A 103,649-nucleotide genomic window follows, 5' to 3' on the forward strand; every position below is an offset into this window, starting at 1 on the left:
GGAGCGCCCGGCAAAACGCGGGGCGCTTTTGATTCCGGCCCTGGGTCTGTTAGATTTGACTGGCGCGAGGATGGCCGATGCCAGTCAAGATGCAACCCCAGCAAGAGCAGGACCGGTCCGTCGCCGGGCGGTTTGAGATGCGCCGGCGCCTGCCCGATCCTCGACTTCAGGGCATTGTGTCGGACATTTGCGGCTATCGCGAAATGGCGCCCGGCCATATGCGCAACGTCGAATATGCGTCGCTCACCGTACCGCTGGTCATCAGCTTCGCCGAACCCTTCGCCATCGGCCTCGGCAAGGCGCCCGGCGACAATGACCGCTTCGCCAGTTTCGCCGCCGGCCTCTTTGCCGGACCGGTGGTGATCGAATCCTTCGGCGGCGCCTGCTGCGTCCAGGTCAACTTCACGCCGCTTGGCGCACGCCGTTTCTTCCGCCTGCCGATGAGCGAACTGACAGACAGCATGGTCGTCCTCGACGACGTGCTTGGCGCTCAGGGCTTGGCGCTGCGTGAACGGCTGGGCAATGCGCCGGATTGGACGACGCGTTTCGACATGGCCGAAGCCTTCGTCACCGCCCGTCTCGAGAATGCCGCCGAGACGCCACTTGAAATCGCCTGGGCCTATGACCGCATCATCACATCCGGCGGCCGGACCCGCATTGCATCGATCGCCGAAAGGCTGGGCTGGAGCCGCAAACATCTCGCCGGCGGTTTTTCCAACGCCATCGGCATGGGCCCCAAGACACTGTCGCGCATCGTCCGCTTCAACCGCGCGCTCGGCCTGTCGAGGCAGCAGGCCGTCGACTGGGCCGATATCGCAGCCGATTGCGGCTATGCCGACCAGGCGCATCTGGTACGCGAATTCCGCGACCTCGCCGGCGAGACACCAACCGGAATCTCGGCCAGGTAACATTTCTTCAAGACGTTGGAGTGGCCTTTACCCACAGTGGGGCATCGACCAACCCCGCTGAAGGAGATCGACATGACCACCACCACCGAAGCGCCCCGCCTCTACCCCGCCTTGCGCTACAGGAACGCGGCAAAGATGATCGACTGGCTGGGCGAAGCCTTCGGCTTCAGCGTCCGGGCCCGCTATGGCGAAGGCGACGTCGTGCACCATGCCGAACTGGTCTTCGGCTCCTCGATGATCATGCTGGGCACCGTGCGCGACGACGACTACGGCAAGATGGTCGGCGAACCTGGCTCAGGCGGCGGCAAGTCGATCTACATCGCCGTCGATGATGCCGATGCCGCCTATGCCAAGGCCAGGAAGGCCGGCGCCACGATCATCCAGGAATTGACCAACCGCGACTATGGCAGCCGCGAGTTCATCTGCCGCGACCCGGAAGGCAACGTCTGGTCCTTCGGCACCTACTGGCCGAAGGCAAGCGACAAGGGCTGAGCCAACCGCGAATTACCGCGCCAGTGCAAAGATCGCGTCGCAGTCGAGATGGGTCTCCAGCTCGGCTGCGACCTCGTCCAGCGCCCGCTCGACCTCGGCTCGGTAGTCGATGCCGCCGCCCTTGATGCCGAGGCTTTCGAGGAATCTTCCGCGAAAGCCGTCGGCGCCAAACAGACCGTGCATATAGGTGCCGATCACCTTGCCATCGGCCGACACTGCCCCGTCATCGATGCCATTGATGACTGCAGACGGCCTCAGCGTATCCGGCCCGGTGGTGCGGCCGAGATGGATTTCATAGCCTTCGAGCGGCAGGTCGAACGGCACCGAACGAGCCCTGACGTTGCGCACCGTCTTTTCCGGCTCCATCACCGTTTCGATGTCGAGCAGTCCGAGCCCTTCGGCTTCGGTGACGCTGCCTTCGATGCCGTCGGGATCGCGCACCATACGGCCGAGCATCTGGAAGCCGCCGCAGATACCGACGACATGGCCGCCGCGCTTGCGATGCGCAAGAAGGTCGCGATCCCAACCGTTCTCGCGGAATTTCAAGAGATCGCCGATTGTCGACTTCGAGCCTGGAATGACCACCAGACCGGCATCGGCGGGCAGCGGCTTTCCCGGCGGCACGAACACCACCTCGACCTGCGGCTCAGCCTTGAGCGGGTCGAGATCGTCGAAATTGGCGATGCGGCCAAGCATCGGCACCGCCACCTTCAGCGCGCGCGCTTCGCCGGACGCCAGCCGCTCCAGCACCACCGAATCTTCCGAAGGCAAGCGTGCCGCCGCCTTCAGCCATGGAACGACACCGAAACAGCGCCAGCCCGTGAATGTCTCGATCGACTTCAGGCCGTCGTCAAACAGCGAAACGTCGCCGCGGAACTTGTTGATGAGATAGCCGGCGATCATGCGCCGGTCCTCCTCCGGCAGGATCAGATGCGTGCCGGCTACCGAAGCGATGACGCCGCCGCGGTCGATGTCGCCGACCAGCACCACGGGCACGTCGGCGCGCGTGGCAAAGCCCATATTGGCGATGTCGCGGCTGCGCAGGTTGATCTCGGCCGGCGAGCCGGCGCCCTCGACGATGACCAGATCGGCGCCCTCGCCGACCTTGCCCCAGGACTCCAGCACGGCGTCCATCAGCCGGCCCTTCATCGCCTGGTAGTCGCGCGCCCGCGCTTCCCCGAACATTTTGCCCTGCACGATGACCTGCGCGCCGACATCGGTCTGCGGCTTCAGCAGCACCGGGTTCATGTGGACCGATGGTGCGACACCGCAAGCGATCGCCTGCAGCCATTGCGCGCGGCCGATCTCGCCGCCGCCGGCTTTATCCCCGGGGATGTCGGCGACGGCGGCATTGTTCGACATGTTCTGCGGCTTGAACGGCCGCACCTTCAACCCACGCTTTTTTGCCGCGCGGCAGAGGCCGGCGACCAGCACGGTCTTGCCCACGTCGGAACCCGTGCCTTGCAGCATGATCGCTTTGGCCATCAGTCCCTGCCCTGCGCCACGGTCCCGGTGATGTTCGATTTTGCCGCCAGCGGCCCGCCTCGCCAGATGTAGAGTGCCAGCAAGGGGTCTTTGCCCGTGCGCATGGCGTGATTGACGTTGGAAGCGTGATGAACGACCTCGCCGGCCGTGCGCATGCAAAAGCCGCTCTCGCCCATGCGCCATTCGGTGCCGCCGGTCAGCGGAATGTAGATTTCCTCGGCGACGTGATGGTGGTCGGGATAGACGATATCTGGTCCAAGGATCAGCAGGCCGGCGGCGACCGCGTCATTGGCAAAGTGGCCACGTGTGCCGAACACTTCCAGCCAGCCGTAATTCTCGATGAACTCTTTCCCGAAGTCCGCCTCGCCATAAGTCTGCCCCCAGCGGAAATCATTCCGACGTCCGGCAAGCAGTTGCACCAGCGGCTTGGCATCCGGAGGCGCCAGTTCGGCGGCGCGATCGAGATGGCGCAGGCAGGCAAGCGGACGCGGCTCCAGCGTGCGAGCCGGCATGTCCCAGCCGATCCGGGCCACGGCATCGCGCATCAGGACGTGATCCACGGTCGCAAGGTATGCGTGGAACCGGCCCAGCAGTTCATCGAATTTTGTCGTCACATCTTGCTCCGGACATGCATTGATGCACAGCCGCTCCGCAGGGGAGCGGGTTGCGCGGCGGCATCATTGGTCTAGATTGGTGCGCGCGCAAAGCCAAAAACAACAGGCCAGCGAGCTAGCTGGCCAGCACACAGGGAGCACGCCATGGACGCCGCGGTCGATGCGAGCACCAGCCAATTCGAACTCAACGAGGAGCAGCGCGCCATCCAGGAGATGGCGCAGGCCTTCGCCGCCGACCGTGTCGCACCGAATGCGCTCGATTGGGACCGCAACAAGCATTTCCCGGCCGACGTGATCCGCGAGACCGGCCCGCTCGGGCTCGGCGGCATCTATATCAGGGACGATGTCGGTGGCTCGGCACTTGGCCGGCTCGACGCCGTGCTGATCTTCGAGGCGCTGTCGCACGCCGATCCGGCCTTTTCGTCCTTCATCTCGATCCACAACATGGTGGCCTCGATGATCGACCGTTTCGGCAATGACGAACAGCGCCAGCGCTTCCTGCCCAAGCTCACTTCGATGGAATGGCTGGCCAGCTACTGCCTGACCGAGCCAGGCTCCGGCTCCGATGCCGCGGCGCTCAAGACCCGTGCGGTGAAGAGCGGCGGCGACTATGTGCTCAACGGCACCAAACAGTTCATCTCCGGCGCCGGCGACAGCGATGTCTATGCCGTCATGGTGCGCACCGGCGCGGACGGGCCGAAAGGCATTTCCACCATCGTCGTGCCCAGAGATGCGCCGGGCCTCTCCTTTGGGGCAAACGAGCACAAGATGGGCTGGCACATGCAGTCGACCCGCCAGGTCATCTTCGAGGATTGCAAGGTGCCGGCGGAGAACCTTCTGTCCGACGAAGGCGCTGGCTTCGGCATCGCCATGGCCGGGCTCGACGGCGGCCGGCTGAACATCGCCGCCTGTTCGCTGGGCGGCGCGCAGTCGGCGCTCGACAAGGCGCTGTCCTACACCGCCGAGCGCAAGGCTTTCGGCTCGAAGATCAATCAATTCCAGGCGCTGCAATTCAGGCTGGCCGACATGGAGACCGAGCTGCAGGCGGCGCGTATCTTCCTTTATGCCGCCGCCTCGAAGCTCGACCGCAAGGCGCCGGATGCTGGCAAATGGTCGGCGATGGCCAAGCGCTTCGTCACCGACACCGGCTTCAATGTCGCCAATGACGCACTGCAGCTGCTCGGCGGCTACGGCTACCTGCACGACTACGGCATCGAGAAACTGGTGCGGGACCTGCGCGTGCACCAGATCCTCGAAGGCACCAACGAGATCATGCGCGTCATCATCGCTCGCGCGCTGATTGGCCGTTGAAGCCAGCAACTCTGGGAGACAGACAATGACGACGATCGGCTTCATCGGCCTCGGCAATATGGGCAATCCAATGGCCGCCAATCTGGTCAAGGCCGGGCATGCGGTGAACGGTTTCGACCTCGTTCCGGAAAACCTCACCGTCGCCAAGGAACATGGCGTGACGATTATGGCGAATGCCTTGGCCGCGGTGAAGGATGCCGACGTGGTGATCACCATGCTGCCTGCAGGCAAGCATGTCCTCTCCGTCTACGAAGACATCGCGCCCAAGGCCAGGCAAGGCGCACTCTTTATCGATTCCTCGACCATCGACGTCGAGTCAGCCCGCAAAGCCCACGCCGTCGCCAGGAAGCACGCGCTGTCGTCGATCGATGCACCGGTCTCGGGCGGCACCGGCGGGGCTGCGGCCGGCACGCTGACCTTCATGGCGGGAGGCTCCGATGATGCCTTCGCTGCCGCCGAGCCGATCCTGAAGCCGATGGCCGGCCGCATCGTCCATTGCGGCGGCGACGGCGCCGGCCAGGCAGCAAAGATCTGCAACAACATGATCCTCGGCATTTCGATGATCGGTGTCGCCGAAGCCTTCGTTCTGGCCGAAAAACTCGGCCTGTCGCATCAGGCGCTGTTCGACGTCGCCTCGACCTCCTCCGGCCAGTGCTGGTCCTTGACTACCTACTGCCCGGTGCCCGGCCCGGTGCCGACTTCGCCCGCAAACAAGGACTACAACCCAGGATTTGCAGCCGCCTTGATGCTGAAAGACCTGAAATTGTCCCAGGAAGCCGCCCAAGGTGCGGGTGCTGTAACGCCGCTTGGTGCCGAAGCGGCTCAGCTTTATGCCTTGTTCAACGCCCAGGGACATGGCGGCGTCGATTTCTCCGGCATAATTAATTTTCTCAGGGGTAACCCGGCGTAACCCACGGATTTGGCGGATTTTTCCGGTTTCCTTCGGTGGAAAAAATGAAAATTTAGATTTGCTTAAGCTCTCGATAACTCCGCGGTAACGATGTCCCTATAAAACGGATTGCGAGGCGGACATCTCATCCGTCCGGCGCTCCGGATCAGGTCTCGCGTACCGGAGCCCGTAAATTTCGACAAGTGCCATAAGTTTCGCAAAGTGTTTGCGTAGCGAAGCGCCATGCGTATCTGGCAAAACCGCGTTCCCGATGGAGCGCGGTTTTTGCGTTTTACCCTGCAGCACGGTTGAGACATCGATGAACCGGAAACTGTACTCCGGGATACCTCACATGCGCCCGCGGTCGCCTTCCGGATCATAGGGCGAGTCGGCGATCACCTTTGCCGCGCGGCGCTCGCCGAGGATCGAAACCTCGAGCTCGGTACCGGGCGACACAAGTTCCAGGGGCAGCAGCGCAAGTGCGATGTCGTGACCAAAAGTGTAGGAGTAGCCCGCCGAGGTGATGTGGCCGACGAGCTCGCCTTCGCGGTAAACGCCCTCGAAGGCGAATGCGCTCGCACCGTCCGTGTCGATCGACAGTGTGGCGATCCGGCGTGTAACCTGCTGCTGTTTCGCGACCAGTGCCGCCCGGCTGATGAAGTCCCTCTTGTCGAGGCTGATGAAGCGCTCGAGGCCGCTTTCCCAGGCGGACAATTCGGGGTTCATATCGCGGTACATGGCCCGGTACGATTTATCGAGACGAAGCGATTCCAGCGCTTGAAGTCCGACCAGCCTCAGCCCGTGTGCCTCTCCCGATGCCAGAAGCGCATCCAGCAAATGCCGCTGGTAGCAGAGTGGATGATAGAGTTCCCATCCCAGCTCACCCGAATAGTTGACACGCAGCAGCCGTACGTCGCTGGCCATGCCGACGGTGCCGGACTGTACGCTGAACCATGGGAAGGCCTCGTTGGAGAGGTCGATCTCCGTCAGCGGCTGCAGTATGTCGCGCGCCTTCGGCCCAACCACCGTGAAGCTGCCGCGATCCTCCGTGACGTTGCGCAGATGCACGCTGCCGTCCTTCGGCAACAGCCGGCCGAGATCGTCAAGGTTCCAGCGTTCGGCGCGCGGCGTCGATATGAGATAGAACAGGTCGCTCTGCAGCCGCGCCACCACATACTCGGCCTGCACGCCGCCGGTCGGCGTCAGGTGATGGGCAAGAGCGACACGACCGGGACGCGGCAGTCTGTTGGCCAGGATTCCGTCGAGCCAGCCCTCGGCGCCCGGCCCGCCGACCTCGAACTTGGTCATTGGTGTCATCTCGACCAGACCGGCGGCCTGGCGGACAGCCTGGACCTCTGCGGCGACGTGGTTCCCCTTGGGGGTCCAGCGCCAGCTGTAGACATTGCGCGCCTCGACACCCGCGGGCGCAAACCAGCTCGGCATCTCCCAGCCGTTCAACACGTCCCATACCGCGCCAAGCTGACTTAGGCGGTCATAGGACGGGGCCGTTTTCTGCGGTCGCGCCGCCGGCATGTCCTGGCCCGGATAGTGCTGTACGGCGTGGGTGCCCCAGGCTTCCCGGACCTTGGCCCGGGTCCAGTTCTTGTTGGCATATCGGCCGAATCTGCGGGGATCCAGCTCCGCCGTGTCGATGCTGTTGCCACCCTCCACGATCCGTTCGGAGAGGTAGTAGCCAATCGCACCACCCCAAAGGATGCCCCCCGGCACCCCTTCGGCGAGCCAGACATTCTCCAAACCCCACGCCTGCCCCATCAGCGGCAGCTCATCGGCCGTCATCTGGAAAGGTCCTCGCACATTGCGCTTGATGCCGGCGCGCCCGAGCGCGGGAACCAGTTCGGTGGCGCGCTCCCAGTTCCAGGAAACGGCATCGAAATCTTCATCGAGCAGATCGGCGCCGAACCATTCCGGGACACCGTTTTCGGCGAACAGCTTGAGCTGCTCGGTACGCTCATAGGGACCGAACATCAGCCCGTCTCCCTCTTCGCGCACATAGCCCTCGTAACCCTCGTCCCTGAGGATCGGCATCTCCGGAAGACCAAGCCGTTTGCGTTCCACGATTTCGGGAACCGCCTCGGTGATCCAGTACTGGTGCAGGATCGGGATCGCGGGAATGTCCAGGCCCAGCATGGCGCCTGTCTGGCGTGCGTAATTGCCTGTTGCAAGGATGACATGTTCACAGACGATCTCGCCGCGTGAGGTCTTGACCCTCCACTCGCCGCTCGGCATCCGCTCGAAACCCACGACCTCGGTATCAAGATGGATCTTCGCGCCGAGGTCGCGTGCACCCTTGGCCATGGCCTGGGTGACATCGGCGGGTGCAATGTGGCCGTCATCGGGATGGTAGAGGGCACCTAGCATGGTGTTGTTGTCGAGCAGCGGCCAGATCTCTCGCGCCTCCGCGGGCGATACGATCCGGGCCCGCACTCCCTGGACCTCGGCAACGTCCATGTAGCTTCTGTACTCGTCCAGCCTGTCGCGCGTGTTGGCAATGCGCAGTTGCCCGCATTTGTGCCAGCCGACGTTCTGGCCCGTCTCCGCCTCCAGGCCTTCATAGATCGCGATCGATCTGGCGATCATGCGGCCGACATTGCGGCTGCGCGCGTAAGAGGGGATGAGCCCCGCGGCATGCCATGTCGAGCCGGCCGTAAGGTGTGTTCGCTCCAGCAATGCCACATCGGTCCAGCCGCGCTTTGCCAGGCCGTAGAGAATGCCGGCACCCACACAGCCGCCACCGACCACGACCGCACGAAAGGAACTCACCATATGCGCGTGCCCTTGTCTGAAATTGCCACCGGTCCACATGAACGCATGCGCATACTGTCAGACAGCATCCGGCTTTTCAGCATATTTCCTTGTCTGGAACGCTGCAGTGGTCACCCGACTGTTGGGCCACGAAGCCGGCCGAACTGTCAGCTGTCGCGCCCGCGTTCAGGCCGCTTTTTTGCGTTTTGCCTAGCTATATTCCGATTGCAGCATTCGGGATCGGGACATGATCTTCGTTGATCAGCACGATCGGCGCATCGGCTCCCTCGACCCTGACGACCAGCAGGCGCAGGCTCCACGTGCCGGCTGTCCGGACAGCCGTCGAATAGGCCGTGCCCTTGCCCCTGGCGCCGTGGACCGGAATGCCGAACTGGGCGTCACCAGCCCCATTCGCATCGACGTTGAGATGGCCGCCGACCCAGAAACTGTCGGTCAAATCATCACCCAACGCCGCCTTGACGCGGTCGTCGGCGCGAAGCCTGTCCATCGTCATGAGATAGGCATCGCTGCCTTTCAGGACGTAGGGAATGCTGCCGACCATCGTCGCGCAGCCGCCAATCCCGACCACCCAGACGGCAAGGCCGGCGATTGCCCAGTTGCGCTGCGTCTTGCGAAACTGCTCCGCGTCGCGCCAGGCGCGGTTCTGCCAGGCCCAGCGGCTGCCGCGCGCGCCCAGCACGATGATCATGATGATATTGACGACAGGGATCAACGCCAGCAACGCAATGAAGGTGCTGTTGCCGATGCCCCAGATCCAGTTGAGGAAGAAGGCGCCCCAGTTCCAGCGGTCGAGTTCGGCTGGAATTTCAGCCGGCTGGTTGAGCGGTTGTCCGGCCATCATGTCCCCAATCGGTAACGTACGGACTGATTCTAGCGCATGCGCTCCTCGATGCGCAAAATCAAAGTTTTGCAGCCCCGGTCAGGTCTTGTTGGACAGCCGGCGAAAATTCGCTTTCACGGCACGGCTTGCCGGCTTCAGCGCGGCGCTGATCGAGCGCTCCGCCGCAACCCCGTTGAACAGCGATGGCGTGCGGCCGGAAAAAACTTCCGGCCAGAACCGCGACGCCGATTGCAGGAAAGACATTTGCGCCGCAAACGCACCTTCGGCCATAGCGGCGGTCTTCTCGTTGACCGCACGTGCCGTCTCCGTACTCCATGGCTGGCGGCTCCCGCCATCCATGGCCATCAACGGTAGCCGCATCATCGCCACCAGCGGCGCCAGCATCAGGTCGCCGCTGATGCTGGCCGCTTCTCGCGTCCGTCGGCTCTTGCCGGTTTTTCTCATGGAAACAAACCCCTTGTGGCGGCCGAATCAGCCGCTGCCCCACACACTACGCGCTTGTGATGGAATTCGTTCCCTCGCCGCTTCGGCATGGTCTCAAGGCTGGGCGCGCCCGCCGAAGAGCGCCCAGCGGGGGGTCGAGTTCTACCGCTTGCGAAGATCGGCTTGCGCCAGATCCAGCGCCTTCGAGATGCGGTCGCAGGCCATGTCGATCGTATCGCGGGTCCAGATCAGCGGCGGCGACAGGATCATCGTGTCGCCGGTGGCGCGCAGCATCATGCCATTCGTGATGGCGTGATCCCGCACGGTTACCGCCGCACTTCCAGCCGGCAGGAACCGCTCCTTGGTCGCCTTGTCCTTGACGATCTCGATCGCGCCCATCAGTCCGATCGAACGGACCTCGCCGACCAGATCATGTCCGGCAATGCGCTCCTGCAACGCCTTGGCGAAGTAAGGGCCGGTGTCGTTCCGGACACGGTCGACCAGCCCTTCGCGCTCGATGATCTCGAGGTTCTTCAGCGCCACGGCGCAGGCCACCGGGTGCCCGGAATAGGTGTAGCCATGGTTGAACTCTCCGCCCTTCTCGACCAGCGTCGAGGCGATGCGGTCGCCAACCAGCAATGCCGACAGCGGCTGATAGCCCGAGGTCAGCGCCTTGGCCGTGGTGATCGTGTCTGGCTCGATGCCGAGTGTCTGTGCGGCAAACCATTCGCCGGTGCGTCCATAACCGGTGATGACTTCGTCCAGCATCAGCAGGACATCGTATTTACGGCAGATGCGCTGCACTTCCGGCCAATAGCTCGCCGGCGGTATCTTCACGCCGCCGGCTCCCATGATCGGCTCGCCGATAAACGCGGCAACCTTGTCGGCGCCGGCTTCGAGGATCGCCTCCTCGACAGCCCCGGCCGCGCGCAGACCGAAATCATGATCGCTCTCGCCAGGCAGCGCCAGCTCATAGGCATAGGGCATCATCACATGGACGATGTTGGGCACCGCACCGTTGAGCTGCTTGTGCATACCATCCATGCCGCCGAGCGAGGTGCCGGCAACGGTCGAGCCGTGATAGGCCATCTTGCGCGAGATGATGCGGTTCTTCTCCGGCTTGCCCTCCAGCACCCAATAGTGGCGCACGAGGCGCAGCGCGGTGTCGTTGGCTTCCGACCCGGAAGAGCCGTAGAATACCTGGTTGACGTGCTTCGGCGCGATCTCCGCCAGCTTCTTGGACAGCAGCACTGGCGTCGGCGTCGAGCATTTGAAGAAGGAGTTGTAGTAAGGCAGTTCCTTCATCTGGGCATAGGCGGCCTCGGCCAGCTCGTCACGGCCATAGCCGATGTTGACGCACCACAGCCCGGCCATGCCGTCGAGGATTTCAGCCCCCTCGGAATCGTAGATGAAAGGGCCGTTGGCATGGGTGATGATGCGCGACCCGGCCCCGCGCATTTCCTTGTGGTCGGTGAACGGATGCAGATGATGCGCGGCGTCGATCTGCTGAAGCTGCTTCAGCGAATAATTCTGATAGGTCATGTCTGATCTTCCCTCTGGATTCTATCCGGCCAAGCCGGGGCGAATGCTTCAGAGGCAGAGAGGTGGCGAATAGCCGATGCGGGCACACAGCCGCAAAAGCTCGGCGCGCAGCGTGCGCGGTGACGGCGTCACCGCGACCCGCAATGCGCGAGCCTCAAATGCGTCAATCAACGTCCTGACGAGAGCCATGGAAGCCACCTTAGAGCAAAGGCTGCTCGAGGAGAACCACCCTTTGCTTGGCCCATAACTGAATGACTCTAGGCCTTGGCTGTCAGCGCCCTTTGCAGGAAGACATATTTCATCGCCGTCTGCGCCGCCTGCGGCCGGCGGTCGCCACGCCCGCCATGGCCGCCCTCGGTCTCCTCGAAGAACAGCGTCCTCGCATGGCCGGCTTCCTGCAGGCGGGCGGCCATCTTGCGCGCATGGCCGGGATGGACCCGATCGTCAGCGGTCGATGTGGTCAGCAGCACAGGCGGATAGGCGGCAGCGGCGTCGACATGCTGGTAGGGCGAGTAGGCTGAAAGCCACTTCGCGTCTTCGGGTTTCGACGGATCGCCATATTCGGCCATCCACGAGGCGCCAGGCGGCAATTCGGCGTAACGCAGCATGTCGAGCAGCGGCACCTCGATGATGACGGCGCCGAAAAGCTCGGGATGCTGCGTCAAGGAAACGCCGGTCAGCAAGCCGCCATTCGAACCACCCTGGATGCCGAGCGAGCTTGCTGTCGCGATGCCGCGCTTGACGACGTCCTGCGCGACCGCTGCGAAATCGTCGAATCCGTTCTGGCGATTGCCCTTGAGCGCCGCCTGATGCCAGGCTGGGCCGAACTCGCCGCCGCCGCGGATGCATGCCTGCACATAGGCATTGCCTTTCTCCAGCCACAGCTTACCACGCACGCCGGCATAGCCGGGCAGCAGCGGCACTTCGAAGCCGCCATAGCCGTAAAGCAGCGTCGGCACCGGACCTTTCTGGTCGCGCCGCCTGACGACGAAATAGGGGATCATCGTGCCGTCCTTGGAGCGCGCCTCGAACTGTTCCGAGATCAGCGGCGAGGCATCGAAACGCGCCGGCTGCGACTTCACGGTGGCGAGCGTCTCGCCATTGTCGTCGGACCAGATGATCGAACTCGGGGTCAGGAAATCGGTGAAGGAGAAGGAGACACTCGAGCCGAACTGCTCGGCATGACTGATGCCGACATTGCCATTTTCGGGCAGCGCCACCGGTTTCAGCGACCAGTTGCCATCCATGCGCTCGCAGACGACGACTTTGCCGCGCACATTGTCCATCAGGCTGATGAACAGCCGGTCCCGCGTGCGGGCAATGCCGGCTATGGAAACGCGATAGGCCGGCTCGAACAAGGTTTCGACAGGCCCGATCGCGCCGGTCTCGACCCAGCGAGCCAGGTCCAGCGAATAGAGGCCGTCGGGCTTGCAAACCGTGCCGCCGGGCGCCGTCCATGCACTGCGCACGCCGAACACGAGCTGATCCCTGAATATTGACGTATCGGTCATGTCGTCCGGTAGCGGCAGCTGTTTGTTTTCGCCGGAAGGCAGCCGAAGGAAGATGTGCGAAGCGAAGAAATTCAGCGTTCGAGCCAGGACCAGATAGCGTCTGTCACCGTCGTACTCGACAGCGGCACCAACGGCGAGATCCTCTTTCTGCGCCTCGAAGATCGGCGTCGCGTCTTCCAGCTTGGTATCGCGCTTCCACAGCTTTATGACTCGCGGATAGCCGGACTCGGTCTTGTCGGCCTCGTCGAAAGCGGCCGAAACAATCACGGTGTCCTTATCCAGCCAGCTGAAACCCGACTTGGAAGCGGGTGCACGAAACCCACCCTCGACAAACGACTTGGTCGCGATGTCGAATTCGCGCATCTCGCTGGCGTCGCCGCCATCCGGCGACATCGAGACAAGGCAAAGGTTGAAGTCGGGATAGAGCCGGCTGGCGCCGCCAAAAACCCATTTTATCCCTTCCTCCGCCGCAAGCTGGTCGAAGTCGATGATCGTTTCCCAGTCGGGCTTCTCGGTCTTGTAGGAAGCGACGGTCGTGCGGCGCCAGAGGCCGAGCACATTGGTCTTGTCCTGCCAGAAATTGTAGACATGGCCGGCTTTTGCCGCGCCGACAGCGATGTTGTCCTCGGCCGTCATCAGGTCGAGCGCGGTCTGGAACGACGCCTGATAGGACGGATCGCCCTGCAATTCGCCAACCGTGATCTCGTTCTGGCGATGTACCCAGTCCAATGACTGCTTAGCTGTCCTGTCCTCCAGCCAGAGAAAGGGATCGTCGGTCGTGGGGGCAGAATTCGGCGTCTGGGTAGCAGGCTTGGTCATGAGGTCTCCGATAAACGCGTTGCTTTGAAAAAGCCAACGCCGACAGGCCGTCGATATTCACCATGTTCAGCGCACAATTGAGGCTTTCCGCCGACCAGCGAGGCTCGCAATGGCCAGCGCCAGGCACAGCAGCCCAAGCGTGATCGGCAGTCCGCCGGCGCCCATAACATCCATGGCGCCCCCCGCCAGCGGCGGCACGGCGATGCCGCCGACCCCCCACATCAAGGAAAAGGCCGCATTGCCGGCGACCAGTGCGGAGCCGGTGAAGCGTTCGCCGAGCTCGATGATCGACATCGTGTAGATGCCGTAGGAAACCGCGCCCCAGACAAAGATCATTGGCCAGATCAGCGGCGACTCGATGAGAAGCGGAAGCAGGACGCAGCCGAGCACCGTGATCGCGACGCAGGCAAGCCGCACCAGGCGCGCGGAAAGCCTTTCCGCCAAAAGGCCGAGCGGCACCTGCATGGCGATGTTGCCGGCGATCATCACCGACAGCAGCGCCGACATGCGGGTTTCGGTGATGCCGTGATGGGTGCCATAGACCGGCAGCAACGCCAACGCACCCTGTTCGAAGCCGGCGGCGACTATGACGGCGAACAAAAGCAGCCACGCCAGCGGCACGAAACCTAGGACGGAAACCTGGTGCCCGGCCTCGTCGACCTTGGGCAAACGCGGCAGCACCGAGGCCAGGCAAATGCCACACAGCACGAAGGCGAAAATGCCGACGAGGAAGGGCGGCCAGCCCTCAGTGCCGACTGCAAGCAGGCACAGTGGCCCGGTCGCGAAACCGGCCGAGATGATCGTCGAATAGACACCCATGACGCGGCCGCGACGGGCCGGCGGTGCCAGCGCGATCACCCAGATCTCGCTCAGCACATAGAGCGGATTGGTCACGACGCCGATCAGGAAGCGCAGGGGAAACCACAAATAGACATTTTGCGTCCAGCCGATCAGCGCCAGCACGACAGCCGAAAGGGCCGCACAGGTGAGCGCGGTGCGCCCTGCCCCGAATCGGCGGGCCAGCGCCGGGATCAACGGCGATGACAGAATGAAGCCAATCGGCGTCATGGCCGCCGACAAGCCGATCATCGCTGGCGAAACGCCCTGGCGCTGCAGGATGAAACTCAGCAGCGGATAGGACAACCCTTGCGCGATGGCGAACACCGAGACGGTCGCGATCACACCGGTGATCGCCGCCCATTGCATCGTCTCGTCCTTGTTCGATTCAACCAAATTCATGTACGCACCGCTGTCGGGCTGCAGGATTAGCGATTGAGTTGCGCAGAGGTAAGCCCCTGGCGGGCGAAAACTGCTTGCTCCAGACAGTGCCTGTCAGGAGGTTGGGCCTGTCAGGAGGTTGGGCTTATCAGGAAGCTCGGCGCATGGATGAGCGGTACAGCGCGAACATCACCAGCACCGCGTCGAGAGCGGCAATAACCACCGGCAGCCCAAGTGGGCCGATGCCTTGCATGAGCAGGCCCGCACCGGGTGGGCCGACGATGCCACCAACGCCCCACATCAGCGCAAAGGCAGCGTTGCCGGCGACCAGCACAGAGCCCTTGAACCGGCTGCCGAGTTCGACCAATGCCATGGTGTAGACACCGTAACCGACCGCGCCCATCACCAGCAGCACCACCCAGATCAACGGCGTTGTGATCAGCAGAGGCAGCAAAAGCGCGCAAACGGTTGTTGCCAGTGCGCAGACGATGATCATGGCGCGGCCGCCAAAACGCTCCGCCAGAAGGCCGAGTGGTATCTGCAGCAGGATGTTGCCGAGGGAAAGCGCCATCACCAGCGAGGCCAGAACGGCTTCCGCCAGGCCATAGCTGGCGCCGAAGACCGGGACCAGCGCATAGGTGCTCTGCTGGACCGCCGCCGAGACAAGCACGGCAAGCAGCAGCGCCGGCGCCATTTTGGCAAACCCGACAAGGCCGCTGGCAGGCTGGCCGTCATCCTCGAAGCCGGTGAGCTTTGACGAGACGGCGTGCAGGATCACCGCGCAGAGCGCGAAACCGGCGACGCCGACCATGAAAGGCGCCCAGCCCGACGTACCGAGCAGGGTCAGCGCGAATGGTCCGGCGGCGTAACCGGCGCCCATCAGCGTGTTGAACACGCCCATCACCCTGCCGCGCCGCGACGGCGGTGCCAGCGACAGCGCCCACACCTCGCCAAGGATATAAAGCGGATTGATGACCACGCCGATGATGAAGCGGATGACGAACCACGCCACCCAGTCCTGTAGATAGCCGATGCCCAGGAAGCAGAGCGCGCCGATCAGCGAGCAGCCGACCGCCAGGTTGCGCCCGCCGACCAGCCGCACCGCCGCCGGCACGAAGGAAGCCGACAGGATCAGCCCGAGCGGCATCATCGCCGCCGACAGGCCGATCAGCGCCGGCGACATGCCTTGCTTCTGCATCAGCAATGTGAACAGCGGCGAGCTCAGCCCTTGCGCGGCGCCAAACATGGCAAGTGCCGCGGTGACGCCGGCAAGCGCTGCCCATTGAGTTCCTGCTTCGCCTTCGCTCGAGCCGGTCGCGACCATGCTGCCATCCAGATGAACTGCTGGCCATCAGGCCGGCAAGCCAAGTAGCTATCGGTTCGATCCCCGGAAGGAAAGGGCCGGCCACCGAAATCCGCTTGCTCCAACGCGGCAACCTGATCACGCCGATGTCGCGGCCGGGCACCTGCCGTTCCGGCATGTCGCTTCCCTCGCCCTAGTGGTCGTCGCCTCCGCAATGGCCGGACAGCCGCCGGTCCATTATGCCGCCCGCTATCGCATCCTACGAGGACCATCATGACCGCCGCCCTACAACCCTCAGAACCGGCATTGGCCACCGACCGCGCCCGTCGCGGCGGCCGCGCTGGAAAGCGCGCCGGCGGCTCGGCCGCGTTCGAGCAGCCGGCTTTTCGCCAGTTGAAGAACCCGCTGGCGCCAACCAGGCTGGTCTCCGACGACGAGCTGGAATCGATTCACCTCGCTTCCCTGCGCGTGCTGCGGGAAATCGGCGTCGACGTGCTGCATGACGAGGCCCGCAGCATCATGAAGGCGCATGGCGCCGACGTGCGTGACGGCTCAGAGCGGGTGCGCTTCGACAGCGACATGATCCTCGACCTGGTGTCGCACTGCCCGTCGGAATTCACCATCCATGCCCGCAATCCTGCGCACAATGTGCGCTTCGGCGGCAACAATGTGATCGTCTCGATGATGGCGTCGGCGCCCAATTGCTCCGACATCGATCGCGGCCGCCGGCCCGGCAACCAGCAGGACTACCGCAACTTCCTCAAGCTCGCGCAGATGCACAACATTCTGAACTGCACGGGCGGCTACCCGGTCGAGCCGACCGATATCCATCCATCCGTCCGCCATCTCGAATGCATCCGCGATCTCAGCGTGCTCACCGACAAGGTGTTCCACATCTATTCGCTCGGCAAGGAACGCAATGTCGACGGCATCGAGATCGCCAGGATCGCGCGCGGCATCAGCCACGAGCAGATGCTCGAAGAGCCGTCCGTCTTCACCATCATCAACACGAATTCGCCGCTGAAACTCGATGTGCCGATGATGGAAGGCATCATCCAGATGTCGAGCAAGGGCCAGGTCGTCGTCGTGACGCCGTTCACCCTGTCGGGTGCGATGGCGCCTGTCACCATCGCCGGCGCACTGGTGCAGCAGAACGCGGAGGCGCTTGCCGGCATTGCCTTCGCCCAGATGGTGCGCAAGGGCGCCCCCGTCGGATATGGCGGCTTCACCTCCAATGTCGACATGAAGTCCGGTTCACCGGCGTTCGGCACGCCGGAATACATGAAGGCGCAGCTCGTCGGCGGCCAGCTTGCCCGCCGCTACAACATCCCCTACCGCACCTCCAACACCTGCGCCGCCAACACGGTCGACGCGCAGGCGGCTTATGAAAGCGTGTTCTCGTTGTGGGGCGCCATCCAGGGCGGCGGCAACCTGATGATGCATGCCGCCGGCTGGCTCGAAGGCGGCCTGCGCTGCTCCTACGAGAAGACCATTCTGGACATTGACCTGCTGCAGATGGTGGCCGAATTCCTGACCCCGCTCGACCTTTCCGAAGAGGCACTCGGCTTCGACGCCATCCAGTCGGTCGGCCCCGGGGGCCATTTCTTCGGCACCCAGCACACGCAGGACCGCTACAAGACCGCCTTCTACTCGCCGATCCTCTCCGACTGGCGCAATTACGAGACCTGGGCGGAAGCCGGCTCACCGACGGCGCTCGAAAAGGCCAACAAGGTCTGGAAGGAGCGGCTGGCGTCCTATGAGGAGCCTTACATGGACCCGGCCATCCGCGAGGAACTCAACGCCTTCGTCGCCAAGCGCCGGTCCGAAGGCGGCGCGCCGACCGATTTTTGATCGGCAGTATTGTTGATGAACGGTCGACCCCCACTCCGTCGAGCTGCGCTCGCCACCTCTCCCCCGATCGACGGGGGAGAGGAAGGGCGCGAGCTTATACCGGCTAGCGCCCTTCCTCTCCCTCCGGAGGGGAGAGAGGTGGCGCTGCGAAGCAGCGACGGAGTGGGGGAAGCCATTCACGAAACACGCAGCCGTCGCGAAACAGGCACGCCCCACTCCCCCGATTCAATCTCTCCAAAAGCGGACCTATCTTGATGAAATCTCACGTAAAAGCGGTTGTCATCGGCGGCGGCGTCGTCGGCTGCTCGGTTCTCTACCACCTGGCCAAGGCCGGCTGGACCGACATCATGCTGATCGAGCGCTCTGAACTCACATCCGGCTCGTCCTGGCACGCGGCGGGCGGCTTCCACACGCTGAACGGCGACCCCAACGTCGCCAAGCTGCAGGCCTATACGGTGCAGCTCTACAAGGAGATCGAGGAGATATCCGGCCAGTCCTGCTCGCTGCATTTGACCGGCGGCGTGATGATGGCCGATACGCCCGAGCGCATGGACTTCCTGCGCCTTGCCCACGCCAAGGGCCGGTATCTCGGCATGGACACAGAGCTGATCACCCCTTCCGAAGCCAAGGCGATGTTCCCGCTGATGGACGAGACCAATTTCGTCGGCGCCATGTGGGATCCGGTCGAAGGCCATCTCGACCCGTCCGGCACCACCATCGCCTATTCAAAGGCGGCGAAAAAACTCGGCGCCGAGATCGTGCTGCGCAACCGCGTCGTGGAATTGACGCAGGAGGTCGACGGCACCTGGAATGTCGTCACCGAACAGGGCACGGTGAAGGCCGAGCATGTCGTCAATTGCGGCGGCCTGTGGGCGCGCGAGATCGGCCGCATGGTCGGCGTCGAGCTGCCGGTTCTTGCCATGGAGCACATGTATCTGCTCACCGAGCCGATGCCGGAGGTCGAGGAGTTCAACAAATCGACCGGCCGCGAAATGATCGGCGTGCTCGACTTCAAGGGCGAGATCTACACCCGCCAGGAGCGCAACGGCATCCTGCTCGGCACCTACGAGAAGGCCTGCAAGCCGTGGTCGCCGGTCAACACGCCATGGGATTTCGGCCACGAATTGCTGCCGCCGGACCTCGACCGCATCGCGCCGTCGCTGGAAATAGGCTTCAAGCATTTCCCCGGCATCGAGAAGGCCGGCATCAAGCAGATCATCAACGGCCCCTTCACCTTCGCGCTGGACGGCAACCCGCTGGTCGGCCCGGTGCAGGGCCTGACCAATTTCTGGTGCGCCTGCGCCGTGATGGCCGGCTTCAGCCAAGGCGGCGGCGTCGGTCTGGCGCTGTCGAACTGGATGGTGCATGGCGATCCTGGCTTCGATGTCTGGGGCATGGATGTTACACGCTTCGGTGAATGGGCCGGCCTGCGGTACACCAACGCCAAGGTGCGGGAAAACTATTCGCGCCGCTTCTCCATCCGCTTCCCCAATGAGGAACTGCCGGCGGCACGTCCGGCGCAGACGACGCCGCTCTACGACACGATGCTGGCCAACAACGCCGTCATGGGCGACAGCTGGGGCCTCGAAACCCCGCTCTGGTTCGCACCTGAAGGCAAGGAACCCAGGGATATCGTCTCCTTCCATCGCTCCAACGATTTTGGGCCCATCGGCGAGGAAGTGCGCGCCACGCGTGAGCGCGTCGGCGTCACCGAGATCGCCAATTTTGCCAAATACGAAGTCTCGGGACCCGCGGCCGAGGATTTCCTCAACCGGCTGATGACCAACCGCATGCCGAAGACCCGCCGCATCGTGCTGACGCCGATGCTCAACGAGTTCGGCAAGCTGATCGGCGACTTCACCATCGCCAAGGCGGCAGAAGACCGCTTCATGATCTGGGGCTCTTCGGCGGCGCAGAAATACCACATGCGCTGGTTCGAGAAGCACCTGCCGAAGGACGGAACGGTGCGCATCCACCGCTTCGACCAGACGCTGGTCGGCCTGTCGATCGCCGGGCCGAAATCACGGGACCTGCTGCAGAAACTGGTCGATGTCGACGTCTCGACAAAAGCCTTCCGTTTCATGGATTTCCGCGAGATGGCTGTTGGCGGGGCGCCCTGCATGGTCAACCGCATCACCTACACCGGCGACCTCGGCTATGAAATCTGGATGGCGCCGGCCTACGAACGCCTGGTTTACAAAGCAATTAAGGACGCCGGCGAGGAATTCGGCCTTGTCGATTTCGGCATGCGCGCTCTGCTCTCCATGCGCCTCGAAAAGAACTTTCCGACCTGGTTCCGCGAGTTGCGGCCGATCTATGGACCGTTCGAGGGCGCGATGGACCGCTTCATCAAGCTCGAGAAGAATGACTTCATCGGCCGCGAGGCCGCCGCCAAGGAACAGGCCGAGGGGCCAAAGCTGCGCCGCGTCTCCTTCATCGTCGATGCCACCGATGCCGATGTCATGGGCGACGAGCCGATCTGGGCCAAGGTCAGCAAGGACTACGGCACGGTGGAAAAGCCGCATGGCTATGGCGCGCCGCGCTTCGACAAGGGCGGCAAGGAAATACGTGGCTCCAAGGCTGCCGAAGGCGCATCCGCCGTGCGCGGCATCGTCGACGGCGACTGGCGCGTGGTCGGCTGGGTCACGTCGGGCGGCTATGCGCATTATGTGCAGAAGTCGATGGCGCAGGGCTACATCCCCGCAGCGCTTGCCGAGGACGAAAGTGCCGGGCTGTTCGAGATCGAGATCCTCGGTCACCGGCGCCCGGCCCGCATCAATGTCGAAGCGCCCTTCGATCCGAGCGGCGAGAAGATGCGGACCTGAGGTTCGACGATGGACAGCGCGGGGCCGAAGGGCAGCTTTGGCTGCCACCGCAAGATCATGCCGTTCGAGCCGGGCTCGATCGAAGCTTTGCGCGACGCCTCCCGCCAGAAGGCGGGTTCGCTCAACCAGCATGTGCTGGGCTATGGCCCGCAGGCCGAGGCTGAGTGGGCGGCGGCAGGCATTGCCGCGCCCGACCTGGCGGCGATGCGAAAATACCGGCTGGAGCGTATCCGCGCCGAGCTGAAGCGGCGCGGCTATGCCGGCGCCCTGCTCTACGACCCCGTCAACATCCGCTACGCCACCGACAGCACCAACATGCAGCTTTGGGTGGCGCACAATCCGACGCGGCATTGTTTTGTCGCCACCGAGGGGCCGGTGGTGCTGTTCGACTATTTTTCCTGCGAGCACCTGTCCGACCATTCTGGCGTCGTCAACGAGGTGCGGCCGGCGATGTCGTGGATGTATCTCTATGGCGGTGAGCTGACCGAGCAAAAGGTCCGCCGTTGGGCCGCCGGAATAGCCGATTTGGTCAGGGAACATGGTAGCGGCAACAGCCGCATCGCCGTCGACCACATCAATCCCGAAGGCGTCGAGGAGCTGGCTCGCCTCGGCATTTCCATCGGCAATGGCGAAGCAGTGATGGAGAACGCGCGGCTGATCAAATCGCCGGACGAAATCCTCGCCATGCGCCGGGCGATTGTCGCTTGCGAAGCGGCGATGGGCGAGATGGAACAGGCGCTGAAGCCGGGCATTTCCGAGAATGAGCTATGGGCGGAATTGCATCGTGGCAACATCGCGCGCGGCGGCGAGTGGATCGAGACGCGACTGCTGACGTCAGGCCCGCGCACCAATCCGTGGTTCCAGGAATGCTCTTCGCGAAAGATCGAGGCTGGCGATCTCGTCGCCTTCGACACCGACCTGATCGGCCCCTACGGCTTCTGCGCCGACCTGTCGCGCACCTGGCTGTGCGGCGATGCAAACCCGTCGAATGAACAGCGCGCCCTGTTCCGCATCGCCGCCGACCAGATCGAACACAACATGGCTCTGATGCAGCCAGGCATCTCGTTTCGCGACCTCGTCGAAGCCTCGGCGGTGCCGCCGGGTGACTGCTTCCCGACGCGCTACGGCGTGCTCTATCACGGCGTCGGTCTGGCCGATGAATACCCGACCTTGCCGCATGCCAGCGACTGGACATCGGACACGCCGGACGGCGTGCTGGAACCTGGCATGGTGCTGTGCGTGGAAAGCTATATCGGCCGGCTTGGCGGGCGCGAAGGCGTCAAGCTCGAAGAGCAGATCCTGATCACCGAGACCGGCAACGAACAGCTCTCAACCTACCCGCTGGATACGAGGCTGCTCGGATAGTCCGGCAAGCGCTTCTCGCATTGCCCTGACTGTCTTTTCCGGTGTTGCCCTCGCCGTGATGAACGGCAGGCCTTTGCGCCGTCCGGTCCAGCCGACGATCGCGACTTTCCGCGCTGCTGGCTCGAAGCGCTGCGCCAGCGCCCAGCTTTCGCAGTCGATCGCTGCAACATCGGCCCTGCCCTCGGCAATGGCGACGATTGAAGCGCGGTGACCGCCGCTCTCGCTACGCGACGAAAAGATGTCCAAGCCTTCGCCGGCCGCTTGCAGGTCGCGCGTCAGCGCAATGATGCCCGACATGGAATCGAGGCTGTTGAAGGTGAAGCGCTTGCCGCGGATCAGATCGAGCGGGATGAGAGCGCTGCCATCCGCAGGCGATCGAACTTCCGGTCCCTCGCCTATCCGCATCACCAGAGCGCTCGAATAGAGCTCGCCCTGCCCGCCTTCATAGGCGTCATAGCTCGGCTGGCCGACCACCTGCACATGCCTGGACAGGCCAAGTTCCATCGGCCCCCAGCAGGTCTGCGCGAACAGCAGCAACGGATGCAGCCACAATCTATGGAAATCGAGTTCATCCGGCGGCAATGTCGCGGGATCGGGTGCGATCAATGCACCGGCAGCATCGCGAATTCCGCCCGGCACCGGCGGCAGGTCGCCATTGCGCCGCACGATGGCTTCCGGCGCGTCGATCCCCTTTTGCCGAAACGCATCGCGCAGCAGCACCCATTGCGCGTCGACCTCATCGCGCACTTCGGGCCAATCATACATCGGCAACGCCGCAACCAATTCACTCATGCCGATATCAAATCATCATGTCTGGAAAAAGGATCGCGAAAACGCGGCGTCCAATCAGAATTGGCCGACACGGATTCCGGGTAGGCCGGAATTATTCCTTGGGCGGCTCGGCGGGAACCGGCGCACTGCCGAGCCCGCTGATGCTGCGCGCCCTGATGCGCGGCTTGAAGGCCCTGCCCGGCTCAGGCGCACGCCGCAGCACCGGGTGCACGATCGGGTCTTTCGCCTTGAACGCATAGGCTTTGACCAGCGCGAAATAATTCGGATAGGCATAGCCATTGTTCATCCGCAGCCATTCCTCACGGCGGTCGCGAAACAGCTTGGGCAGCTTGTACCAGGCCACGGTCGGGGTCTTGTGATGGACGAAATGCAGATTGTTGTTGAGGAACAGGAACGACAGCGGCGAGCGCTCGACGATCACCGTACGGCCTTCCGGATGTTCCGACCATTGATGCTCGGCGAACGTACGGATCGAGATCAGCGACTGGCCGAGCCAGACCGGCACCAGAATGTAAAGCCACAGCGGGATGCCGAAGCCGAACTGAACGATCGGCAGCACGACGGCCAGGCCGATCGCATGCAGCAGCCAGGCCTTGCGGATCGGCTTGTCGCCGGCGATCACCTGCTTGGCATCGTCGATGAAGAAGCCGACGCAGGACAGCCACGGGCCGAGCACGAAGCGGCCTGCCATGGTGTTGTTGATCTTGAGCAGGAATTTCATCGTCGGCGGCAGCTCGTCATGCTGCCAGAGCGCCTGATAATAGCTTTCCGGGTCATCGAGCGGGTCGGTCAGCCGCTCGTCGGCGTGGTGACGCAGATGAATGGTCTTGAAGCGGCGGAACGGCCAGACCAGACCGATCGGCAGAAACACGAAGGCTTCGTTGACCCGCGCGTTGCGCGTCGGATGCCCGTGCAGCACTTCGTGCATGATCGACGACTGCAATGCGGCGGTGAAGGCGAGGACGGCGAGCGCCAGGACGGGATAGGAAGGCCAGAGCAGGAAACCGGTGGCGAGCCATGTCGCGTAGCAGAAGAAGGCGAGTACCACGGTTGGCCACTCAATGGCCCGTACGCTGTGTCGCCTGATGCTCTTGCTCGTCATGCTATCGACCACTGCCCCTCAGTCGCCGGAATCCCAATTGATTCCTGACAGCATTGTGTCAGGAGAAATGATTCCACTCAACGAGACAAAGTGCACAAACTGTTGCGATTGCGCATTTTTGACCGCACATGTTATACATTGTAAACAGACTTAGGGATTCATTTACGCCTAACGCCACCCTCGGAGCGGTTCCGGCGCAAATTTTTCCTCAATCCAGGCGGAGCACGGACATGGACAAGCGCGACCTGTCGACGATCTTCCGCGAGCGACTGAAAATGCTCTTGACACGCTCCGACCTGAACCAGTCGGCCTTTGCAACCGCGGTCGGCATCGACCGCTCGGCGCTGTCGCAACTGCTGTCGGGCGCCTCGACGCGCCTGCCCCGCGCCGAAACACTGCTCAACATCGCCGCCGAGTTCAAGGTGTCGCTCGATTGGCTCCTCGGCCTCAGCCAGGACGAAGGTCTCACCGGCGAAATCCGCGAAAGCCTGGAGATCGAAGAGGCACCGGATGGTTTCGACCGCACGCTGTTGGCCAAATGGCATGCCGAGGCGGCAGGCACCAAGATCCGCTACGTGCCTGCCGGCATTCCCGATCTTCTGCGCACCGAAGCGCTGGTCGACTACGAAGCCGGCATCGCCAACAAGAGCCGCCTGGCGCAGGCCGGCGAAACGCAATACCGCATCGACTACAACAGGCGGCCTGAGACCGACATGGAAGTCTGCATGCCGCGCCACACGCTGGAGATATTTGCCCGCGGGCTGGGTGTCTGGGACCGTTTCCCCGAAGCCGACCGGCGCGCCCAGCTGCTGCACATGGCGACGCTGCTCGACGACCTCTACCCGACCTTCCGGCTGTTTCTCTATGACGGGAGGGTGCGCTATTCGATCCCCTACACAATCTTCGGCCCTTATCGCGCCGCCATCTATGTCGGCGACATGTATCTGGTGCTCAACGCCACTCAGCCGATCCAGACGCTGATCCAGCACTTCGACAATCTGATCCGGGCCGCCGACATCAATGCGCACGAGGCGTCCGGCTTCGCGCACAGACTGGCCGGCATGTCGTTCCCAACAGGCACTGTCTGATCTTCGGCAACAATGATCCTTCGGACGGAAACCGGCCTCCGCATTGGTGGCCGCGTTGCCGCCATTCCATTGACTACACATAAAGACTTCTTTATATCCTTATTCGACTTCGAAACATGAAAGCCAATCCGATGACGACCACCAACCCGATCGATGCTCTGCTGGCCGAAAAGGGCGTGCTGCTGGCCGATGGCGCCACCGGCACAAACCTGTTCGCCATGGGGCTGGAAGCCGGCGAGGCGCCCGAGCTGCTCAACGAGACGGCGCCCGACACCATCACCAGCCTGCATCAGAATTTCGTCGATGCCGGGGCCGACATCATCCTCACCAACTCGTTCGGCGGCACCCGCCACCGGCTGAAGCTGCATCATGCGCAGGACCGTGTGCATGCGCTGAACAAGCGCGCCGCCGAGATCGCCCGTGCTGTCGCCGACAAGGCCGGCCGCAAGGTGATCGTCGCCGGTTCGGTCGGACCGACCGGCGAATTGCTGGTGCCGCTCGGCGCCATGACCTATGACGAGGCGGTCGACGCCTTCGCCGAGCAGATCGAGGGTCTCAAGGAAGGCGGCGCCGAAGTCGCCTGGATCGAGACGATGTCTGCTCCCGACGAGATCCGCGCCGCCGCCGAGGCTGCCATCCGCGTCGGTCTGCCCTACACCTATACCGGTTCCTTCGACACCGCCGGCCGCACCATGATGGGCCTGCTACCCAGGGATATCCACGGCGTCACCGACGGGCTGTCGCAGGCGCCGCTTGGCGTCGGCGCCAATTGCGGCGTCGGCGCGTCCGACATCCTGGCCTCGCTGCTCGACATGACCGAGGCGAAGCCGGAGGCAACGGTGATCGTCAAGGGCAATTGCGGCATTCCCGAATTCCGCGGCACCGAAATCCATTATTCCGGCACACCCGAACTGATGGCCGACTATGTCAGGCTCGCCGTCGATGGCGGCGCCAAAATAATCGGCGGCTGCTGCGGCACCTCGTTCCAGCACCTTGCCGCCATGCGCAAGGCGCTCGACGCGCACACCAAAGCGGATCGTCCGACGGTTGCCGCGATCGTCGAGCGCATCGGCCCGATGCGCAACAAGGTGGCGACGGAAAATACCGCCGAGACCAGCGAAGCCCGCCGCGAGCGCCGCCGCAGCCGGGCCTGAGCTTATCGGTTTCGATTATTCGCTGTTGTCGGCGTAGCTCGACTGCGCCGACTTGAAGTCGACCACATTGTCGCTGTGCATCGTCATCAGCGCGCCGGATGAAACCGGATCGGTTATCTGCTCCAGCATGATGCGGAAGCGGTCATTGGTCAGCGCCGACATGGCGGTGTGGCGCGCCTGCGCGACATCGTCACTGATACGCCTGGATTCCGATGATGGGGCCGATGAAACCGCCGAAGCATCTCGTGCCGGCGGTGTCGAGTTGGCGATAGTCCTGATCTGCAATTTCGGCTCCCTCAAGCCCGGTACACCTGTCCTGCGTAACAAGCAGGGGGTTGCGATCCGCTACCGGAAATGCCGCGCAATTTAACGACCTGGAGATTCTCTGAAAAAAGGCCGGCAAGGGAATGAACCCCCTCGCCGGCATGCCTCACCGCCCGCGGTCGGTTTCCCCTGTCAGAACGATCCCATCTGAAAGAAACCGGCCGTCATCACCACTACCGATTACCGCCCAGCGCCGAGGCAAGGCGCACAAGCGAGAGGAACTCGGACCTGTACCCAAACGGGTCGGCTCCTCGAGCGGCAGTGGCGATCTCCATGATCTTGTCGTAACCGAACTTCGCGGTCGCATCCTCGTCGCGCAGCTTCTGGCCGAAGGCGGCGACCGCGACGGAGAAGCGCTGGTCGGTGCTGGCCTGGTCGAAAGACGAGATCTCGTTGGCCGAGGTCACAGGCGTGGCGATCAGCTTCGAGACGTCTTCATTAGGCAGCTTGTAGCGGATCTTGACGAAGGCATATTCGTCCGCATTGGCAACGCCGCCATTGTCCACCGACGCCTGGCCATAACGCAGCGCGTCGATCTGTTCGCCGCCGCTGCCCTTTGGCGTGATTTCATAGATCGCGGTGACGGAATGGCCCGAGCCGACATCGCCGGCATCGACGCGGTCATTGTTGAAATCCTCGCGGTTCAAGGCGCGGGTCTCGTAGCCGATCAGGCGATATTCCGAGACCTTGTTCGGATTGAACTCGACCTGGATCTTGACGTCCTTGGCGATGGTGAACAGCGTCGACGATGCATCTTCGACCAGCACCTTCTCGGCTTCGGCCAGCGTGTCGATGTAGGCGGCGGTGCCGTTGCCGTTCTGGGCGATGGTCTGCATCATCTGGTCGTTCAGATTGCCGCGGCCGAAGCCGAACACCGACAGGAAGACACCGGTCTTGCGCTCTTTTTCGATCAGCCGCTTCAGATCGTCGTCGTCGCTCTGGCCGACATTGAAGTCGCCGTCGGTGGCGAGCATCACCCGGTTGACGCCGTCCTTGACGAAGGATTTCTGCGCCAGCCTGTAGGCTTCCTTGATGCCCGCCTCGCCGGCCGTGCTGCCGCCGGGCGTCAGATTGTCGATGGCACTGAGGATCTTGTCCTTTTGGGACGCCTTGGTCGGCTCCAGGACCGTGCCGGCGTCACCCGCATAGGTTACGATCGAGATGGTGTCGTCGGCCTTCAGCTTGCTGACCAGCAGCCGAAAAGCCGATTTGAGCAGCGGCAGCTTGTCCGGCTCGTCCATCGAGCCCGAGACATCGATCAGGAAGACCAGATTGGCCTTCGGCTGCTCGGTCGGCTTGACGTCAAAACCCTTGATGGCGACATGCATCAGCCTGGTATGCGTGTTCCACGGCGTCGGCATGACGCTGACGGTCGAGTTGAATGGTGTCGAGGCCGACTCCGGACCCTTCCAGTCATAGGGGAAGTAGTTGATCATCTCCTCGACGCGAACAGTATCGACCTGCGGCAGGGTGCCCTGCTTCAGCGAGCTGCGCACGAAGGAATAGGAGGCTGTGTCGACGTCGATCGAGAAGGTCGAGACCGGATCCTCGAGTGCCGCATGCACCGGATTGGTCTTGAAATCCTCGATGCGGTCGCGGTTTTCCGGTTGCGGCTGCATCTGGTCGGCCGGCAAGGTCGACGGCTGCTGCGGCGCCGTCAGCTTGGACTCGGCCGGCATGCGGGCCCGCGACGTACTGGGCGCACTTACGGCGCCATCCAATGCGAATTCGCCTGTCGGAGCCGGTGGCGCGGGCTCGGCCAGCACACCGCGCTCCAGCGCATTCTGTTGTGCCGCGCCGCCGGCAACGGTCGATTCGGATTTCTGCGGCGAGGCCGGCGCCACAAGCGCATCGGCCGCGTCGCGGCTTTCCACATCGGCGTCGGCTTTCTTGTCCTTCTCCAGCCCAGTCGGAGCCGGCTTCGGCTCGGCGGTCGTCGGCTTGACGGTCGCCGGCTTGTCGGCCAGCGTCTCGGTGATTTTCTCGTCGCCGCCGAATTTCGGCGGCTGTTCCCTCAGCATATGGAAGGTGGCGTATCCGGCGATCGGCAGGGCGACGAGCCCGGCAAGAACCGGCGTGGCAATGAGTTTCTTTTGCATGATCTCGCTCCAGAGCTTTTGTGCTCGCTCTGTGAGACGAAGCCCGCCAACCGATCCTTGGGTAACGGCAGAAATATTTTCCTGATCGTATGCACGCAGGGCGGCTTCGAAAGCACGTGCCTTGGCATCCTTGGCGGGCGCCGGCGCTGCTATATCGCGCAGTCTGTTGAGTTCGTTGTCGTCAACCATGGTCACACTTCCCCGGCCGCGCGCATCAGCGTCTTCAGCCGTTTCTTCGCTTCATGGATGTGCCAGGAAACCGTCGTCTCCGAGATTGTCATCGCCTCGGCCGCGGCCGCATGGCTCAACCCTTCGCCATAGACCAGCAAAACTGCGTCGCGCTGCTTGTCCGGCAATCGCCGGACGGCCGCCCATAACGCTTCGGCAGGGTCTTCCGGTTCGACCGACGCCTCGCCCGAGATCAGTGCATGGACGCCATAGGCCTCGGTCTTGACGGTCTCGCGGGCGGACTTTCGCATCACGTCGCGCGCGGCGTTCATCGTCACGGAATAGAGCCATGTGGTGAAGGCGCCGCCGCCGCGATAGTCGCGGATCGCTTTACCCAGCCTGACGCAGACTTCCTGGGCGATGTCTTCGGCATCGGCCTTCCTGCCGCACCAGCGATAGGCGGCGCGATAGACGAAGTCATAGTGCCTTTCCAGCAATGTGCTGAAGGCCCTCCTGTCTCCGCCCTTCGCCCGCCCGATCAGTTCGGCGTCGGAGGCTTCGCTCTCATCCAGCATCATCGCCATCATTTGCCTGTTGGACGAAGGCTAATGGCTAATCCTTGGGGCAATGGAAAGATTTTTTTGAAAACCGTCGGATCGGGACCGCCAACACCCCCGCTTGACATATCCATATCTCGACAGTTATACGTAAATCAATAGCCACAGAGTTATCGATCCCGGATGACGAACGCTCACGATGTCCTCTTCAGAACGCTCTCCGATCCGACGCGTCGCGCGATCTTCGAGCGCCTGTGCCGGCAAGGCGAGCAGACGGTCGGCGCCCTGACGGCTCAGTCGGGGGTCTCTCAACCTGCGGTGTCGAAGCATCTCGGCGTGCTCAAGCAGGCCGGGCTGGTGCGCGATCGCCATCAAGGACGGCAGACCCATTATAGCGCCCAACTGGCAGCACTTTCCCCACTGACCGACTGGACGAACCAGATGAACGCGTTCTGGCAGAGCCGGTTCGACGATCTCGAAAATTTGCTCAAAAGAATGGACCAATGACCAACATTGCGATCGAAACGCGCTCTGTCATCGTCGAACGTGAGATCCCCTATCCGCCGGAAAAAATCTGGCGCGCGCTGACCCAACCGCATCTGATCGAGGAATGGCTGATGAAGAACGACTTCAAGCCAGTCGTGGACCACCGTTTCAAGCTGCGGAAGGAACCGCAACCTGACGTGAGCATCGTTGTGGACTGTCAGGTAACAGCCGTCGAGTTGAACAAGACACTGTCCTACACGTGGCAGGCCTATGGCCTTGAGAGTGTCGTCACCTGGACCCTCGTGCCGACCAGCACAGGCACCCGGTTGCGTATGGAACAGTCCGGCTTCCGGCCGGATCAGGAGCAGGCGTATCGGGGCGCGACGAGCGGGTGGCGGCAGTACTTTGCAAATCTGAGTCAGGTCCTGGCGCGGATAGATTGAAACTCGCAGGTGCGGATCGGTGGTCCGCACCGGCTGTTTTGACAGGAGGAACTATTGGACTGGAACAAGTGGGTTCGGCAAATGCATCGCTGGCTGTCGATCATCTTTGCGCTGACCGTCATCGCCAACTTCGCCACCATGGCATTCAGGCAGCCTCCCGCCTGGGTGGTCTACTCGCCGCTCCTGCCGCTCCTCCTGCTGCTGCTCAGCGGCCTGTACATGTTCGTGCTGCCCTATGCCGCCAAGGGACGCGGCGTGCAGCGTGCCGGCGGATAGGAGTGGGGCAGAGTGGCCAGGACGCAGGGACAATCGACCGAAGCCAAGGCTGCGCCAGTGCTGCTCTCCGGCGGCAACCCGCAAATCGCCAAGGGCGACGGCGACGCCCCGGTGCAGGCCTATATCGCTGCGATGCCGGACTGGAAGCGCGGCCTGGGCGAGCGCCTCGACGCGCTCATCGTGGGCAACGTGCCTGACGTCCGCAAGGCCGTGCTATGGAACTCACCCTTCTACGGCATCGAAGGCCAGGGCTGGTTCGCGAGTTTCCATGTATTCACCCACTATGTGAAGATGACCTTTTTCAGTGGCATCTCATTGCAACCGATCCCACCAGGCGGCACGGCCAAGAGCAAGGATGTGCGCTGGATCGACATCCGCGAAGACCGGTTCGACGAGGCGCAAATGGCGGAATGGATCAAGCAGGCCGCCGCCCTGCCCGGCTGGACCCCGTAGCGGCCACAGACGCAAGAATACGACAGAGGAGAAAGAGCGATGAAGATCAAGCTGACCAGCGTGTATGTGGACAACCAGGAAAACGCATTGCGCTTCTACACCGACGTGCTGGGCTTCACCAAGAAGGCCGATTTCAGCAACGGGCCCTATCGCTGGCTGACAGTGACCTCGGCTGAAGAGCCTGATGGAACCGAACTGCAGCTCGCGCTCAACGACAACCCGGCCGCCAAAGCCTATCAGGAAGCCATCTTCCAGCAGGGTCAGCCTGCGGTCATGTTTTTCACCGACGACGTCAAGGGCGACTACGAGCGCATCAAGGCAAAGGGTGGCGCGTTCACCATGCCGCCGACCGAGGTGACCGGTTCAACCATTGCCCAGCTGAACGACAGCTGCGGCAACCTCGTTCAGATTACCCAACTGGCGCGCTGGTGACAGGCAGCGGTTGAACGCGTCGACGCACAGGAGACACCAAATGACCCCCTCGCAACAGATCGACCAGCTGATCGCCGGTCTCTCGGACTGGCGCGGCGAGACGCTCGCCGACATCCGCAAGACCATCCTTGCAGCCGACCCGGACATCATCGAGGAGTGGAAGTGGATGGGCAGCCCGGTATGGTGCCTCGACGGCAACATCGTGGTCGGCAACGCCCACAAGGACAAGGTGAAGCTGACCTTTTCCCATGGCGCCAGCCTGCCGGATCCCGACAGGCTGTTCAACAATGGTTTTGGCGGCAAGGTGTGGCGGGCTATCGATGTGTTCAAGGGCGACACGCTCAATGAGAGCGCTTTGAAAGAGCTCGTCCGTGCCGCCATCGATTACAACAAGGCCAAAAAGAAGAAGAAGGCGCCGGCAGCTACTGGGGCGAAGGCGCGGAAGTAAGTCTATGCTGCCTGGCCTGCCACCCAGCCCGACGACCATGCCCACTGGAAATTATAGCCGCCCAGCCAACCCGTGACATCGACGACTTCGCCGATGAAAAACAGGCCCGGCACGGATTTCGCCTGCATCGTCTTCTGGTCCAGCCCGTTGGTGTCGACCCCGCCCAGTGTCACTTCGGCGGTGCGGTAGCCCTCAGAACCGGCAGGCTTGATGCGCCAGTCATTGACTGCGGCAGCTATGGTTTTGATCTGGGCGTCCGCAAGATCGGCGAGGTTGCCGTCGATGCCGGTTCGTTCGGCGATCGACTGCGCCAGCCGCTTCGGCAGGTGATTTGCCAGCACGGTCTGCACCGCCTGCCGCCCATTACCGCGCTTGGCACTACGAATGAAGTCCGCCACATCAACTCCCGGCAGCATGGCGATGCGGATTTCGTCGCCCTCGCGCCAATAGGACGAGATCTGCAGGATGGATGGTCCGCTGACGCCGCGATGCGTGAACAGCATCGCTTCGGAGAACCGCGTCTTGCCGCAGGAGACTTCCGCGTCGACGGCGTTGCCGGCCAGCGGCGCGAGCCGTTCGAGCGTGTTTGCGTCGAAGGTCAGCGGCACCAGCGCCGGCCGCGTTTCGACGATGGCAAGCCCAAACTGTCCGGCAAGCTCGTAGCCGAAACCGGTCGCCCCCATCTTGGGGATCGACTTGCCGCCGCAGGCCACGACCAGAGACTGGCAGCTAATCGTGCCCGTGGAGAGAGTGAGCACAAACCCCTCCACGATTTTGCGGACATCCTCAACGCTGGTCGACAGCACCAGTTCGGCGCCCTTGTCCTGCATTTCCGAGACCAGCATGTCGATGATCTGGCGTGCGGAGCCGTCGCAGAACAACTGCCCAAGCGTCTTTTCGTGATAGGCGATGCGGTGGCGTTCGACGAGGGCGATGAAATCGCGTTGCGTATAGCGGCTGAGCGCCGAAATGCAGAAATGCGGATTGCCCGACAGAAAATTCTTCGGGCTGGCATGGATGTTGGTGAAATTGCACCGGCCCCCGCCGGAGATGCGGATCTTCTCGCCAGGCGCCGCCGCATGATCGAGGATCAGCACAGAACGGCCGCGCTTGGCCGCCTCCACGGCGCACATCATTCCGGCGGCACCCGCGCCGATGATCACGACATCATAGGATTGCATCAGGCTGTTCGTTCCCGCTCGGCCCACTCATCCGGCGCAGCGCATTTGTGCTGCCTGATACCGCGAACGGGGCGGACAGCCAACAGGCAAGAACAGCCAGGCAAAGGCTCAGATCAGCGTCTCTGCGAACAACGTCGTCAAGCGCTTCCAGTGGCGTTCGGCGCCCGCGGCATTGAAAACGCTGTGATCGGGCACGCACCAGCCATGCGCCATGCCGGCATAGTTCTCGATGACATGATCTACTTCCGCAACCCTGAGCGCCTCGGCCAGCCGCGCCGACTGTTCCGGCGGGAAACTCCTGTCGACGCCGGATGTGCCGACATAGACACGCGCCTTGATCGAGGCTGCCTTGCGATGCGGGCTGTCGGCGGCGTCGCCGGCCAGATTGCCGCCATGGAAGCTTGCGGCCGCTTTTATCCGTTTGGGATAGGTTGCAGCCGCATTCAATGATCGACCGCCGCCCATGCAATAGCCGATGGTGCCGATCGGCCCGGTAATGCCCTCGGCAGCAAGCGCATCGAGGAACGCACCGCTGTCGCTGATGGTCATGTCCCGCGTCGTGCCGGTGACCAGCGCCATCAGCGGGATTTTGGTCTTTTCCTCGGCGAAGGCGGTCTTGGCGTCGAACGGCCCGTAGGGTGCATTGCGGTAGAACAGGTCGGGCACCAGCACCGCATAGCCTTCATTCGCCAGTCGCTCGGCCATACTGTCGAGCGCCGGCCGCGGACCAAAGGCGTCCTGATAGAGAATGACGCCGGCCTTGGCAGGAGATGCGTTTGCCGAGCGGAAAAGCCCGGCATTGGCAACACCATCCCTGGTCTTGATCTGAAGGTCGTGTTTCGTCATCGCTCGCTCCGTTCGACAGATGCGCGATACATATCCGCGCAAGCCTATACGGCAAGGCGCTCCCTGAGCATGGCAGTCAAAATTTCGTGCGGGATTGCGTGACGCTATTGCTAGCCTTCTCGCACCGTCCGCGCACCGACATGCAGCGCGCGGCCGGCACCGAGCCCCATAATGGCTACGCCAAGCCCGAGCGCGACGAACAGGAACGCCGTTCCCGAAAAACTGCCGGTCCAGTCGCGGATCAGGCCCACCAGCAGCGGGCCGAATGCCGCCAGCACATAGCCGACGCCTTGCGCCATGCCTGAAAGATGCGCGGCGACATGCGAATCCGGCGAACGCAGCACGATCAGGCTCATGGCAGCCGCGATCAGGCCGCCCTGCCCGATGCCTTGCAGGATCGCCCAGAACAGCACGGTCGAGGTCGGTGCGAACAGAATGCCGAGCAGCGCGATCACCGCCGTGGCAACGAGCGCCACATTGATGCCGCGCTGGTCTTTCAGCCGCATCGCGAAGGACGGCACGGCGAGGCAGGTGATGACCTGCGCCATGACAGAGACCGAAACCATGGCGCCGGCGGTGGCCGCATCGAAGCCACGCTCGCGCAAGATCGGCGCCAGCCAACCGAAGATGCAATAGGCAAGTGCCGACTGCAGGCCCATGAACAGCGTCACCTGCCAAGCCAGGCGATCGCGCCAGAGACCAACGACGCGAAAGCCCCGATGACTGACCTGCCGACGGCTGCCCAGCGCCTGCGGAATCCAGATCAAAAGCACGACCAGTGTAGGCACCGCCCAGGCAGCAAGTGCCCCGGACCATGAACCGGTGACAAAATGCTCGATCGGCAGTGTGAAGCCGGCGGCGGCCGCCGAGCCGGCACAGAGCGCCATGGTGTAGAGCCCGGTCATGACGGCGGCCCTGTCGGCGAAATCGCGCTTCACCAGGCCTGGCAGCAGCACATTGCCGATGGCAATGGCGCCGCCGGCCAGGAAGGTGGCGACAAACAGCAGGGGAACCGTACCGAACCAGCGCAGGCCGGTTCCCAGCACCAGCAAGGCGAGCGCCCCGAGCAAGGTGCGCTCGGCTCCATAGCGCTGCGCAAGCCTTGGCGCGAAGGGCGCGAACAGGCCGAGGCACAGGACGGGCAGCGTCGTCAGCAGGCTGGCGCCCGTCGTCGACAGCCCGGTTGCCTGCATCACCTCGGGCAACAGCACCGACAGGCTCGAAAACAGCGGCCTCAAGCTGAAGGCGATCAGCACAAGGCTCGCGCCAAGCACGATGCGCGCCGCACGGCTGCGCAGTTCAGACGGCTGCGGCGCGGGCAGGCTGTCGGCCTCGGCATCGATGAGTTCCAGACCCTCGATGGCGGCGGATTGCGCCGTCGGGTCAGGCTGACGAAAACTCTGGTTCATTGCGAAAGCAGTCTTTCAAGTTGGGCAAGCACCGGCGCCATGAAGGCGCGAACGGCGGCAACGGCGCGCTCGGGATTGCTCGCGGCAATGGCGTCGACGATTGCCGCATGCGCCTGGTGGTCCGGTTCGGGCAGATCGCCGTCGATGGTGGCATGGATGGTCTCGGTGATGGCGGCGGTGAAGAAGTCGTAGAGCTCCATCATCGCTTTGTTGCCGGACGCCGCGACAACCGATTTGTGGAAAGCGAGATCGCGCCGGATGAAGGCATCGCTTCCGCCGCCCGCGACGGTGCCGCGTTCGGCAAGCAGTTGCCGCATCGTCTCAAGATCGGCTGGCGTGTGGCGCATGGCGGCGAGCCGTGCCGCCTCCAGGTCGAGCGCCGCCCGCGCCTCCCACTGATCGCGCAGGCCGGTGCGCTTGACCCGGTCGAGCGCGGCAGAGGCATCGACGGTAGAGCGCACATATGTGCCCGAGCCCTGGCGCGTATCCAGCAATCCTTGCGAGACCAGCACCCGCACCGCCTCGCGCACCGTGCCGCGGCTGACCGACAGAAGGTCGGTCAGGGCTGCCTCATTGGGAATGCGCTCGCCGACGCCCCAGCGGCCGCTGACGATCTCCGCACGCAGGCTGCTGGTGGCGCTGTCGGTGAGATTGGTTCTGGTGGCGGGTTGCATAGGCCTATTCATAAGTCATCAGATGACTTGATGAATAGGCCTGCTTCTAGCTGCCGTCAAGATGCTCATCGAAGCCAACGAGCACCATGCAATGGGAACGGATCAGCTGGTGGCTCGTGCGAAGCTCGCCATGTGAAAGGCCTGGACCTCCGGCGGATAGCGATACCCCGTGCCATAGGGGCACGCATTGCGATCGAGGCAACCGCCGCTGCGGCAGGGTTCGCCATTCGCTCCCCCCACATGCGCCAGGCAGGATTGATAAGCGAATCCTTGCACGGAATAGGCGTCGACCGGGCAGGATTTCAGGCAGGGTTTCTCGGCGCAGCTATCGCAAAGGTGGGGCGCTGCCTCGGCAACTTGAACTGGAATTTCGTCGTCAAACAGCAGCACACCGCGGTAGGCATGCCATAGCCCGTAGCGCGGATGCATGAGGATGCCGAGCGGCGACGGTTTCAGCCCCTCCGCCCGCATCGCCCATTGCTGGAACGGCAGATAGGGCTTGTCCGACGGAGAAATCGCCCGTGCGCCAAAATCCCGCGCCACGGCGCCGATCACTTCGCGCGACCATGTGTCGAGCGGATTGGCGATTGCCTGTGGCTGTTGCTCCCACCAACGCAGGAAATGCGGCCAGGGTGCCGCGCCCGCCTGCCCCACCAGCAGGACGGCCGCTGCCGGCGCACCCGATGATCCCGTTGGCGGCGCATCGCTTGGCGTAAAATTGAAGCCGCCGCGAAGAACAAGGCCGTTGGCGAGAAGCGCCGCAGCAATGCGGTCAACGCTGCCGGCGGGCGTAATCATCCCTTCTTGTCCGGATCGGAGAACGCGCTCCGCCAGACTTCCTTGTGGATGATGTTGGCGACTTTAGCCCCGCCTGACTCGGGCTCCTTTCAAGTGAAGGCGTCGGGCATCGACCCCTTCTTCTTGGCGATGAAGTCCTTCAACGCTTCGTCGATGCTCGGATCGAGATGCGGCGCCTCATAGCTTTCCAGCCAGCGGCGGGCGAGTTCGTTGGCGCGCTGCGGCGCTGTCTTCTCGCCTTCGGCCAGCCACTGCTCGTAGGAATTGTTATCGGCGATGTTGGAGCGGTAGAAGGCGGTCTGGAAATTGGCCTGGGTGTGGTCGCAGCCGAGATAGTGGCTGCCCGGCCCGACCTGGCGGATGGCGTCCATCGCCTGGCCGTTTTCCGACAGGTCGACGCCTTCGGAGAATTTCTGCGTCATGCCGAGCTGGTCGATGTCCATCATGAACTTTTCGTAGCAGGAGGCCAGCCCGCCCTCGAGCCAGCCGGCCGAGTGCAGCACGAAATTGGTGCCGGCCAGGATGGTCGAGTTCAGCGTGTTGGCGCTTTCATAAGCCGCTTGTGCATCCGGAACCTTGGACGCGCAGAGCGAGCCGCCGGTGCGGAACGGCAGGCCGAGACGGCGCGCCAGTTGTGCGGCGCCATAAGACACCAGCGACGGCTCCGGCGTGCCGAAGGTCGGCGCCCCCGACTGCATCGAAATCGACGAGGCGAAGGTACCGAACAGCACCGGCGCGCCGGGACGGATGAGCTGCGTGAACGACGCGCCGGCCAGCACTTCGGCCAGAACCTGCGTCAGCGTGCCGGCAACCGTCACCGGGCTCATCGCGCCGGCGAGGATGAACGGCGTGACGATGCAGGCCTGGTTGTGGCGCGCATAGACCTTCAGCGCACCGAGCATGGTCTCGTCGAACACCATCGGCGAGTTGGCGTTGATCAGGCTGGTCAGCACCGTGTTGTTCTCGACGAAATCGTCGCCGAACACGATCTTGGCCATGGCGACGGTGTCCTCGGCGCGTTCCGGCGCGGTCACCGAGCCCATAAACGGCTTATCGGAATATTTGATGTGGCTGTAGATCATGTCGAGGTGGCGCTTGTTGACCGGCACATCGACCGGCTCGCATACCGTGCCGCCCGAATGGTGGATCGACGGCGCCATATAGGCGAGCTTAACGAAATTCTGGAAATCCTCGATCGTCGCGTAGCGCCTGACACCGTCGAGGTCACGCACGAAGGGCGGGCCATAGACCGGCGCGAACACGGTGGCATTGCCACCGATCTGCACCGAACGCTGGGAATTGCGGGCGTGCTGGGTGTAGACGGACGGTGCGGTCTTGAGCAGCGAACGGCACAGCCCCTTCGGGAAATGCACGCGCTCGCCCTTGACGTCGGCGCCGGCCTCTTTCCACAGTTGCAGCGCTTCTGCATCGTCGCGAAAGATGATGCCAATCTCCTCGAGCACCGTGTCGGTGTTCTTCTCGATCAGCGCCAGGCCTTCCTCGTCCAGCACCTCGTAAACGTTGATCTTGCGCTTGATGTAGGTGAGCTGCGTGCCCGGGCCTCCGCCCGAACGCGCGGCCCGCCGGGCAGCAGCCCCGCCGCTGGCGCCGCGCCCACGTCGCGCGTTTGACGCTTCCTGATCGACTGCCGCGTGTTCGCTCATGGTGTTCTTCCCTGAATCTGTTCTTGTCTGGAATCCATAGCGGCTGCTCTCGCCGCTTCTTGCCAGATCGTAGCCATGCACCCTATTCGAAACGGCCCGCCAGCGCCAACGCCTGTCGCAAAATCGACAAGAATTCCAAGAGAGTTACGGTCGCTTTCCTTTTGCGGGAAGTCGCAAATCAGCTATGGATACATGCCCTCAGCGGGTTAGGTATGAACGCGAAGATATGTGCCTTGCGACATGGTCGCGATGCCGGCAGGAGCTCGATACAAATGTCCGACGACGAGATCATCCTTTCCGAACTTTCCGACGACGAGTTGGTGCAGCAGATGCACGACGATCTCTATGACGGGCTGAAGGAAGAGATCGAAGAAGGCACCAACATCCTGCTCGAGCGCGGCTGGGCGCCTTACAAGGTGCTGACCGAGGCGCTGGTCGAAGGCATGCGCATCGTCGGCGAGGATTTTCGCGACGGCATCCTGTTCGTGCCGGAAGTGCTGCTTTCCGCCAATGCGATGAAGGCGGGCATGTTCATCCTGCGCCCGCTGCTCGCCGCCACCGGCGCGCCCAAGCAAGGCAAGATGGTCATCGGCACCGTCAAGGGCGACATCCACGATATCGGCAAGAACCTTGTCGGCATGATGATGGAGGGCGCTGGCTTCGACGTCATCGATCTCGGCATCAACAATGCGGTCGAGAAATATCTCGATGCGATCGAACAGCACCAGCCCGACATCATCGGCATGTCCGCACTGCTGACCACGACCATGCCCTATATGAAGGTCGTCATCGACACGATGAAGGAAAAGGGCATCCGCGACGATTATGTCGTGCTGGTCGGCGGCGCACCGCTGAACGAGGAATTCGGCAAGGCCGTCGGCGCCGATGCCTATTGCCGCGACGCGGCGGTGGCGGTCGAGACCGCCAAGGACTTCATGAAGCGCAAGCACAATGTGCGCGCTTCGGCCTGATTGGCCAATTCGGCCTGGACGACAGGAGAAGCCGCGCCCCTTGCAGCGCGGCTTTTTTGTTACCAGATGATGAGGTGGCCGCGTGCGGATCAGGGCTTGGTGACGGTGTCCTCGACCGCCTTGGCCGTCGATTTGACATCCCTGCCGACGCCACGGACGGTGTTCGCGCAGGCCGCAAGGGCCAAGGCGCAGGCCAGGATGGCAATCGGCGTGATGCGCAGCAGTTTCATGGACGGTGTCTCCCTCAACAGATAAATTAGCGCCACAACAACGAAGGCCGCTCGACTGGTTCCATGGCCAAGACGCAAAAAACGAAACCGAATCAAGACGACAGGCTGCTCGTCATCGCCTGCGGGATGATTGCGCGCGAAGTTCTGGCCGTCAAGGAACAGCTCGGGCTGGATCACCTCGACCTGACCTGCCTGCCGGCGGAATTCCATTTCTACCCGGACCGCATCGCACCGGCCATGGACAAGGCGATCGAAAAAGCCAAGACGGAAGGCTACAGCAACATCTTCGTCGGCTATGCCGATTGCGGCACCGGCGGTCTGCTCGACCGCATCTGCGAGAAGCATGGCGTCGAGCGCATGGCCGGCCCGCATTGCTTCGCCTTCTACCAGGGCATGGAGGCCTATGCGAAAGTCGCAGACGACGACATGATGTCGTTCTACATGACCGACTTCCTCTGCCGGCAGTTCGACGCTTTCTTCATGAAACCGCTCGGCCTCGACAAGCACCCGGAGTTGATCAAGGACTATTTCGGCAATTACGAGAAGCTGATCTACCTCGCCCAGACCAACGATCCGGAACTCGACAAGGTCGCCGAAAAAGCCGCCAGAATGCTCGGTCTCGTCTATGAACGCCGCGCCACCGGTTATGGCGACCTGACGGCCGGGATGGCGCAGGCGGCTGCAGGCGCCTGAAGCAATTCTTGCCCCGCGATGACTCAAGGCTAGATGACAGGCCGCCGTGGACGGGTAAGGTGTGCGCCACAAGCAAACAGACTGCCAGCCATGGAAACGCACTGATGACCCCTCGCCTCTTGATAGCTGCACTCGGCCTCCTCTGTTTGGCCCTGCCCGCCCATGCCGACGGCGAGATACAGAAACTCATCACCCCGGCCGACAAGACGCGGCTCGACAAATATGGCGAGACCCGCAAGGCAGCCCTTGCCGAGGCGAAGACAGGCAACCCGGCCGAGGTCAAGCAACTCGATGCCCTGTTGGCAAAGCCGCTGGTGGCCTTTTCCGACAAGGACCTGACCGGCAACTGGCAGTGCCGCACCATCAAGGCCGGCGGACCTTTGCCGCTCGTCATCTATGGCTGGTTCAAGTGCAAGGTGACCGATGACGGTTCCGGCTGGCGGCTGGAGAAGATCAGCGGCTCGCAGCGCACCAGGGGCCGTTTCTTCGACGATGGCGAGAAACGCGCGATCTATCTCGGCTCCTTCTATGTCAACAGCGATCCGGCAAAGCCCTATGGCAGCGGTCCGCAAACCGACCAGGTCGGCTACGCCTTCCGCAACAGCGCCAAGGAATGGCGCATCGAATTTCCGGCGCCCTACTATGAATCGAAGCTCGATATCATCGAATTCAAGCGCTGACCGTGTATCGAAGAGCTGATCACCAAGGATTAACCCGGACACCCTAGCATCCCGTCTATTGTCGAGAACGGTTGCTTGGAGGGGGCAAGATCCATGGCAGCATCAGAATCCAATACGCGTCCGATCGTGGTCGTCACCGGAGGCGGCCAGCATGTCTGGGCTATGATCAATGCGATCGCCGACCGCGTAGGTCCTGTCAGCGTCGTCCTCGAAACGCCTGAATCCAAGAAGCAATTGCTGTGTGGCCGGGCTCGCCGCCAAGGCTGGATCTCCGCCATCGGCCAGCTTGGCACGATGGTACTGAGTAGGTTGGGCAAGCGATTCCTGGCCGGCCATAGCGCGCGACTGATTGCCGAGGAGAAGCTGGAGGTTGAGCCGCGACCAGGCCAGGAGATCATCCCGGTAGCCTCGGCCAATGGGCTTGAGTGCCTGCAGGCGATCCAGAAGATCCGGCCAGGCGTTGTGCTGCTCAACGGTTGCCGACTAATCTCGGCTGAGATGCTGAGCAAAATGCCCTGCCCGGTGCTCAACTACCATGCGGGCATCACGCCGAAATATCGCGGCATGAATGGCGGCTATTGGGCTCTGGTATCAGGCGATGCGCAGAATTTCGGCACGACTGTCCACCTCGTCGACGCTGGCGTCGACACTGGTGGCGTGCTGAAGCAGGCGCGCGGCAGATCGAAAAAAGGCGACACCATCTCAAGTCACGCGCTACGCCAGACGGCGTTCTCGCGCGACATCTGCGTCGAGGCTGTCAGCGATGCACTGGCTGGAAAACTCACGACGATCGATCCCGGCCTGCCTTCGAAACTCTGGTATCATCCGACGATCTGGTTCTACGTCTGGACGGGCCTCAGAACTGGCATCTGGTAGCGCGTTTTTCGTCCTGGACGGCATACTGCGCGCCAGCGTTTCCGACGCGCTGGACCGGGCGCCGGCACACGCCGCAAACGAATAAACCCACCTTTCATTTTACGACATCGATATGCGTCGCTTTTGAATGCGCGCGCGTCGTCCCATAACAAGCGGCACCACTGCGCTTGCGGCAATGCTCGATAGTTCGAGGAGTGAGAATTCATGGCCGATCTGATCGTCGTCTACTGGCGCGACATCCCTGCCCAGGTGATCGTCAAGAAGGGCCGGCAGAACGCCAAGCGCGAACTGCCGCTGCGCTTTACCGAGGCGATCGACATGTGCGCCATGCGCACCGGCGCCGGCGGTACAGACGACTATCTGGCCGAATGGCGCAAAGCCGATCCCATTCCGGTCGGCGACGACCTCGAAGCCGAAGTCGAGAAGGCATTCAACGACATCGACACGAGATATGACCGCGAGCGGCTGGTCGCTCTGGTCAAGGCGGGCGGCAAAGAAAATGTCTGAAACCATTCCTGCCAAGGAGAGGCCGGCTGTTACCCAGGCCACTCTGGTCAAGAAGGCAGCGCCGAAATCCGACTACAAGCCGGCCGACGTATCGCCGCAGCGGCGCGTGCAGCGTTCCTTCGCGGTCAGATTATGGTCGGTGCGGCACTCGCGATTACTCGAATGGTTCTACGCCAAATTCGCCGACATGTTCCTGCTCCTCCATCCCTTATGGAAAGGCATAGGCTATGGCCGTGTCGAAGGGCCGATCAAATTTGTCGAGAAGCGCGTCAAGGGCTTCATGTTCGACTGCCGCATGTGCGGCCAGTGCATCTTGTCCTCGACAGGCATGTCTTGCCCGATGAACTGCCCCAAGCAATTGCGCAACGGCCCTTGCGGCGGTGTCCGCGCCAACGGCAATTGCGAGGTCGAGCCCGATATGCCCTGCGTCTGGGTCAAGGCCTGGGAAGGCTCGCAGAACATGGTGCACAGCGACAGGATCCTGACCGTGCAGAAGCCGGTCGACCAGTCGCTGCGTGAAACCTCGGCCTGGCTGCGGGTGACCGCGCAGGCGGCCACCGCGCGCGAAGCCGCCGCTGCCGCCAAGAATGAGGCGGCCAGCACCGGGGCGTCGGCATGATCGGCCGCCAGCGCGACGAAAACCCGGCCGGCATCCACCTGCCGCTCGAACCCCTGCCCGGCCACACTTCGCGCGGTCGGCTGGAGCGCGTACTGCGGCGCGGCGAGTTCGCTGTGACGACGGAGCTCAACCCGCCCGACAGCGCCGATCCGGAAGACGTCTACAACAGGGCGAAAATCTTCGACGGCTGGGTCGACGCCATCAACGCCGTCGATGCATCGGGCGCCAACTGCCACATGTCCTCGGTCGGCATCTGCGCACTTTTGACCCGCATGGGCTATGCGCCGATCATGCAGATCGCCTGCCGCGACAAGAACCGCATCGCCATCCAGGGCGACGTACTGGGCGGGGCTGCGATGGGCGTCGCCAACATGCTGTGCCTGACAGGTGACGGCGTGCAGGCCGGAGACCAGCCCGGCGCCAAGCCGGTGTTCGATCTCGACTGCATGTCGCTCCTGGAAACCTGCCGCATCATGCGCGACAACGGCAAGTTCCTGTCCGGCCGCAAGCTGACGACGCCGCCGCAGCTTTTCCTGGGTGCTGCGATCAATCCGTTCGCGCCGCCGATCGACTTCCGCCCGCACCGGCTGGGCAAGAAGATCGCCGCCGGCGCGCAATTCGTACAGAGCCAGTATTGCTTCGACGTGCCCATGTTCCGCACCTACATGCAAAAGGTGCGCGACCTCGGCTATACCGAAAAATGCTTCATCCTGGTTGGCGTCGGGCCGCTCGCCTCGGCCAAGACGGCCAAGTGGATCCGCTCGAACGTGCCGGGCATCCATATTCCCGATTCTGTCATCAAGCGGCTGGAAGGCGCCCAGGACCAGAAGAAGGAGGGCAAGCAGCTCTGCATCGACATCATCAACGAGGTGAAGGAAATATCAGGTGTTTCCGGCGTTCACGTGATGGCCTACCGGCAGGAGGAATATGTTGCCGAGATCGTCGATGAATCGGGCGTGCTGAAGGGCCGCCAGCCATGGAAACGTGAGATCCGCCGCGACGATCAGCTTGTCGCCGACCGGCTCGACAGCATCTTGCACGACGACATTACCGAAACGCAGGTGGACATGGTGAAGACCGCGCACTGACGGCGCGGACGGCCACCCATTCGCTTGAACGAAACCAGACAACGATATAAAGAAATCTTTATATCACGGCGGAGAGAATTTATGACCCGTACCATCGTCGCTTCGGCGACACGAGAAATCATCATCGGCTTCGACCAGCCGTTCTGCGTGATCGGCGAACGCATCAACCCGACCGGCCGCAAGAAGCTGGCCGCCGAGATGATCGCGGGCAATTTCGAGACCGTCATCAGGGACGCATTGGAGCAGGCAGCCTGTGGCGCCACCATGCTCGACGTCAATGCCGGCGTCACCTCGGTCAATCCGAACGAGACCGAACCCGGCCTTTTGGTGCAGACGCTGGAGATCGTGCAGGGGCTGGTCGACCTGCCGCTGTCGATCGACAGTTCCGTCACCGCCGCGATCGAAGCCGCACTCAAGGTTGCCAAGGGCCGCCCGCTGGTCAACTCCGTCACCGGCGAGGAAGAAAAGCTCGAAGCCATCCTGCCGCTGGTCAAGAAGTACAACGTGCCGGTCGTCGCCATCTCCAACGACGAAACCGGCATTTCGATGGACCCGGACGTGCGTTTCGCCGTCGCCAAGAAGATCGTCGAGCGCTGCGCCGATTTCGGCATTCCGGCGCATGACGTCGTCGTCGACCCGCTGGTGATGCCGATCGGCGCGCTGGGCGATGCCGGCCGCCAGGTCTTCGCGCTGCTGCGTCGTCTGCGTGAAGAACTCAAGGTCAACACCACCTGCGGCCTGTCCAACATCTCTTTCGGCCTGCCGCATCGCCACGGCATCAACGCCGCCTTCATCCCGATGGTGATCGGCGCCGGCATGACCTCGGCCATCATGAACCCGGTGCGCCCGCAGGAAATGGAAGCCGTGCGCGGCGCCAATGTGCTGAACGGCACCGACGAGAACTGCACCAACTGGATCCGCACCTACAAGGATTACAAGCCGGCCGAAGGCGGCCAGGCCGTTGCCGCCCCGACGCAAGTCAATGCGCCGGGCGACGGCGCCGGCAATGGGGGTCGCCGCCGTGGCGGCCGTGAAGCCCGGATGGGCCGAGGATAAGCGCGCAATCGTGAATTCACCTGCAAACATCACCGACCCGCTCGTGCTGTTCATGCCGTCGGGCAAGCGCGGGCGGTTTCCTGTTGGAACACCCGTGCTAGACGCCGCGCGCCAGCTCGGCGTCTATGTCGAAAGTGTGTGCGGCGGACGCGCCACTTGCGGGCGTTGCCAGATCGAAGTGCAGGAAGGCAATTTCGCCAAGCACAAGATCATTTCGTCCAACGACCACATCACGCCCAAGGGCGCCAAGGAAGAGCGCTATGAGCGCGTCCGCGGCCTACCCGAACGGCGTCGCCTCTCCTGCTCGGCGCAAATCCTCGGCGACCTCGTCATCGACGTGCCGCAGGATACGGTCATCAACGCGCAGACCATCCGCAAGGATGCCGACACCAGGGTCATCGCCCGCGATGCGGCGATCCGCATGTGCTATGTCGAGATCGAAGAACCCAACATGCACAAGCCGCTTGGTGATCTCGACCGGCTGAAGATCGCGCTGATGCACGATTGGGGTTTGAAAAGCCTCGATTTCGATTTTTATCTGCTGCCGCAGGTGCAAGGCATCCTGCGCAAGGGCAACTGGACCGCGACCGCCGCCATCTACAAGGATGCCGACTCTGAGACAGCGCGCGTCGTAGCACTTTGGCCCGGCCTCAAGAACGAAGCCTATGGGCTGGCCTGCGACCTCGGCTCGACCACCATCGCCATGCATCTGGTGTCGTTGCTGTCGGGCCGCGTCGCCGCCTCGTCGGGCACCTCGAACCCGCAGATCCGCTTCGGCGAGGATCTGATGAGCCGCGTCTCCTATGTGATGATGAACCCGGACGGCCGCGAGGGCATGACGGTCGCCGTGCGGGAGGCGATCTCGGGTCTCGTCGACAAGGTCTGCGCCGAAGGCAATGTCCAGCGCAACGACATCCTGGACAGCGTCTTCGTCGGCAATCCGATCATGCACCATCTGTTCCTCGGCATCGATCCGACCGAGCTTGGCGGCGCGCCCTTTGCGCTGGCTGTCTCAGGTGCGGTGCATATCAAGGCATCCGACATCGGCCTGAAGCTTAACCAGGGCGCCAGGCTCTACATGCTGCCTTGCATCGCCGGCCATGTCGGAGCGGACGCGGCGGCCGTCACGCTGTCGGAAGGCCCGCATCGCCAGGACGAGATGATGCTGATTGTCGATGTCGGCACCAATGCCGAGATCGTGCTCGGCAATCGCCAGCGGGTGGTTGCTGCCTCCTCGCCCACCGGCCCTGCCTTCGAGGGCGCCGAAATCTCCGGCGGCCAGCGAGCAGCGCCCGGCGCCATCGAGCGCGTACGCATCGACCCCGATACGCTTGAACCGAAATACCGCGTCATCGGCTCTGAACTGTGGTCCGACGAGCCGGGCTTCCTGGAAAGCGTCCAGGCGACCGGCGTCACCGGCATCTGCGGCTCCGGCATCATCGAAGTGGTGGCGGAGATGTATCTCGCCGGCATCATTTCCGAGGACGGCGTCATCGACGGCGGGCTTTCGGCGCGCTCGCCGCGCGTTACGGCCAACGGCCGCACCTTCTCCTATGTGCTGAAGGACGGCTCCGCCGCATTGACGGAAGATGGGCCGAAGATCACCATCACCCAGACCGATGTGCGCGCCATCCAGCTTGCCAAGGCAGCGCTTTATGCCGGCACCAAGCTGTTGATGGAAAAGCAGAACACCGAGCATGTCGACCGCATCCATTTCGCCGGCGCCTTCGGCTCCTTCATCGATCCGAAATACGCCATGGTGCTGGGCCTGATCCCGGATTGCGACCTCGACAAGGTCTCGGCGGTCGGCAACGCCGCCGGTGCCGGCGCGCGCATGGCGCTGCTCAATCGCGGCTACCGCCGCGAGATCGAGGACACGGTCAGCAAGATCGAGAAGATCGAGACGGCGCTGGAACCGAAATTCCAGGAGCATTTCGTCTACGCCATGGCGCTGCCCAACAAGGTCGATCCGTTCCCGAAACTGTCGGCAGCGGTGAAACTGCCGCCGCGCAAGACGGTCAGCGAGGATGGCGTTGCCGGCGACGCCGCTCCGCGCCGGCGTTCGCGCGAAGGCCACGAGGGGCGGAGGCGTGGACGGGAATAAGCGGCCCGCCCCCGCCAACACCTTTCGAAACTCATTTGCATGCAAATGTTTCCGGATCGTCTGATCCGGAAACCAAAACGCTGTTTTCGTGAAATTCGCCAGATACATGGCAGGCGCATTCAACCGGCATCGAACGGCAGGCAGGAAATATCTTTCAGCCGCTGCAACGCTCCAGGGGAGACAACGATGTCAATGCTCGAAAGCCTGAGCCGCTATGGCACCGCCATCAGACAAGCCCATGACCGCAGCAAGGCGCGGCGCCTGCTGAACAGCCTGCCGCCCGAAATCCAGAAGGACATCGGCTGGCCGGTGTCGCCGCGATCCAGTGAAAGGGCATCCCTCAGCAGCGCTATCTGGAGCGCCGCGCGCTGATGACCTTCGCCGACAAATGCAAATTGCTCGGCATGCGCCGGGGACCTCGCATGTCTCCGGCGACCACCAGCAACCGGCTGCGAGCCGCACTTTTACCGCGTCGCTGACCACTGCGGCGCGGATCAAACCGCCGTGTAGACGCGGGCGCAAATCTTGACATTTTCAGCCACGGCACAATCTTTCGATTTAGGGGGTTCTCTTAGTCGGCTTTGGCCGAAGTTCGTGTATTCGCATGCCAAGTTTGAAAAGCCATGTCGTGTCTTTTGTCTTGCGGCACAGCCGTAAGCAGGCATTTGCCAGTCCGGAAAATCTGCAGCGCTGGATCGCGGCCGCGCGCAAGACCGAGAACCACCGGCCGCCCGCCTCGCTACACCAGCGTCTCGACATCGAGATGCATACGGTCGATGGCTTCCCCGTATACGAAATCCCACCCAAGTCCGGCGAACAGAAGCGGATTCTCTACTTGCACGGCGGCGCCTATGTCTTTGAAATCACGCCCTATCATTGGCACCTGATTGCCGACATGGCGGATCGGTTGGGCTACGCAATCACGGTGCCGATCTATCCAATCGCCCCCGAACATGATTTCCACGCCATGTTCGGGATGGTTGGCGATGTTTACCGGCAGATGCTCGCCGAGACGGGGGCCGAGGACATCGTCTTCATGGGCGATTCCGCCGGCGGCAACATGGCTGTGGTGCTGACCATGATGGCCGCCGAAGAAGGACTGTCCCTGCCGTCACGACATGTGCTCATTTCGCCGGGTCTCGACGTGTCGCTCACCAATCCCGCAGTGTTCGAGGCGGAACGCAACGACCCTTGGCTGGGCATAGCTGGCGGACGAGAGGCGATTCGTCTGTACAGTGCCGGCATCGATCCCAGCGACTGGCATATCAGCCCGGTCTATGGAGATCTGTCAGTGCTGCCAAGAACACTGCTTTTGACTGGCTCGCGCGATCTTTTGACGCCCGACAATCTGATCTTCGCGGAAAAAGCCCGCGCCGCCGGCGTTGAAATCGATCTTGTCTATGAGGAAGGCATGTTCCACGTCTGGCCGCTGATCGACATGCCGGAGGCCCGGCGCGCCCGCGAGCGCATCGTCGAATTTCTCGGGGAGAACCGGATCGTGCAAGACACGAGACTGAGGCCTGAACAGCGCCCCGCCGAAGCGGCGGAGTAGCTCTATATTGTCGTCCTTACCAGCCGGTCAGAACTTGCCGGTTTCCCGGAACACTTCGAAGGTCGCGCGGATGTGGTCGGCGACGGCCTTGACCGGCGCGCTGGCGTCCGGCGCCACCACCATCGCCAGATTGTAGGTGCCGATGTCGGGCATGCCGTCCTTCGGGCAGAGTTCGACCATGTCGTTGCCGAGAAACGACTTCGGCAGCGGCGCCACGGCGAGATCGGACATGATCGCGGCGCGCTGGCCGGCCGTGTGCGCGCTCATATAGGCGATGCGGTAGTTGCGACCCTCGCGGCCAAGCGCATCGAGCGCTCCGGCGCGCCAGGCGCAGCCCTCTTCCCAAAGCGACACCGGCAAGGGCTCGCGCAGATGCGCGCAGCCACCCTTGGCGCCGGCCCAGACAATCGGCTCGGTCAGCAGCACCTCGGCGCCGAGCGCGCTGGTCTTGTAGGAATTGGTCAGCAGCGTGATGTCGAGCGCCCGGTCGTCCATGCGCCGGCGCAGATTGCTACTCTGGTCGATGGTGACGTCGACGGCGATCGACGGATGCGACTGCGCGAAACGCTTCAGCACATGCGGCAGCACGCGCTCGCCGTAATCGTCCGGCGAACCAAGCCGCACGACACCGACAATCTCGGGAATGATGAACTTCGACACCACCTCGCGGTTGATCGACAGCAGCCGGCGGGCATAGCCGAGCAGCATCTCGCCGTCCGTGGTCAGCGACACCGAGCGGGCGTCGCGCGCGAACACGGAGCGGCCGAGAATGTCCTCCAGCTTCTTGATCTGCATGGAGACGGCCGAAGGCGTGCGAAAGACGGCATTGGCGGCGGTGGTGAAGCTGCCGGTCTCGGCAATCGCCACGAAAGTGCGCAAAACGTCGAGATCGAGCAGTGGCAGCGGATGATTGAGCGGGGCGTTCATGGCAACCGACCTTCAATTTTTCTGATACAAAACATCATTCCATTTCGTTTGATTGAACATCAGATTGGGAGGATAGTCAACTCCATCGAATGAGGCAGCTGCCACAAGCAGCCATGAAACGACCCCGACACAGACCTGCATTCGACACGAAATGAAGTTGAAACAAACCCGACGTAACCAACGCGCTGTCTGGCACCCGCCAGCCACCAAAGGAGAAAGAAATGTCTATCCTGTCGTCTCTTGGTCGCATCGCGACCGAATTCAGCGCGGCACGCGCCCGCTACCAGACCGAGCGCGCCATCCGTTCCTTGCCGATCGAACTGCAGAAGGATATCGGCTGGCCTGAGGCTTCCGACACCAAGACCGGTACTCGCAATGGCATCGGATCCTGGGCTGGAGCAAAGTAGATCGTGTGTACTATGTGCTGAAGGCCTGCCGCGCGAACCGCCCGGCAGGCCTTCTTTATTTTATTTGTATACAAATGAGTTTTGGAGCCATGTCGCCAACGCATGACGCATATGAGAAAGCCGCATAGCAGCTCCTGTTTTCACTTAATGCCTTGTAAATGATCGTAAATTTTGGGCACCTTGCCCAAATCTGTCGCAATCGATGTCGCATTTCATATCAAGCGGTTCGCTTTTGCGATTTAGTTTCTGCTTACACAAGCCTATATCAGCGCCAGCAAACGAGCTGCCCCACTCCATCAAGCGAAGGCGACCCGTCTGAGCAACCGAATGGAGATGATTATGAAGCTTTTTGCCCGCCTCTTTGCCCGCCGCGAAATGAACCTGACCACCGCTCTCGAGCGTCAGCGTCTTGCCAACACCATGCCCGGCCAGACTGGCGCCATGAATGCGGCGCGCCTCGGCTTCGTCGCCTGAAGATTTTCCAGGCAGCGCATCCCTGCCGCTGCTTTAAAACTGCAACGCCGCCTAGCTCCAGCCAGAGCGGCGTTTTTGTTCTGCGCACAGGCTGTACGCTGCCTGTCCCTTGAACAGTTCGTGCCACTTCCGGGCCCCGCTGCACGCCGATTGCCCATTTGCGACCCATGTCGCAAATTTAATCTTGTCGTAGCGGCGTAGCCGATTGACAGACATGGTTTTTCCTGATGTCGCTATGCTATTCGCGACATCCTGTTCGCGCCATGGCTGTGTGAGGTTCCCTTGAACGCCGTAAAGCATCCGATCAAGCGGTCGTTTGTATTCTTCCTTATTCCCGATTTCACCATGATCGCCTTTGCGACCGCGCTCGACCCGCTGCGCTCGGCCAATCGCATGCTCGGCTACGAGGCCTATCGCTGGCGCCTCGCCAGCATCGACGGCAAGCCGGTGCGCGCCTCGAACGGAGTCGAATGCGCGGTCAACACGTCGCTCGAGGATGAACGCAAGAAGATGGCAGGCCCAGATCGGCCGAACATGGCCATCGTCTGCAGCGGCATCAATGTCGAGCGCTACCAAAACAAGTCCGCCTTCGCCTGGCTGCGCGAGGAATACAATCGCGGCGTCGCCGTTGGCGGCCTGTGCACCGGCGCGCATATCCTCGCCGCCGCCGGCCTGTTGTCCAACAAGCGCTGTGCCATCCACTGGGAGAACCTGCCGGGCTTCTCCGAGGCGTTCCCGAAGGCCAATGTCTTTGCCGACCTCTTCGAGATCGACCAGAACATCTACACCTGCGCCGGTGGCACTGCCGCACTCGACATGATGCTGAAGCTGATCGGCGACGACTTTGACGAGAACCTCGTCAACCGCGTCTGCGAGCAGGTGCTGACCGACCGCGTGCGCAGCCCCACCGACCGCCAGCGCCTGCCGCTACGCGCCCGCCTCGGCGTCCAGAACTCGAAAGTGCTGACCATCATCGAACTGATGGAGGGCAATCTGTCGGAGCCGCTGTCACTGATCGAGATCGCCGATCATGTCGACCTGTCGCGCCGCCAGATCGAGCGGCTGTTCCGCACCGAGATGGGCCGCTCCCCCGCCCGCTATTATCTCGAAATCCGGCTCGACCGCGCTCGGCACCTGCTGATCCAGTCCTCGATGCCAGTGGTCGAGGTGGCGGTCGCCTGCGGCTTCGTCTCGGCCTCGCATTTCTCCAAATGCTACCGCGAACTCTACGCCCGCTCGCCGCAGCAGGAGCGCGTCGACCGCAAGCAGCTGCTGGCCGCCTGAGCAGAGGTGTCACGTGAGTACGAGAACGAATCGACCCGAAAGGCTGGCCGACCGGCGCATCTTTCCTCTCGATGTCGAAAAATGGGTAGCGTTCAAGGCGGCTCTGGACGCCCCGAAACGTGATCTTCCTCGCCTCAAGCGTCTGTTGAGCGAGCCAAGTATCTTTCCAGATGATCAGGCTGTGTCGGTCTGACTACGCCTGCGCCGTGCGCATCGCCTCGACCCGAATATCCTCGGTCAGCCGCGCTTTCAGCGCCGAGAATTCCGGGCTGGTTTTCAGCGTGTAATGGCGCGGATGCGGCAGGTCGATGGCGACATCCGACTTGATGCGGCCGGGCCGCGCCGTCATCACGATGACGCGCGAGGCCATGAAGATCGCCTCCTCGATGTCATGGGTGACGAACAGCACCGTCTTTTGGCGCCGTTCCCAGATGCCGAGCAGCAGTTCCTGCATCAGACCGCGCGTCTGGTTGTCGAGCGCGCCGAACGGCTCATCCAGCAACAGGATCTCCGGATCGTTAGCCAGCGCCCGGGCGATCGCCGTGCGCTGCTGCATGCCGCCGGAGAGCTGCTTCGGCCAATGGTTCTCGAACCCTTTCAGGCCGACGAGATTGACGTAGGAAGCGACGACCCCGTCCCGCTCCTTTTCGGGCATTCCGCGTTCGCGCAAGCCGAAAGCGATGTTCTGCGCCACAGTCAGCCAGGGAAACAGCGTGTAGGACTGAAAGACCATGCCGCGATCCGGCCCCGGCCGGGTCACCGCCTTGCCGTCGAGCAGCACACGGCCCTCGCTCGATGCTTCCAGGCCCGCGACAATCCTGAGCAGTGTCGACTTCCCGCAGCCGGACGGCCCCAGAATAGTGATGAAGTCGTTGGCGGCGACCGCCAGGTCGATCGGCATCAGCGCCTTGACCGGCTGACCGCCGCGCACGCCGGCAAAGGTGCGCGAAACGCCCTCGATGAGAAGCTTGTTCACGCCAGGCTCCACGGAAAGAGCCAGCGGTTGAAGGCCTTGAAGGCGAAGTCGGACAACAGCCCGATCAGTCCGATGACGATGATGCCGAAGATGATCTGACCCGTCGCCAGCCGCGACTGACTGTTGATGATCATGTAGCCGATGCCGGATGACGAGCCGATCAGTTCCGCGACGATGACATAGGTCCAGGCCCAGCCGAGCACCAGCCGCAGCGTCTCGGCGATCTCCGGCGCATTGGCCGGCATGATCACCCGGTTGACGATGCCGCTGTTGGTGGAACCCAGCGTGTAGGCGGCCTCGACCAGATCGCGTCGTGTGCCGCCAACTTTGACCGCGATGATGAGGACGATCTGGAACACCGAGCCGACGAAGATGACCAGCAGTTTTTCCAGCTCGCCGATGCCGGCCCACAAGATGAGCAGTGGGATGAATGCCGACGCAGGCAAGTAGCGGGCGAAGGAGACAAAAGGCTCCAGAAACGCCTCCACCGGCTTCCAGGCGCCCATCGCGATGCCAAGCGGCACCGCGACGACCGAGGCAAGCAGGAAGCCGCCGAAGACGCGCCAGATGGTGATCAGAACGTCGAGCCAGAAACGGTCTTCGACCAAAAGCCGCCAGCCATCCCGCAGCATCGACAGCGGATCGGCGAGGAAGATGCGGTTGACGTGGCCGCCTAGCGTGATCCAAGCCCAGAAGGCCACGAAAAGCACGAAGAAGGAAATGCCGAGCACGGTTCGGATGCCCGGCGAGACTGGATGCAAGGGGCGCATCGTCAAATCGTCGCCATTTTCAAATGGTCCCCATGCTCAAATCGCGCTTTGTCCAAGAGAAGGCGGCAGCGCCAGGCGCCGCCGCTTGATGGTCAAAGGCCGAACGATCAGTTCGAAACCGCGCTGGTGTCAGCCAACGTGGTGACGTCGGGCGCTTCCTTGATCAGTCCCATCTGCAGCAGCAGTTCGCCAGCGGTCTTGGAAAAGTCCTGGAATTCCTTGGTGAAGAACTGTTTGTTCTCCGCCCGGTCGGCCCATTTCAGGTATTTCGCCGAATCCTCGAATTCCTTGGCCGACTGTTTCACGTCGGCACCCATGGTCTCGTAGGATTTCTGCGGATCGCTCTTGATCAGGTCGAGTGCATCAAAATAGCTGTCGGCCAGCGCCTTGGCGGCATCCGGATTGGTTTTCAGGAATTCGGGTGTGCAGCCCACCGTGTCGAGCACCATCGGGTAGTCGAGCGTCGTCGCCAGGATATGGCCCTGGTCCGACTTGTCGCGCACCGCCGAGATGAACGGCTCGTAGGTGACGGCGGCGTCGTTCTGCCCGGCGAGGAAAGCTTGCGCCGCCGCATCAGGCTCCAGATTGACGACGGTGACGTCCTTCGTCGACATGCCGTTCTTGTTCAGCACCCAGGCGAGCATGAAATAGGGCGACGTGCCCGGCGCCGATGACGCGACGTTCTTGCCCTTGAGATCGGCGACGGTCTTGATGTTGTTGCGGGCGACGATGCCGTCGGCGCCGTAGGATTTGTCGAGCTGGAAGATCTGCTTGGTGGTGACGCCGCTGGCGTTCCACACCAGCCAGGTCTCCACCGTGGTGGCCGCGCATTGCAGGTCGCCGCTGGCGATGGCGAGCGGCCGGCTCGCTTGCGGCACCTTTTTCAAGGTCACGTCGAGTCCGTGTTTCTCGAAGATGCCCGCCTGCTTCGCAAGCGTCAGCGGCGCGAAGCCTGTCCAGCCGCTGATGCCGATAGTGACCGAGGTGGCAGCCATCGCCGGTGCGGACAGGCCGGCGGCAAGTGTCAGAGTTGCGGTAAGAACGGCGATCCTGTTCATGTCGGTTCCCCTTTTGTTTTTGCTGGGGAATTGTCTCACAGACGCCAATCGGCTTGTCAATGAACAGCTTGGTGAGGCAACCGGCAGGCCCGGCTCTGCTGTCGGCCAATGGCTACCACCGCCAGAAATCCATCGTGGCTAATCCAAAATGGCCTCAATAATCGTCGCAGGTGCACTCCGCCGACGATATACGGTCATTCCAGTCGCTGCCGCCGAAATCGCGGATCCGGCGCCGGATCTCGATCGAGCGGCCACCCATCCGGGAGTCCTCATAGGCAATGAGTGTGCAACCCCGGCGCACGATCACCGACGACACACGGTCGTTCCAGAACTGGCCGCCGCGAAAGTTCACGGAATCGTCGGGGCCCATACCGATGGACCGACCGCGAAAATTCGCGTGCTCGAACATCATGCAGGCGGGCTCATCATTGTATTGGGCGCTGGCGGCGTCGGCAAAAAGCACGGACGCGACAGCAGTCAGGATGGCTAGACGTTTCATCTGATGTTTCCTCGGTTTTTGCCGCGGCCCCTCCGACTGGATAGCGCGGTCCGGCCAATTTGCCAATGCTTCGGTCGCCTAGCGGCTGTCAAACATCCAGCTGCGGTTGCGCCACATTTTCTCGCCGACCAGGCAGTCGGTGGCGGGCTTGTCCTGCGCCAATACCACCGGCGGATGCGTGGCTTCTTCTGCCGCCCATTGCGGCGAGGCCGGGCCGGCGAGTTCCAGCACCAGCTTGCGACGGATGGCTTCGGGAAACTGCGTCCAGTCATTGACCGGAATCATGAAGGCTCCGGGTCCGCCGATGACGCAGTCGCTGTAGTAGCGATCGAGATTGCTGACGTCGTAGGCGCCGGGAAAACCGCCTCGCGTCATCAGCGGCAGGCCGTTGATGACGATGCCTTGCTTGATCAGATCGTCGCGGGTCAGGTTGACCGGCGCGCCTTGATTGTTGGGGCCATCGCCCGAAATGTCGATGACCCGCTTCGTGCCCTGGTAGCCGCTTTCGGCGAACAGGTCATTGCCGAACTCCAGCGCTCCGGAGATCGAGGTGCGCCGCGCGCTGTTGGGCGGCTGAGCGGATAGTTGCGCAACCACCCGCTCGGCGTCGGTGCGGCTGGCGATCACCGTCCACGGCACGATGACGCGCTGCCAGTTGGTGCCGGCCCATTCGACATAGGTGACGGCGATCTTGCCATAAGCGCCATCGGCAATGGCCTGCAGCACATTGTCGTGCGTCAGTGCCGCGGCGTAGCCGTGACGCTGGATCTCGAGTTCGTCCGGAGACATCGACAGCGAGACATCGACGGCCAGCACCAGCTCGACATCGACGGGCTCGTCAGCTTGGGCCGCGGGCGTCAACCAGAGCGTCAGTGCGAACGCGGCGCAGCCTGAAAGGAAATGTCTTGCGCAGGCAAAAGCAGACATGCCGCGAAGGTAAGCGAAAACCGTCGGCTTAAAAAGAGAAAAGCCCGGCCGATGGCCAGGCTTTTGCCTTCATGCCCTTTGCGCCGGCTAGCAATCAGCTGCGCGGCTTCAAATTCTCCGGATCGTAGAGCGGCTTGTAGCCGACAGCCGCCACTTCGACCGGATATGTCTCACCGAAATACTCGATCGTGAGCTTGCGGCCTTCCTGGGCGTACGCCCACGGCAGATAGGCAAGACCGATATTCTTGCCGATGGTCGGGCCATAGGCCATCGAGGTGGTGAAGGACCGCCGGCCGAGTTCGTCGACCAGCGTCTCGCCGGTCTTCGGATCCATCACCGGCATGGTGCCGACGGGATAGCGGGCAACGCCTTTGGAATCGACATTCTCGGTCATCACCAGCGTGCACAGCATGGCCGGCTGGTGCTCGCGGGCGCGGTATTCGACGTGCTTCGCCTTGCCGCAGAAATCGTTCTCCTTGACCTTTGGACGAGCGAGATCCGCTTCGAGCAGATTGTACTCGGTCAGAAGGTCGGCGTTCTGCAGGCGCAGGCTCTTTTCCATGCGGCGCGTGTTGGCATAGGTCTCCACGCCGAAAGGCATCACGCCGGTCGAGCGCAGCGCGTCCCACACAGCGAGACCGTCCTCGTAGCGCATATGCAGTTCCCAGCCCTGCTCGCCGACATAGGAGATGCGGAAAGCGGTGACGTCCTTGCCGCCGATCCGGACCGGCTTGATCGCCGCGAATGGGAAGTTCTCAACAGAGAGCCCGTCCGGGTTTTCGACCACCTTCTGCAAGGTCGCCCGGGCGTTCGGTCCCCAGATGCCGATGGTGACGAACTTCTCGGTCACGTCGGTGATGGTGACGTCGAAACCTTTGTCCTGTGCCGTGCGGCGCATGTACTGGAAATCGCGCGGGCCAGCATCCGCGCCGTCGATCAAACGACAGCGGTCGGCCATGCGAATAACGGTAAAGTCGGCCCGCACCATGCCTTCCTCGTCGAGGAAGTGGGTGTAGATGCCCTTGCCGATGTTGTTGTCGCCGCCAATCTTGGCTGCGCACAACCATTCCAGCAGCGCGACATGGTCTGGACCTTCGATGTCGTACATGGCGAAATGCGACAGGTTGACGATGCCGCAATCCTCGCTCATGGCGAGATGTTCGGCATTGGAGACGCGCCAGAAATGGCGGTTGTCCCATTCGTTCTCACGCACCGGCACCCGGTTGCCGTATTTCTCCAGGAGATGCTCGTTGGCGGCATAGCCGTGGGCGCGCTCCCAGCCGCCGAGTTCCATGAAATAGCCGCCGAGTTCCTTCTCGCGTTCCCAGAACGGCGAGCGCCGGATATTGCGGGCCTTGGAGAACGGCTCGCGCGGATGCACCGCCGGATTGTAGACCTTCATCGCCGTCTCGGTGCAGCGGTCCCAGATGAACTGCTCCTTGGTCTGGTGCGGATAGAACCGTGCATAGTCGATGGCATGGTGATCGATTGCGGTGCGGCCGTCGGTCATCCAGTCGGCGATCAGCTTGCCCATGCCGGGACCATCCTTGACCCAGATGGCAACGGCATACCACAGACCCCGCACCTTCTGGCTTTCGCCCATCGACGGGCCGCCGTCCGCGGTTACCTGGAGAAGTCCATTGAACGAATGGCTCTCATTATAGCCGAGTTCGCCGAGGATCGGCGTCAGTTCCATGGCGCGTTCGAGCGGCGCCAGGATCTGTTCCATGTCGAGATCGCGTTGCGACGGCGAAAGCCGCGCCTGGTCCTTCTCCAGCAGGTCGCGCGGGTGGCAAAGGCGCGGATTGGTCTCTTCGTAATAACCCCATTCGATCTGCCCGCCCTCGGCGGTCTTGGGATCACCGGTGTCGCGCATATAGGCCGAGTTGCCCTGGTCGCGCAGCAGCGGCCAGCCGATCTCCTTGCCGGTGCCGGCGAACTCGTTGTAGGGGCCGAAGAAGGTCAGCGGATGGTCGATCGGCATGACCGGCAGGTCTTCGCCGACCATTTCCGCTATCAGCCGGCCCCAAATCCCGGCGCAGACGACGACATAGTCGGCCTCGATGGTGCCGCGGTCCGTTACCACGCCTGATATGCGGCCGTCCTTGACGACCAGCGACCGGGCCGATGTGTTGGCGAAGGATTTGAGCTTGCCCGACGCTTCCGCCTGGTCGACCAGCTTGCCGGCGACCGTCTGCGAACGCGGGATGACCAGACCGGCATCGGGATCCCAAAGACCACCTTGAACAATCGCTTCTTCGATGAGCGGAAATTTTTCCTTGATCTCGGCCGGCTCGATCAGGCGCGCGCGCGTGCCAAACGCCTTGGCCGAGGCGATCTTGCGCTTGATTTCTTCCATTCGGCTGTCGTCGCCGACACGCGCGACCTCGAGGCCGCCGATACGCGCGTAATGACCCATCTTCTCGTAGAAATCGATGGAGTAGAGCGTCGTCCAGCACGACAGGAAATCGTGGCTGGTGGTGTAGCAGAAGTCGGAGGCGTGCGCCGTCGAGCCGATATCGGTCGGGATACCTGATTTGTCGATGCCGACAATGTCATCCCAGCCGCGTTCGATCAGGTGATGGGCGATCGATGCGCCGACAATACCGCCCAGGCCGACGATGACGACCCTCGCCTTTTTCGGAAACTCTGCCATTGCCCGCGACTCCAAAGTGATAAAGCGGGCGGACTATAGGGCGGAGCAGCAGCACGATTGAAGCCTGTTTGCGACATTGGCAAAAAGCCGAGCGACCAGACGGCAGAATGCTTCACACCGGGCGCCTGGGGCGGTTCGCTTTCCGGTAGGCTAACTCAGGCGAAGGCCCAGATGTCCTCGGCCTGGAAACCGACCTGATAGCTACGCATCGAGATCAGCATTATTATAAAAGATCTTACTTATATACTTCGATGAAAGATAAATCTGTAAGTATATTAATTGTTGCAATCGTTATGAGATATGGCATACTAATAACTTAACGAATTAGAGCGCATGCTGGGCGGGAAAACGCGTGCTCAAAGGTCGATTTTCAATTGCGCTCCTCTTGGCTTTGGTCACCTGCGGGCACTCGCAATCCGCATCACTCGACACTGGAGACGAACGTTTTCTCTGGCTCACCTCTTCGTCGATCGATCGCGTTGCCGTGACATACTCGCAGGGAACGCTCTATGTCCCCTCAGATCTATTTCGGGAACGAAATCCGAAGGCAACCATGGATATCAAGCAAGTCGCGCTACGACTGAGCTATCCTGAACTGAAAGCTGGCCGCGGGCCAAACCCCCAGATCCGGGGGGAGGAGGATCTGCTGCCGCTTTCGGACGCACTCGGAGTGGCGGCCTCCGTTCCAGGCGGCCCACTAAAAATTCATATTCCGCAAAACCTCCTGCTTCCAATTATAAATGACCTCGATGCTGGTATTAAATTCGCCTCGTTTCGCGTAAAGGATAATGCTAAGGGGTATCTCTCTCACAATATCTACTATATTTCCGCGCCGGATCCTATGTACATTATGTGCACTGGATATTCTTCTGTATCATCGTGCATGATGAGCTTTGATAGGGCTGGATTGCGCTGGATGATCATGGCGCCTCGTAAATATCTTCGAGAGGACGTCTCTAGGTTTCACAAACGTCTTTCGGCGCTGATTGATTCATTTTCTGAAAAATAGGAGCGTATCATGCCAACTTCACAGCAGATAAACGATATTAACTCTGCATATGCGCTTACCATCTCGACGGGTGACGCGTCTCATTACTACGATGCGCTTTCCGCCGCTGGCATCTACTATGGAAGCATGGCACATGGTGTCGTGAACGCCGACTCGTTAATCGGAATTGTTGCTAACAACTATGCCAAGAACAAAATAGATGGCGATTTCGCGTCAGGACTCTTTGACCAACGTCGCGATGCGCTCATGCTGGAACTCGCTACGCGTGACTACGCTCTTCGGTCAACACAAACTGATTGGAACCTTACGGGGCGGCAAATTTCCGACTATCATGATGCAGCATACCAAACTGTTTTCCCCGAGCTCTCAGGCGCGGCGGAAGGGTGGACACCCTACTACGAGGTTCGAGCTCTCAACGACTATGATTTCTGGCTGGTCACGTCGAGTGCGGATCTGTCTCAGTATCTATCCTACTTTAGAATGAATATTCCGCTGACAGTCGGCGATGCTACGGCGAAAAACTATGCGCTCCAATGGTTCCAGGATATGGATCCATTTGTGTTTAATCTATCTCAGATGAAATTTATTATCGGGGACGATGTTCTCGCCAAAAGCTTGCTCCAGTGGGCCGCTACCCATACGGGATTCTTGGATAGCAAGCAGTCATATCTGTTCGAGCAAAAACCGTATGCCCCAGCTAACGACACCGATGCGTCTGGTTTCCTTGGCAGGTTCATTCATGGTCTCCTGATTGAGGAGGCGGTTTCAGGAACCTCAAATATCCTGCATGCCAGCACTGACTACAAGGAGATATCGTTCGACCGGAGCGATCTCCCCACAACTCCCCATGGGACTGAGTTCGATCACGTGATCAACCAGACCATCGGCACCGCAAACGAGTTGACTCTTGCAGGGTACAATTCCGAGTGGATGCAATCGGATTCCTACAAACTGTCGAACCCTTACTATTGGGGGCTCGACCCGCATAACATCGTCAATATCAACGGCGCCACCTTCATAGCCGGAAATGCGGCAACATCGGCGAACAAGGATGGAAATCTGGTTGTCCTGCAGGGTGACGTTACCAGCTTCACCTTGAACAGCACCTCTCAGTTTATTCTTGTTGGGAATGAAAAGGACAACGAGATAACCTTGGTCAATCCGGATCAGGGATTTGTCTTTTCTGGCGCTGGAAATGACCACATCATAGTCTCGGGTGTTGCAGACAACAGCTGGGGTATAATCCTGCCGGTCATGATTGATACGGGCAGCGGGAACGACACGATCGAGTTCCAGGATTCGAGTCACTTTTTTGTCGGCTATGTCATGACGCCCGATGGCGGGCATGACGTCGCTGTTGGAAATCTAGAGAAGTATTGGCCATCAGATCCCGCTTCAGACTATTCTGCTCCCTTGAATAATTTCCTATTGTCTGGATTAAGCCTCACCGATCTGGATCTAGAGAAGACATTGGTCGCGCAGCGTACAACAACGATACATGCAAGTGAGCAATGGTATGAGATAGACTATGTTACGAACTGGTGGGATGTAAAATATACCCTCAGCGGCAATGACGGAGCCACTTCAATCGAAATTGGTACATATTCATTTAGCTCCAACAAGGCCTACTACATCAGTACCGATGTGCTTTATGGAGACTACACGGTAGACTTTGGTATGTCTTCAGAATGGACAGGGTCGGCGCATGTTATTAACGGGTACTTCGGCAGATCGCAGGTTTTTAATTCATTCTCGTTGGCTTATTTGGACGAAAATGACAACGCGCACAGCGTGGCAATGAACACCGTGTTTGATATGGGATTCGACCCAGCATGGCTTGTTGCCGCTTGAAGTATGTCTTGGGTGAGTCACCTCGGTCTGGATCAGTGGCAGTAACAAGCAATATGCTTGAGCTATGCATAGGATTTTGTGCTGAAGTAGGTGGAACGAGATCTCCATGACCCGATCCCCCGAGAAGATAGGTTCTGGGGGATTTGAAAGGTCACTTGTTGCGGCGAACAAGGCGGTAATCCTCGCAACAGCGGTGATAAGCGGCGTCATAAACGTATTGGCGCTAACTGCCCCCTTGTTCATGTTGCAGGTTTATGACCGTGTGCTTGCCAGCCACAGCGTCCCAACACTGGTCGGCCTCGGGATGCTTGCGTTCGGCCTATATGCCTTTCAATGCGGCCTTGACATCATTCGTGCCCGCGTTCTTCTACGCGTCGGTGAGCGGTTCGATCACCAGCTTTCCGGGCGCGTTCACGACGCAGTCGTCCGCCTTCCACTCGAAACTCGCATGCCCAGCGACGGATTGCAGCCGCTGCGCGATCTCGACAATGTACGCAATTTTCTCTCCGGACCCGGTCCGACCGCGTTTTTCGATTTACCTTGGATGCCCTTTTATCTCGGCCTGTGTTTTCTACTTCATTTCTGGCTTGGTATGACAGCAATGGTCGGCGCGATCTTGTTGGTCTCGCTTACCGTTATTACCGATGCGTCTTCCCGCAACCCAACTCGAGAGGCACTCCGGCATAACACGGTGCGCAATGCCTTGCTGGACGCGTCCCGTCGCAATGCCGAAGCTATACGTGCGATGGGGCTTAGCAATCGCATGACCGCGCGCTGGCGCCTTGCAAATTCGGACTACCTTGCGGCAAATCGCAGGGCCAGCGATGTTGTTAGCGGCCTAGGGGGCGTTGCAAAAACACTTCGTTTGGTTCTCCAGTCCGCAATCCTGGCAGTGGGTGCATGGCTCGCTATCGAGCAGCAGGTCACACCGGGGGTGATGATTGCCAGTTCCATCATAATGGGCCGCGCACTAGCGCCCGTCGAATTGGCAATCGGAAGTTGGAAAGTGTTCCTGATGGCGAGACAGAGTTGGATCCGCCTCAGGGATTTGCTGCTGATGATGCCTGAAGAGACAACTGTCTTGGCCCTGCCCAAACCGCAATGCGAACTGCGTGCCGCAGGCATCACCGTCGTTCCCCCTGGTGAGACGAAGCCGACGGTCTTCGCAGCAAACTTCGTCATGCGCGCGGGGAGCGCGCTCGGCATTATTGGCCCTAGCGGTGCGGGGAAGTCGACGCTTGCCCGCGCTCTCGTTGGCGCCTGGACCCCGGCGAGCGGCAAAGTGCGTATTGACGACGCGTCACTCGACCAGTGGGATCAGGAGGCAATCGGTCGCCACATCGGCTACCTGCCACAGGGGGGCGAACTTTTCGATGGCACGATCGCAGAGAACATCGCCCGCTTCGAATCCGACGCGAAGCCGGAGACAATTGTATCAGCCGCGATGGCGGCTGGCGTTCATGAGCTTATCCTGCAGTTTGATAAAGGATATGAAGCCCGCATTGGAGAAGCCGGATCATCCCTTTCGGCAGGGCAACGCCAGCGGATCGGCCTTGCCAGGGCACTCTACGCCGATCCGTTCCTCGTCGTGCTCGATGAACCCAATGCGAATCTTGACGCCGATGGCGAAGCTGCTGTTGTGAAGGCAATCGCGGCCGTGAGGGAACGCAAGGGGATCGCAATAGTTATAGCGCATCGACCGAGCGCGCTAGCTGCAGTCGATTTCGTTCTCATGATGGAGGCCGGTCGGGTCAAAGCCTTCGGACCACGCGACGAAGTTCTTTCGAAAATATCAAAGGTCCCTTCTCCGAATCCTACCATGGCTGGATATCCGGGCTTTTCTGTATCGGCCAGGATGCTCGCGCCCTTCAAGATGGTCGCAGATCCGAACGAGTCAAAGCCGGAGGTCGCTGAAATCTTGATGGAGGGATCCGATGCCAAACGTTGAGGCCGAATTGGTTTCAAGATCTATCCGGCGGCACCTCTTCATTGGCGGCACTTCCTGCCTTTTCTTGGTGGGAGGCATAGGCGGGTGGGCGGCCGCAACCAATCTCTCTGGTGCAGTCGTGGCTTCCGGCACCTTTGTCGTCGATAGCTATGTCAAGAAAATCCAACATTTGACTGGAGGCGTTATCAGCGAGATTCTCATCAAGGAGGGGCAGAAGATTGCTGCCGGAGATGTACTTGTGCGCCTCGATGCAACGCAAGCGCGGGCAAACCTTGGAATCGTCACCAAGAGGCTGGACGAATTGACTGCACGGCTCGCTAGACTTGAGGCCGAGCGCGACGACGAAGACCAGATTGCGTTTCCAGGAACTTTACTTTCCCGGCTTGACAACACCGATATCGCCGCAGCCGTTCAGAGTGAGCGTCGACTGTTTGAGTTCAGGAAGGAAGACCGAGCGGGGAAGAAGTCCCAGTTGCGCGAAAGAATTAAGCAGTTCGCGCATGAGATCGATGGCCTGAAGTCTCGCGAAACAGCCTTTGATCGTGGGCTCTCTGTGCTTGATGCCGAGATCGCCTCGCTTCAAGTGCTCCGGGCAAAGGGCATTGTTTCTGTGTTGCGATTGAACGACCTGGAGCGAGAGGCGGCGACCCTCGGCGGTGATCGAGGCGAGGCGATGGCCGGCCAGGCTCAAGCAGCAGGCCGAATATCGGAAGCTAGACTGCAGATCCTGCAGATCGACTCCGACCTGAAAACTGAAGTGAGCGCCGAACTTCGTGAAGTGCAAGGTCAGATCGGAGAATATATCGAGCGAAAGATCGCGGCCGAGGATCAACTCAAGCGAATCGACATCATCGCTCCACAGGCTGGCATCGTGCACCAACTGGCATTTCACACTGTCGGCGGCGTCATTTCGCCAGGGGATGTGATTATGTCGATCGTTCCCGATAGCGGCGGGCTCGCGCTGGATGCCCAGATCGCACCGCGCGACATCGACCAGATTGAGCTTGGGCAGAAGGCAGTGCTACGCCTCTCGGCATTCAATCAGCGTACCACGCCGGAACTCAATGGGACGGTTGTCCGTATTGCAGCTGACCTGACGACTAACGAGCGCTCAGGATCTTCCTACTATCAGGTGCGCTTCGTGGTAGCGCCCGAAGAACTGGCGCGGCTAGACGGACTCATTGTTCTTCCGGGAATGCCCGTTGAGGCCTTTATCAAGACCCACGAACGGTCTGCGTTTTCATATTTCGTGAAGCCGCTTTCCGATCAGATCAGTCGTGCGTTCAGAGAGGACTAGGCCACGTCTTTGTAGCAATGGAGGGGGTCGTCTGCTCTATCTTCCTTCACACGAAGGCCCAGATGTCCTCGGCCTGGAAACCGACCTGATAGCCTGATGTCTTCAGCTTGACCACGACCTGGCCGATCTCGGCGGCCGGCAGCGCGCCGACCTCGACCTTGATCATGCCGGGACGGTAGCGCTTGAGGTCGAGTTGTTCGAAGACGATCCAGTCGGCGCCCTCGCAATCGACGAGGAAGGCGTCGATATGGGTGATGCCGTTGCGGTCGAGCAGCGTCAGCAAGGTCTCGGATGGCACCTCGATGTCCCTGAGATGCGGCGCGAACTTGTTGAAGTTGGCGTCGGCCTCGCCCCAGGCATTCTTGCCCGACATCAGATTGGTGTCGGTGACCGACGAACAGCCGATGAATTCGATGGGCAGCGTGCCGGCCTCGAGCGCGGCGGCATCGAAAGTGTGGACGGTGATCGTGCCCTTTGTCTTCGTCACCGCCACCGGCTCGATGATGAAGCGGCTGATGTCGGGGTAGTTGGCGCGCAGCCGTTTCTGATTGTAGGGGATCGGCTCGACCAGCATCGCGCGTGCACCGGGAATCCTGTGCAGCCACGGCGTCACATCGTCGAAGAGCGCGCCGTCGCAGGCGCCGACATTGACCATCTGGAACGGCCGCCCCGCCCCACCAAACCGCGCCTTCAGCGCTGCCTTGGCCAGGAATTTCGTGCCGCGCAGCGACGGCCCGCGATCGAGAACGCCACTGGGAAGACCGAGCGACAGGGCAACGCGCGCCAGGCTGGATAGCGAACTCATGACTTGTCTCCGGGAATGATTTGCATGGCAGCGCGATTCTGGCCGCGAGCCACGGCCGCCCACAACGCCATGAACGGCGTCGCCAGCAGCAGGAATGGCGGGATCAGATGCGGGAAATAGATGCGCGTGTCGTGGATCGGGAAGACGGTGAACTTCGCCAGCGCGCCGAGCACCAGTGCCGCAAACAGGATGCCGGCGCGGCGATCGAGGCGGAAGCCGGCGCGGGAGGCGGCAAACCAGCCGGCCAGTGCCAGCACCGACACCCCGACCCAGCTGTTCAGGCTGACGGCACGCAGCAGCGAGGTGGCAAATGCCCTGAGATAGGCAACGATGGAGAATGGCGGCTCGAACCCGTCCATATTGTAATGCTGCTCTATGCTGGAGAACCACAGATGCGGCCACCAGCCGGGATGATGCGCCCAGTGCGAGATGGCAAAATAGGCAACGAGGGAAGCGGCAAAGCCGGCCAGCGCGCCCCACGATTTCTGCCGAAAGGCGACCAGCAGCACGGCAAAAACAGCAAGGAAAACAATGTTGTCCGGCCGCACCATGAAGGCGAGGAAGAGCAGGATCGCGGTCGCCATCTCGCGCCCGCGGACATAGGTATAGAGCCCGCCGAGCAGCAGCGCTGACGTGAGCAGATCCGGCGTCGAAGCGCGCGCCGCATCGCCGAAATCGGCCATGATCAGCACCGCGCCGACCACAGGCGCCAAGGCCAGTGCCCCCTCGGAGCGCAGCCACATCAGGGCGATCGCGCCGAACAGCAGAACCGAGACCACTGAGACCAGGCGCATCGCCTCGACCGGCGACATCACCGCGCTCATCGTCGACAGGACCTCGGCGTAGAGGAACTTGATCCGGTACATGCCGAGCAGCGAATGGAAATCGGCGGCATTCTCCGCCATGTGGCTGCGGAAGCCGCCACCATCGTCGGTCAGCGCCTTGTAGTCGCCTGCGGACACGCCCGATTTGACAGTGTTGTAGGCATAGTCATGCAGCGCCTGTGCATCGGGATAGGTGCCTTCCTCTGATATAGCGAGATAGGGCAGCATGTCCCAGTTGGCGTCGGGCATCACCCATGCCGTGAACGCTGTAAAAAGGATGTAGAGCGCGAAGGCCGCAGCGCCGATCGGTGCCGCCAGCCGCGCATAAGTCCCCTCGCCCCACGCCAGGCCGGCTCCGGTGAGCCGGTCGAGTGGGTTTTGTGGAGCGGGCGACTTGGTCAGCATCGTTGTACCCAGCGAACTCGCTTAACGAACCTGGCTTTTGACGAAATCCTTCACGATCGACACGATGCCGCGCGACAGCAGGCTGTCGAAGGCATCGACGAAGCGATCGACATGCTCGCGCTGGCAGATCAACGGCGGCTCCAGCCGGATGACGTTGCGGTTGTACTCGGTGAAGGCGACCAGCACGTCGTAGTCGCGCAGCAGCAGCGCGCCGACGAAGCCCGACAGCGAGCCCTTCAGCTTGTCGTCGAGCACGCTGACGATCGGCCGCAGCACCATCGGCAAGGTCTGCGAGAAGTCGTGGAACTCCAGGCCGACCATAAACCCCTTGCCGCGCACATCCTTGATGATCTTCGGGTACTTTTCCCTGAGCGCCTGCAGGCGCTGCAGCAAATAGTCGCCGGTGACGGCGGCATTGTCGATCAGCCCCTCGTCGTAGAGCACGTTGAGCCCTTCGATCGAGGTGACGCAGGCCTCGCCCATTCCGCCGAAGGTCGCCATGGCATGGATCATCGCCGTTTTCGGTGTGCCATAGGCCTTCATGTAGACCTCGCGCCGCGCAATCATCGCGCCGACCGCCGCCTTGCCGGCGCCGAGCGACTTGGCCAGCGCCGTAACATCGGGAACGACGCCGTAATGTTCGAAGGCGTAGAAGCGGCCCGAACGGCCGTAGCCGCACTGCACTTCGTCAGCGACCCACAGCACGCCATACTGGTCGCACAACGCGCGCAGCTTCTGCCAGTACTCGGCAGGCGCCTGGATGATGCCGCCGCCGCCCTGGATGGTTTCCAGCACGATGACGCCGACCTCCGGGTCGGAACGGAACAGGCGCTCGACCGCCTCGATGTCGGCAAACGGGATGCGGACCGTGTTTTCGGCCACCTTGAAGTCGGCGCGGTAGAGCTGGCCGTCGGTGATGCCGAGCACGCCCTTGGTCTTGCCATGGAAGGAATTCTCGGCATAGACGACCTTCGGCCGCTTCGGACCGGCGGCGCGCTCGGCGAGCTTAACCGCCGCTTCCATCGCTTCCGAGCCGGACGAACCCAGAAACACCATGTCGAGATCGCCGGGCGAGCATTTGGCGATGTTGTGCGCAAGTGCCGCCGCATATTGCGACATGAAGGCGATGGCGATTTCCTGGCGCTTCTCCTCCTGGAATTTCTTGCGTGCTTCCAGGATGCGCGGATGGTTGTGGCCAAAGGCCAGCGAACCGAAGCCGCCGAAGAAGTCGAGGATCTTGCGGCCGTTCTGGTCGATGTAGAACATGCCTTCGGCGCGCTCGATCTTGATCTTGTGGAAGCCGAGCAGCTTCATGAAATGCAGCTGGCCGGGGTTGAGATGCGCCTTGAACAGGTCGGTCATTGCCGCGACGTCCATCGCCTTGGCCTGCTCGACGCTGATCAGGTTGGGCTTGGCGATGGTGGCGGGCGACAGCGCCGGCGCACTGACCATGGTGCGCGCATTCGTCTGTTCGGGCTTGGCCATGACGGTCATTTCAATCTCCTGTCTGCACGCACGACCGCAATCGTGCGCAACGAAAGCTGTTTTGCGAGCCGCTATTCGGCGGGCACATGTGTGGTGGCGACCGCGAGACCGGCTTTCTTGGCGCGGTACTCGCTATAGGCGGCGATCAGCATGTCCTCGTCGCGATATTGCGGCGCCCAGCCGAGCTGACGCCCGGCCTTGGACACGTCGAGCACGCATTCCTCGTCGGCGATCAGATACTGTTCCGGGTCCATGATCGGCATGTTCATCAGGTCGAGCAGGTCCAGCGTGCGCTTGACCGCCCAACCCGGTGTCGGGATCAGGATCGATTTCGAGCCGGCATGCCTGATCAGATCGCCGAGCAGCTTCTTGACGGGCGGTGGATTGAGCGAACCCAGATTATAGGCCTCGTTTGGCACGCCGGCCTTCCAGGCCGCGCGGGCGGCCTCGGCGCAGTCGAACACCGAGATGAACTGATAAGGGTTCCTGCCCGAACCGATCATCGGCACCGGAAAATTCCAGTCGATCAGCTTGAACAGTTTTTCGAGAATGCCGAGCCGGCCGGGACCGATGATCAGGCGCGGGCGAAACAGCGAGATCGACATGCCGCGCTTGCGCCACTCGGCCGCCAGCTCCTCGGTCTTCTGCTTCGACCAGCCATATTCGCCCAGCGGCGCCACCGGGTGCTCCTCGGTCATAGGCTGCGTGACCGTGTGGCCGTAGATCATGTCGGTCGTGTAGTGGACGAGTTTTGACGCACCGGCTCCGTCCATGGCCTGCATGATGTGCTCGGTGCCATGGAAATTTACAGGGAAGAAGAAGTCATGCCGCTTGGCGCGCACCTGGATCGGCGACAGCATCTTGGCCGACAAATTGTAGACCATGTCGTCGGCCTTCAGCCCAATCGCGGCGACCGAGGCCGGATCGGTGACGTCGCATTGGATAAAGCGGACGCTGCGGTAATGCGGCAGGTCGCTCTTGACGATGTCGGCGACGACAACCTCTTCACCATCGGCCACAAGCTTCGGGGCAAGATGGCGGCCGACGAAACCGTCACCGCCGAAAATCATATGTCTCATCGAAGGATCTCGTTTGCTTGGATCTTGTCGGGCGTGATGGAAGCGGTCTGGTCCTCATGCCCTTGCCCACCCAAATCCCGGCCACTTTGCGCGATCAGCACCGTGCCGACGCAGATGAAGGCGATGCCGGCGATCCGCCAGCCATTGAGGTCCTCGCGGAAGACGAAATAAGCGAAGATGGCGACGGCAACATAGGCGAGGCTGAGGAACGGATAAGCGAAGGAGAGCTCGACCTTGGACAGCACATAGAGGTGCGAGGCCATCGAGATGACGAAGGTACACAGGCCAAGGAACACCCAGGGGCTGAAGACGATCTGCAGCAGCTTGACGAGCGGATTGACGCCCTCGAACGAGATCGGTCCGAGCGACATCATGCCTTGCTTCAGCATCAGCTGCGCGGCGGCATTGGTCATGACTGTAAAGAGAATGAAGACGATGTATTTCATGAGTTCCAAGCCACCCCTTCACGCTTCCTACTACAAACCCGCAAACATTTGGTGAAGCCCCAACATTGTTTTGAGTGAATCGCGCTATTAACCATCTGTTAACCAATAATTATTCGGATTTTATCTATTCGGCTGCCTCGACCGAGCCTCGCCGCACATCCAATTTCTTCGCAGTGCGCGCCCAGAAGTCGGACATGAAGGCGTGGTCGCGGAGCGCTTCCAGCCGCTGCCATTCGGGAAAGGACGAAGTGAAGATTTCGGCCCCCATGCGGGCGTCCTTGTACGGATTGACCGCGCCGCCGGCCTCGACCGTGATGCGGTCGAGCTCCCGCAGCAGTGTCAGCGTCGCGGCGCCCCTGTTGGGGAAATCCAGTGTCAGCGTGTAGCCGGGACGCGGAAACGACAGCAGCGCCGGCGAGCGGATGGAGCCGAAGCGTTTCAGCACCGTGAGGAACGAGCCCTGCCCGGCTTGCCTTGCAGCCGCCAGCAATGCCGGCACGGCCTCGCGCGCCGTCTGTTCCGGCACCACGCTCTGGTGCTGGAACAGCCCTTTCGGCCCATAAAGCCGGTTCCAATCGCGCACGCCGTCGAGCGGGAAGAAGAAGCCCTGGTAGCCGGCCTGGCGCGGCACCGTTGCCCGGCTCTTCCTCCACCTGTAGGCAGCGTTGAAGGCGGTCAGGAACGGCCGGTTGAGCACGTTGAACGGCGGCTGGACCGGCACCGAGAAATTGCCGCCGGCGCGCGAAGCGGCATGCGAGCCGTGCTCGGCGTGATTGCCAGTGAGCAGCAGGCCGCGACCGCTGTTGCGACCGCCGGCAAGCTGGTCGATCCAGGCGACCGCATATTCGTTGGCCTGATCGGCCGCCGCGGCCAGGTCGAAGAATTCGCAGAGGTCACGAAACGGCGTCGCCCTTTCGACGATGTCGAGGGAATGCACCCGCATCAGCCGGATCGAGGCCGACAGAATGAGGCCGGTCAGCCCCATCCCGCCGATCGTCGCCGCAAACAGCCGCGCATTGTCTGTCGCCGAGCAGCGATGGGTCTTTCCATCGGACCTGAGCAGCGTGAAGCTCTCGACATGGCAGCCGAAGGTGCCGCGCCGGTGATGGTTCTTGCCATGCACGTCATTGGCGATGGCCCCGCCGAGCGTGACGAATTGCGTGCCTGGCACAACGGCGGGGAAGAAGCCGTAGGGGGCAGCGTGGGCGATGATGTCGGACAACAGCACGCCGGCATCCGCCTTGAGAACACCGGTTTCGGCGTTGAAGGCGTGGATCCGGTTCAGCGATCGCATGTCGACGACCGCTCCGGCTCCGTTCTGGCAGGAATCGCCGTAAGAACGGCCATTGCCATAGGCAAGCAGCGACGCCGGCTTGGCCTGACCGCCTTTCAGCAGCGCGATCGCCTCGTCGGCACCGATGGCGCGCGGCGCCGGCGGCGTGGCAAGGCCAAAGCTTGGGAAACGTCCGGCGGCCATGCCTACCAGCCCCCGATGACCAGCATCACCGCACCGATCAGCACCACGATCTGGCTGCGCCAGTCGCGGATGATGAAGACGACCGGATCGTCATGCATCTCGTTGCGGCGCGCCAGGATCCAGACGCGCATGGTAAGATAGAGCACGATCGGCGCCAGCGGCCAGATCAGCCATGGATGCGGATAGAGTTCCCGCACCGCGACACTGTCCATGTAGAGCGCCAGCACCAGCGCCGAGGAGAAGGCCGAGGCCATGCCGGCCTGGGCGACGATCTCCTGGTCTTCGGTGCGATAGCCGCGACCGGCAATGCGCTCGCCGGGCGGAATGGCGGTGGTGCGCAGTTCGACGAAGCGCTTCACCAGCGCCAGCGACAGGAAGAAGAAGATGGAGAAGGCCAGCAGCCAAAACGAGACGTCGACGCCGGTCGCCGCCGCACCGGCCAGGACGCGGATCGTGTAGAGGCCGGCGAGCGTCAGCACATCGACCAGCAGCATGCGTTTGAACGACAGCGAATAGGCGGTGGTGACGACCATGTAGCCGCCGAGCACAGCCATGAATTCGGGCGACAGGAACAGCCCGGTGCCGATGCCGATCGCCAGAAGCACCGCGATCGCCCCAAGTCCGAACGGGATCGACAGCGCGCCGCTGGCGAACGGCCTGTTGCGCTTGGTGAGGTGTTTGCGGTCGAGCGCGAGGTCGAAGAAATCATTGAGGATGTAGATGGCCGATGCCACCGCGCTGAACGAGACGAATGCCAGCAGGCATTCCCAGATCATGTCGGTGTTGAAATATTCATGCGAGAGCACCATCGGCACGGCGATCAGCGAATTCTTCAGCCACTGATGCACGCGCAGCATCTTGACGATGGTCCGCAAAGTCGGCTTTGGCGCCGGCACCGTCTCGGCGCCATGTGCCGCCTGCCAGCGCGCGGCATGGCGGTCGGGCGCGACGACGATCGCGTTGCGTGCGGCATCGAAGACCTGGAGGTCATGGCGGCTGTTGCCGGCGTAGTCGAAACCGCCATCGCCATAGGCTGCGATCAGCGAGGCGCGCTTCCTGCCCGAGGTGAGATTGGCGAGACCATCGGTGGCCAGCACCTGGTCGAAAATGCCGAGATGGGCCGCGATAGCGTCGGCGAACTTGCGCGGCGTACCGGTCGCCAGCACGATCTTGCGGCCCTCGGCGTGCTCGGTCCGGAGGCGGCAAAGCAGCACCTCGCGATAGGGCAGCGATGCCGGATCGATGTCGATGCGCTGCGCGATCGCCTGCTTCAGCCGCGCCGGCCCGCCGGCGATCCAGAACGGTACGAGGAAGATATAGAGCGGGTTCTTCTTGAGAAGGATGAACAGCCCTTCCCACAACAGGTCGGTTGCGATCAGCGTGCCGTCGAGATCGACCGCAAGCGGTATTGCGTTCCTGTCCGATCGCGCATCCATGTCCGTCCTGCCCTGCCCGCGTAGAGTTGCGCGCCGCTTTTCGGCGTCTTGAGGCTGGTATAGCGGGCGATGGCGTAGCGAACGTTAAAACGCACGGTTGCAGACGGCTGCCATGGCGGTATTTCCGGTGTCATTGTTAAACAACCGCTACCGGAAACGATAAAAGGCCGGGCAAATGCCCGGCCTCTACAATCGTGACGCCAAGATTACTTGATGCGGGCGACACCGCCCGAGATCTCGACGGTTTCCGAACCGGTCAGGGCTTCGAGATCGCCATTGGGCAAGGTGACGAAGCAGCCGTTCGGGCAGAACTCAACCGTTTCGCCACCGGCCAGCGCAAGGTCGGTCTTGCTGCCGCCCTCCGTTACGACCAGCGTGCGGGTCTCGGCGTCCTTGTTGACCGCGCTCGCGGCATGGACCGAGCCGATGGCGGCGACCAGGGCGACTGCAGCGACGAGAGACTTCCACATGGTGCAATATCGGTGTTCCCACCGCCTCTGTTGCATTGGCAAGGCATTTTCGCCTTTGCATGGAGCTTATATGAGATGGAAGCTGAACCGCAACTGAATGCCCCATTCATGCCGCAATCGATTCCGGGCAGGATTGAGGTCGACGGAGTCCGAGCCTAGTCCGGGTCCGGCTTCTTGGTTTTGCGAGACTTGACCAGTCGCTTCTTCTCCGCCTCGGCTTCGGCCCTTATCTGCTCCTGTTCGGCGAAGTCGGCCTCGATCTTGTCGTCGTCCGTCGGCCAGGCCTTGGGCTTGTGGGCCTCGACCACGGCGCGCGGCGTCGAGGGGATCTCGATGTGTTCGCTGCTGAATTTTTCGAGGACGGCAAAACGGATGTCGTTCTGCGCGATGTTGCCGTTCATCACGTCGGCCAGGAACACGCGGATTTCGAATTCCAGGGCGGCAGGGCCGAAATTGGAAAACAGCACGAAGGGTTCGGGGTTCTTCAGCACCATCGGGTGGCTGCGGGCGATCTCCAGCAGGACGGCATGAACCTGCTTGACGTCGCTGCCATAGGCGACGCCGACCTTGATGTCGACGCGGCCGAGCTTGTTGCGGTGCGTCCAGTTGCCGACGGCGTTGTTGATCAGGTTCGAATTGGGCAGGATCACCGATTGCCGCTGGAAGGTTTCGATCTCGGTGGCGCGCACGCTGATCTTCTTGACCGTGCCGCTGACGTCGCCGGCAACGATCCAGTCGCCCACCTTGAACGGCCGCTCGGCCAGAAGGATCAGGCCGGAAACGAAATTGGACACCACGTTCTGCAGGCCAAAGCCGATACCGAGGGAAAGAGCGCCGGCGACCAGTGCCAGGCTGGACAGGTCGATGCCCGCCGCCGAGATGCCGACCAGTGCCGCCAGCGCGACGCCGGCATAGCCGACCGCCAGCCTGATCGAGTTGCGCACGCCGGTATCGACCTTGCCACGCGCCATGACCGAGCCGTCGAGCCAGCCCTGGAACCACCGCGTCAGGAAATAGCCTATGACGAAGACGACGATGCCGGAGAGGATGCCGGTGACCGAGATCGTCACCGAGCCGATGTTGATCCCGGTTGCGAGCTTGTAGGCCCAAGCCTGGATATCGCCGGGCTGGAAACCCCACATCATCAGGATCAGCGGCAGGAACACCAGCACGATCATCACATTGATGGCAACGCTGACGACAAGGCCGAGCTGATCGAGGGCCGTATCCTCGTAGCTGGAATTGGCCGACAGCCAGCGCCCGACGGAGGTGTTGGCGAAAGCACCCTCCTCGCCGATCGCCTGCGCCGACAGGAAGCCGATATAGGCGGTGATCAGCGCGGTGCCGGTAACGACGACCTGCAACGAAACGAACAGAGCAAGGCCGATGTAACCGAGCAGCGCCGCGACGATGGTGAAAAGACCGAGCGCAAGCGCCGTATAGCGCAGCCATGCCGGCCACGGCCGCCAGCTTCCGTCACGCGCCTTGAACGGCCTCAGCATCGCCATCAGGATCAGGATGACGCCGACGATGATGGTGGCGCCGAAACTGCGGGCGATGGTCAGCGACAGCGGCGAGCCCATCGTGTCGTTGACGATCGACAGGAAATAGTTGACGCCGAGGACCACGGCCATGGCAGTCGTCAGCCGCACAAGCCAGCGCGCCGGTCCGGTTTCGACGGGAATGAGCCGCCAGTTCGGCAGCCGCGGCTCGAGCGCCGCATTGGTCAGCCGGTTGACACAGAACACCCCGGCGATGACGGCTGCCAGCGTATTCAGGAAGACGCCGATGTCGCCGCGCAACAAATTGTAGTAGTTGAAAAAGAATACCGTGGAGGCCAGGAACACGCTGACCGCCAGCGTCGGCAGCAAGGTCGACCAGAAGGCCACCGAAAGGCGGCTGAGATAGGATGGGTCCTCATTGGTGGGGTCGGCTTCGAACACCCGCCCGAACAGGCGCCTGCCGCCAACCAGCAGCACCAGCGCCAGCCCGAGCGCCACGAAGGTTGCCGCCAGGATCGCCTGGAACTTGAACTTGAAGGCAAAGCTCAACCAGGACGACACCGCCTTGTAGAGATTGCCGAACTCGTCGCGGGCGTCGGAAAACACCTGCGGGCTCAGCGCATCCGACAGCACGTAGCGCTTGGTCAAAAGATTGCGGAACAGCTCGCTGCGCATATTGCCGATCTTGTCGATCAGCCCGCTGATGCGGATCGACAGGTTCTGTGCGCTGGCAACGACCGCGTTGATCTCGGCCTTTTCCGATGCAAGCGCCTGACGCTCGCCCGTCACGATGTCGGGCTCCTGCGGCTGGCCCGCCGCCGGTGGAGGACCCAGCACCTCGATGCGATTGTTGATCTCGGTGAGCCGCGAGCGGAATACCAGCGCACTGGTGAGTGCCGCCCGCGACAGGTCCTCCAGCTGCAGACGGATCTCCACGAGTGAGGCATCGTCCTCACCGTCCTGCTGTATCTTCTTCTCGAGATCGTCCGTCTTGGCCGTTAGATCCTGGATGACCTTTTGCTGATCGGCGACCAAACCGGCCGAGCCCTGGCCGAGCGCTTGCGCCATCGCCTTAAACGAAAGCGGCGCCGAAACGACCAGCGTGAGTACCAGGATGAGACGAAGCAATCGGAAAAGCATGATTTGTTGGCGACTCATCGGCGGCAAAGGCAATTTGAAAGCCTGTCCTTGATAAAGACGGCCCTATCATGGGGCAAGCCGTCGTATCGCGAGCCCATCCGATCATTGGCCCCAACCGATCACTCACGCCGAGTGATCCCATCCCGGGCGTCGGCCAGTCGAAAGGCGATGGCGCAATATTGGCTTTGCGGATGCGGCCTGCTCTATAGTCTGCCGCATCGCCCGAACCGGATGACATCAATGGCAGAGTACTCGGCCTTTTCGCTGCTTGCGAACGCGCTCAAGGGAAACAAGGATTGGAAGCCGGCATGGCGCAAGCCTGACCCGAAGGCGTCCTATGACGTCATCATCATCGGTGGCGGCGGTCATGGGCTGGCGACCGCCTATTACCTTGCCAAGGAACACGGCATCACCAATGTCGCCGTTGTGGAAAAGGGCTGGCTCGGTTCCGGCAATGTCGGCCGCAACACCACGGCCGTGCGCTCGAATTATCTGCTGCCTGCCAACACCCGCTTCTACGAACACTCGATGAAGCTGTGGGAGAACCTGTCGCACGAGCTCAACTACAATGTCATGTTCTCGCAGCGCGGCTGCCTGAACCTGGCGCACACGCCGGCCCAGTTCGACGACTATGCAAGGCGCGGCAACGCCATGCGCCATCTCGGCGTCGATGCCGAACTGATGACGAAGGCTGAGATCAAACGCCTGATTCCGGCGCTCGATATCTCCGACAGCGCTCGCTTCCCGGTGGTCGGCGGCCTGATGCAGCGCCGCGCCGGCACCGCCCGCCACGATGCGGTGGCCTGGGGCTATGCGCGCGGCGCCGACAGGCGCGGCGTCGACATTATTGAAAATTGCGAGGTCACCGGCTTCCTGCGCGACGGCGACCGCATATCAGGCGTCACCACTTCGCGCGGCGACATCCGCGCCAGGAAGGTGGCCGTGGCGGTCGCCGGCAGCACCGGACGCGTCATGCAGATGGCCGGCATCGAGACGATGCCGATCGAGAGCCATGTGCTGCAGGCCTTCGTCACGGAATCGCTGAAGCCCTTCATCGACACGGTCGTCACCTTCGGCATGGGCCATTTCTACATGTCGCAGTCGGACAAGGGCGGCCTCATCTATGGCGGCGATATCGACGGCTACAACAGCTACGCCCAGCGCGGCAATCTGCCTGTCGTCGACGAGGTGATGAGTGAAATGCTGGCGTTGTTTCCGGGCCTCGCGCGCGTGCGCATGCTGCGCTCCTGGGGCGGTGTTTGCGATATGTCGATGGACGGCTCGCCGATCATCACCGCCGGCCCCCTGCCCGGCATGTATCTCAACTGCGGCTGGTGCTATGGCGGCTTCAAGGCGACGCCGGCTTCCGGCTGGTGCTTCGCCTGGACCATCGCCAAGGACCAGCCGCACGACCTCAACGCGCCCTTCACGCTCGACCGCTTCCACCGCGGGCTGGTAATCGACGACAAGGGCCAGGGTGCAAACCCGCGGCTGCATTAGGCAATAGGTAGAGTCCAATGTTGATCACTTGCCCCTATTGCGGCCCGCGCGACGTCATCGAGTTCACCTATCAGGGTGACGGCAATCGTGAGCGTCCCGACCCCGCCTCGCAGAATTTCGAGGCGTGGAACGCCTATGTCTATGACCGGCTGAATCCGGCCGGCGATCACAATGAGATCTGGCAACATTCCGGCGGCTGCCGCGCGCATCTCAAGGTCGTGCGCAACACGCTGACGCATGAGATTTCCAGCGTTGCCTTTGCGCGGGGCGATCATGGGCCGGCCACGCGCCGCAAGGCGGAGGACAAGGCATGAGCCCGCGCCGTGCCGACACCGGCGGCCGCATCGACCGGCTGAAAACCATCCGCTTCACCTTCGATGGCACGGCCTACACCGGCCATGCCGGCGACACGCTGGCGTCAGCCCTGCTGGCCAAGGGCGTCACGTTGTACGGGCGTTCGTTCAAATACCACCGCCCACGCGGCCTGCTCACCGCAGGCGTCGAGGAACCCAACGCGCTGGTGACGGTGCTGAAGGGCGAGGTTCGCGAGCCCAACATTCCAGCGACCATGGTCGAGATCCATGACGGGCTGGTTGCCATCAGCCAGAACCGCTTTCCCTCGCTTGCCTGGGACATCCACGCCGTCAACCAGCTCGGCGGCAAGATCCTGTCGGCCGGGTTCTACTACAAGACCTTCATGGGACCGGTGTTCGGCCCGCTCAAGGGCACGCGTTTCTGGATGTTCTGCGAACACTTCATCCGCCGCGCAGCCGGTCTCGGCAGTGCCGGATCGGCGAAAGACCCGGCCCGCTACGAACGCATGAACGCCTTTTGCGACGTGCTGGTCGTCGGCTCCGGCCCTGCCGGCCTGATGGCCACCAAGGCCGCCGCCGATCAGGGTGCGCGCGTCATGCTGGCCGATCTCGAGCCGCATTTCGGCGGTTCGGCCAACTGGTCCGAGGAAACGATCGATGGCGCGCCTGCCGCCGATTGGGCGCGGCGCACCGTCGCCCAGCTCGCAGGCCGCGACAATGTCCGGCTTCTGCCGCGCACCACGGTGTGGGGTTACTACGACAACAACACGCTTGCGGCGCTCGAACGGGTCAGCGACCACAAGGAGCACCCCGGCAAGGGCGAGCCGCGCCATCGCTATTGGGCGATCCGCGCCAAATCCGTGGTCCTGGCCACTGGTGCGTTCGAGCGGCCGCTCATCTTCCCCGGGAATGACCGGCCAGGCGTGATGCTGGCGCATGCAGCCGAACGCTATGCCAACGAATTCGGCGTGCTGCCGGGCGAGCGGATCGCGTTGTTCACCAACAATGACAGCGCCTATCGGGCGGCTGTCGCCTTGAAGAAGGCCGGTGCTGCGGTCGTCGCCATCGCCGATGTCAGGCCGGAACTTTCGCCGGAGATGCGCAAGTTGGCCGCGGAAGCCGAGGCAGAGATCTTTGCCGGCCATGCCGTCGTCGCCACCGAAGGCGGCAAGGCGCTGTCCGGCCTCAAGCTGCAGCACTTCGACATGGCCAATGGGGCACTCATCGGTGATGCACGCAGTATCCATGCCGATTGCCTGCTGATGTCCGGCGGCTGGTCGCCGACCATCCATCTGGCCAGCCAGGCTGGCGCCAAAGCGGAATGGAACGCCGCGCGGCAAGCTTTCCTGCCGCCAAAGCCGACACAGAGCTGGATCGGCGCAGGCGCCTTCACAGGAAGCTTCTCGACGGCCGAAGCCATCGCCGAAGGCCGCGCCGCCGGCCTCGCCGCCGCAGGCGGGCAGAGCACACCGTCCATGCTGCCGACCGTCGAAGCAGTGCCTGGCGATCCCGACCCCGCCCCGGTGTTCGAGGTCAGGGCCAAGGGCAAGAGCTTTGTCGATTTCCAGCACGACGTCACGGCCGAGGACGTGCGGCTGGCTCACCGGGAAGGCTTTGTCTCGGTCGAGCATCTCAAGCGCTACACCACGCTCGGCATGGCGACCGACCAGGGCAAGAGCTCCAACGTGCCTGGCCTTGCCATCATGGCCGAGGCGCTGGGCAAGCCGATCCCCGAGGTCGGCACGACACGCTTCCGGCCGCCCTTTGCTCCGGTGTCGATCGGCTCGCTGGCTGCCGAGCGTTTTGGCGACCTGAAGCCAGAACGATTGACGCCGATGCATGACTGGCATCTGGCCAATGGCGCGACGATGTATTCCGCCGGCCTCTGGTACCGGCCGATGATCTATGGGCTTTCAGGCGAAACGGTCGAGCAGGCCTATGTGCGCGAAGCCAAGGCGACGCGCGAAAGCGCCGGCATCGTCGATGTCTCGACACTGGGTAAGATCGCGGTGCAAGGCCCTGATGCCGCCGCATTCCTCGACCGCGTCTACACCAACATGTTTTCGACGCTGGCCGTCGGCAAGGCCCGCTACGGGCTGATGCTGCGCGAGGACGGCCTCGCCTTCGACGATGGCACCACCTGGCGGCTCGGCGAGCAGGATTTTCTGATGACCACCACCACGGCCAACGCCGGCAAGGTGATGCAGCATCTGGAATATTTCCTCGACGTGATCTGGCCGGACCTGAAAGTCCACGTCACCTCGGTGACAGACGAATGGGCAGGTGCCGCGATCGGCGGCCCGAAGGCCAGGCAGATCCTCGCCGCCTGTGTCACCGGCACGTCGGTCGACAACGCCACCTTGCCCTTCATGGGCATCGTGCGCGGCGAAATATCAGGCGTGCCGGTGATGATCTGCCGGCTGTCCTTCTCCGGTGAAATGGCCTTCGAGGTCTATTCCGGCGCCGGCCATGGCACCCATGTCTGGGAAGCGCTTGTCGAAGCCGGCAAGCCGTTCGGGCTGGTCACCTACGGTCTTGAGGCATTGGGCACCATGCGCATCGAAAAGGGCCATGTCACCGGCGCCGAGATCGACGGCCGCACCACGGCGCGCGACCTGCATCTCGACTGGATGCTGTCGAAGAAGAAGCCGTTCATCGGCTCGGCGATGATGGACCGCGAAGGCTTGATCGCATCGGACCGCCTCGAACTGGTCGGCCTGATCGCCCTCGATAACCGGCCGCTCAACGGTGGCGCCCACATCGTCGAGGAGGTTGACGAAGCCAATCCGCACGACTCCATCGGCCATATCACCGCCTGCTGCTATTCGCCGGCGCTCGGCAGACATATCGCGCTGGCGCTGATCGAGGGCGGCAAGGCACGGCACGGCACGCGCGCCCACGTCTCCGATCCCTTGCGCAACCGGTTCGGACCGGTCGAGATCGTCTCCAACCACTTCTTCGATCCGGACGGGAGCCGCATGCATGGTTGAGCACCAATCCCCGCTTGAGCCGGAATTTCACGTCGGCTCGCACGGCAATTTCGAGCATGGCGTCGAGATCATCCTGACCGAGACGAGGCCGGGCTCGATCGTGCAACTCGCCTCCTGGCCCGGCGAGGAGAAGAGGCTGATCGCAGCCATCCGCACCGTCACCGGGCTGGCGCTTCCCGATGGCGCCGGCGGCGGAGTGAGCGACGGGGTCAAGTCAGTGTTCGGCTTCGCGCCGGGGAAGTTCACCGTTGCCGACGAGGCCGAAGGGCTGGCCGCTGCCTTTGCCAAGGTGGTGACCTCGGCCATCGGCACGGTGACCGATCTCTCGCACGGCCGCACCGCCATCCGCATTGCCGGGCCGAAGGCCGAATGGGTGCTGGCGAAATTCTTCGCCATCGACTTTTCGCTGCCGGCCTTTCCCAATGGCGCCGGCCGCTCGACCGCTCATCACGACGTCTTCGCCCAGATCCAGCGCACCGGCGCCGACCAGTTCGACATCTATGTCTTCCGCTCGTTTGCACGCTCGTTCTGGAAGGCGCTCTGCCACGCCAGCGAGGAAGTCGGCTACGAGGTGCAATAGGCGGCGCCGAACGGTCGCATCGCTCCTGCTTCTGGCATCAACGCCAGCCGTTTCTGCCGCTAGAGAATCAGGCCGCAGGCGCCCATGGTGCGAAAACGCGGCCGCCCAACCGGCCCAGGGATATGAAATCCCTTCTTCAAGAGTCGGCACATTCGTTTGGTTCGAACATCTCCATGACCGCAGAACTATCCGCCGGCGCCACGGATCGCGCCGATGTGCCGGCCAGAGCCTTGCTCCTGCTGCCGCTGACGGTCGCCTGCGGCGTGTTTATGACCAGCCTCGACCAGAATGTCGTGGTGACCGCGCTGCCGGGCATCAGCGAAAGCCTCGGCCGTCCGCCCAGCCAGCTCGGCCTGCTGATCACCGTCTATGTCGCCAGCCTGATCATCTCGATGCCGCTTGGCGGCTGGGCCGCCGACCGCTTCGGCCTGCGCAACGTCTACTGCTTTGCCTTGCTGGTGTTCGCCGCCTCGTCGGCGCTTTGCGGGCTGTCCGACAACATCTGGACGCTGGTTGGTGCGCGTGCATTGCAAGGCTTCGGCGGCGCCTTGATGGGCACACTCGGCCAGGTCGTCATCCTGTCGACTTTTCCGCGCAGCCGAACGCTCAAGATCAACATGTACATCTCGCTGGCCGGCCAGTCCGGCCCGCTGGTCGGTCCGCTCGTCGGCGGTGCGCTGACCACCTACATTTCCTGGCGCTGGATCTTCTTCATCAACGTGCCGTTCGCGCTGGCGGGGGCAATTCTTGCCGCCTCGCTGTTTCCGACGATGACCAAGCCCGTGCGCACGCCGTTCGATTTTCCGGGCTTCCTGCTGGTCGGCAGCGGCATGGTCCTGCTGGTCTTCGGCATGGATTCGCTTGCCGCCAAGGACGCCGCGGGCGGCATCATCGCCGGCGAACTGGCGCTGGCGCTCGTCATCCTGACCATCGCCTCGTTCTACTGCCTGCGCGTGCGCAATCCGCTGCTCGATCTCAAGCTGTTGCGCATCCGTACCTTCCGCATTTCGTTCCTCACCGGTGGCGGGCTGGACACGATCGGCCTTAGCTCGGTCGTCTTCCTGCTGCCGCTGATGTTCCAGCTCGGCTTCGGCATGAGCGCGGTGCAGGCGGGATCGCTGACCTTCGTCGCCGCGGTCGGCTCGGTGGCCATGCGGTTCTTCATGCCGCGTGTCCTCAACCGTTTCGGCTTTCGCCGCGTGCTGGTCTACAACACGCCCATCGTCGCCGCCCTGGTTGCCGGCTTCGCGCTGATGCAGGCGACGACGCCGGTGTGGATCGTGCTCACTTACATCTTCGTCTTCGGCGTCTTCCGCTCCGCGCAATGGGCCTCGACCGGCAACCTCGCCTATTCCGACATCGCGCCCGAGCAGCTCGCCCGTTTCAGCGCGCTCTATTACATATTATGGCAGCTGGCGGTGGCGATCAGCGTCGGCCTGGCCGCCGCGGCATTGTCGTTTCTGGCGGGCGGCGGCCCCGCCGTCGCCGACGATTTCCGCATCCTGTTCGTGATCGAGGGCGTCATCACGCTCTGCGCGCTGCTCGCCTATCTCAAGCTGACGCCCCAGGACGGCGCCCATGTCAGCGGCCACGGCGCACAGATGAACACGGAATGAGGCTGGCTGGCTTATTCGCTGAACGTCACCCACTCTTGCAGCGGCACGCGGTCGGTGCGGAAGGCGTTTTCAGGTTTTGACGTATCTTCATAACCAAGCGCCATGCCGCAGACGACGATCTCTTCGTCGGGAATGTCGAGCACCGGCCTGATCTGCCGGTGATAGGGCGCGAACGCCGCTTGCGGGCAGGTATGCAAACCCCTGCCCCGCGCCGCCACCATGATGTTCTGCAGGAACATGCCGTAATCGATCCATGAGCCCTGGTTGAGGCGGCGATCGATGGTGAAGATCATGCCGACCGGCGCGTCGAAGAAGACGAAGTTGCGGTCGTGCTGGGCGCGCATCTTGTCGACCTCGCGGCGACCGATGCCGAGCGCGCCATAGAGGCCGAAACCGTTGGCGCGACGTCGCGTCAGGTACGGCTCGAAGAACTGCGTGGGATAATACCGGTACTCGTCCCAATCGGCTTTTTCGGCGCGAATGCCGGAATTGAGAATGGCGTCCGATATCCGCTGCTTGCTCTCGCCCTTGGTGACATAGACCTTCCATGGCTGCATGTTGGTGCCGGATGGGGCGCGCGCCGCAACCGCCAGAATGGCGCGGATGATGTCGTCTTCGACCATGTTGGGCAGGAATGCGCGCACCGAACGGCGCGACAGGATCGCCTCGTCGACAATCTCGGCATCGCCCTCGATTCGGGGGTTATTTTCCAGCATGGGCCGTCCCTTACCCTTTGTCTCGATCGGACGTCCCCACTCGCCGCTCTCGGCGGAGCCTTTGCATGAACCGTCAAAATCGCGCAAGCAAATCTTGTGCATCCGTGAAAATCTGCTTGATTTTTTCATGAGCTTGATTTCTCATGAAATTTGCCGGTGATTTTTCATAAAGAGAGCGTTTTGCCTTCGACTACCGCAAGAACATTGCAGGGACCTGACGAACGCGTGCTGGCCGGCGACATCAGGGCCCTGCGCAAGGCGCGCGGGCTGACGCTCGCCGAGATCGGCCTGAAGCTAGGCCGTTCGGTCGGCTGGGTCAGCCAGGTCGAGCGTGGCCTGTCGACGCCGTCGCTCGGTGACCTCAGGGCCTTCGCCGAACTGTTCGGCGTGCCGATCAGCCTGTTCTTCAGCCATGACGTACCTGTCGAAAGCGAGCGCGGCGTGGTCGTGCGCGCCGGCAGGCGCCGCACGCTTGGCACAAGCGAATCCGGCCTGGTGGAGGAGCTTCTGTCGCCCGATCTCGGCGGTAGCTTCGAGATGGTGCGTTCGGTCTTCGCGCCGGGCGCGGAACTGAAGGCCGAGGCGCAGCGGCCGACCGAGGAAGCCGGATACGTCGCGTCCGGACTGTTCGACATCGAGATCGGAGGTGTCTGGCATCGGCTTGGCGAGGGCGACTCCTTTCGCTTCGAAGGCAAGCCCTACCGCTGGCGCAATCCGGGTGCCGAGCCGGCAATTGTCATCTGGGTGGTTTCACCACCCGTCTATTGAGTTCAAGTTTGGAGAAGAACATGGCGGGTTTGCCGAGCACGGCGCGCGTGGTGATCATCGGAGGCGGCGCCGTCGGCACCTCCGCGCTCTATCATCTCGCCAAGGCGGGCTGGACCGACTGCGTGCTGCTTGAGAAGAACGAGCTGACCTCCGGCTCGACCTGGCATGCCGCCGGCAACGTGCCGACCTTCTCCTCGTCCTGGTCGCTGATGAACATGCAGCGCTATTCGACCGAGCTTTATCGCGGGCTGGCCGACGCGGTCGACTACCCCATGAACTATCACGTCACCGGCTCGCTTCGCCTTGCCCACTCGCTCGAGCGCATGCAGGAATTCCAGCGCGCCAAGGGCATGGGCCTCTACCAGGGTATGGACATAGACATTGTCGGTGTCGACGAGATCCAGCGTCGCTATCCCTTCATCGAGACGCATGAGCTGAAAGGCGCGCTCTACGACCCGAGCGACGGCGACATCGATCCGGCGCAACTCACCCAGGCGCTGGCCAAGGGTGCGCGCGACATGGGCGCGAAGATCATCCGCTTCTGCCCGGTCACAGGCGTGCGCCGCGAGAACGACGAGTGGGTGGTCGAGACGGCACAGGGCGAGATCCGCTGCGAGATCGTCGTCAATGCCGCCGGCTACCGCGCCGCCGAAGTCGGCCGGATGTTCGGCCGCGACGTGCCGATGATGGTGATGAGCCATCAGTACATCCTGTTCGAGGAGATCCCCGAACTCGCGGCATGGTCGAAGGAACAAGGCAAGAAACTGCCGTTGCTGCGCGACGTCGACACCTCCTACTACCTGCGCCAGGAGAAGAACGGCATGAATCTCGGCCCCTATGAACGCAATTGCCGCGCGCATTGGGCCACCCACAATGACCCGATGCCGGAGGACTTTTCCTTCCAGCTGTTCCCCGACGATCTCGACCGGCTGGAACATTATCTTGCCGACGCCGTCGCCCGCGTGCCGATCCTTGGCACGGCCGGCCTGTCCAAGGTGATCAACGGGCCGATCCCCTACACGCCGGACGGCAATCCGCTGATCGGCCCGATGCCTGGCGTTCCCAATGCCTTCGAGGCCTGCGTCTTCACCTTCGGCATCGCCCAGGGTGGCGGCGCCGGCAAGGTGCTGGCCGAATGGGTGACCGAGGGCCGGACCGAATGGGACATGTGGTCGTGCGACCCGCGCCGCTTCACTTCCTATGCCGCGGCGCCGGACTATTGCGTCGCCAAGGGCATGGAGATCTACGGCAACGAATACGCCATCCAGTTCCCGCGCCATGCCTGGCCGGAAGGCCGCGACCGCAAGCTGTCGCCGATCCACGATCGCATCAAGGCGCTCGGTGGCCGCTTCGATGCCTATAATGGCTGGGAGCGCGCCACCTGGTACGCGCAGGACGGCGATGACATTTCCGAGGAAGCCACGCTGACCTTCCGCCGCGACGGGCCATGGCAGCATCGTGTGCGCGAGGAATGCCTGGCCGTGCGTGACGCTGCCGGCATTTTGGACCTGCCTGGGTTCTCGCGCTTCAATCTCGATGGTCCAGGTGCCGCCGAATGGCTGAGCCTGCAGGTCACCGGACTGGTGCCGAAGCCAGGCCGCATCGGTCTCGTCTATTTCGCCGATGACAAGGGCCGCATCGTCACTGAAATGTCCGTCGTGCGTCACGACGAGAACCTGATGACGCTGATCACCGCGGCGGTCGCGCAGTGGCATGATTTCGAATGGCTGAAGTCGCGCATGCCCAAGGACGCACCGTTCAAGCTGATCGACCGGACCGAGGAATTCTCGACCCAGATCCTGGCCGGCCCGAACTCGCGAAAAATCCTCGCCGATGTCTGCGAAGCCGACCTCACTCTGCCATGGCTGACGCATCAGGAGACGAAGATCGCCGGCCGCTGGGCCAAACTGGTGCGCGTCTCCTTCGCCGGCGAACTCGGCTGGGAAATCCACACCAGGATCGACGACACCGCCGCCATCTTCGATGCCGTCTGCGCCGCAGGCCAGCAGCACGGGCTGAAGCCTTTCGGCATGTACGCGCTGGATTCGCTCCGGCTTGAGAAAGGCTACCGCACCTGGAAAGGCGATCTGTCGACCGACTATTCGATCCTGCAGGGCGGGCTCGAACGCTTCGTCAAATGGGACAAGCCCGACTTCCGTGGCAAGGCGGCACTGCTGAACGAAAAGCAGCAAGGCGTGAAGAAGCGCTTCGTCACGCTGGTGGTGGAAAACCCCGGCGATTGCGACGCTCCGTCAGTTTCTACACTCTGGCATGACGGCAAGATCGTCGGCGAGACGACGTCCGGCGGCTGGGGCCATCGCATCGACAAGTCGATCGCGCTCGGCATGCTGCGCGCCGACCTGGCCGAACCAGGTACATCAGTCGAGGTCGAAATCTTCGGTGACCGCTTTCAGGCAATCGTGCAGAAGGATGAACCGCTGTGGGATCCGAAGAACGAAAGGCTGCGCGCATGAAGAAAATCATCCTCACCGATGGCGGCATGGGCCAGGAACTGGTCCGCCGCAGCCAATCCGAGCCGACGCCGCTATGGTCGGCCAGGGTGCTGATCGACGAACCGGATCTGGTGCGCGACCTGCACGCGGAATTCATCCGTGCCGGCGCTCGTGTCATCACCATCAACACCTATTCTGCGACACCCGAACGCCTGGCGCGCGAAGGTGCGGAAGACCTCTTCAAGCCATTGCAGAAGCGCGGCATCGAATTGGCCAGGCAGGCCCGCGAAGAGGCCGGCGATGCAGCCATCGCCGGTTGCCTGTCGCCGCTTTTCGGCAGCTATGCACCGGCACTGACCATTTCCTTCGAGGAGACGCTCGATATTTACCGCCGCATCGTTGCCGAGCAGGCCGATGGCGTCGACCTGTTCCTGTGTGAAACCATGGCGTCGGCGGACGAAGCCCGCGCAGCGGTGACCGCTGCATCGGAAAGCGGCAAGCCGGTATGGGTATCGTGGACGCTGGCTGACCACGGCAAGCCGCGCCTGCGCAGCGGCGAAGCAATAGCCACTGGGGCAAGCGCGCTCGACGGCCTGGCAGTCGCCGCGCGGCTGGTCAATTGCTGCCGGCCGGAAGCAATCGCCGCGGCTTTGCCTGAACTGATCGACCTCGGCGGCCCGGTCGGCGCATATGCCAATGGCTTCACGTCAACCGAAGCACTTAAGCACGGCGGCACCGTCGATGTACTGCACGCTCGTCACGACCTTGGCCCGGATGCCTATGCCGACCAGGCGATCGGCTGGGTGGAGGCTGGCGCAAGCATCGTTGGCGGCTGCTGCGAAGTCGGACCACCGCACATCGCCGCCCTGCGCGACCGGCTCGAACAGGCCGGCTACGAAATTTCGGGAGTTTTGCATGCCTAGACCATCATCGCGCATTTCCGGCATCGTGCCTTCGGGCAAGGACGGCTGGGAAGTCCATTTCGCCGCCTGGACGCGCAAGGAGGCCGGCGAAGACATCATCATGCTGTCGGTTGGCGACCATGATTTCGACACGCCTTCGCAGACCATCGAAGCCTGTGTGACCGCGGTTCGCGGCAGCAATCATCATTACACCCCGCTTCCCGGCTTGCCGCGCCTGCGCAAGGCGATGGCCGCGGCCTCGAGCGCCTGCACCGGCGTCGAGACATCGCCGGATCAGGTGATCGCCACGCCGGGCGGCCAGGCCGCACTCTACGCGGCCGTGCAGGGCGTGCTCGACCAGGGCGATCACGCCATCGTCGTGGCGCCCTATTATGCCACCTATCCCAACACGTTCAGCGCCGCTGGCGCTGATTTCACCGTCGTCGAGACACCGGCCGAGGATGGCTTCCAGCCGCGAGCCGACATGATCCGCGCGGCAATCCGGCCGAACACGCGCGCCATCCTGATCAACACGCCGAACAATCCGACCGGTGCGGTCTATTCGCGCGAGCGGCTGGAACAGTTGGCAGAAGTCTGCCGGGAGCACGACCTCTGGCTGCTGTCGGACGAAGTCTACTGGACGCTCGGCGGCGGCGAGCACGTCTCGCCGCGCTCGCTGCCAGGAATGGCCGAGCGCACGCTGGTCATCAATTCGATGTCCAAGAGCCACGGCATGACCGGTTGGCGCATGGGCTGGCTGACGGGACCGGAGCAGATGATCACGCTCATGATCAATCTCAATCTGGTGACGACCTACGGCCTGCCGGCCTTCATCTCGATCGCTTGTTCCGAGGCGCTGGAGAACCGTTACGGCGTCAAGGAGATCGCCGAACGCTACGCGGCACGCCGCACCGTCCTGCTCGACGCCGTGCGGGGCATGAACGATGTCACCGTGCGCGGTTCGGAGGGCGGCATGTATGTCATGCTCGACATCTCGGCCGTCGAGCCGGACGACGAGAAATTCGCCTGGGCCCTGCTCGACAAGGAAAAGGTTGGCGTGATGCCCGGCTCCAGCTTCGGCGAGGCGGCCGCCGGCCACATTCGCATCAGCCTCTGCCAGCCCGAACCCGTGCTGCAGGAAGCTGCACTTCGTCTGCGCCGCTTTGCTTCCAGCTACCGTCGCGAGGCAGCATGATCGCCAAGGCAGTTCCCGCCAAAGCAAGAGCGGTCATCATCGGCGGCGGCGTTTCCGGCTGCTCGGTCGCCTATCACCTGGCCAAGCTCGGCTGGACCGACATCGTGCTTCTCGAACGCAAGCAGCTGACGTCGGGCACGACATGGCATGCTGCCGGCCTGATCGGCCAGCTGCGCGGTTCGCAGAACATGACGCGGCTGGCGAAATATTCCGCCGACCTCTACGTCAAGCTGGAAGCAGAGACCGAAGTCGGCACCGGCATGCGCCAGGTCGGTTCGATCACCGTGGCGCTGACCGAGGAGCGCAAGCACGAGATCTACAGGCAAGCGTCGCTGGCGCGTGCCTTCGATGTCGACGTGCGCGAGATTTCGCCCAGGGAAGTCAGCGAGATGTACCCGCATCTCAATGTTTCCGATGTCGTCGGCGCCGTGCATCTGCCGCTCGACGGCCAGTGCGACCCCGCCAACATCGCCATGGCACTGGCCAAGGGCGCGCGCCAGCGCGGTGCGACCATCGTCGAGAACGTCAAGGTCACCAAGGTCCACAGCAAGGCCGGCCGCGTCACGGGCGTGTCCTGGACACAAGGCGAAGAGCAAGGCACGATCGAGGCCGACATCGTCGTCAACTGCGCCGGCATGTGGGCGCGCGAACTGGGAGCGCAGAACGGCGTCACCATCCCGCTGCACGCCTGCGAGCATTTTTACCTCGTCACCGAGCCGATCCCCGGCCTCACCCGCCTGCCGGTGCTGCGTGTGCCCGACGAGTGTGCCTACTACAAGGAGGACGCCGGCAAGATGATGCTGGGCGCTTTCGAGCCGGTGGCAAAGCCCTGGGGCATGGACGGCATCCGTGAAGATTTCTGCTTCGACCAACTGCCGGAGGATATGGAGCATTTCGAGCCGATCCTCGAAATGGGCGTCAACCGCATGCCGATGCTGGCGACCGCCGGCATCCACACCTTCTTCAATGGTCCCGAGAGTTTTACGCCCGACGACCGCTACTATCTCGGCGAGGCGCCGGAACTGTCCGGCTACTGGATGGCGACCGGCTACAACTCGATCGGCATCGTCTCCTCCGGCGGCGCCGGCATGGCGCTGGCGCAGTGGATCAATGACGGCGAAGCGCCCTTCGACCTGTGGGAAGTAGACATCCGCCGCGCCCAGCCGTTCCAGAAGAACCGCCGCTATTTGAAGGAGCGCGTCTCTGAAACGCTTGGCCTGCTCTATGCCGATCATTTCCCCTATCGTCAGATGGCGACGTCGCGCAATGTCAGGCGCTCGCCGCTGCACGAGCATCTGAAGGCGCGCGGCGCTGTCTTCGGCGAAGTCGCCGGCTGGGAGCGCGCCAACTGGTTCGCCCGCGAGGGCCAGGAGCGCGAATACCGCTATTCCTGGAAGCGCCAGAACTGGTTCGACAACCAGCGCGAGGAACACCTTGCGGTCAGGAATGGCGTCGGCCTGTTCGACATGACCTCGTTCGGCAAGATCCGTGTCGAGGGCCGCGACGCCTGTGCTTTCCTGCAAAGACTATGCGCCAACGACATGGATGTCGCGCCGGGCAAGATCGTCTACACCCAGATGCTCAACCAGCGCGGCGGCATCGAGAGTGACCTGACGGTCTCGCGGTTGTCCGAGACGGCGTTCTTTCTCGTCGTCCCAGGCGCCACGCTGCAGCGCGATCTGGCTTGGCTGCGCAAGCACGTCGCCGACGAGTTCGTCGTCGTCACCGACGTAACGGCGGCCGAAAGCGTGCTCTGCCTGATGGGCCCGGACGCGAGAAAGCTGATCCAGAAGGTCAGCCCGAACGATTTCTCCAATGAGAAAAATCCGTTCGGCACGTTCCAGGAAATCGAAATCGGCATGGGCCTGGCCCGCGCCCACCGCGTCACCTATGTCGGCGAACTCGGCTGGGAGCTCTATGTCTCGACCGACCAGGCGGCCCATGTCTTCGAGGTGGTCGAGGAGGCAGGTGTGGATGTCGGCCTGAAACTCTGCGGCCTGCACACGCTGGATTCCTGCCGCATCGAAAAAGCGTTCCGGCATTTCGGCCATGACATCACGGACGAGGACAATGTGCTGGAAGCCGGCCTCGGCTTCGCGGTGAAGACCGCCAAGGGCGACTTCATCGGCCGTGACGCGGTGCTGCGCAAGAAGGAAGCCGGCCTGTCACGCCGGCTCGTACAGTTCCGGCTGAAGGATCCGGAACCCCTGCTCTTCCACAACGAGGCGATCCTGCGCGACGGTAAGATCGTTGGTCCGATAACGTCTGGCAATTACGGCCATCACCTCGGCGGCGCCGTCGGGCTGGGCTATGTGCCTTGCGAGGGCGAGAGCGAGGCGGATGTGCTGGCGTCGTCCTATGAGATCGAAATCGCCGGCGAGCGTTTTGCGGCGGAAGCCTCGCTGAAGCCGATGTACGATCCGAAATCGGAGCGGACGAGGATGTAGTGCCTTCTCGCCTCCCCCTTTGTGGGGGAAGGAAGGGAAAGTCGCCCTCTCAAAACCTTTCCAGCTTCCCTCGCACCTTCGCCAGAAACGCCGCCCTTGTCGCCGGCGTCGAGGCATCCATCAAATAGTGCGCCAGGAAAAACGTCCGGCAGCGCGTCGCGCACAGCGCCCGCATGCCGCGCAGCAGGGTCTTGCGTCCCGGCTGGCCGACGACGACGCTCCACCAGGTCGGCGCGCCGCAGGTGGTGATGACGCCGACCTTGGTTACATGCGTCATCAGCGACTTGATCCGTCCCTTGCCGGCCGGCAGCTTGAAGGCGACGTCCGTCGCCCACACCCGGTCGAGCCAGCCCTTCAGCATCGCCGGCAGTCCGTACCACCAGGTCGGATAGACGAACAGGATCGCTTCGGCCCAGTTGAGCAGTTCGAAATGCGGCTTCAGTGCCGGGTCCTGCGGCGCCTGGTCATTGTAGGAGCGCCGCTCGTCGCAGCCCATCACCGGGTCGAATTTCTCCGCATAGAGGTCGAGCAGCCGCACCTCCCAGCCTCGTCGCATCAGCACGTCGATGGCAGTGTCGCGGATGGCGGCGCAAAAGCTCTCGGGTACCGGATGGCAGTAGACCACCAGCGCGCGCATCAGAAGGCATCCATGCTGGCCGCGACCTTGGTCGTGAAAGCCTTGCGCGAGCCGTCGGTAGACAGGTTCATCGCGTAGTGCGCGAGGTAGGTCACCGGCGCGCCCGGTTTGACGGTGGCGCGCAGCATCCGCTTGATCAGCCTGCGCGGCGGATCGCCCATCAGCAGGGCGCGGAACCGGCTGCCGCCATAGGTGGTCACCGCCGCAACCTTGCGAATGTTGTGCAGCGACGGCTGCGCCTTGCCGTCGACCAATTTGAACGACACGCCGGGCAAGAACACGCGATCGAAAAAGCCTTTCAGGATCGCTGGAAAGCCATAGTTCCAGACGGGATAGGAAAGCACCAGCGCATCGGCGCGCAGCAGGCGCTCGACATAAGGCGCGACAGCGTCGGCGGGGCCACGTGGGTTGTGGTAGTCCAGCCGCTCCTGGCGCGTCAGTCGCGGATCGAAACCCTCGGCATAGAGATCGCAGTCGTCGACCGTATGGCCCGCCGCCGTCAGGCGCTCGACGATCATCCGGTGCAGGCCGGCATTGAAGCTGGTCTCGACCGGATGGGCGTAGAGGACGAGGATGTTCATCATCCTACCTTCTGCAGCCCCTTGAACAAAAAAGTCCGCCCGGAACGGTAGTCGTAGTCCGGGTTTTCCCAGGCGATCATCTTGCCGGGGTTGAGGAGCCCTTGCGGATCGGTCTCGCGCTTGAAGGCGAGTTGCACCGCGTCGGTCTGCTTCATGCCGCCCTCTTCCAGCGTGTAGCGATGCGGGTTGAAGATCGGGCAACCGTTCGCTTCATGCAGGCGCACGATCTCGTCGAGCCGCGCCTCGGTCGTGAACTTGACCAGCGGCAGGCCGAAGCAGGTAATGTTGCCGTCCAGCCGCACGAATTCCAGATGCGAGAAAACCTCGCCCGGAAACATCGCATCCATCTTCTCGACAAGCGCCAGCTGGTTGGGAAAGGGATAGAGCGACTGCAGATAGGTGATCGAAGGGTCGACGCGCAGCGCCCTCAGCGTGGTGTGGTTCCAAGCCAATTCATAGGCCGGCGGCAGGCCTTTTTTCTCATCCGGCGTCGCCGTGGCCGCATTGTAGATCACCTCGCCGCCGGCACGCCGGGTGAAGGCAAGAAAAGCGTCCAGCCCATGCTGCGCCACCATGACGAGGCAAATGCTCTGCCCGTCGCTCAGGAATTTCTGGTGCCGCTTGAAATAGAGCTGCGGCACGGGTGCGGCGATCGGTGTGATCAGCTTGGTCAGGATGCCGTCCTGACACGCCAGCGCATTGCCATAGCGGGCCGCATCCATGAAAGCGTCGAAGCCGACAATGACGTCGATCCAGTCATAAGCCGCGGTCAGCGGCATCTCGACTTCCGATATGATGCCGTTGGTGCCGTAGGCATGGGTCACCTTGTGCAGATCCGCGCCGGTGAGCTCGAGCGCTTTCGGCTCGGCCTCCATGGTCACCACGCGCAGCCGAAGCACGTTGCCGAAATCGCGCAACCCGCCGAAATTGATCGAGCCGACGCCGCCCGAACCGCCGGCGATGAAGCCGCCAATCGAGGCTGTGTTGTAGGTGGAGGGCGATAGCCGCAGTTCCTGCCCGGAATGCGCCCGCGTTGCCTTGTCGATATCGGCCAGGATCGCCCCCGGCCCGGTCACGACGCGACCCGGAGCGATCGACTTGATCTCGTTCATCTCGGCAAGGTTGAGCACGACGCCGCCGGAGAGCGGCATCGCCTGGCCGTAATTACCGGTGCCGCTGCCGCGCGGTGTCACCGGCACGCCATGACGATGACAGGCGGCAAGCACGCGGATCAGTTCGGCCTCGTTCTTCGGCGTCACGATCAGGTCGCCGGTGACATGGTCGAGCTGCTGCTTCAGCACCGGGCTGTACCAGTAGAAGTCACGGCTCTTCTGCTGGACGATGGCCGGATTGTCGTCGACCTTCAGGCCTTCGAGATCGCGTTTGAGCGCCGAAACATCCATCATTCCACCATCAGTTCGTCGAGTTCGGCATAATCTGGCAATTGGCGGTCGATCGCCTTGCCGCCGCGCACCACGATGCGATCCGATTCGGACCGCGACAGCAATTCCGTCCAGCTTCGGCCTTTGAACACGATGAAATCAGCATCACCGCCGGCAGCCAGCGTGCCGAAGCCGTCGAGCCGCATCACCTTGGCCGGCGTCGCGGTGACCGCTTGCGGCCAGTCGGCGACCGGATGATCGAAATGCAGGATGCGCGTCGCCATGCGGTAGACCTCCAGCATGTCGAGATCGCCATAGGCATAGAAGGGATCACGCGTGTTGTCGGAAGCAACCGCCACCGGAATGCCCCTCGCCTTCATCTCGTGCAGCAGCGTCACGCCACGCCAGCGTGGCGTGGTGCCGTCGGCGCGCCGGTCCTGCAGATAGAGATTGCACATCGGCAGCGAGACGACGGCGAGCCCCGCTTTCGCCACCTTGTCCAGCGTGTCGAGCACGTCGAGATCCGGCTGGCGCGCCAGCGAGCAGCAATGGCCGACGAGGATCTTTCCTTCGAAACCGTTCCACAGAGCGGCCTCGGCGATCTTCTTCAGCGATATGGCGGAAATGTCGTTGGTCTCGTCGGCATGGAAATCGAGATCGAGGCCATGCTTGATGGCCTGCGCGAAGACGTGGTCGAGCAGCTCTTCGAGGTCCGGCGCCATATAGGTGACGACACCGAGCACGCCCTTTGCCGCGGCAACCCTCTTTGCCAGCCTGTCGAACCATTTTTTGTCGCGCACGCCTTCGATGCCGAGCAGGCAGGCGCCCTGCAACTCGATGCGGCCGCGCCATTCCTCGCGCATCGCCTCGAACACCGGCCAGGAGATTTCCTCCTGCGGCGCGACGCTGTCGATGTGGGTGCGCAGCGCCCTTGTGCCATGGGCGTAGGCGCAGCGCAGCGAGAAATCCATCCGCCGCGCCAAATCCTCGGCGCTCCAGCGTGCCACACGATCGGCACCGGCGGCATTCAGCGCGCCCATGAACGTGCCGTCGGGATTGGGCTTTCGCGGCCAGATATGGCCCTTGTCGATATGCGTGTGGCAGTCGACGAAGCACGGCAGGATTATACGGCCGCCCAGGTCGACCGCATCAGCGGATCGGCCATGCGCGGTGATGCTGGAAATCTTCCCGTCGGCCACAGCGATGTCGGCAAGCCCGAAGCCGTCAGCATCGAAGGGCGCGGAAAGGCGTGGCGTCAGTGAGCGATGAAGGCGAACATTGGCGAGATGGTAAGAGCCGGAGGTTGGTATCAAGCGTTGCCCCCCTCTGCCCTGCCGGGCATCTCCCGCTCAAGGGGGGAGATTGGCAGCGTTGGTGCCGGCTCATTTTTTTCAATGTTGGAGATCGGCGAAGATCGTGACAGCGGCCAATCTCCCCACTTGAGGGGGAGATGTCCGGCAGGACAGAGGGGGGCGCCTCGCACCAACATATCAATCACGTCACACACCCTAGCGCTCCTGCTTCAGCGCGCTTTCATGCCAGCGCCGCAAGATGAGATGCGATATCAGCGACAGCACGAGGAAGATCAAAATGCCGGTCAGCGAGATCAGGAACAGCGCCGCGAACAGCCGCGGCGCGTTGAGCCGGTAGCCGGCCTCGATGATGCGCGAGGCAAGGCCGGACGACTGGCCGGTGGTACCGGCAACGAACTCGGCCACCACGGCGCCGATCAGCGACAGGCCGCCGGCGATCTTCAACCCGCCGAGGAAATAGGGCATCGCCGCCGGCAGCCTGAGATAGCGCAATTGCTGCCATCGCGTCGCGCCGTTGAGCTTGAACATGTCGCGCAGATTGCGGTCGACGGAGTTGAGGCCGAGCGTGGTGTTGGACAGGATCGGAAAGAAGGCGACGATCCAGGCGCACAGCAGAAGCTTGGTCGTCTGGTCGTTCACATAGATGTTGATCAGCGGAAAGATCGCCACGATCGGCGTCACCTGCAGCACGATGGCGAAGGGGAAGAACGACATCTCGACCCATTTCGACTGCGCGAACAGCACCGCCAGCCCGACCCCGCCTATGACCGCCAGAGCCAAGCTGAGAAAGGTGATGCGCAAGGTGACCAGCAGCGAGGAAAACAGCAGGCCGGCATCGTTGTAGAGCGTCCACAGCACCACGCCGGGACGCGGCAGGATGTATTGCGGGATCTCGTTCCACACGCAGATGCGATCCCACAGCCAGATCGCCAGGATCATGATCGCCAGCGGCAGCACCCAGCGGCCGATCCGTTCGAACCGCGCCTGGCGCACGCGGCGTGCTTCCTCGGGGTCGAGTTCGAGCACGCGCTCGTCAATGACCGTCATAATGCGCGCCTGCTGTTGAGTTGATGGCCTTGACCAGCACGTCGGAGGCCTGACGGCACAGTGCCGCATAGTCTGGCGAGGTGCGAAACGCCTCGTCACGCGGATAGGAGGCCTCGATGGCGAGTTCGTCGAACACCCTGCCCGGCCGCGCCGCCATGACGACGACGCGGTTGGACAGGAACACGCTTTCGAAGACACTGTGGGTGACGAAGACGACGGTGAACCGTTCGTCCTGCCACAGTTCCAGGAGATCGTTGTTGAGCTTGAAGCGGGTGATCTCGTCGAGTGCCGCGAACGGTTCGTCCATCAGCAGTACGCGCGGTTTGGTCACCATGGCGCGCGCTATGGATACGCGCATCTTCATGCCGCCTGACAGTTCGCGCGGCACCGCGTTTTCGAAGCCGGTCAGGTGAACCCGCGCCAACATCTCCGTTACCGCCGGTGTCGCCTTGGCGCGCGAAATGCCTTTCAGCCGAAGCGGCAGCCAGACATTGTCGAAAACATTGGCCCAGGGCAGCAGCGTCGGCTCCTGGAAGACGAAGCCGATGTTCGAGCGGTCGAGCGAGCCGCCACCGCGCCAATCGAGCACGCCGGAAGTTGGAGTCGACAGGCCGGCGATCAGCCGCAGCGCCGTCGACTTGCCGCAACCCGACGGCCCGAGCAGGCTGACGAAATCGCCTTCCCGGATGGTCAGGTCGACGTCGCTGAGCGCCGTCACGCCGTTGGAGAACACCTTGCCGACGCCCTTCAGCGCCAGGAGCGTCGGGGCCGCACCCGACGCAGCCGGCGCTTGCGCCACTTTTTCCCTTATCATTCCGGGGCGGCCTATTTCTTCAGCTCGAGCCCGACGCCTTTGTTGATGAAGGTCAGCGTGTAGGCCTTCTTGATGTCGATGCCGGCTGGCGTGACCTTGGCCTTTACCATCTTGTCGTAGAAACTCTTGATCCGCGCGTCGGTCATGGCGCCAATGCCGAGCTTTTCGGTGTCGCCGGAATCGGCCAGGCCGAACTTCTTCATCTGCTCGATCGAGAACGCGATCTGCTCGTCGCTCATGTCGGGATTGTCTTTCTTGATCATGTCGTTGGCGGCTTTGTTGTCGCCGTAGAGATATTTGTACCAGCCCTTGGCCGAGCCATCGACGAAGCACTGGACCACCTCCGGCTTCTTGTCGATCGTGTCCTGCATCACCTCGATCGTCGTCGAATAAGTGTCCCAGCCATAGTCGGCGAGCAGGAACTGGTTCGGCACGAAGCCGCCTTCCTTCTGGACCGCGAACGGCTCTGAGGTGACGTAGCCCTGCTGGATCGACTTCTTGTTGGCGAGGAAGGGAGCGGTGTTGTAGGTGTAGGGCGCGCGTTTGGAGGCGTCGAAGCCGAGTTCGATGACCATCCACTGGAAGAAGGTCTGCACGCCCTCGTCGCCCAATATGTACTGGTCGGCGTTCTTCAGGTCCTCCCATTTGTCGAGCCCCACGCCGGGGTGGGACATGATGACCTGCGGGTCCTTCTGGAAATCCGCCGCCACCACGCGCATCGGTATGCCTTGCTGGACCGCATCGAAGGCCGACAGCAGATTGCCGCCCATGTAGAAATCGATCTTGCCGGCCAGCAGCATCGGCCGGCCGCTGACTTGCGGACCGCCCTGCATGATGGTGACGTCGAGGCCGCAGGCGGCGTAGGTGCCGTCCGCCACGGACTGGTAATATCCGCCATGTTCCGGCTCGGCCAACCAGTTCGTGCCGAAGGTGACTTTCTCATTCGCAGCCGCACCCAGCGTGCTGGCTGCAAGCAGGGCCACAACCGCCACCGAGATCTTCTGTTTTCCGTACATCGACACCACCCTCTGTTTGCTCCGGCGCGCCACGCGCCAGGCTCGACACCAAAGATTCAAGAAGCAAGACACATGCCACCGGCGTCTGGCGCCGGGACCGCCCGCTTGAAAGACGTTGCCATGCCAAGCGCGAACGGGTCATGCTGTACGGAAGGCATCGTGCCTATTTTTTGAACGGCTGTCCACAATCGCCCGGGCAACATGCACCGCCATCTTGAAGGTGTAATGAGTCCGGCTTTAGGTGGCGGCATCCAGGAGATTGCCATGTTCAAATTCCTCACCCCGAAGTCCATCAAGCCGCCCTTTGCCCGCTACAGTCACGGCGTCGAGGTGCCGGCCGGCAAGCGGCTTGTGCTGTGCTCGGGCCAGGTCGCCATCACCGCCGACGACCTGATTCCCGAAGACGCCGGAGCGCAGGCCGAACTCTGCTTTCAAAACATCGCGGCGATTCTCGGCGAAGCCGGCCTGGGTCTCGGGGATATCGTGCGCATCAACGCCTATGTCACCGACCGCGCGCATCTGCGGCCCTATATGGACGTCCGCGACCGGCTGTTTTCGAGCCCCGCGCCAGCGTCGACATTGATGATCGTTTCCGGCTTTGCCCGGCCCGAATTCAAGGTCGAAATCGAGGCCATCGCGGCGGGGTGATCGACAGGCCGCCCGTCCCGCGCTAGGTCTGCCTGAGCATTGAAGAGGCATGACATGACCGTACCCAAAAGACGCGTGTGGTGGGGCGACTACCGGACCACCGAATACGCCTCGATCGATCCCGAGGCGACCATCGCCGTGCTGCCAGTGGCGGCGATCGAGCAGCATGGGCCGCATCTGCCTGTTTCGACCGACACGTCGATCATGAACGGCATGCTCGACACGGTCATTTCGCGCCTGCCCGACGATCTCGACATCCGCATCCTGCCGGTGCAGGCCGTGGGCAAGTCCAACGAACACCTGCATGCGCCGGGCACCCTCACTCTGCCGGCAACCACGCTGATCGAAGCCTGGACCGAGCTTGGCCTGTCGATCGCGCGCGCCGGTGTGCGCAAGCTGATCGTGGTCAATTCGCATGGCGGCAACGAGGAGATCATGGGCATCGTCACGCGCGAATTGCGCGTGCGCGAAAAGATGCTGGCGGTGAAGACCAGCTGGCAGCGTTTTGGCCGTCCGGCCGGCATGTATACCGAACTGGAGGACCGTCACGGCATCCATGGCGGCGATGTCGAGACCTCGCTGATGCTGCATTTCCGGCCGGACCTCGTGGACATGGGCAAATCAGACAATTTCGTTTCCAATGTCGTCAAGGCCGAAAAGGAATTTTCGCTGCTGCGCCACACCGGCACCCACGCCTTCGCCTGGATCGCCAGCGATCTCAACCCGAACGGCGTCGTCGGCGACGCCAGCATCGCGACGGCGGAGAAGGGCCGGCTGACGGCAGAATATCAGGCCGACGGCTTCATCAGCCTGCTGCAAGATGTGCGCAAGGCGAAGCTCGCGGAGTGGTTGACGTAGCCTCCAAACCAGTGGCAAGCGCTGTCATCGCTATTCCAGATCCTCTTGAACAAACGAGGCGATGGAGGAGGCGGATCAGACGAACAACGATATGGGGGCAAAGCTAGCTGTCGATCCTCAGCGCAAAGGGCGTGCCTTCAAAGGCGTCCGCGCCGCGCCCGATCGATTCGATCGCCTCGACCATGCGGCCGTTGCGCTCAAGCAACGCATCGGCCACGGCGATCAGTCGCGGATTGGGCGTTGCCGAAGGCGACAGCGCCCGCAGCGTCCGCGCCAATTCGGCCTCGTCACGCTTCGGCGCCAGTGCTGCCGCGATGATATAGGCCGAAGCCGTCGAGCGGCTGATGCCGGCATAGCAATGCACGAGCATCGGCCTTGCCCGGTCCCACCGGCGCGCGAAATCGAGCAGATTGCGGACATGATCTTCGCCCGGCATGGTCATGCCGTCCTGCGCCACCGCGATGTCGTGCATGACCAGATGCAGGTGGTTTTCCCTCGAGATCGAGGCCGGCCGCACCACCTCCGTTCCGGCGGCGAGCAGCGAAAGCATGCGGTCGGCGCCGGTCCTGGCCACCGTTTCCTCGATCTTTGCCAGCGAGCAGACATGGATCATTGTTTTGAACCCTTCGATTGATGCTCGCGCCGCGACGCCCATTCGGCAAGTGCGGATTCGAGCCGCTGCCATTCCTCCTCACTGCCCGGCAGGCCGGCGCGCAGAACGTCAGGCCGGTCGGCAAAATGGCGAAGCAGGATGCCGCGCTCGCCCAGCGCTGCAAACAAATCGGCGGCATTGGTCAGACTGAGGAAACGATACAGTGTGGTTCCGCCCGCAACAGGAACGCCGAAGCGGCTGAAAAGCGCATCGAGACGCGCCGATTCACCGGCCAACGACGCCCGCATCACGTCCTGCCACCCGATGTCGGCAAGCGCGCGGATGCCATATTCCAGCGCCGGGCCGGCGACGGCCCATGGTCCGAACTGCGTATCCAGCCGGTCGACCGTCGCAGTATCGGAAAGTGCAAAGCCGAGCCGCAGCCCGGCCAGGCCAAAGAACTTGCCGAACGAGCGCAGCACGACGAGGCCGCCCCGACCGACATCGCCCGCGACGCTGTGCTGACGCGGGCCGACATCCATGAACGCCTCGTCGACGACCAGCAGTCCGCCCTTGGCGCGCAATCCGGCGGCCAGAGCCAGCAACCGGTCGCGCTCTATGACACGTCCATCCGGATTGTTCGGATTGACGATGATGACGAGGTCGGCGTCCGCCAACGCTTCGAAATTATCGACCTCCGCCACCTGGTGCCCGGCGATCGCGGCAGCGCGGGCATGTTCGGCGTAGGTCGGACCCAGCACCAACGCCTTGCCAGGCGAAATGAGCGACGCAACGCGCGGCAACAGGATCTGCGTGCCCGGCGCCGCCACGACGTTGGCTGGCGACGGCGCGCCGTAGGTGCTGGCCGCGATCTCTGTCAGGTCGCGCGTGCGCGCGGCTTCCGGCAACCGCGACAGCGAGGTGGCGGGCAGGTCGAAAAGCGGGTAGGAGTGCGGATTGATACCGGTCGAGAGGTCGACGAAAGGCAGCAGGGCGTTGGGGAAAAGCACCCTCGCGCGGCCAAGACTTCCACCATGGTCCACAACCGCCCCATTAAGAAGCTTCATGTCAGTCCTGATCGCTTTCCTGTCATTGGTCGTCGAATTCGCCCTCGGTTATCCCGACTGGCTGTTTCGCGCCATCGGCCATCCGGTGACGTGGTTCGGCAGGCTGATATCCTTTCTCGACCGCAGGCTCAACCGCGCCACTGATCCCGACGCGCTGCGTCGCAAGCGCGGTGTCCAGGCGCTGCTGGTCATCGTGCTGGTGCCGGCGGTGATCGGCCTCAGCGTACAGATCCTGTTCTGGTTCGTTCCCATGGGCCTGGTCATCACAGCCCTTCTGGCAACGTCGCTGCTGTCGCAGAGGAGCCTCTATGAGCATGTCGAGGCGGTGGCTGACGCCCTCGACACCGGCGGCCTTGCTTTGGCCCGCCTTGCCGTTTCGCGGATCGTCGGTCGCGACCCTGAAACGCTCGACAGGGCCGGTGTCTGCCGCGCGGCGATCGAGAGCCTGGCCGAGAACTTTTCCGACGGCATCGTCGCCCCTGCCTTCTGGACCGGCGTCGGCGGCCTGGCCGGCGGCGCCGCCTACAAGGCCGCCAACACCGCCGATTCGATGATCGGCCACCGCACCCCGCGCCACGAGGCGTTCGGCTGGGCGGCGGCGCGCTTCGACGACTGGATCAACCTGCCGGCGTCGCGGCTGACGGCGCTTCTGATCGTGCTGGCGGCATTCTTCGTCAAAGGCGCTGATGCGAAAAAAGCCTGGCATGCGGTGCGGCGCGACGCGAAAAAACATCGCTCGCCCAATGCCGGCTGGCCGGAAGCGGCGATGGCCGGTGCGCTCGGCCTGGCGCTCGCCGGGCCGCGCTTCTATGGCGGCGTGCTGGTCGACGACGTCTTCATGGGCGAAGGTGGGCGGCGTGAAGCCGACAGCCTCGACATCAGGCAGGCGCTGAAACTCTATCGCGTCGCCGACTATCTGCTGATCGCTCTGTTCGGGTTGGTTTCGGTCGTTGTCATCGTTGTGACCTAACCTCACCCTCACCCTCCCCCGTCTGGGGAGGTTGAGGAACACTCAGAACTCGATCCCCTGCTGCGCTTTCACGCCGGCGGAAAAATGATGCTTGGTCACGCTCATTTCGGTGACGAGGTCTGCGGCCTCGACCAGCGCCGGCTTGGCGTTGCGGCCGGTGACAACGACATGCAGGCCCTCGCGCCGCGCTTTTAGCGCGCCAACCACTCTGTCGAGATCGAGATAGTCGTAGCGCAGCGCAATGTTCAATTCGTCGAGCACCAGCAGGCTGATCGACGGATCGGCCATCAGTTCGAGCACCTTGGCCCAGGCGGCTTCGGCGGCAGCGATGTCGCGCTTCAGATCCTGGGTTTCCCAGGTGAACCCCTCGCCCATCGCGTGCCACACGACACGGTCGCCGAAGGCGGCGAAGGCGTCCTTCTCGCCGGTGTGCCACTTGCCCTTGATGAACTGGACGACACCGACGCGCTTGCCGTAGCCGAGCATCCGCAGCGCCAGCCCGAAGGCGGCCGTGGTCTTGCCTTTGCCCGGGCCGGTGTTGACGATCAGCAACCCCTTCTCGACCGTCTTGCTCGCCACCTCGGCATCCTGCACCGCCTTGCGCTTGGCCATCTTGGCGCGGTGGCGCTCTTCGTCCTTATTGTCGATATCGGTCATATCATTTCACCTTGAGCGGCAGCCCCGCCACCATCAGCAGCACCGTATCGGCAATCGCCGCGACCTGCTGGTTGAGCCGGCCGGCGGCATCGCGAAAGCGGCGCGCCAGTGCATTGTCCGGCACGATGCCTTGTCCGACTTCATTGGACACCACGAACCAGGGGCCGCGCGGCCGCGACAACACCTCCGCCAATCGCCGGCATTCAAGGTCCAGATCGTGTTCGGCCAGCATATGGTTGGTCAGCCACAGCGTCAGGCAGTCGACAAGCACCGGCCGATCGTCCGGCAAGGCGGCAAGCGCGCCGGCGAGATCGAGCGGTGCGTCGATGGTCGTCCAGCCTTCGCCGCGCCGCGACCGGTGCAACGCGATGCGCTCACGCATCTCGTCATCATAGGCTTGCGCCGTGGCGATATAGGTCCAGGGCGGCGGCAAGGCGGTCGCCAAAATTTCGGCGTGGGGGGGGGGGGGGGGGGGGGGGGCGG

Annotated in this window: 97 protein-coding genes; 47 read left to right on the forward strand and 50 right to left on the reverse strand. The window is 62.5% G+C overall.

The genetic code is table 11. The features are described 5' to 3' along the window. Nucleotides 1-77 precede the first annotated feature (77 nt). Together LB519_RS28525 and LB519_RS28530 are read left to right on the forward strand one after the other, a co-directional pair. Nucleotides 78-908 (forward strand): helix-turn-helix domain-containing protein, encoded by an 831-nt coding sequence (locus tag LB519_RS28525; RefSeq protein ID WP_224621705.1) that lies wholly within the window; start codon nt 78-80, stop codon nt 906-908. Nucleotides 909-980: 72 nt separating this feature from the next. Further along, nucleotides 981-1,400 (forward strand): VOC family protein, encoded by a 420-nt coding sequence (locus tag LB519_RS28530; protein WP_224621706.1) that lies wholly within the window; start codon nt 981-983, stop codon nt 1,398-1,400. Between the two features lie 12 nt (nt 1,401-1,412). Here the strand turns inward: LB519_RS28530 and LB519_RS28535 are convergent, their stop codons facing one another. Then, the gene (locus LB519_RS28535; RefSeq protein ID WP_224621707.1) at nt 1,413-2,885 is read right to left on the reverse strand and encodes a cobyric acid synthase; all 1,473 of its coding nucleotides are present in this window, start codon (nt 2,883-2,885) and stop codon (nt 1,413-1,415) included. Continuing rightward, a complete protein-coding gene (locus LB519_RS28540; RefSeq protein ID WP_224621708.1) occupies nt 2,885-3,499 on the reverse strand; it encodes a dimethylsulfonioproprionate lyase family protein in 615 nt (204 codons plus the stop codon). Before LB519_RS28540 ends, LB519_RS28535 begins: the two co-directional genes overlap by 1 nt. Nucleotides 3,500-3,643: 144 nt before the next feature. On the opposite strand from LB519_RS28540, the gene LB519_RS28545 reads away from it, so the two are divergent. Together LB519_RS28545 and mmsB are read left to right on the forward strand one after the other, a co-directional pair. Further along, entirely contained in the window at nt 3,644-4,810 is a 1,167-nt protein-coding gene (locus LB519_RS28545) for an isobutyryl-CoA dehydrogenase (RefSeq protein ID WP_013531207.1), read from the forward strand. Nucleotides 4,811-4,835: 25 nt separating this feature from the next. Continuing rightward, nucleotides 4,836-5,720, forward strand: a complete 885-nt coding sequence (mmsB, locus tag LB519_RS28550) for a 3-hydroxyisobutyrate dehydrogenase (RefSeq protein WP_224621709.1) — start codon at nt 4,836-4,838, stop codon at nt 5,718-5,720. 327 nt (nt 5,721-6,047) lie between these two features. On the opposite strand, the gene LB519_RS28555 is transcribed toward mmsB, so the two are convergent. From LB519_RS28555 to LB519_RS28590, 8 genes are all read right to left on the reverse strand, one after another. After that, a complete protein-coding gene (locus LB519_RS28555) occupies nt 6,048-8,483 on the reverse strand; it encodes an FAD-dependent oxidoreductase (RefSeq protein WP_224621710.1) in 2,436 nt (811 codons plus the stop codon). A gap of 193 nt (nt 8,484-8,676) precedes the next feature. Then, nucleotides 8,677-9,321 (reverse strand): cytochrome c oxidase assembly factor Coa1 family protein, encoded by a 645-nt coding sequence (locus LB519_RS28560; RefSeq protein ID WP_224621711.1) that lies wholly within the window; start codon nt 9,319-9,321, stop codon nt 8,677-8,679. Between the two features lie 81 nt (nt 9,322-9,402). Further along, nucleotides 9,403-9,768 (reverse strand): hypothetical protein, encoded by a 366-nt coding sequence (locus tag LB519_RS28565; protein WP_013531203.1) that lies wholly within the window; start codon nt 9,766-9,768, stop codon nt 9,403-9,405. A gap of 141 nt (nt 9,769-9,909) precedes the next feature. Continuing rightward, nucleotides 9,910-11,289 carry an aspartate aminotransferase family protein gene (locus LB519_RS28570; RefSeq protein ID WP_013531202.1) on the reverse strand — a complete coding sequence of 460 codons (1,380 nt, stop codon included), beginning with the start codon at nt 11,287-11,289 and terminating at the stop codon, nt 9,910-9,912. A 48-nt stretch (nt 11,290-11,337) separates the two neighbouring features. Then, a complete protein-coding gene (locus tag LB519_RS28575; RefSeq protein ID WP_082826679.1) occupies nt 11,338-11,478 on the reverse strand; it encodes a capsid protein in 141 nt (46 codons plus the stop codon). A 68-nt stretch (nt 11,479-11,546) separates the two neighbouring features. Further along, a complete protein-coding gene (locus LB519_RS28580; RefSeq protein ID WP_224621712.1) occupies nt 11,547-13,619 on the reverse strand; it encodes a prolyl oligopeptidase family serine peptidase in 2,073 nt (690 codons plus the stop codon). 66 nt (nt 13,620-13,685) lie between these two features. Then, complete coding sequence (locus LB519_RS28585; protein ID WP_024501292.1) at nt 13,686-14,858, reverse strand: MFS transporter; 1,173 nt, start codon at nt 14,856-14,858, stop codon at nt 13,686-13,688. Nucleotides 14,859-14,985: 127 nt separating this feature from the next. After that, entirely contained in the window at nt 14,986-16,161 is a 1,176-nt protein-coding gene (locus LB519_RS28590) for an MFS transporter (protein WP_027160489.1), read from the reverse strand. Nucleotides 16,162-16,413: 252 nt separating this feature from the next. On the opposite strand from LB519_RS28590, the gene LB519_RS28595 reads away from it, so the two are divergent. The 3 genes from LB519_RS28595 (at nt 16,414) to LB519_RS28605 (ending at nt 22,181) form a co-directional block, all read left to right on the forward strand. After that, on the forward strand, nt 16,414-17,991 hold the full coding sequence (locus LB519_RS28595) for a trimethylamine methyltransferase family protein (protein ID WP_024501293.1): 1,578 nt from the start codon (nt 16,414-16,416) through the stop codon (nt 17,989-17,991). 254 nt (nt 17,992-18,245) lie between these two features. Beyond that, nucleotides 18,246-20,816, forward strand: coding sequence for an FAD-dependent oxidoreductase (locus LB519_RS28600; protein WP_013531196.1), 2,571 nt, complete (start codon nt 18,246-18,248; stop codon nt 20,814-20,816). Nucleotides 20,817-20,825: 9 nt separating this feature from the next. Beyond that, complete coding sequence (locus tag LB519_RS28605; protein ID WP_224621713.1) at nt 20,826-22,181, forward strand: M24 family metallopeptidase; 1,356 nt, start codon at nt 20,826-20,828, stop codon at nt 22,179-22,181. Here the strand turns inward: LB519_RS28605 and LB519_RS28610 are convergent. Together LB519_RS28610 and LB519_RS28615 are read right to left on the reverse strand one after the other, a co-directional pair. Then, nucleotides 22,146-22,973, reverse strand: coding sequence for a phosphate/phosphite/phosphonate ABC transporter substrate-binding protein (locus LB519_RS28610; protein WP_224621715.1), 828 nt, complete (start codon nt 22,971-22,973; stop codon nt 22,146-22,148). The two genes, LB519_RS28605 and LB519_RS28610, sit on opposite strands and share 36 nt — an antisense overlap. 91 nt (nt 22,974-23,064) lie before the next feature. Continuing rightward, complete coding sequence (locus LB519_RS28615; RefSeq protein ID WP_224621717.1) at nt 23,065-24,075, reverse strand: fatty acid desaturase; 1,011 nt, start codon at nt 24,073-24,075, stop codon at nt 23,065-23,067. A gap of 230 nt (nt 24,076-24,305) precedes the next feature. Between LB519_RS28615 and LB519_RS28620 the strand changes: the two genes are divergently transcribed. Continuing rightward, complete coding sequence (locus tag LB519_RS28620) at nt 24,306-25,163, forward strand: helix-turn-helix domain-containing protein (protein WP_064993717.1); 858 nt, start codon at nt 24,306-24,308, stop codon at nt 25,161-25,163. A 131-nt stretch (nt 25,164-25,294) separates the two neighbouring features. Next, a complete protein-coding gene (gene bmt, locus LB519_RS28625; protein WP_063173709.1) occupies nt 25,295-26,317 on the forward strand; it encodes a betaine--homocysteine S-methyltransferase in 1,023 nt (340 codons plus the stop codon). A 15-nt stretch (nt 26,318-26,332) separates the two neighbouring features. Here bmt and LB519_RS28630 read toward each other — a convergent pair whose 3' ends face one another. From LB519_RS28630 to LB519_RS28640, 3 genes are all read right to left on the reverse strand, one after another. After that, nucleotides 26,333-26,602 (reverse strand): hypothetical protein, encoded by a 270-nt coding sequence (locus LB519_RS28630; protein ID WP_024501300.1) that lies wholly within the window; start codon nt 26,600-26,602, stop codon nt 26,333-26,335. Nucleotides 26,603-26,814: 212 nt separating this feature from the next. Continuing rightward, the gene (locus tag LB519_RS28635; RefSeq protein WP_224621718.1) at nt 26,815-28,929 is read right to left on the reverse strand and encodes a VWA domain-containing protein; all 2,115 of its coding nucleotides are present in this window, start codon (nt 28,927-28,929) and stop codon (nt 26,815-26,817) included. 2 nt (nt 28,930-28,931) lie between these two features. Then, a complete protein-coding gene (locus LB519_RS28640) occupies nt 28,932-29,492 on the reverse strand; it encodes an RNA polymerase sigma factor (RefSeq protein WP_013531188.1) in 561 nt (186 codons plus the stop codon). Nucleotides 29,493-29,648: 156 nt separating this feature from the next. On the opposite strand from LB519_RS28640, the gene LB519_RS28645 reads away from it, so the two are divergent. The 6 genes from LB519_RS28645 to LB519_RS28670 are packed head-to-tail and all read left to right on the forward strand — an operon-like array spanning nt 29,649 to nt 32,003. After that, nucleotides 29,649-29,972: an ArsR/SmtB family transcription factor gene (locus tag LB519_RS28645; RefSeq protein ID WP_013531187.1), complete on the forward strand. Its 324-nt coding sequence runs from the start codon at nt 29,649-29,651 to the stop codon at nt 29,970-29,972. Then, nucleotides 29,969-30,394, forward strand: a complete 426-nt coding sequence (locus LB519_RS28650) for an SRPBCC domain-containing protein (protein ID WP_063172377.1) — start codon at nt 29,969-29,971, stop codon at nt 30,392-30,394. Before LB519_RS28645 ends, LB519_RS28650 begins: the two co-directional genes overlap by 4 nt. Nucleotides 30,395-30,448: 54 nt before the next feature. Continuing rightward, complete coding sequence (locus LB519_RS28655; protein ID WP_013531185.1) at nt 30,449-30,670, forward strand: hypothetical protein; 222 nt, start codon at nt 30,449-30,451, stop codon at nt 30,668-30,670. A gap of 12 nt (nt 30,671-30,682) precedes the next feature. Beyond that, nucleotides 30,683-31,123, forward strand: coding sequence for a DUF1801 domain-containing protein (locus tag LB519_RS28660; RefSeq protein ID WP_224621719.1), 441 nt, complete (start codon nt 30,683-30,685; stop codon nt 31,121-31,123). A 39-nt stretch (nt 31,124-31,162) separates the two neighbouring features. Next, nucleotides 31,163-31,555: a VOC family protein gene (locus LB519_RS28665; protein WP_013531183.1), complete on the forward strand. Its 393-nt coding sequence runs from the start codon at nt 31,163-31,165 to the stop codon at nt 31,553-31,555. A 40-nt stretch (nt 31,556-31,595) separates the two neighbouring features. Next, nucleotides 31,596-32,003: a DUF1801 domain-containing protein gene (locus LB519_RS28670; protein ID WP_224621720.1), complete on the forward strand. Its 408-nt coding sequence runs from the start codon at nt 31,596-31,598 to the stop codon at nt 32,001-32,003. 2 nt (nt 32,004-32,005) lie between these two features. On the opposite strand, the gene LB519_RS28675 is transcribed toward LB519_RS28670, so the two are convergent. The 6 genes from LB519_RS28675 to LB519_RS28700 form a co-directional block, all read right to left on the reverse strand. Next, complete coding sequence (locus LB519_RS28675) at nt 32,006-33,184, reverse strand: NAD(P)/FAD-dependent oxidoreductase (RefSeq protein WP_224621721.1); 1,179 nt, start codon at nt 33,182-33,184, stop codon at nt 32,006-32,008. A 108-nt stretch (nt 33,185-33,292) separates the two neighbouring features. Then, entirely contained in the window at nt 33,293-34,030 is a 738-nt protein-coding gene (locus LB519_RS28680; RefSeq protein WP_224621722.1) for a dienelactone hydrolase family protein, read from the reverse strand. A gap of 110 nt (nt 34,031-34,140) precedes the next feature. After that, nucleotides 34,141-35,439 carry a CynX/NimT family MFS transporter gene (locus LB519_RS28685; protein WP_224621723.1) on the reverse strand — a complete coding sequence of 433 codons (1,299 nt, stop codon included), beginning with the start codon at nt 35,437-35,439 and terminating at the stop codon, nt 34,141-34,143. Next, nucleotides 35,436-36,113, reverse strand: coding sequence for a FadR/GntR family transcriptional regulator (locus tag LB519_RS28690; protein WP_013531178.1), 678 nt, complete (start codon nt 36,111-36,113; stop codon nt 35,436-35,438). The genes LB519_RS28685 and LB519_RS28690 overlap by 4 nt, the downstream gene beginning before the upstream one ends. 102 nt (nt 36,114-36,215) lie before the next feature. Next, nucleotides 36,216-36,911, reverse strand: coding sequence for a 4Fe-4S dicluster domain-containing protein (locus LB519_RS28695; RefSeq protein ID WP_027160501.1), 696 nt, complete (start codon nt 36,909-36,911; stop codon nt 36,216-36,218). 89 nt (nt 36,912-37,000) lie between these two features. After that, a complete protein-coding gene (locus tag LB519_RS28700) occupies nt 37,001-38,575 on the reverse strand; it encodes a trimethylamine methyltransferase family protein (RefSeq protein WP_224621724.1) in 1,575 nt (524 codons plus the stop codon). A 272-nt stretch (nt 38,576-38,847) separates the two neighbouring features. On the opposite strand from LB519_RS28700, the gene LB519_RS28705 reads away from it, so the two are divergent. Next, nucleotides 38,848-39,546 (forward strand): corrinoid protein, encoded by a 699-nt coding sequence (locus LB519_RS28705; protein ID WP_013531175.1) that lies wholly within the window; start codon nt 38,848-38,850, stop codon nt 39,544-39,546. Nucleotides 39,547-39,635: 89 nt separating this feature from the next. Here the strand turns inward: LB519_RS28705 and LB519_RS31450 are convergent, their stop codons facing one another. Then, entirely contained in the window at nt 39,636-39,776 is a 141-nt protein-coding gene (locus tag LB519_RS31450; RefSeq protein WP_013531174.1) for an entericidin A/B family lipoprotein, read from the reverse strand. Between the two features lie 63 nt (nt 39,777-39,839). Between LB519_RS31450 and LB519_RS28715 the strand changes: the two genes are divergently transcribed. The 10 genes from LB519_RS28715 to LB519_RS28760 all read left to right on the forward strand — a co-directional run bounded on the left by LB519_RS28715 (nt 39,840) and on the right by LB519_RS28760 (nt 48,951). Further along, nucleotides 39,840-40,469 carry a DUF1638 domain-containing protein gene (locus LB519_RS28715; protein WP_013531173.1) on the forward strand — a complete coding sequence of 210 codons (630 nt, stop codon included), beginning with the start codon at nt 39,840-39,842 and terminating at the stop codon, nt 40,467-40,469. Nucleotides 40,470-40,573: 104 nt separating this feature from the next. Beyond that, entirely contained in the window at nt 40,574-41,149 is a 576-nt protein-coding gene (locus LB519_RS28720; protein WP_013531172.1) for a DUF4893 domain-containing protein, read from the forward strand. A gap of 93 nt (nt 41,150-41,242) precedes the next feature. Beyond that, the gene (locus tag LB519_RS28725) at nt 41,243-42,025 is read left to right on the forward strand and encodes a formyl transferase (RefSeq protein WP_224621725.1); all 783 of its coding nucleotides are present in this window, start codon (nt 41,243-41,245) and stop codon (nt 42,023-42,025) included. A 204-nt stretch (nt 42,026-42,229) separates the two neighbouring features. Continuing rightward, complete coding sequence (locus LB519_RS28730; protein WP_013531170.1) at nt 42,230-42,532, forward strand: virulence factor; 303 nt, start codon at nt 42,230-42,232, stop codon at nt 42,530-42,532. Further along, nucleotides 42,525-43,151 carry a methylenetetrahydrofolate reductase C-terminal domain-containing protein gene (locus tag LB519_RS28735; protein ID WP_013531169.1) on the forward strand — a complete coding sequence of 209 codons (627 nt, stop codon included), beginning with the start codon at nt 42,525-42,527 and terminating at the stop codon, nt 43,149-43,151. The genes LB519_RS28730 and LB519_RS28735 overlap by 8 nt, the downstream gene beginning before the upstream one ends. Continuing rightward, nucleotides 43,148-44,239 carry a methylenetetrahydrofolate reductase gene (locus LB519_RS28740; protein WP_013531168.1) on the forward strand — a complete coding sequence of 364 codons (1,092 nt, stop codon included), beginning with the start codon at nt 43,148-43,150 and terminating at the stop codon, nt 44,237-44,239. Before LB519_RS28735 ends, LB519_RS28740 begins: the two co-directional genes overlap by 4 nt. An 81-nt stretch (nt 44,240-44,320) precedes the next feature. Continuing rightward, nucleotides 44,321-45,295: a methyltetrahydrofolate cobalamin methyltransferase gene (locus tag LB519_RS28745; RefSeq protein WP_013531167.1), complete on the forward strand. Its 975-nt coding sequence runs from the start codon at nt 44,321-44,323 to the stop codon at nt 45,293-45,295. Then, entirely contained in the window at nt 45,246-47,399 is a 2,154-nt protein-coding gene (locus LB519_RS28750) for an ASKHA domain-containing protein (RefSeq protein ID WP_224621726.1), read from the forward strand. Before LB519_RS28745 ends, LB519_RS28750 begins: the two co-directional genes overlap by 50 nt. Before the next feature lie 186 nt (nt 47,400-47,585). Beyond that, nucleotides 47,586-47,771: a hypothetical protein gene (locus LB519_RS28755; protein ID WP_013531165.1), complete on the forward strand. Its 186-nt coding sequence runs from the start codon at nt 47,586-47,588 to the stop codon at nt 47,769-47,771. Nucleotides 47,772-48,003: 232 nt separating this feature from the next. Continuing rightward, nucleotides 48,004-48,951 (forward strand): alpha/beta hydrolase, encoded by a 948-nt coding sequence (locus tag LB519_RS28760; RefSeq protein ID WP_224621727.1) that lies wholly within the window; start codon nt 48,004-48,006, stop codon nt 48,949-48,951. Between the two features lie 27 nt (nt 48,952-48,978). On the opposite strand, the gene LB519_RS28765 is transcribed toward LB519_RS28760, so the two are convergent. Next, nucleotides 48,979-49,878, reverse strand: coding sequence for a LysR substrate-binding domain-containing protein (locus LB519_RS28765; protein ID WP_013531163.1), 900 nt, complete (start codon nt 49,876-49,878; stop codon nt 48,979-48,981). 221 nt (nt 49,879-50,099) lie between these two features. Between LB519_RS28765 and LB519_RS28770 the strand changes: the two genes are divergently transcribed. The 4 genes from LB519_RS28770 to LB519_RS28780 all read left to right on the forward strand — a co-directional run bounded on the left by LB519_RS28770 (nt 50,100) and on the right by LB519_RS28780 (nt 52,236). Further along, entirely contained in the window at nt 50,100-50,285 is a 186-nt protein-coding gene (locus tag LB519_RS28770; RefSeq protein WP_013531162.1) for a hypothetical protein, read from the forward strand. A gap of 339 nt (nt 50,286-50,624) precedes the next feature. After that, complete coding sequence (locus LB519_RS31285) at nt 50,625-50,759, forward strand: hypothetical protein (protein WP_013531161.1); 135 nt, start codon at nt 50,625-50,627, stop codon at nt 50,757-50,759. A 345-nt stretch (nt 50,760-51,104) separates the two neighbouring features. Continuing rightward, nucleotides 51,105-52,043, forward strand: a complete 939-nt coding sequence (locus tag LB519_RS28775) for a GlxA family transcriptional regulator (RefSeq protein WP_348625597.1) — start codon at nt 51,105-51,107, stop codon at nt 52,041-52,043. A 13-nt stretch (nt 52,044-52,056) separates the two neighbouring features. Beyond that, nucleotides 52,057-52,236, forward strand: coding sequence for a DUF1778 domain-containing protein (locus LB519_RS28780; RefSeq protein WP_224621728.1), 180 nt, complete (start codon nt 52,057-52,059; stop codon nt 52,234-52,236). Here LB519_RS28780 and LB519_RS28785 read toward each other — a convergent pair whose 3' ends face one another. From LB519_RS28785 to LB519_RS28810, 6 genes are all read right to left on the reverse strand, one after another. Further along, complete coding sequence (locus LB519_RS28785; RefSeq protein ID WP_013531158.1) at nt 52,237-53,019, reverse strand: ABC transporter ATP-binding protein; 783 nt, start codon at nt 53,017-53,019, stop codon at nt 52,237-52,239. It lies immediately after the preceding gene. Beyond that, on the reverse strand, nt 53,016-53,789 hold the full coding sequence (locus tag LB519_RS28790; protein ID WP_013531157.1) for an ABC transporter permease: 774 nt from the start codon (nt 53,787-53,789) through the stop codon (nt 53,016-53,018). Before LB519_RS28790 ends, LB519_RS28785 begins: the two co-directional genes overlap by 4 nt. A gap of 107 nt (nt 53,790-53,896) precedes the next feature. Continuing rightward, the gene (locus LB519_RS28795) at nt 53,897-54,847 is read right to left on the reverse strand and encodes an ABC transporter substrate-binding protein (RefSeq protein WP_024501319.1); all 951 of its coding nucleotides are present in this window, start codon (nt 54,845-54,847) and stop codon (nt 53,897-53,899) included. A 154-nt stretch (nt 54,848-55,001) separates the two neighbouring features. Next, nucleotides 55,002-55,346 (reverse strand): peptidase inhibitor family I36 protein, encoded by a 345-nt coding sequence (locus LB519_RS28800; protein ID WP_024501320.1) that lies wholly within the window; start codon nt 55,344-55,346, stop codon nt 55,002-55,004. A gap of 78 nt (nt 55,347-55,424) precedes the next feature. After that, nucleotides 55,425-56,273, reverse strand: coding sequence for a DUF1194 domain-containing protein (locus LB519_RS28805; protein ID WP_127366447.1), 849 nt, complete (start codon nt 56,271-56,273; stop codon nt 55,425-55,427). Between the two features lie 94 nt (nt 56,274-56,367). Next, nucleotides 56,368-58,929 carry an FAD-dependent oxidoreductase gene (locus tag LB519_RS28810; protein WP_063168209.1) on the reverse strand — a complete coding sequence of 854 codons (2,562 nt, stop codon included), beginning with the start codon at nt 58,927-58,929 and terminating at the stop codon, nt 56,368-56,370. A gap of 553 nt (nt 58,930-59,482) precedes the next feature. Here LB519_RS28810 and LB519_RS28815 point away from each other — a divergent pair. The 4 genes from LB519_RS28815 (at nt 59,483) to LB519_RS28830 (ending at nt 65,034) form a co-directional block, all read left to right on the forward strand. Next, nucleotides 59,483-59,938, forward strand: coding sequence for a hypothetical protein (locus LB519_RS28815; RefSeq protein ID WP_127224123.1), 456 nt, complete (start codon nt 59,483-59,485; stop codon nt 59,936-59,938). A gap of 9 nt (nt 59,939-59,947) precedes the next feature. Beyond that, the gene (locus LB519_RS28820) at nt 59,948-61,789 is read left to right on the forward strand and encodes a hypothetical protein (protein ID WP_063168211.1); all 1,842 of its coding nucleotides are present in this window, start codon (nt 59,948-59,950) and stop codon (nt 61,787-61,789) included. A 106-nt stretch (nt 61,790-61,895) separates the two neighbouring features. Next, on the forward strand, nt 61,896-63,737 hold the full coding sequence (locus LB519_RS28825; RefSeq protein WP_063168212.1) for a type I secretion system permease/ATPase: 1,842 nt from the start codon (nt 61,896-61,898) through the stop codon (nt 63,735-63,737). After that, nucleotides 63,724-65,034: an HlyD family type I secretion periplasmic adaptor subunit gene (locus tag LB519_RS28830; protein ID WP_063168213.1), complete on the forward strand. Its 1,311-nt coding sequence runs from the start codon at nt 63,724-63,726 to the stop codon at nt 65,032-65,034. The genes LB519_RS28825 and LB519_RS28830 overlap by 14 nt, the downstream gene beginning before the upstream one ends. Before the next feature lie 46 nt (nt 65,035-65,080). Here LB519_RS28830 and LB519_RS28835 read toward each other — a convergent pair whose 3' ends face one another. The 9 genes from LB519_RS28835 to LB519_RS28875 form a co-directional block, all read right to left on the reverse strand. Next, on the reverse strand, nt 65,081-65,839 hold the full coding sequence (locus LB519_RS28835; protein WP_063168214.1) for an FkbM family methyltransferase: 759 nt from the start codon (nt 65,837-65,839) through the stop codon (nt 65,081-65,083). After that, nucleotides 65,836-67,068: a hypothetical protein gene (locus LB519_RS28840; protein WP_224621730.1), complete on the reverse strand. Its 1,233-nt coding sequence runs from the start codon at nt 67,066-67,068 to the stop codon at nt 65,836-65,838. The genes LB519_RS28835 and LB519_RS28840 overlap by 4 nt, the downstream gene beginning before the upstream one ends. Nucleotides 67,069-67,089: 21 nt before the next feature. After that, nucleotides 67,090-68,520, reverse strand: coding sequence for an aspartate aminotransferase family protein (locus tag LB519_RS28845; protein ID WP_174299086.1), 1,431 nt, complete (start codon nt 68,518-68,520; stop codon nt 67,090-67,092). Between the two features lie 104 nt (nt 68,521-68,624). Further along, a complete protein-coding gene (locus LB519_RS28850; protein WP_027160518.1) occupies nt 68,625-69,632 on the reverse strand; it encodes an NAD-dependent epimerase/dehydratase family protein in 1,008 nt (335 codons plus the stop codon). Further along, nucleotides 69,629-70,078, reverse strand: a complete 450-nt coding sequence (locus tag LB519_RS28855) for an EamA family transporter (protein ID WP_224621750.1) — start codon at nt 70,076-70,078, stop codon at nt 69,629-69,631. The genes LB519_RS28850 and LB519_RS28855 overlap by 4 nt, the downstream gene beginning before the upstream one ends. A gap of 124 nt (nt 70,079-70,202) precedes the next feature. Next, nucleotides 70,203-71,555: an FAD-dependent oxidoreductase gene (locus LB519_RS28860; RefSeq protein WP_224621732.1), complete on the reverse strand. Its 1,353-nt coding sequence runs from the start codon at nt 71,553-71,555 to the stop codon at nt 70,203-70,205. Between the two features lie 2 nt (nt 71,556-71,557). Further along, nucleotides 71,558-72,991 carry a UbiA family prenyltransferase gene (locus LB519_RS28865; RefSeq protein ID WP_013531146.1) on the reverse strand — a complete coding sequence of 478 codons (1,434 nt, stop codon included), beginning with the start codon at nt 72,989-72,991 and terminating at the stop codon, nt 71,558-71,560. A gap of 206 nt (nt 72,992-73,197) precedes the next feature. Then, nucleotides 73,198-73,461 carry a hypothetical protein gene (locus tag LB519_RS28870; RefSeq protein WP_023812335.1) on the reverse strand — a complete coding sequence of 88 codons (264 nt, stop codon included), beginning with the start codon at nt 73,459-73,461 and terminating at the stop codon, nt 73,198-73,200. Between the two features lie 155 nt (nt 73,462-73,616). Further along, nucleotides 73,617-76,103, reverse strand: coding sequence for a mechanosensitive ion channel family protein (locus LB519_RS28875; protein WP_224621733.1), 2,487 nt, complete (start codon nt 76,101-76,103; stop codon nt 73,617-73,619). Nucleotides 76,104-76,343: 240 nt separating this feature from the next. On the opposite strand from LB519_RS28875, the gene LB519_RS28880 reads away from it, so the two are divergent. From LB519_RS28880 to LB519_RS28900, 5 genes are all read left to right on the forward strand, one after another. After that, nucleotides 76,344-77,603 (forward strand): sarcosine oxidase subunit beta, encoded by a 1,260-nt coding sequence (locus tag LB519_RS28880; RefSeq protein ID WP_063170258.1) that lies wholly within the window; start codon nt 76,344-76,346, stop codon nt 77,601-77,603. A gap of 17 nt (nt 77,604-77,620) precedes the next feature. After that, nucleotides 77,621-77,917, forward strand: coding sequence for a sarcosine oxidase subunit delta (locus tag LB519_RS28885; RefSeq protein WP_224621734.1), 297 nt, complete (start codon nt 77,621-77,623; stop codon nt 77,915-77,917). Beyond that, entirely contained in the window at nt 77,914-80,907 is a 2,994-nt protein-coding gene (locus tag LB519_RS28890; protein ID WP_224621735.1) for a sarcosine oxidase subunit alpha, read from the forward strand. Before LB519_RS28885 ends, LB519_RS28890 begins: the two co-directional genes overlap by 4 nt. Then, on the forward strand, nt 80,900-81,487 hold the full coding sequence (gene soxG, locus LB519_RS28895; RefSeq protein ID WP_224621736.1) for a sarcosine oxidase subunit gamma family protein: 588 nt from the start codon (nt 80,900-80,902) through the stop codon (nt 81,485-81,487). The genes LB519_RS28890 and soxG overlap by 8 nt, the downstream gene beginning before the upstream one ends. Before the next feature lie 173 nt (nt 81,488-81,660). Continuing rightward, nucleotides 81,661-83,103 carry an MFS transporter gene (locus LB519_RS28900; protein ID WP_224621738.1) on the forward strand — a complete coding sequence of 481 codons (1,443 nt, stop codon included), beginning with the start codon at nt 81,661-81,663 and terminating at the stop codon, nt 83,101-83,103. Between the two features lie 11 nt (nt 83,104-83,114). Here LB519_RS28900 and LB519_RS28905 read toward each other — a convergent pair whose 3' ends face one another. Then, nucleotides 83,115-83,819: a nitroreductase gene (locus LB519_RS28905; RefSeq protein WP_063173710.1), complete on the reverse strand. Its 705-nt coding sequence runs from the start codon at nt 83,817-83,819 to the stop codon at nt 83,115-83,117. Nucleotides 83,820-83,999: 180 nt separating this feature from the next. On the opposite strand from LB519_RS28905, the gene LB519_RS28910 reads away from it, so the two are divergent. The 5 genes from LB519_RS28910 to LB519_RS28930 are packed head-to-tail and all read left to right on the forward strand — an operon-like array spanning nt 84,000 to nt 91,584. Next, nucleotides 84,000-84,587 carry an XRE family transcriptional regulator gene (locus LB519_RS28910; RefSeq protein WP_263485021.1) on the forward strand — a complete coding sequence of 196 codons (588 nt, stop codon included), beginning with the start codon at nt 84,000-84,002 and terminating at the stop codon, nt 84,585-84,587. 20 nt (nt 84,588-84,607) lie between these two features. Beyond that, nucleotides 84,608-87,061: an FAD-dependent oxidoreductase gene (locus LB519_RS28915; RefSeq protein WP_064994037.1), complete on the forward strand. Its 2,454-nt coding sequence runs from the start codon at nt 84,608-84,610 to the stop codon at nt 87,059-87,061. Beyond that, complete coding sequence (locus LB519_RS28920) at nt 87,058-87,963, forward strand: homocysteine S-methyltransferase family protein (protein WP_224621739.1); 906 nt, start codon at nt 87,058-87,060, stop codon at nt 87,961-87,963. Before LB519_RS28915 ends, LB519_RS28920 begins: the two co-directional genes overlap by 4 nt. After that, on the forward strand, nt 87,956-89,137 hold the full coding sequence (locus LB519_RS28925; RefSeq protein WP_063172401.1) for a pyridoxal phosphate-dependent aminotransferase: 1,182 nt from the start codon (nt 87,956-87,958) through the stop codon (nt 89,135-89,137). Before LB519_RS28920 ends, LB519_RS28925 begins: the two co-directional genes overlap by 8 nt. Next, a complete protein-coding gene (locus tag LB519_RS28930; protein WP_224621740.1) occupies nt 89,134-91,584 on the forward strand; it encodes an FAD-dependent oxidoreductase in 2,451 nt (816 codons plus the stop codon). Before LB519_RS28925 ends, LB519_RS28930 begins: the two co-directional genes overlap by 4 nt. Before the next feature lie 49 nt (nt 91,585-91,633). On the opposite strand, the gene LB519_RS28935 is transcribed toward LB519_RS28930, so the two are convergent. The 7 genes from LB519_RS28935 to LB519_RS28965 form a co-directional block, all read right to left on the reverse strand. Next, nucleotides 91,634-92,221 (reverse strand): NAD(P)H-dependent oxidoreductase, encoded by a 588-nt coding sequence (locus tag LB519_RS28935; protein ID WP_024501339.1) that lies wholly within the window; start codon nt 92,219-92,221, stop codon nt 91,634-91,636. Then, nucleotides 92,221-92,802, reverse strand: coding sequence for an NAD(P)H-dependent oxidoreductase (locus tag LB519_RS28940; RefSeq protein ID WP_224621741.1), 582 nt, complete (start codon nt 92,800-92,802; stop codon nt 92,221-92,223). Before LB519_RS28940 ends, LB519_RS28935 begins: the two co-directional genes overlap by 1 nt. Further along, nucleotides 92,802-94,205 (reverse strand): FAD-binding oxidoreductase, encoded by a 1,404-nt coding sequence (locus LB519_RS28945; RefSeq protein WP_127369199.1) that lies wholly within the window; start codon nt 94,203-94,205, stop codon nt 92,802-92,804. The genes LB519_RS28940 and LB519_RS28945 overlap by 1 nt, the downstream gene beginning before the upstream one ends. Beyond that, nucleotides 94,205-95,497, reverse strand: a complete 1,293-nt coding sequence (locus LB519_RS28950; protein ID WP_224621742.1) for a cytosine deaminase — start codon at nt 95,495-95,497, stop codon at nt 94,205-94,207. Before LB519_RS28950 ends, LB519_RS28945 begins: the two co-directional genes overlap by 1 nt. Before the next feature lie 195 nt (nt 95,498-95,692). Beyond that, nucleotides 95,693-96,544, reverse strand: a complete 852-nt coding sequence (locus LB519_RS28955) for an ABC transporter permease (protein WP_027160532.1) — start codon at nt 96,542-96,544, stop codon at nt 95,693-95,695. After that, the gene (locus LB519_RS28960) at nt 96,531-97,358 is read right to left on the reverse strand and encodes an ABC transporter ATP-binding protein (protein ID WP_064993741.1); all 828 of its coding nucleotides are present in this window, start codon (nt 97,356-97,358) and stop codon (nt 96,531-96,533) included. The genes LB519_RS28955 and LB519_RS28960 overlap by 14 nt, the downstream gene beginning before the upstream one ends. Nucleotides 97,359-97,369: 11 nt before the next feature. After that, nucleotides 97,370-98,374, reverse strand: coding sequence for an ABC transporter substrate-binding protein (locus LB519_RS28965; protein WP_224621743.1), 1,005 nt, complete (start codon nt 98,372-98,374; stop codon nt 97,370-97,372). Between the two features lie 264 nt (nt 98,375-98,638). Here LB519_RS28965 and LB519_RS28970 point away from each other — a divergent pair, with 264 nt between their 5' ends. Both LB519_RS28970 and LB519_RS28975 read left to right on the forward strand, forming a co-directional pair. Next, nucleotides 98,639-99,022 carry a RidA family protein gene (locus LB519_RS28970; RefSeq protein WP_224621744.1) on the forward strand — a complete coding sequence of 128 codons (384 nt, stop codon included), beginning with the start codon at nt 98,639-98,641 and terminating at the stop codon, nt 99,020-99,022. Between the two features lie 54 nt (nt 99,023-99,076). Then, complete coding sequence (locus LB519_RS28975) at nt 99,077-99,880, forward strand: creatininase family protein (protein ID WP_224621746.1); 804 nt, start codon at nt 99,077-99,079, stop codon at nt 99,878-99,880. Between the two features lie 103 nt (nt 99,881-99,983). Here the strand turns inward: LB519_RS28975 and LB519_RS28980 are convergent, their stop codons facing one another. Together LB519_RS28980 and cobD are read right to left on the reverse strand one after the other, a co-directional pair. After that, nucleotides 99,984-100,493, reverse strand: a complete 510-nt coding sequence (locus LB519_RS28980; protein WP_063168226.1) for a tyrosine phosphatase family protein — start codon at nt 100,491-100,493, stop codon at nt 99,984-99,986. Further along, complete coding sequence (gene cobD / locus LB519_RS28985) at nt 100,490-101,539, reverse strand: threonine-phosphate decarboxylase CobD (protein WP_224621747.1); 1,050 nt, start codon at nt 101,537-101,539, stop codon at nt 100,490-100,492. The genes LB519_RS28980 and cobD overlap by 4 nt, the downstream gene beginning before the upstream one ends. Here cobD and cbiB point away from each other — a divergent pair. Further along, nucleotides 101,538-102,509 (forward strand): adenosylcobinamide-phosphate synthase CbiB, encoded by a 972-nt coding sequence (gene cbiB, locus LB519_RS28990; protein WP_224621749.1) that lies wholly within the window; start codon nt 101,538-101,540, stop codon nt 102,507-102,509. The genes cobD and cbiB overlap by 2 nt on opposite strands. 42 nt (nt 102,510-102,551) lie before the next feature. On the opposite strand, the gene cobO is transcribed toward cbiB, so the two are convergent. Together cobO and cobU are read right to left on the reverse strand one after the other, a co-directional pair. Next, the gene (cobO, locus tag LB519_RS28995; protein ID WP_013531120.1) at nt 102,552-103,166 is read right to left on the reverse strand and encodes a cob(I)yrinic acid a,c-diamide adenosyltransferase; all 615 of its coding nucleotides are present in this window, start codon (nt 103,164-103,166) and stop codon (nt 102,552-102,554) included. 1 nt (nt 103,167) lies between these two features. Beyond that, nucleotides 103,168-103,614: a bifunctional adenosylcobinamide kinase/adenosylcobinamide-phosphate guanylyltransferase gene (cobU, locus tag LB519_RS29000; protein ID WP_224621751.1), complete on the reverse strand. Its 447-nt coding sequence runs from the start codon at nt 103,612-103,614 to the stop codon at nt 103,168-103,170. Between the last annotated feature and the right edge of the window lie 35 nt (nt 103,615-103,649).

Origin of the sequence: Mesorhizobium sp. AD1-1, assembly GCF_020164655.1 — a bacterium.
GTDB lineage: Bacteria > Pseudomonadota > Alphaproteobacteria > Rhizobiales > Rhizobiaceae > Mesorhizobium > Mesorhizobium ciceri.

Bases quoted from the DNA above. Each gene is read 5' to 3' on its own strand.
- LB519_RS28615 (WP_224621717.1), bottom strand. From the start codon at position 24,075: ATGACGAGCAAGAGCATCAGGCGACACAGCGTACGGGCCATTGAGTGG.
- LB519_RS28640 (WP_013531188.1), bottom strand. From the start codon at position 29,492: ATGGCGATGATGCTGGATGAGAGCGAAGCCTCCGACGCCGAACTGATC.
- LB519_RS28685 (WP_224621723.1), bottom strand. From the start codon at position 35,439: ATGAACCAGAGTTTTCGTCAGCCTGACCCGACGGCGCAATCCGCCGCC.
- LB519_RS28665 (WP_013531183.1), top strand. From the start codon at position 31,163: ATGAAGATCAAGCTGACCAGCGTGTATGTGGACAACCAGGAAAACGCA.
- LB519_RS28530 (WP_224621706.1), top strand. From the start codon at position 981: ATGACCACCACCACCGAAGCGCCCCGCCTCTACCCCGCCTTGCGCTAC.
- LB519_RS28720 (WP_013531172.1), top strand. From the start codon at position 40,574: ATGACCCCTCGCCTCTTGATAGCTGCACTCGGCCTCCTCTGTTTGGCC.
- LB519_RS28620 (WP_064993717.1), top strand. From the start codon at position 24,306: ATGGACAAGCGCGACCTGTCGACGATCTTCCGCGAGCGACTGAAAATG.
- LB519_RS28890 (WP_224621735.1), top strand. From the start codon at position 77,914: ATGAGCCCGCGCCGTGCCGACACCGGCGGCCGCATCGACCGGCTGAAA.
- LB519_RS28855 (WP_224621750.1), bottom strand. From the start codon at position 70,078: ATGAAATACATCGTCTTCATTCTCTTTACAGTCATGACCAATGCCGCC.
- LB519_RS28955 (WP_027160532.1), bottom strand. From the start codon at position 96,544: ATGACGGTCATTGACGAGCGCGTGCTCGAACTCGACCCCGAGGAAGCA.
- LB519_RS28760 (WP_224621727.1), top strand. From the start codon at position 48,004: ATGCCAAGTTTGAAAAGCCATGTCGTGTCTTTTGTCTTGCGGCACAGC.
- LB519_RS28600 (WP_013531196.1), top strand. From the start codon at position 18,246: ATGAAATCTCACGTAAAAGCGGTTGTCATCGGCGGCGGCGTCGTCGGC.
- LB519_RS28805 (WP_127366447.1), bottom strand. From the start codon at position 56,273: ATGTCTGCTTTTGCCTGCGCAAGACATTTCCTTTCAGGCTGCGCCGCG.
- LB519_RS28960 (WP_064993741.1), bottom strand. From the start codon at position 97,358: ATGATAAGGGAAAAAGTGGCGCAAGCGCCGGCTGCGTCGGGTGCGGCC.
- LB519_RS28815 (WP_127224123.1), top strand. From the start codon at position 59,483: ATGGATATCAAGCAAGTCGCGCTACGACTGAGCTATCCTGAACTGAAA.
- LB519_RS28965 (WP_224621743.1), bottom strand. From the start codon at position 98,374: ATGTACGGAAAACAGAAGATCTCGGTGGCGGTTGTGGCCCTGCTTGCA.
- cobO (WP_013531120.1), bottom strand. From the start codon at position 103,166: ATGACCGATATCGACAATAAGGACGAAGAGCGCCACCGCGCCAAGATG.
- LB519_RS28835 (WP_063168214.1), bottom strand. From the start codon at position 65,839: ATGAGTTCGCTATCCAGCCTGGCGCGCGTTGCCCTGTCGCTCGGTCTT.
- mmsB (WP_224621709.1), top strand. From the start codon at position 4,836: ATGACGACGATCGGCTTCATCGGCCTCGGCAATATGGGCAATCCAATG.
- LB519_RS31450 (WP_013531174.1), bottom strand. From the start codon at position 39,776: ATGAAACTGCTGCGCATCACGCCGATTGCCATCCTGGCCTGCGCCTTG.
- LB519_RS28790 (WP_013531157.1), bottom strand. From the start codon at position 53,789: ATGCGCCCCTTGCATCCAGTCTCGCCGGGCATCCGAACCGTGCTCGGC.
- LB519_RS28820 (WP_063168211.1), top strand. From the start codon at position 59,948: ATGCCAACTTCACAGCAGATAAACGATATTAACTCTGCATATGCGCTT.
- LB519_RS28715 (WP_013531173.1), top strand. From the start codon at position 39,840: ATGGCCAAGACGCAAAAAACGAAACCGAATCAAGACGACAGGCTGCTC.
- LB519_RS28750 (WP_224621726.1), top strand. From the start codon at position 45,246: ATGGGGGTCGCCGCCGTGGCGGCCGTGAAGCCCGGATGGGCCGAGGAT.
- LB519_RS28875 (WP_224621733.1), bottom strand. From the start codon at position 76,103: ATGCTTTTCCGATTGCTTCGTCTCATCCTGGTACTCACGCTGGTCGTT.
- LB519_RS28860 (WP_224621732.1), bottom strand. From the start codon at position 71,555: ATGGCCGCCGGACGTTTCCCAAGCTTTGGCCTTGCCACGCCGCCGGCG.
- LB519_RS28810 (WP_063168209.1), bottom strand. From the start codon at position 58,929: ATGGCAGAGTTTCCGAAAAAGGCGAGGGTCGTCATCGTCGGCCTGGGC.
- LB519_RS28605 (WP_224621713.1), top strand. From the start codon at position 20,826: ATGGACAGCGCGGGGCCGAAGGGCAGCTTTGGCTGCCACCGCAAGATC.
- soxG (WP_224621736.1), top strand. From the start codon at position 80,900: ATGGTTGAGCACCAATCCCCGCTTGAGCCGGAATTTCACGTCGGCTCG.
- LB519_RS28690 (WP_013531178.1), bottom strand. From the start codon at position 36,113: ATGCAACCCGCCACCAGAACCAATCTCACCGACAGCGCCACCAGCAGC.
- LB519_RS28595 (WP_024501293.1), top strand. From the start codon at position 16,414: ATGACCGCCGCCCTACAACCCTCAGAACCGGCATTGGCCACCGACCGC.
- LB519_RS28670 (WP_224621720.1), top strand. From the start codon at position 31,596: ATGACCCCCTCGCAACAGATCGACCAGCTGATCGCCGGTCTCTCGGAC.
- LB519_RS28905 (WP_063173710.1), bottom strand. From the start codon at position 83,819: ATGCTGGAAAATAACCCCCGAATCGAGGGCGATGCCGAGATTGTCGAC.
- LB519_RS28795 (WP_024501319.1), bottom strand. From the start codon at position 54,847: ATGAACAGGATCGCCGTTCTTACCGCAACTCTGACACTTGCCGCCGGC.
- LB519_RS28575 (WP_082826679.1), bottom strand. From the start codon at position 11,478: ATGGCTCTCGTCAGGACGTTGATTGACGCATTTGAGGCTCGCGCATTG.
- LB519_RS28885 (WP_224621734.1), top strand. From the start codon at position 77,621: ATGTTGATCACTTGCCCCTATTGCGGCCCGCGCGACGTCATCGAGTTC.
- LB519_RS28645 (WP_013531187.1), top strand. From the start codon at position 29,649: ATGACGAACGCTCACGATGTCCTCTTCAGAACGCTCTCCGATCCGACG.
- LB519_RS28585 (WP_024501292.1), bottom strand. From the start codon at position 14,858: ATGAATTTGGTTGAATCGAACAAGGACGAGACGATGCAATGGGCGGCG.
- LB519_RS28880 (WP_063170258.1), top strand. From the start codon at position 76,344: ATGGCAGAGTACTCGGCCTTTTCGCTGCTTGCGAACGCGCTCAAGGGA.
- LB519_RS28945 (WP_127369199.1), bottom strand. From the start codon at position 94,205: ATGGATGTTTCGGCGCTCAAACGCGATCTCGAAGGCCTGAAGGTCGAC.
- LB519_RS28560 (WP_224621711.1), bottom strand. From the start codon at position 9,321: ATGGCCGGACAACCGCTCAACCAGCCGGCTGAAATTCCAGCCGAACTC.
- LB519_RS28555 (WP_224621710.1), bottom strand. From the start codon at position 8,483: ATGGTGAGTTCCTTTCGTGCGGTCGTGGTCGGTGGCGGCTGTGTGGGT.
- LB519_RS31285 (WP_013531161.1), top strand. From the start codon at position 50,625: ATGAAGCTTTTTGCCCGCCTCTTTGCCCGCCGCGAAATGAACCTGACC.
- LB519_RS28525 (WP_224621705.1), top strand. From the start codon at position 78: ATGCCAGTCAAGATGCAACCCCAGCAAGAGCAGGACCGGTCCGTCGCC.
- LB519_RS28730 (WP_013531170.1), top strand. From the start codon at position 42,230: ATGGCCGATCTGATCGTCGTCTACTGGCGCGACATCCCTGCCCAGGTG.
- LB519_RS28865 (WP_013531146.1), bottom strand. From the start codon at position 72,991: ATGGATGCGCGATCGGACAGGAACGCAATACCGCTTGCGGTCGATCTC.
- LB519_RS28725 (WP_224621725.1), top strand. From the start codon at position 41,243: ATGGCAGCATCAGAATCCAATACGCGTCCGATCGTGGTCGTCACCGGA.
- bmt (WP_063173709.1), top strand. From the start codon at position 25,295: ATGACGACCACCAACCCGATCGATGCTCTGCTGGCCGAAAAGGGCGTG.
- LB519_RS28900 (WP_224621738.1), top strand. From the start codon at position 81,661: ATGACCGCAGAACTATCCGCCGGCGCCACGGATCGCGCCGATGTGCCG.
- LB519_RS28770 (WP_013531162.1), top strand. From the start codon at position 50,100: ATGTCTATCCTGTCGTCTCTTGGTCGCATCGCGACCGAATTCAGCGCG.
- LB519_RS28850 (WP_027160518.1), bottom strand. From the start codon at position 69,632: ATGAGACATATGATTTTCGGCGGTGACGGTTTCGTCGGCCGCCATCTT.
- LB519_RS28775 (WP_348625597.1), top strand. From the start codon at position 51,105: ATGATCGCCTTTGCGACCGCGCTCGACCCGCTGCGCTCGGCCAATCGC.
- LB519_RS28745 (WP_013531167.1), top strand. From the start codon at position 44,321: ATGACCCGTACCATCGTCGCTTCGGCGACACGAGAAATCATCATCGGC.
- LB519_RS28980 (WP_063168226.1), bottom strand. From the start codon at position 100,493: ATGATCCATGTCTGCTCGCTGGCAAAGATCGAGGAAACGGTGGCCAGG.
- LB519_RS28740 (WP_013531168.1), top strand. From the start codon at position 43,148: ATGATCGGCCGCCAGCGCGACGAAAACCCGGCCGGCATCCACCTGCCG.
- LB519_RS28580 (WP_224621712.1), bottom strand. From the start codon at position 13,619: ATGACCAAGCCTGCTACCCAGACGCCGAATTCTGCCCCCACGACCGAC.
- LB519_RS28800 (WP_024501320.1), bottom strand. From the start codon at position 55,346: ATGAAACGTCTAGCCATCCTGACTGCTGTCGCGTCCGTGCTTTTTGCC.
- LB519_RS28590 (WP_027160489.1), bottom strand. From the start codon at position 16,161: ATGGTCGCGACCGGCTCGAGCGAAGGCGAAGCAGGAACTCAATGGGCA.
- LB519_RS28870 (WP_023812335.1), bottom strand. From the start codon at position 73,461: ATGTGGAAGTCTCTCGTCGCTGCAGTCGCCCTGGTCGCCGCCATCGGC.
- LB519_RS28830 (WP_063168213.1), top strand. From the start codon at position 63,724: ATGCCAAACGTTGAGGCCGAATTGGTTTCAAGATCTATCCGGCGGCAC.
- LB519_RS28635 (WP_224621718.1), bottom strand. From the start codon at position 28,929: ATGGTTGACGACAACGAACTCAACAGACTGCGCGATATAGCAGCGCCG.
- LB519_RS28565 (WP_013531203.1), bottom strand. From the start codon at position 9,768: ATGAGAAAAACCGGCAAGAGCCGACGGACGCGAGAAGCGGCCAGCATC.
- LB519_RS28930 (WP_224621740.1), top strand. From the start codon at position 89,134: ATGATCGCCAAGGCAGTTCCCGCCAAAGCAAGAGCGGTCATCATCGGC.
- LB519_RS28545 (WP_013531207.1), top strand. From the start codon at position 3,644: ATGGACGCCGCGGTCGATGCGAGCACCAGCCAATTCGAACTCAACGAG.
- LB519_RS28570 (WP_013531202.1), bottom strand. From the start codon at position 11,289: ATGACCTATCAGAATTATTCGCTGAAGCAGCTTCAGCAGATCGACGCC.
- LB519_RS28675 (WP_224621721.1), bottom strand. From the start codon at position 33,184: ATGCAATCCTATGATGTCGTGATCATCGGCGCGGGTGCCGCCGGAATG.
- LB519_RS28695 (WP_027160501.1), bottom strand. From the start codon at position 36,911: ATGATTACGCCCGCCGGCAGCGTTGACCGCATTGCTGCGGCGCTTCTC.
- LB519_RS28765 (WP_013531163.1), bottom strand. From the start codon at position 49,878: ATGAACGCCCCGCTCAATCATCCGCTGCCACTGCTCGATCTCGACGTT.
- LB519_RS28705 (WP_013531175.1), top strand. From the start codon at position 38,848: ATGTCCGACGACGAGATCATCCTTTCCGAACTTTCCGACGACGAGTTG.
- LB519_RS28825 (WP_063168212.1), top strand. From the start codon at position 61,896: ATGACCCGATCCCCCGAGAAGATAGGTTCTGGGGGATTTGAAAGGTCA.
- cbiB (WP_224621749.1), top strand. From the start codon at position 101,538: ATGTCAGTCCTGATCGCTTTCCTGTCATTGGTCGTCGAATTCGCCCTC.
- LB519_RS28915 (WP_064994037.1), top strand. From the start codon at position 84,608: ATGGCGGGTTTGCCGAGCACGGCGCGCGTGGTGATCATCGGAGGCGGC.
- LB519_RS28845 (WP_174299086.1), bottom strand. From the start codon at position 68,520: ATGGTCAGTGCGCCGGCGCTGTCGCCCGCCACCATCGCCAAGCCCAAC.
- LB519_RS28975 (WP_224621746.1), top strand. From the start codon at position 99,077: ATGACCGTACCCAAAAGACGCGTGTGGTGGGGCGACTACCGGACCACC.
- LB519_RS28935 (WP_024501339.1), bottom strand. From the start codon at position 92,221: ATGCGCGCGCTGGTGGTCTACTGCCATCCGGTACCCGAGAGCTTTTGC.
- LB519_RS28970 (WP_224621744.1), top strand. From the start codon at position 98,639: ATGTTCAAATTCCTCACCCCGAAGTCCATCAAGCCGCCCTTTGCCCGC.
- LB519_RS28840 (WP_224621730.1), bottom strand. From the start codon at position 67,068: ATGCTGACCAAGTCGCCCGCTCCACAAAACCCACTCGACCGGCTCACC.
- LB519_RS28700 (WP_224621724.1), bottom strand. From the start codon at position 38,575: ATGAGCGAACACGCGGCAGTCGATCAGGAAGCGTCAAACGCGCGACGT.
- LB519_RS28650 (WP_063172377.1), top strand. From the start codon at position 29,969: ATGACCAACATTGCGATCGAAACGCGCTCTGTCATCGTCGAACGTGAG.
- LB519_RS28610 (WP_224621715.1), bottom strand. From the start codon at position 22,973: ATGAGTGAATTGGTTGCGGCGTTGCCGATGTATGATTGGCCCGAAGTG.
- LB519_RS28920 (WP_224621739.1), top strand. From the start codon at position 87,058: ATGAAGAAAATCATCCTCACCGATGGCGGCATGGGCCAGGAACTGGTC.
- LB519_RS28735 (WP_013531169.1), top strand. From the start codon at position 42,525: ATGTCTGAAACCATTCCTGCCAAGGAGAGGCCGGCTGTTACCCAGGCC.
- LB519_RS28755 (WP_013531165.1), top strand. From the start codon at position 47,586: ATGTCAATGCTCGAAAGCCTGAGCCGCTATGGCACCGCCATCAGACAA.
- LB519_RS28940 (WP_224621741.1), bottom strand. From the start codon at position 92,802: ATGAACATCCTCGTCCTCTACGCCCATCCGGTCGAGACCAGCTTCAAT.
- LB519_RS28535 (WP_224621707.1), bottom strand. From the start codon at position 2,885: ATGGCCAAAGCGATCATGCTGCAAGGCACGGGTTCCGACGTGGGCAAG.
- cobD (WP_224621747.1), bottom strand. From the start codon at position 101,539: ATGAAGCTTCTTAATGGGGCGGTTGTGGACCATGGTGGAAGTCTTGGC.
- LB519_RS28925 (WP_063172401.1), top strand. From the start codon at position 87,956: ATGCCTAGACCATCATCGCGCATTTCCGGCATCGTGCCTTCGGGCAAG.
- LB519_RS28680 (WP_224621722.1), bottom strand. From the start codon at position 34,030: ATGACGAAACACGACCTTCAGATCAAGACCAGGGATGGTGTTGCCAAT.